The organism is Muricoccus roseus (genome assembly GCF_900141905.1).
Taxonomy (GTDB): domain Bacteria; phylum Pseudomonadota; class Alphaproteobacteria; order Acetobacterales; family Acetobacteraceae; genus Roseomonas; species Roseomonas rosea.
Map to the genome: position 1 here is coordinate 376,024 of NZ_FQZF01000002.1, position 107,067 is coordinate 483,090.

The 107,067-nt window shown below is 70.3% G+C and carries 119 protein-coding genes, 5 tRNA genes and 2 pseudogenes (1 of these 126 only partly in view); 80 read left to right on the top strand and 46 right to left on the bottom strand.

What is annotated here, in order from left to right:
* The 3 genes from BUB97_RS01830 to BUB97_RS01840 all read right to left on the bottom strand — a co-directional run.
* Window positions 1-2,854, bottom strand: partial view of a glycosyltransferase gene (locus tag BUB97_RS01830; protein ID WP_073130786.1) — the 5' portion only. It extends 572 nt beyond the left edge of the window; the window shows 2,854 of its 3,426 coding nt (coding positions 1-2,854); the start codon lies at window positions 2,852-2,854; its stop codon lies beyond the left edge, outside the window.
* Between the two features lie 43 nt (window positions 2,855-2,897).
* On the bottom strand, window positions 2,898-7,496 hold the full coding sequence (locus BUB97_RS01835) for a glycosyltransferase (RefSeq protein WP_073130788.1): 4,599 nt from the start codon (window positions 7,494-7,496) through the stop codon (window positions 2,898-2,900).
* Between the two features lie 247 nt (window positions 7,497-7,743).
* A tRNA-Arg gene (locus BUB97_RS01840) sits at window positions 7,744-7,820 on the bottom strand.
* 85 nt (window positions 7,821-7,905) lie between these two features.
* On the opposite strand from BUB97_RS01840, the gene BUB97_RS01845 reads away from it, so the two are divergent.
* Window positions 7,906-8,856, top strand: coding sequence for an alpha/beta hydrolase (locus BUB97_RS01845; RefSeq protein WP_073130790.1), 951 nt, complete (start codon window positions 7,906-7,908; stop codon window positions 8,854-8,856).
* On the opposite strand, the gene pip is transcribed toward BUB97_RS01845, so the two are convergent.
* Entirely contained in the window at window positions 8,853-9,818 is a 966-nt protein-coding gene (pip, locus tag BUB97_RS01850; RefSeq protein ID WP_073130792.1) for a prolyl aminopeptidase, read from the bottom strand. The genes BUB97_RS01845 and pip overlap by 4 nt on opposite strands.
* Window positions 9,819-9,937: 119 nt before the next feature.
* On the opposite strand from pip, the gene BUB97_RS01855 reads away from it, so the two are divergent.
* From BUB97_RS01855 to BUB97_RS01880, 6 genes are all read left to right on the top strand, one after another.
* Window positions 9,938-10,726, top strand: coding sequence for a hypothetical protein (locus BUB97_RS01855; RefSeq protein WP_073130794.1), 789 nt, complete (start codon window positions 9,938-9,940; stop codon window positions 10,724-10,726).
* An 83-nt stretch (window positions 10,727-10,809) separates the two neighbouring features.
* Window positions 10,810-11,775, top strand: coding sequence for a metal ABC transporter solute-binding protein, Zn/Mn family (locus tag BUB97_RS01860; RefSeq protein ID WP_073130796.1), 966 nt, complete (start codon window positions 10,810-10,812; stop codon window positions 11,773-11,775).
* Window positions 11,775-12,974 carry a hypothetical protein gene (locus BUB97_RS01865; protein ID WP_073130798.1) on the top strand — a complete coding sequence of 400 codons (1,200 nt, stop codon included), beginning with the start codon at window positions 11,775-11,777 and terminating at the stop codon, window positions 12,972-12,974. Before BUB97_RS01860 ends, BUB97_RS01865 begins: the two co-directional genes overlap by 1 nt.
* A gap of 97 nt (window positions 12,975-13,071) precedes the next feature.
* The gene (locus BUB97_RS01870) at window positions 13,072-13,302 is read left to right on the top strand and encodes a DUF2171 domain-containing protein (RefSeq protein ID WP_073130800.1); all 231 of its coding nucleotides are present in this window, start codon (window positions 13,072-13,074) and stop codon (window positions 13,300-13,302) included.
* Between the two features lie 66 nt (window positions 13,303-13,368).
* Window positions 13,369-13,734: a DUF423 domain-containing protein gene (locus tag BUB97_RS01875; RefSeq protein ID WP_073130802.1), complete on the top strand. Its 366-nt coding sequence runs from the start codon at window positions 13,369-13,371 to the stop codon at window positions 13,732-13,734.
* Window positions 13,731-14,645: an SAM-dependent methyltransferase gene (locus BUB97_RS01880; RefSeq protein WP_073130804.1), complete on the top strand. Its 915-nt coding sequence runs from the start codon at window positions 13,731-13,733 to the stop codon at window positions 14,643-14,645. Before BUB97_RS01875 ends, BUB97_RS01880 begins: the two co-directional genes overlap by 4 nt.
* On the opposite strand, the gene BUB97_RS01885 is transcribed toward BUB97_RS01880, so the two are convergent.
* Window positions 14,642-15,550 (bottom strand): LysR family transcriptional regulator, encoded by a 909-nt coding sequence (locus tag BUB97_RS01885; RefSeq protein WP_073130806.1) that lies wholly within the window; start codon window positions 15,548-15,550, stop codon window positions 14,642-14,644. The two genes, BUB97_RS01880 and BUB97_RS01885, sit on opposite strands and share 4 nt — an antisense overlap.
* A 92-nt stretch (window positions 15,551-15,642) precedes the next feature.
* Between BUB97_RS01885 and BUB97_RS01890 the strand changes: the two genes are divergently transcribed.
* Window positions 15,643-16,197: an NAD(P)H-dependent oxidoreductase gene (locus BUB97_RS01890; protein ID WP_073130809.1), complete on the top strand. Its 555-nt coding sequence runs from the start codon at window positions 15,643-15,645 to the stop codon at window positions 16,195-16,197.
* Window positions 16,198-16,215: 18 nt separating this feature from the next.
* On the opposite strand, the gene BUB97_RS01895 is transcribed toward BUB97_RS01890, so the two are convergent.
* Window positions 16,216-17,106 carry a YihY/virulence factor BrkB family protein gene (locus BUB97_RS01895; RefSeq protein WP_073130811.1) on the bottom strand — a complete coding sequence of 297 codons (891 nt, stop codon included), beginning with the start codon at window positions 17,104-17,106 and terminating at the stop codon, window positions 16,216-16,218.
* Window positions 17,107-17,166: 60 nt separating this feature from the next.
* The gene (locus BUB97_RS01900) at window positions 17,167-18,333 is read right to left on the bottom strand and encodes an acyl-CoA dehydrogenase family protein (RefSeq protein WP_073130813.1); all 1,167 of its coding nucleotides are present in this window, start codon (window positions 18,331-18,333) and stop codon (window positions 17,167-17,169) included.
* Window positions 18,334-18,462: 129 nt separating this feature from the next.
* On the opposite strand from BUB97_RS01900, the gene BUB97_RS01905 reads away from it, so the two are divergent.
* A complete protein-coding gene (locus tag BUB97_RS01905) occupies window positions 18,463-19,443 on the top strand; it encodes a Bug family tripartite tricarboxylate transporter substrate binding protein (RefSeq protein WP_073130814.1) in 981 nt (326 codons plus the stop codon).
* A 43-nt stretch (window positions 19,444-19,486) separates the two neighbouring features.
* On the opposite strand, the gene uvrB is transcribed toward BUB97_RS01905, so the two are convergent.
* The gene (uvrB, locus tag BUB97_RS01910; RefSeq protein ID WP_073130816.1) at window positions 19,487-21,685 is read right to left on the bottom strand and encodes an excinuclease ABC subunit UvrB; all 2,199 of its coding nucleotides are present in this window, start codon (window positions 21,683-21,685) and stop codon (window positions 19,487-19,489) included.
* Between the two features lie 44 nt (window positions 21,686-21,729).
* The gene (locus BUB97_RS01915) at window positions 21,730-22,290 is read right to left on the bottom strand and encodes a hypothetical protein (RefSeq protein WP_073130819.1); all 561 of its coding nucleotides are present in this window, start codon (window positions 22,288-22,290) and stop codon (window positions 21,730-21,732) included.
* 241 nt (window positions 22,291-22,531) lie between these two features.
* Here BUB97_RS01915 and BUB97_RS01920 point away from each other — a divergent pair.
* From BUB97_RS01920 to BUB97_RS01925, 3 genes are all read left to right on the top strand, one after another.
* Window positions 22,532-22,606: transfer RNA gene (locus BUB97_RS01920), tRNA-Thr, on the top strand.
* A gap of 214 nt (window positions 22,607-22,820) precedes the next feature.
* Complete coding sequence (locus BUB97_RS26695) at window positions 22,821-23,852, top strand: cache domain-containing protein (protein WP_245818137.1); 1,032 nt, start codon at window positions 22,821-22,823, stop codon at window positions 23,850-23,852.
* A gap of 8 nt (window positions 23,853-23,860) precedes the next feature.
* On the top strand, window positions 23,861-24,358 hold the full coding sequence (locus tag BUB97_RS01925; protein ID WP_245818157.1) for a GGDEF domain-containing protein: 498 nt from the start codon (window positions 23,861-23,863) through the stop codon (window positions 24,356-24,358).
* 310 nt (window positions 24,359-24,668) lie between these two features.
* Here the strand turns inward: BUB97_RS01925 and BUB97_RS01930 are convergent, their stop codons facing one another.
* From BUB97_RS01930 to BUB97_RS01940, 3 genes are all read right to left on the bottom strand, one after another.
* The gene (locus tag BUB97_RS01930; RefSeq protein ID WP_073130822.1) at window positions 24,669-24,932 is read right to left on the bottom strand and encodes a hypothetical protein; all 264 of its coding nucleotides are present in this window, start codon (window positions 24,930-24,932) and stop codon (window positions 24,669-24,671) included.
* A gap of 124 nt (window positions 24,933-25,056) precedes the next feature.
* The gene (locus tag BUB97_RS01935; protein ID WP_073130823.1) at window positions 25,057-25,821 is read right to left on the bottom strand and encodes a 2-keto-4-pentenoate hydratase; all 765 of its coding nucleotides are present in this window, start codon (window positions 25,819-25,821) and stop codon (window positions 25,057-25,059) included.
* Window positions 25,821-26,645, bottom strand: coding sequence for a TrmH family RNA methyltransferase (locus BUB97_RS01940; protein WP_073131094.1), 825 nt, complete (start codon window positions 26,643-26,645; stop codon window positions 25,821-25,823). The genes BUB97_RS01935 and BUB97_RS01940 overlap by 1 nt, the downstream gene beginning before the upstream one ends.
* Window positions 26,646-27,025: 380 nt before the next feature.
* On the opposite strand from BUB97_RS01940, the gene BUB97_RS01945 reads away from it, so the two are divergent.
* The 32 genes from BUB97_RS01945 (at window position 27,026) to BUB97_RS02100 (ending at window position 43,636) form a co-directional block, all read left to right on the top strand.
* Window positions 27,026-27,108 (top strand) — tRNA-Tyr (locus BUB97_RS01945).
* An 82-nt stretch (window positions 27,109-27,190) separates the two neighbouring features.
* A tRNA-Gly gene (locus BUB97_RS01950) sits at window positions 27,191-27,264 on the top strand.
* A 121-nt stretch (window positions 27,265-27,385) separates the two neighbouring features.
* Complete coding sequence (gene tuf, locus BUB97_RS01955) at window positions 27,386-28,573, top strand: elongation factor Tu (protein ID WP_073130825.1); 1,188 nt, start codon at window positions 27,386-27,388, stop codon at window positions 28,571-28,573.
* 1 nt (window position 28,574) lies between these two features.
* Complete coding sequence (rpsJ, locus tag BUB97_RS01960) at window positions 28,575-28,889, top strand: 30S ribosomal protein S10 (RefSeq protein ID WP_043835383.1); 315 nt, start codon at window positions 28,575-28,577, stop codon at window positions 28,887-28,889.
* 20 nt (window positions 28,890-28,909) lie between these two features.
* Window positions 28,910-29,596: a 50S ribosomal protein L3 gene (gene rplC, locus BUB97_RS01965; RefSeq protein WP_073130828.1), complete on the top strand. Its 687-nt coding sequence runs from the start codon at window positions 28,910-28,912 to the stop codon at window positions 29,594-29,596.
* 10 nt (window positions 29,597-29,606) lie between these two features.
* Window positions 29,607-30,227 (top strand): 50S ribosomal protein L4, encoded by a 621-nt coding sequence (rplD, locus tag BUB97_RS01970; RefSeq protein ID WP_073130829.1) that lies wholly within the window; start codon window positions 29,607-29,609, stop codon window positions 30,225-30,227.
* Window positions 30,228-30,253: 26 nt separating this feature from the next.
* Window positions 30,254-30,550, top strand: a complete 297-nt coding sequence (locus tag BUB97_RS01975; protein WP_456306318.1) for a 50S ribosomal protein L23 — start codon at window positions 30,254-30,256, stop codon at window positions 30,548-30,550.
* A 3-nt stretch (window positions 30,551-30,553) separates the two neighbouring features.
* Window positions 30,554-31,390, top strand: a complete 837-nt coding sequence (gene rplB / locus BUB97_RS01980; RefSeq protein ID WP_073130832.1) for a 50S ribosomal protein L2 — start codon at window positions 30,554-30,556, stop codon at window positions 31,388-31,390.
* 5 nt (window positions 31,391-31,395) lie between these two features.
* Complete coding sequence (rpsS, locus tag BUB97_RS01985) at window positions 31,396-31,674, top strand: 30S ribosomal protein S19 (RefSeq protein ID WP_073130835.1); 279 nt, start codon at window positions 31,396-31,398, stop codon at window positions 31,672-31,674.
* 4 nt (window positions 31,675-31,678) lie between these two features.
* Complete coding sequence (gene rplV / locus BUB97_RS01990; RefSeq protein WP_073130838.1) at window positions 31,679-32,077, top strand: 50S ribosomal protein L22; 399 nt, start codon at window positions 31,679-31,681, stop codon at window positions 32,075-32,077.
* A 1-nt stretch (window position 32,078) separates the two neighbouring features.
* Window positions 32,079-32,759, top strand: a complete 681-nt coding sequence (rpsC, locus tag BUB97_RS01995; RefSeq protein ID WP_073130840.1) for a 30S ribosomal protein S3 — start codon at window positions 32,079-32,081, stop codon at window positions 32,757-32,759.
* Window positions 32,760-32,783: 24 nt separating this feature from the next.
* Window positions 32,784-33,206, top strand: coding sequence for a 50S ribosomal protein L16 (gene rplP, locus BUB97_RS02000; protein WP_073130842.1), 423 nt, complete (start codon window positions 32,784-32,786; stop codon window positions 33,204-33,206).
* Window positions 33,207-33,211: 5 nt separating this feature from the next.
* Window positions 33,212-33,418 carry a 50S ribosomal protein L29 gene (rpmC, locus tag BUB97_RS02005; RefSeq protein WP_073130843.1) on the top strand — a complete coding sequence of 69 codons (207 nt, stop codon included), beginning with the start codon at window positions 33,212-33,214 and terminating at the stop codon, window positions 33,416-33,418.
* Window positions 33,419-33,434: 16 nt separating this feature from the next.
* Entirely contained in the window at window positions 33,435-33,740 is a 306-nt protein-coding gene (rpsQ, locus tag BUB97_RS02010) for a 30S ribosomal protein S17 (RefSeq protein ID WP_073130845.1), read from the top strand.
* On the top strand, window positions 33,737-34,105 hold the full coding sequence (gene rplN, locus BUB97_RS02015; protein WP_073130847.1) for a 50S ribosomal protein L14: 369 nt from the start codon (window positions 33,737-33,739) through the stop codon (window positions 34,103-34,105). The genes rpsQ and rplN overlap by 4 nt, the downstream gene beginning before the upstream one ends.
* The gene (gene rplX, locus BUB97_RS02020) at window positions 34,105-34,419 is read left to right on the top strand and encodes a 50S ribosomal protein L24 (RefSeq protein WP_073130849.1); all 315 of its coding nucleotides are present in this window, start codon (window positions 34,105-34,107) and stop codon (window positions 34,417-34,419) included. The genes rplN and rplX overlap by 1 nt, the downstream gene beginning before the upstream one ends.
* Window positions 34,416-34,979, top strand: coding sequence for a 50S ribosomal protein L5 (gene rplE, locus BUB97_RS02025; protein ID WP_073130851.1), 564 nt, complete (start codon window positions 34,416-34,418; stop codon window positions 34,977-34,979). The genes rplX and rplE overlap by 4 nt, the downstream gene beginning before the upstream one ends.
* Before the next feature lie 51 nt (window positions 34,980-35,030).
* Complete coding sequence (rpsN, locus tag BUB97_RS02030; RefSeq protein ID WP_073130852.1) at window positions 35,031-35,336, top strand: 30S ribosomal protein S14; 306 nt, start codon at window positions 35,031-35,033, stop codon at window positions 35,334-35,336.
* An 11-nt stretch (window positions 35,337-35,347) separates the two neighbouring features.
* Window positions 35,348-35,746 (top strand): 30S ribosomal protein S8, encoded by a 399-nt coding sequence (gene rpsH / locus BUB97_RS02035; protein WP_073130854.1) that lies wholly within the window; start codon window positions 35,348-35,350, stop codon window positions 35,744-35,746.
* Between the two features lie 14 nt (window positions 35,747-35,760).
* Window positions 35,761-36,294 (top strand): 50S ribosomal protein L6, encoded by a 534-nt coding sequence (gene rplF, locus BUB97_RS02040; protein WP_073130856.1) that lies wholly within the window; start codon window positions 35,761-35,763, stop codon window positions 36,292-36,294.
* Window positions 36,294-36,656 (top strand): 50S ribosomal protein L18, encoded by a 363-nt coding sequence (gene rplR, locus BUB97_RS02045; protein ID WP_073130859.1) that lies wholly within the window; start codon window positions 36,294-36,296, stop codon window positions 36,654-36,656. The genes rplF and rplR overlap by 1 nt, the downstream gene beginning before the upstream one ends.
* A gap of 12 nt (window positions 36,657-36,668) precedes the next feature.
* Window positions 36,669-37,316, top strand: a complete 648-nt coding sequence (rpsE, locus tag BUB97_RS02050; RefSeq protein WP_073130861.1) for a 30S ribosomal protein S5 — start codon at window positions 36,669-36,671, stop codon at window positions 37,314-37,316.
* Window positions 37,309-37,497 carry a 50S ribosomal protein L30 gene (gene rpmD, locus BUB97_RS02055; RefSeq protein WP_175562532.1) on the top strand — a complete coding sequence of 63 codons (189 nt, stop codon included), beginning with the start codon at window positions 37,309-37,311 and terminating at the stop codon, window positions 37,495-37,497. Before rpsE ends, rpmD begins: the two co-directional genes overlap by 8 nt.
* Window positions 37,498-37,500: 3 nt before the next feature.
* Window positions 37,501-37,989, top strand: coding sequence for a 50S ribosomal protein L15 (gene rplO / locus BUB97_RS02060; protein ID WP_073130865.1), 489 nt, complete (start codon window positions 37,501-37,503; stop codon window positions 37,987-37,989).
* A gap of 96 nt (window positions 37,990-38,085) precedes the next feature.
* Window positions 38,086-39,474, top strand: a complete 1,389-nt coding sequence (gene secY, locus BUB97_RS02065) for a preprotein translocase subunit SecY (protein WP_073130866.1) — start codon at window positions 38,086-38,088, stop codon at window positions 39,472-39,474.
* On the top strand, window positions 39,471-40,121 hold the full coding sequence (locus BUB97_RS02070) for an adenylate kinase (RefSeq protein ID WP_073130868.1): 651 nt from the start codon (window positions 39,471-39,473) through the stop codon (window positions 40,119-40,121). The genes secY and BUB97_RS02070 overlap by 4 nt, the downstream gene beginning before the upstream one ends.
* 189 nt (window positions 40,122-40,310) lie before the next feature.
* Window positions 40,311-40,688 (top strand): 30S ribosomal protein S13, encoded by a 378-nt coding sequence (rpsM, locus tag BUB97_RS02075; RefSeq protein WP_073130870.1) that lies wholly within the window; start codon window positions 40,311-40,313, stop codon window positions 40,686-40,688.
* Between the two features lies 1 nt (window position 40,689).
* Entirely contained in the window at window positions 40,690-41,088 is a 399-nt protein-coding gene (gene rpsK, locus BUB97_RS02080; protein WP_043835425.1) for a 30S ribosomal protein S11, read from the top strand.
* 25 nt (window positions 41,089-41,113) lie between these two features.
* A complete protein-coding gene (locus tag BUB97_RS02085) occupies window positions 41,114-42,127 on the top strand; it encodes a DNA-directed RNA polymerase subunit alpha (RefSeq protein WP_073130872.1) in 1,014 nt (337 codons plus the stop codon).
* A gap of 26 nt (window positions 42,128-42,153) precedes the next feature.
* A complete protein-coding gene (rplQ, locus tag BUB97_RS02090; protein WP_073130875.1) occupies window positions 42,154-42,579 on the top strand; it encodes a 50S ribosomal protein L17 in 426 nt (141 codons plus the stop codon).
* A gap of 116 nt (window positions 42,580-42,695) precedes the next feature.
* The gene (locus BUB97_RS02095) at window positions 42,696-43,058 is read left to right on the top strand and encodes a hypothetical protein (protein ID WP_073130877.1); all 363 of its coding nucleotides are present in this window, start codon (window positions 42,696-42,698) and stop codon (window positions 43,056-43,058) included.
* A 389-nt stretch (window positions 43,059-43,447) separates the two neighbouring features.
* A complete protein-coding gene (locus BUB97_RS02100; protein ID WP_073130878.1) occupies window positions 43,448-43,636 on the top strand; it encodes a hypothetical protein in 189 nt (62 codons plus the stop codon).
* Here BUB97_RS02100 and BUB97_RS02105 read toward each other — a convergent pair whose 3' ends face one another.
* On the bottom strand, window positions 43,637-44,605 hold the full coding sequence (locus tag BUB97_RS02105) for a Bug family tripartite tricarboxylate transporter substrate binding protein (protein WP_073130879.1): 969 nt from the start codon (window positions 44,603-44,605) through the stop codon (window positions 43,637-43,639).
* Window positions 44,606-44,748: 143 nt separating this feature from the next.
* Here BUB97_RS02105 and BUB97_RS02110 point away from each other — a divergent pair, with 143 nt between their 5' ends.
* Together BUB97_RS02110 and BUB97_RS02115 are read left to right on the top strand one after the other, a co-directional pair.
* On the top strand, window positions 44,749-45,582 hold the full coding sequence (locus tag BUB97_RS02110) for a carbon-nitrogen hydrolase family protein (protein WP_073130882.1): 834 nt from the start codon (window positions 44,749-44,751) through the stop codon (window positions 45,580-45,582).
* Window positions 45,579-46,406, top strand: a complete 828-nt coding sequence (locus tag BUB97_RS02115; protein ID WP_086061799.1) for an NAD kinase — start codon at window positions 45,579-45,581, stop codon at window positions 46,404-46,406. Before BUB97_RS02110 ends, BUB97_RS02115 begins: the two co-directional genes overlap by 4 nt.
* On the opposite strand, the gene BUB97_RS02120 is transcribed toward BUB97_RS02115, so the two are convergent.
* Window positions 46,396-47,280 carry an alpha/beta fold hydrolase gene (locus BUB97_RS02120; protein ID WP_073130884.1) on the bottom strand — a complete coding sequence of 295 codons (885 nt, stop codon included), beginning with the start codon at window positions 47,278-47,280 and terminating at the stop codon, window positions 46,396-46,398. The genes BUB97_RS02115 and BUB97_RS02120 overlap by 11 nt on opposite strands.
* Before the next feature lie 194 nt (window positions 47,281-47,474).
* Here BUB97_RS02120 and BUB97_RS02125 point away from each other — a divergent pair, with 194 nt between their 5' ends.
* Entirely contained in the window at window positions 47,475-48,452 is a 978-nt protein-coding gene (locus BUB97_RS02125) for a Bug family tripartite tricarboxylate transporter substrate binding protein (RefSeq protein ID WP_073130886.1), read from the top strand.
* A gap of 25 nt (window positions 48,453-48,477) precedes the next feature.
* Window positions 48,478-49,392, top strand: a complete 915-nt coding sequence (locus tag BUB97_RS02130; protein WP_073130888.1) for an NAD-dependent epimerase/dehydratase family protein — start codon at window positions 48,478-48,480, stop codon at window positions 49,390-49,392.
* 85 nt (window positions 49,393-49,477) lie between these two features.
* Here BUB97_RS02130 and BUB97_RS02135 read toward each other — a convergent pair whose 3' ends face one another.
* The 3 genes from BUB97_RS02135 to trxB form a co-directional block, all read right to left on the bottom strand.
* Entirely contained in the window at window positions 49,478-49,855 is a 378-nt protein-coding gene (locus BUB97_RS02135; protein WP_073130891.1) for a DUF6481 family protein, read from the bottom strand.
* A gap of 323 nt (window positions 49,856-50,178) precedes the next feature.
* Window positions 50,179-51,069, bottom strand: a complete 891-nt coding sequence (locus tag BUB97_RS02140; RefSeq protein WP_073130893.1) for a LysR family transcriptional regulator — start codon at window positions 51,067-51,069, stop codon at window positions 50,179-50,181.
* Window positions 51,069-52,058, bottom strand: a complete 990-nt coding sequence (gene trxB, locus BUB97_RS02145) for a thioredoxin-disulfide reductase (protein ID WP_245818139.1) — start codon at window positions 52,056-52,058, stop codon at window positions 51,069-51,071. The genes BUB97_RS02140 and trxB overlap by 1 nt, the downstream gene beginning before the upstream one ends.
* 313 nt (window positions 52,059-52,371) lie before the next feature.
* On the opposite strand from trxB, the gene BUB97_RS02150 reads away from it, so the two are divergent.
* The gene (locus BUB97_RS02150; RefSeq protein ID WP_245818141.1) at window positions 52,372-52,863 is read left to right on the top strand and encodes an Lrp/AsnC family transcriptional regulator; all 492 of its coding nucleotides are present in this window, start codon (window positions 52,372-52,374) and stop codon (window positions 52,861-52,863) included.
* Between the two features lie 17 nt (window positions 52,864-52,880).
* Here BUB97_RS02150 and BUB97_RS02155 read toward each other — a convergent pair whose 3' ends face one another.
* From BUB97_RS02155 to carA, 9 genes are all read right to left on the bottom strand, one after another.
* A complete protein-coding gene (locus BUB97_RS02155; RefSeq protein WP_073130897.1) occupies window positions 52,881-55,094 on the bottom strand; it encodes a PBP1A family penicillin-binding protein in 2,214 nt (737 codons plus the stop codon).
* 99 nt (window positions 55,095-55,193) lie between these two features.
* Window positions 55,194-56,462 (bottom strand): threonine ammonia-lyase, encoded by a 1,269-nt coding sequence (locus tag BUB97_RS02160; protein ID WP_073130899.1) that lies wholly within the window; start codon window positions 56,460-56,462, stop codon window positions 55,194-55,196.
* Window positions 56,463-56,464: 2 nt separating this feature from the next.
* On the bottom strand, window positions 56,465-56,938 hold the full coding sequence (gene greA, locus BUB97_RS02165; protein ID WP_073130901.1) for a transcription elongation factor GreA: 474 nt from the start codon (window positions 56,936-56,938) through the stop codon (window positions 56,465-56,467).
* A gap of 185 nt (window positions 56,939-57,123) precedes the next feature.
* A complete protein-coding gene (gene carB, locus BUB97_RS02170) occupies window positions 57,124-60,372 on the bottom strand; it encodes a carbamoyl-phosphate synthase large subunit (protein WP_073130903.1) in 3,249 nt (1,082 codons plus the stop codon).
* Between the two features lie 3 nt (window positions 60,373-60,375).
* Window positions 60,376-60,666, bottom strand: a complete 291-nt coding sequence (locus tag BUB97_RS02175) for a hypothetical protein (protein WP_073130905.1) — start codon at window positions 60,664-60,666, stop codon at window positions 60,376-60,378.
* The gene (locus BUB97_RS02180; protein ID WP_139281280.1) at window positions 60,663-61,046 is read right to left on the bottom strand and encodes a hypothetical protein; all 384 of its coding nucleotides are present in this window, start codon (window positions 61,044-61,046) and stop codon (window positions 60,663-60,665) included. The genes BUB97_RS02175 and BUB97_RS02180 overlap by 4 nt, the downstream gene beginning before the upstream one ends.
* Entirely contained in the window at window positions 61,043-61,291 is a 249-nt protein-coding gene (locus BUB97_RS02185; protein WP_073130909.1) for a hypothetical protein, read from the bottom strand. Before BUB97_RS02185 ends, BUB97_RS02180 begins: the two co-directional genes overlap by 4 nt.
* The gene (locus BUB97_RS02190; protein WP_073130911.1) at window positions 61,288-61,920 is read right to left on the bottom strand and encodes a LysE family translocator; all 633 of its coding nucleotides are present in this window, start codon (window positions 61,918-61,920) and stop codon (window positions 61,288-61,290) included. The genes BUB97_RS02185 and BUB97_RS02190 overlap by 4 nt, the downstream gene beginning before the upstream one ends.
* 1 nt (window position 61,921) lies before the next feature.
* Window positions 61,922-63,325, bottom strand: coding sequence for a glutamine-hydrolyzing carbamoyl-phosphate synthase small subunit (gene carA, locus BUB97_RS02195; RefSeq protein WP_073130913.1), 1,404 nt, complete (start codon window positions 63,323-63,325; stop codon window positions 61,922-61,924).
* A 132-nt stretch (window positions 63,326-63,457) separates the two neighbouring features.
* Here carA and BUB97_RS02200 point away from each other — a divergent pair, with 132 nt between their 5' ends.
* The 4 genes from BUB97_RS02200 to BUB97_RS02215 all read left to right on the top strand — a co-directional run bounded on the left by BUB97_RS02200 (window position 63,458) and on the right by BUB97_RS02215 (window position 68,424).
* Window positions 63,458-63,916 (top strand): GatB/YqeY domain-containing protein, encoded by a 459-nt coding sequence (locus BUB97_RS02200; RefSeq protein ID WP_073130915.1) that lies wholly within the window; start codon window positions 63,458-63,460, stop codon window positions 63,914-63,916.
* A gap of 42 nt (window positions 63,917-63,958) precedes the next feature.
* Window positions 63,959-65,857, top strand: a complete 1,899-nt coding sequence (gene dnaG, locus BUB97_RS02205) for a DNA primase (RefSeq protein WP_073130918.1) — start codon at window positions 63,959-63,961, stop codon at window positions 65,855-65,857.
* Between the two features lie 70 nt (window positions 65,858-65,927).
* Complete coding sequence (gene rpoD, locus BUB97_RS02210; RefSeq protein ID WP_073130920.1) at window positions 65,928-67,862, top strand: RNA polymerase sigma factor RpoD; 1,935 nt, start codon at window positions 65,928-65,930, stop codon at window positions 67,860-67,862.
* A 10-nt stretch (window positions 67,863-67,872) separates the two neighbouring features.
* A complete protein-coding gene (locus tag BUB97_RS02215; protein ID WP_073130922.1) occupies window positions 67,873-68,424 on the top strand; it encodes a GNAT family N-acetyltransferase in 552 nt (183 codons plus the stop codon).
* Here BUB97_RS02215 and BUB97_RS02220 read toward each other — a convergent pair whose 3' ends face one another.
* From BUB97_RS02220 to ppa, 3 genes are all read right to left on the bottom strand, one after another.
* Window positions 68,425-68,679: a hypothetical protein gene (locus tag BUB97_RS02220; protein WP_086061801.1), complete on the bottom strand. Its 255-nt coding sequence runs from the start codon at window positions 68,677-68,679 to the stop codon at window positions 68,425-68,427.
* A 71-nt stretch (window positions 68,680-68,750) separates the two neighbouring features.
* Window positions 68,751-69,080, bottom strand: a complete 330-nt coding sequence (locus tag BUB97_RS25405) for a hypothetical protein (protein ID WP_086061802.1) — start codon at window positions 69,078-69,080, stop codon at window positions 68,751-68,753.
* Window positions 69,081-69,083: 3 nt separating this feature from the next.
* Complete coding sequence (ppa, locus tag BUB97_RS02225) at window positions 69,084-69,611, bottom strand: inorganic diphosphatase (RefSeq protein ID WP_073130924.1); 528 nt, start codon at window positions 69,609-69,611, stop codon at window positions 69,084-69,086.
* A 160-nt stretch (window positions 69,612-69,771) separates the two neighbouring features.
* Between ppa and BUB97_RS02230 the strand changes: the two genes are divergently transcribed.
* Window positions 69,772-71,025: an E22 family MetX-like putative esterase gene (locus tag BUB97_RS02230; protein WP_245818143.1), complete on the top strand. Its 1,254-nt coding sequence runs from the start codon at window positions 69,772-69,774 to the stop codon at window positions 71,023-71,025.
* 26 nt (window positions 71,026-71,051) lie between these two features.
* Window positions 71,052-71,124 (top strand) — tRNA-Ile (locus BUB97_RS02235).
* Window positions 71,125-71,165: 41 nt separating this feature from the next.
* On the opposite strand, the gene BUB97_RS02240 is transcribed toward BUB97_RS02235, so the two are convergent.
* The 3 genes from BUB97_RS02240 to BUB97_RS02250 all read right to left on the bottom strand — a co-directional run bounded on the left by BUB97_RS02240 (window position 71,166) and on the right by BUB97_RS02250 (window position 75,496).
* Window positions 71,166-73,715, bottom strand: a complete 2,550-nt coding sequence (locus BUB97_RS02240) for an AsmA family protein (protein WP_073130926.1) — start codon at window positions 73,713-73,715, stop codon at window positions 71,166-71,168.
* A 19-nt stretch (window positions 73,716-73,734) separates the two neighbouring features.
* Window positions 73,735-74,709 carry an RluA family pseudouridine synthase gene (locus tag BUB97_RS02245; RefSeq protein WP_073130929.1) on the bottom strand — a complete coding sequence of 325 codons (975 nt, stop codon included), beginning with the start codon at window positions 74,707-74,709 and terminating at the stop codon, window positions 73,735-73,737.
* A gap of 112 nt (window positions 74,710-74,821) precedes the next feature.
* Window positions 74,822-75,496 (bottom strand): TIGR02466 family protein, encoded by a 675-nt coding sequence (locus BUB97_RS02250; protein WP_175562534.1) that lies wholly within the window; start codon window positions 75,494-75,496, stop codon window positions 74,822-74,824.
* Window positions 75,497-75,641: 145 nt separating this feature from the next.
* Between BUB97_RS02250 and BUB97_RS02255 the strand changes: the two genes are divergently transcribed.
* Window positions 75,642-76,109 (top strand): YybH family protein, encoded by a 468-nt coding sequence (locus BUB97_RS02255; RefSeq protein WP_073130931.1) that lies wholly within the window; start codon window positions 75,642-75,644, stop codon window positions 76,107-76,109.
* A gap of 41 nt (window positions 76,110-76,150) precedes the next feature.
* Here the strand turns inward: BUB97_RS02255 and BUB97_RS02260 are convergent, their stop codons facing one another.
* Together BUB97_RS02260 and BUB97_RS02265 are read right to left on the bottom strand one after the other, a co-directional pair.
* Window positions 76,151-77,572, bottom strand: coding sequence for a replication-associated recombination protein A (locus BUB97_RS02260; RefSeq protein ID WP_086061804.1), 1,422 nt, complete (start codon window positions 77,570-77,572; stop codon window positions 76,151-76,153).
* 61 nt (window positions 77,573-77,633) lie between these two features.
* On the bottom strand, window positions 77,634-78,812 hold the full coding sequence (locus BUB97_RS02265; RefSeq protein ID WP_073130935.1) for an MFS transporter: 1,179 nt from the start codon (window positions 78,810-78,812) through the stop codon (window positions 77,634-77,636).
* Between the two features lie 101 nt (window positions 78,813-78,913).
* Between BUB97_RS02265 and BUB97_RS02270 the strand changes: the two genes are divergently transcribed.
* Together BUB97_RS02270 and BUB97_RS02275 are read left to right on the top strand one after the other, a co-directional pair.
* Complete coding sequence (locus BUB97_RS02270) at window positions 78,914-80,227, top strand: HdeD family acid-resistance protein (protein ID WP_073130937.1); 1,314 nt, start codon at window positions 78,914-78,916, stop codon at window positions 80,225-80,227.
* Between the two features lie 51 nt (window positions 80,228-80,278).
* Window positions 80,279-81,259, top strand: a complete 981-nt coding sequence (locus BUB97_RS02275) for a Bug family tripartite tricarboxylate transporter substrate binding protein (protein ID WP_073130939.1) — start codon at window positions 80,279-80,281, stop codon at window positions 81,257-81,259.
* Window positions 81,260-81,561: 302 nt separating this feature from the next.
* On the opposite strand, the gene BUB97_RS02280 is transcribed toward BUB97_RS02275, so the two are convergent.
* Window positions 81,562-82,407, bottom strand: a complete 846-nt coding sequence (locus BUB97_RS02280; protein WP_073130941.1) for a LysR family transcriptional regulator — start codon at window positions 82,405-82,407, stop codon at window positions 81,562-81,564.
* Between the two features lie 93 nt (window positions 82,408-82,500).
* Between BUB97_RS02280 and BUB97_RS02285 the strand changes: the two genes are divergently transcribed.
* Complete coding sequence (locus BUB97_RS02285) at window positions 82,501-82,905, top strand: tautomerase family protein (protein ID WP_073130943.1); 405 nt, start codon at window positions 82,501-82,503, stop codon at window positions 82,903-82,905.
* Between the two features lie 4 nt (window positions 82,906-82,909).
* On the opposite strand, the gene BUB97_RS02290 is transcribed toward BUB97_RS02285, so the two are convergent.
* The 4 genes from BUB97_RS02290 to BUB97_RS02305 all read right to left on the bottom strand — a co-directional run bounded on the left by BUB97_RS02290 (window position 82,910) and on the right by BUB97_RS02305 (window position 85,377).
* On the bottom strand, window positions 82,910-83,323 hold the full coding sequence (locus BUB97_RS02290) for a hypothetical protein (RefSeq protein ID WP_073130945.1): 414 nt from the start codon (window positions 83,321-83,323) through the stop codon (window positions 82,910-82,912).
* 23 nt (window positions 83,324-83,346) lie between these two features.
* Complete coding sequence (gene moaA, locus BUB97_RS02295; RefSeq protein ID WP_073130947.1) at window positions 83,347-84,336, bottom strand: GTP 3',8-cyclase MoaA; 990 nt, start codon at window positions 84,334-84,336, stop codon at window positions 83,347-83,349.
* A gap of 106 nt (window positions 84,337-84,442) precedes the next feature.
* Window positions 84,443-85,198, bottom strand: coding sequence for a sulfite exporter TauE/SafE family protein (locus tag BUB97_RS02300; RefSeq protein ID WP_073130949.1), 756 nt, complete (start codon window positions 85,196-85,198; stop codon window positions 84,443-84,445).
* Window positions 85,195-85,377 (bottom strand): DUF3553 domain-containing protein, encoded by a 183-nt coding sequence (locus tag BUB97_RS02305; RefSeq protein ID WP_073131113.1) that lies wholly within the window; start codon window positions 85,375-85,377, stop codon window positions 85,195-85,197. The genes BUB97_RS02300 and BUB97_RS02305 overlap by 4 nt, the downstream gene beginning before the upstream one ends.
* 121 nt (window positions 85,378-85,498) lie before the next feature.
* Here BUB97_RS02305 and BUB97_RS02310 point away from each other — a divergent pair, with 121 nt between their 5' ends.
* The 6 genes from BUB97_RS02310 to BUB97_RS02335 all read left to right on the top strand — a co-directional run bounded on the left by BUB97_RS02310 (window position 85,499) and on the right by BUB97_RS02335 (window position 91,784).
* On the top strand, window positions 85,499-86,107 hold the full coding sequence (locus BUB97_RS02310) for a histidine phosphotransferase family protein (RefSeq protein ID WP_073130952.1): 609 nt from the start codon (window positions 85,499-85,501) through the stop codon (window positions 86,105-86,107).
* 84 nt (window positions 86,108-86,191) lie between these two features.
* Window positions 86,192-88,921: a hybrid sensor histidine kinase/response regulator gene (locus BUB97_RS02315; protein WP_073130955.1), complete on the top strand. Its 2,730-nt coding sequence runs from the start codon at window positions 86,192-86,194 to the stop codon at window positions 88,919-88,921.
* A 12-nt stretch (window positions 88,922-88,933) separates the two neighbouring features.
* Window positions 88,934-89,431 carry a chemotaxis protein CheW gene (locus BUB97_RS02320; RefSeq protein ID WP_073130957.1) on the top strand — a complete coding sequence of 166 codons (498 nt, stop codon included), beginning with the start codon at window positions 88,934-88,936 and terminating at the stop codon, window positions 89,429-89,431.
* A 12-nt stretch (window positions 89,432-89,443) separates the two neighbouring features.
* On the top strand, window positions 89,444-89,824 hold the full coding sequence (locus BUB97_RS02325; protein ID WP_073130959.1) for a response regulator: 381 nt from the start codon (window positions 89,444-89,446) through the stop codon (window positions 89,822-89,824).
* On the top strand, window positions 89,821-90,969 hold the full coding sequence (gene cheB / locus BUB97_RS02330) for a chemotaxis-specific protein-glutamate methyltransferase CheB (RefSeq protein ID WP_456306317.1): 1,149 nt from the start codon (window positions 89,821-89,823) through the stop codon (window positions 90,967-90,969). Before BUB97_RS02325 ends, cheB begins: the two co-directional genes overlap by 4 nt.
* Window positions 90,966-91,784 carry a CheR family methyltransferase gene (locus BUB97_RS02335; RefSeq protein WP_073130961.1) on the top strand — a complete coding sequence of 273 codons (819 nt, stop codon included), beginning with the start codon at window positions 90,966-90,968 and terminating at the stop codon, window positions 91,782-91,784. Before cheB ends, BUB97_RS02335 begins: the two co-directional genes overlap by 4 nt.
* 99 nt (window positions 91,785-91,883) lie before the next feature.
* Here BUB97_RS02335 and ctrA read toward each other — a convergent pair whose 3' ends face one another.
* Entirely contained in the window at window positions 91,884-92,618 is a 735-nt protein-coding gene (gene ctrA / locus BUB97_RS02340) for a response regulator transcription factor CtrA (protein WP_073130964.1), read from the bottom strand.
* Between the two features lie 107 nt (window positions 92,619-92,725).
* On the opposite strand from ctrA, the gene BUB97_RS02345 reads away from it, so the two are divergent.
* Entirely contained in the window at window positions 92,726-94,078 is a 1,353-nt protein-coding gene (locus BUB97_RS02345) for a FliI/YscN family ATPase (RefSeq protein WP_073130966.1), read from the top strand.
* On the top strand, window positions 94,075-94,500 hold the full coding sequence (locus BUB97_RS02350) for a hypothetical protein (RefSeq protein WP_073130968.1): 426 nt from the start codon (window positions 94,075-94,077) through the stop codon (window positions 94,498-94,500). The genes BUB97_RS02345 and BUB97_RS02350 overlap by 4 nt, the downstream gene beginning before the upstream one ends.
* An 89-nt stretch (window positions 94,501-94,589) precedes the next feature.
* Here the strand turns inward: BUB97_RS02350 and phhA are convergent.
* Window positions 94,590-95,363: pseudogene (gene phhA, locus BUB97_RS02355) on the bottom strand (phenylalanine 4-monooxygenase); the annotation flags it as partial.
* A gap of 118 nt (window positions 95,364-95,481) precedes the next feature.
* On the opposite strand from phhA, the gene BUB97_RS02360 reads away from it, so the two are divergent.
* The gene (locus BUB97_RS02360; RefSeq protein ID WP_073130970.1) at window positions 95,482-95,955 is read left to right on the top strand and encodes an Lrp/AsnC family transcriptional regulator; all 474 of its coding nucleotides are present in this window, start codon (window positions 95,482-95,484) and stop codon (window positions 95,953-95,955) included.
* A gap of 14 nt (window positions 95,956-95,969) precedes the next feature.
* Window positions 95,970-97,565: an alkaline phosphatase D family protein gene (locus tag BUB97_RS02365; RefSeq protein WP_073130973.1), complete on the top strand. Its 1,596-nt coding sequence runs from the start codon at window positions 95,970-95,972 to the stop codon at window positions 97,563-97,565.
* 291 nt (window positions 97,566-97,856) lie between these two features.
* Here the strand turns inward: BUB97_RS02365 and BUB97_RS02370 are convergent, their stop codons facing one another.
* Together BUB97_RS02370 and BUB97_RS02375 are read right to left on the bottom strand one after the other, a co-directional pair.
* Window positions 97,857-98,816 carry a tripartite tricarboxylate transporter substrate binding protein gene (locus BUB97_RS02370; protein ID WP_073130975.1) on the bottom strand — a complete coding sequence of 320 codons (960 nt, stop codon included), beginning with the start codon at window positions 98,814-98,816 and terminating at the stop codon, window positions 97,857-97,859.
* A gap of 84 nt (window positions 98,817-98,900) precedes the next feature.
* Window positions 98,901-99,275: a winged helix-turn-helix transcriptional regulator gene (locus tag BUB97_RS02375; protein ID WP_073130977.1), complete on the bottom strand. Its 375-nt coding sequence runs from the start codon at window positions 99,273-99,275 to the stop codon at window positions 98,901-98,903.
* Window positions 99,276-99,392: 117 nt separating this feature from the next.
* Here BUB97_RS02375 and BUB97_RS02380 point away from each other — a divergent pair, with 117 nt between their 5' ends.
* The 11 genes and pseudogenes from BUB97_RS02380 to BUB97_RS02425 all read left to right on the top strand — a co-directional run bounded on the left by BUB97_RS02380 (window position 99,393) and on the right by BUB97_RS02425 (window position 104,695).
* On the top strand, window positions 99,393-100,001 hold the full coding sequence (locus tag BUB97_RS02380) for an NAD(P)-dependent oxidoreductase (RefSeq protein ID WP_073130980.1): 609 nt from the start codon (window positions 99,393-99,395) through the stop codon (window positions 99,999-100,001).
* Window positions 100,002-100,067: 66 nt separating this feature from the next.
* Window positions 100,068-100,952: a 3-hydroxyisobutyrate dehydrogenase gene (mmsB, locus tag BUB97_RS02385; protein ID WP_073131121.1), complete on the top strand. Its 885-nt coding sequence runs from the start codon at window positions 100,068-100,070 to the stop codon at window positions 100,950-100,952.
* A 140-nt stretch (window positions 100,953-101,092) separates the two neighbouring features.
* A complete protein-coding gene (locus tag BUB97_RS02390; protein WP_073131123.1) occupies window positions 101,093-102,355 on the top strand; it encodes a tyrosine-type recombinase/integrase in 1,263 nt (420 codons plus the stop codon).
* Window positions 102,356-102,428: 73 nt separating this feature from the next.
* Window positions 102,429-102,761, top strand: a complete 333-nt coding sequence (locus BUB97_RS02395) for a hypothetical protein (RefSeq protein ID WP_073130982.1) — start codon at window positions 102,429-102,431, stop codon at window positions 102,759-102,761.
* Window positions 102,758-103,078 carry a hypothetical protein gene (locus BUB97_RS02400; protein WP_073130984.1) on the top strand — a complete coding sequence of 107 codons (321 nt, stop codon included), beginning with the start codon at window positions 102,758-102,760 and terminating at the stop codon, window positions 103,076-103,078. Before BUB97_RS02395 ends, BUB97_RS02400 begins: the two co-directional genes overlap by 4 nt.
* An 11-nt stretch (window positions 103,079-103,089) precedes the next feature.
* Window positions 103,090-103,269, top strand: a complete 180-nt coding sequence (locus BUB97_RS02405; protein WP_073130986.1) for a hypothetical protein — start codon at window positions 103,090-103,092, stop codon at window positions 103,267-103,269.
* Complete coding sequence (locus tag BUB97_RS02410) at window positions 103,266-103,562, top strand: hypothetical protein (RefSeq protein WP_073130988.1); 297 nt, start codon at window positions 103,266-103,268, stop codon at window positions 103,560-103,562. Before BUB97_RS02405 ends, BUB97_RS02410 begins: the two co-directional genes overlap by 4 nt.
* The gene (locus BUB97_RS02415; RefSeq protein ID WP_073130990.1) at window positions 103,559-103,816 is read left to right on the top strand and encodes a hypothetical protein; all 258 of its coding nucleotides are present in this window, start codon (window positions 103,559-103,561) and stop codon (window positions 103,814-103,816) included. The genes BUB97_RS02410 and BUB97_RS02415 overlap by 4 nt, the downstream gene beginning before the upstream one ends.
* A 213-nt stretch (window positions 103,817-104,029) precedes the next feature.
* Window positions 104,030-104,263 (top strand): hypothetical protein, encoded by a 234-nt coding sequence (locus BUB97_RS02420; protein ID WP_139281281.1) that lies wholly within the window; start codon window positions 104,030-104,032, stop codon window positions 104,261-104,263.
* Window positions 104,264-104,278: 15 nt separating this feature from the next.
* Window positions 104,279-104,473, top strand: a pseudogene (locus BUB97_RS27425) (tetratricopeptide repeat protein); the annotation flags it as partial.
* Window positions 104,474-104,485: 12 nt separating this feature from the next.
* Window positions 104,486-104,695 (top strand): hypothetical protein, encoded by a 210-nt coding sequence (locus BUB97_RS02425; protein WP_073130994.1) that lies wholly within the window; start codon window positions 104,486-104,488, stop codon window positions 104,693-104,695.
* Window positions 104,696-104,806: 111 nt separating this feature from the next.
* On the opposite strand, the gene BUB97_RS25735 is transcribed toward BUB97_RS02425, so the two are convergent.
* From BUB97_RS25735 to BUB97_RS02435, 3 genes are all read right to left on the bottom strand, one after another.
* Window positions 104,807-105,832 (bottom strand): sialate O-acetylesterase, encoded by a 1,026-nt coding sequence (locus tag BUB97_RS25735; RefSeq protein ID WP_139281282.1) that lies wholly within the window; start codon window positions 105,830-105,832, stop codon window positions 104,807-104,809.
* Window positions 105,833-106,316: 484 nt separating this feature from the next.
* Window positions 106,317-106,577, bottom strand: a complete 261-nt coding sequence (locus tag BUB97_RS02430) for a hypothetical protein (protein ID WP_139281283.1) — start codon at window positions 106,575-106,577, stop codon at window positions 106,317-106,319.
* 277 nt (window positions 106,578-106,854) lie between these two features.
* A partial coding sequence (locus tag BUB97_RS02435; RefSeq protein WP_175562535.1) for an ATP-binding protein occupies window positions 106,855-107,067 on the bottom strand: 213 nt, incomplete at its 5' end.

The window sequence follows — 107,067 nt, forward strand, 5'->3', positions numbered from 1 at the left end:
CCGCATGCATCTCCATGCCATTGGGCACGAGCAGCGGGTCGAAGCCCTCCTCGGCCAGCCAGTCGGCCACGGGCTGGCAGTTGGCGAGGAGCAGGTCGCTGGCGCGGAAGGTGTCGCGGTAATTCGCCTCCAGCTCCGCGCGGAAGCTTGGGCGCATGGGCCATTGCCGCTGGTCGTCGATCACGTCCGAGACGATGAAGGAGAAGCCGAGCCGTGCCTGCACCTGGGGAAACATCGGCACCACGGGGCAGACCCAGGCAAGCAAGTTCCCGGTCATGTCCAACTCCCGCAGCCAGGCCTCGACGCTGTGGGGGAACAGCTCCCGTGGCGGCAGGCTGCGCCCGAGCACGCTGTCCTTGCGCCCGGCATGCAGGTGCACGCGCCGGTGCACCTTGCCTCGGTCCTGGAGGCCGAGGAAGCGCTGCAGCGTCGCGCCCGCGCCGAAGCGGTGCTGGCTGGGCGCCTTGGGGGCCGACATGACCTCCAGCCTGTCCACGGAGATCGGTGCGTCGATGTGCAGGATGCGCCGCACGGAGGGCAGGGCCTCCAGCCGTTGCAGCAGCATGTCCTGCCGGCGGCCATAGAGGCCGGAGTCGTTCTGCTTCCAGAAGAAGGCGATGTTGACGCCGCCGGACAGGTTGGAGAGGCGCCCGACGCGCGGCGAGGCTGGAACGGTCCCGCCCAGGTGCCGCGCCAGGGCCGGATCGATGAGCCCCGGCATTTGCCGGTCGATATGGGTGAGCAGGCGGAGGAAATCGGCCGGGACCTCGCCCGCCGCCGCCCGCGCGCCCTCCAGCGCCTGCCCTGCGCGAGGCGCGTTGGCGGCGTAGGAGAGTTCCTCCAGGAAGAAGGCGCGGGTTCCCGCCGCCCCGGCCCCGCCATCCAGCCGCGCCCGCAGCGCGAGGGTGAGATCCTCGCCCGGCTTGATGGCGTCGGGCAGCAGGTCGTCCAGAGGCGGCGCGGCCCGGGCCAGCACCGGGGTGCCGACCGCTAGCGCATCGGTCAGCTTGGCCGGCGTCTGGCTCTGCGCGATCGGGCTGTCCGGGTCCTGGAGGATGCAGACGAGATCCGCCATCGCGTTCAGCTCCGCCGCGCGGCGGAAGGGTTGGTCGGGATGGAGGGTGACGCGCAGGCCGGGGAAGTCCGTCAGGCGCTGCCGCAGCTCGCGGTCGACGATAGTGCCGACCACGCAGAGCACCAAGCGCGGATCACCGAGCGCCTGCAACGCCTCCGCCACTTCGAGAAGACCCTTGTGCCGGCGCGGCGTGCCGAGGAAGAGCACCACTTTGTCCGTGTCGGCGAAGCCGAACTCGGCGCGCACCGCCTGGCGGTCGATGCGCGCGGGGTCATAGGCGGCCTCGTCCCGCGCATGGCGGATGACGATGCCGCCATGCCGCGCCTGGAGAACCGGGTTGCAGACCGTCAGGCTGTCGGCCCAGCCGATCATGGATTGCGCGAGCTGCGTCCAGCGCATCCCGTAGGGATCAGTCCAGTCCGCCGCCTGGGCGCCGGCGAGGAAGGCGTCCAGGCCCAGAGGCGCATCGGCGCCGACGAAGGCCAACTCGTCGTCATCCAGATCGAGCACCAGCCGCGCGCCGTGGATCAGCCGTTGCAGCAGCCCGATGAAGAGGCTGGGCAGGCGCGCCTTGGAAACCCAGGCGATGTCGCAGGGATGGTCGAGGACCAGCCGGACGGCACCATTCACGAAGGCGGCGAAGGACCCGGCGGCATAGCCGAAGACGGGAATGCCGCGTTCGCTGTCGCGCAGCGGCGGCCAGAGGGATTCGCCGAAGGCGGGAAAGACCGGGCCCAGTATCTCGGTCGGGCCATGCCGGGCGGCGAGTTCCGCCAGCACCCAGGCCCGGCCGAGCGGGTTGTGCGCCAGGTCCCAGGAGATGACGGCGATGCGTGGACCTGCAGGGGAGGGGCGCAGAAGGGTCTCGGGCCATTCACGCATCTCCGGCAGGTCGCGCATGGTCCGGCGCCGCCGCAGCGCGTCGATGCGCCGGCCGAGGGCGTCCTGCGGGTCCAGCTCGAAGGCGCGGGACAGGGCGGCAATGGCGGCCTCGGCCTCGCCCCGGCCCTCATGCAGATCCGCGAAACCGAGATGCGAGCGGGGAGAGGCGGGATCCATCTCCCCTGCCTCGCCGAAGCGCGCGGCGGCCTCCTCGTAGCGGCCGAACTCCAGCGCCGCCTGGCCGAGCTGGCAGAGCAGCTCCACTGAACGGGCGATGCGCCGGGTGCCGATCACATGCTCCGCGCCGCGGTCCCGCACCACGGCCGTGACCTCCACCTCCGCATCGCCATCCAGCGGCAGGGCGGAGAAGGGCAGCTCGAAGCCATGCGAGCCATCGCCGATCCCGGCCCGCTGCAGGTCGCCCCGGCGCCGGTCGGCCAGGGCCGTCGCAGCGGCGCCTCCGGGCAGGCGCAGCTCCACCTGCAGGTGGCGCGCCGGGTTGGCGGGGTCGTAGGCCCAGCCAACGAACATGCCGCGCCGGGGCTCTTCCAGCCGCCCGGTGATGGCCTGCGCCTCCAGCCCCGTGATGGCGCGCTCATCGACGGCGACGGTGCTCTCTCCCAGCCGCGTCCGCAGCAGCACCCGCAGCTCCGCGCGCCGGGTAAGGCTCGACGGGAGGGGCAGCTCGAAGGCATGCGCCCCATCGCCGATGCCGGCACGCTGGAGGTCGCCGCGCATGCGTCCGGCGGGCAGGCTCGCGAGCGGCTCGCCGTCGATCAGGATCTCGGCGGTGAGGGCTGTATCCGGCCGCGACGGATCCCAGAGCCAGCCGCGCAGCAGGCCGGCGCGGATGCCGTCGATGCGGCCCTTCACGCCATGGCCCTCCGTGCCGCTCAAGCGGCGCCCTCCGGCGCGGCGCGCGGATGACGCGGCGTGGCGGTCATGCCTCCTCCATCACGGGGGCGGCAGGCTGCGGCCCCTTGCTGGGCGCCGCATGGTCCAGCAGCGCGGCGATCCGTGCGTCGAGTTCCCGGCCCGGCGGTGCGGCCTGGATGGCGGCTCGGGCTGCGCGCGCGCCCTCCACGGCCATGGCCGTCCTGCGCGGCGCGTCGGCCGTCAGCTCGGCGAGGTCGCGCAGCAGCGCATACCGTGCCAGCTCGGCGGCCTTCGGATCGTCCGACAGGAGGTCGGGCGGGAGGGACAGGACGGGCAGGCCGGTGGCCTGCAGGGCCAGCATCGCCGGGCCGGGCCGGGCCAGCCCGAGTCGGTGGGCCCGCCCGGCGCGCCGCAGGGCCGCCACGGTGTCCCCTTCCACGTCGGCGGGCCGGAACCAGCTCCCGGCGGGCGGTCCGCCGATGACATGCAGCGTCGCCACCCCGAGCGCCGTCAGATCCTCGAAGACCGGGCGCAGCGCGGGCAGCGCCGGATCCTCGGGAGTGGCGAGGTAGAGCACGGGAAAGGGCCCATCCTCCGGGGGCGGCGATGCCGGGGCGCTCGGCTCCGTGGACAACCAGGGCGCCGCTTCCAGCCCGTGCCCCAGATCGAGATCGCCGGCCTCCAGCAGTGGCAACCCCGCCGCCGCGCAACGGCGGCGCAAGGCCGCGAGGTCATCGGGGCCCAGCGCGTCCGGGGCCACCAGCACCGCATCCGCCGGGCCCGCTGGGGCATGGCCTAAGGGGAAGGAGGGCGTGATCCGCCGGAAGATGAAGGGGCGGGAGACCGCGTTGCGCGTGGCGACGGCGAGCGGCGTCGGAAGGGGGCCGGCCGGTGCATCGAGCGTGAGGACCACGCGTGGCGGAGAGGCTGGGGGCTGGAAGGTGCGCCGCCGGTCCAGCACCTCGCGATAGAGCTGGTCGTATTCCACCGCCATGGCGGCGGCATCGCGGTGGCGGCCGGTGGTGGCCTGCCAGTCCATCACCGCGTTCCGCCGCGCGCGCACCTCGCCCGGCTCGCGCCGCAGGCGGCGCAGCAGGGCGAGCATCGCCTCCGGCTCCATCCAGCGGTCCACCAGCCAGCCGCCCGGGGTTTCCGTCAGCCGCTCCGCGAGCGCCCCGAGGGCGGTGGCCATCACGGGCAGCCCCGCCGCCCAGCATTCCGTCAGGGTGTGGCAATAGGTTTCGGGCCAGAGCGACAGCACGGCCCCGAGATGCGGGCGGATGCGCGCCACATGCGACGCGAAATCGGCGCGGTCATAGCGCCCGTGCAGCACGATCCCGGGCGTGGTGGCGAGGCTGCTGTCCACCGCGCCGAGCACGTGGAACTCAACTTCGCGCCCGCGGTCCAGCTCCGCCATGGCCGCGACCAGCCCACCGCCCTTGGAGGCCGAGACATTGCCCGGCACCAGCACGCGCAGCTTCTCGTCCAGCGAGGGCTCGGCGGCCAGCATTTCCATGCGCGCGAAGCTGCGACCATGGGGAATGACGCGGAAGTCGCGCCCGGCCAGGAAGGGGAAATTGGCGAGCAGGGTTTCGCGTGCGCTGGGGGAGGTGGTGATGAAGGCGTCGCAGCCCTCCAGCGCCTCACCCATCATGGCCTGCCAGCGATACACGAAGCGGTGGCGCAGCGGTGGCATGGTCTCGGGCTTCCACAGCTCGGCCGTGCAATCCGCCTCGCCCGCCGTGCAGGGGCCGGCGCAGAAGCGCCCTTCGGCGTCCAGCAGCTTCACCGTCGGGCAGGCAGTGTAGAAGTCGTGGAAGGAGAAGACCACCGGGACGCCGAGGCGCCGGCAGAGCTCGACCAGGCCGAGGCTGTGCCAGAGGATGTGCCGGACATGCACCAGCTCGAAGCCATGGCGCAGGAGCATGTCGCCGACCAGCCGATCGTATTCGCCGGAGCGGTGCGTCGCCGGCTCGATCGGCCGTTCGAGCGCGTGTGTCTCCACCACCTCCGCCCCTGAGGCGCGATGGCGCGAGAGGGTGATGGTGCGGGAGTCGCAGCGCAGCACCCAGGGCTCGTAGCGGTCCGACAGGGCTTCCATCAGGTCGCGGTTGGTCTGGGGCGTGCCGCCGCTCTCGGTGGAGATCACCGTGAGGAGGCGCGGGCGCGGCACCTCGCCCCCGGCCGACGCCCGGTCCAGCGCGCGCCGCACCCGCCAGCGCATGGCCAGCATGGCCGGATCACCTTCGAAGACCCGGATCAGCGCGCGGTATTCCGGGTAGCGCTCGTCCAGCACCGTGCGGGCGGAGGCGATCAGCGCCGCCTTCTCCGCCCCGAAGGAGGCGGAGCGCTGGTGCCAGACGAAGCTGCGGTCATCGACCACATGCTCGAACCCCGCGCGCAGGGCCCGCATGCAGAGATCGTTCTCCTCGCCATAGCCGCGCGGGAAGGCCTCCGCGTCCAGCACGCCCACCGCATCCAGCAGGGCGCGGCGCAGATAGAGGCAGAAGCCATGCCCCGTCGGCACCGCGGGATAGAGGGAGAGGGCGGCGCCGCGCACCAGCCGGGCCATCTCCTCCACGCCGAACCAGGGCGGCATGGGATTGGCCGCGTTGAACTCCGGCACGGAGACGACGCCGGCATTGTTCGAAACCGCCGTCGCGCTGCCCGTGCGCGGGCCGGAATGCGCGGCGGCACGCAGCCCGTCCAGCCAGTCCGGCCCGACCTCGGTATCGGAGTTCAGCAGCACCACGTCGTCGCGCCCGGCGAGGGCGATGCCGCGATTGGCGGTGCGGGTGAAGCCCTGGTTTTCCGCCTGGCGATGGATCTCGACGCCCGGCAGCCCCTCCCAGCGCCGCAGAAGGGCCGCGATCTCCGGCTGCGTGCTGGCATCATCCACCAGGATGAGCCGTGCGGGGCCGGTGGTGTGGCACAGCACGCTCTCCACGCAGCGCTCCAGCTCGGCCGCGGCATTATGGATGGGGATGACAACCGAAACCGGCACGCGCCCATCGGCGGGCAGGCGCCAGGCGACTTCGCCGCGGTCCTTCCGCCAGGGCGGCAGGCCTTCCAGCACTGTCGCGCCCGGGATGGAGTCGGCGCCGTGGCGCGGCACGGCGGCGACGGGCAGGGGGCCGCCCTCGCCGGGATGCAGGCTCGGCAGGGCGATGCGGAAGCCGCCGCCGCGATGGATGATGTTGTGCTTCGCGAGGTCCGGGCGCGGGATGGCCGCTTCCACCGAGGCCCAGCGCGTGCCGTCCAGCAGCAGGTCCACCGCCTGCGCCTGCATCGGGCGCCCGCGCTCGGCAAGCCATCCGCTCGCCTCGCCATTGCCGACGCGCTCCAGCATGCCGATGGCGTCGAGCCGCATGGCGAGGCTGCGCCGCGCCAGCTCGGTGCCGGAGGCCATGAGGACGAGCTCGCGCGGGCGTCCGTCGAACAGCGCCTCCTCCGGCCGGTCCTGGCGAAGCGCGGCGGCCAGGGCCTCCAGTGGGAGATGGAAGCCGAAGGCGGGCTGCTCCGTGCCGTCGTCATAGGGCAGGTCGGGGCGGTGCAGGTTCAGCGGCACCGGAAGGGGCTGGCAGCCCTCCAGCAGAAGGGAGGGCTGGCGGCCCGCAAGATCCACCACCCAGCCGCGCAGGCCCTCGCGATCCGGCTGGTCCATGCCGCCGCGCGGGCGGAAGGGCGCGGGCTCCAGCAGGGCGGGGGTGAGCGGCACGGCCTGCTCCCCGATCAGCAGCGTGGCGGAGGCGGGCGCCTCCGTGGCCGGCGCCTCGGTCAGGAGCTGGAACCCGCGGCCGGCGGGGCGCTCACCCTGGGCCGGCAGGTCCCGCCGTTCGCGCAGGCGGCGCAGGGGCCATTCCCGCCGCTCCTCGCCCCAGGTGAGAACGAGGCGCGGCGGTGCTTCCGCCAGCACCTCCTCCGGCGCGCGGAGCCAGCCGCCGATGTGGAGGAAGCCGCCTTCGCGCGCGAAGACCTCGACATGCCCGCCGAAGCGCGGGTCGGGCCGCACGGGCGGGGCCAGCATCTCCCGCGCCAGCGTCACCGCCCGCCGCGTGATCTCCTGGCCCGAGGCGACGAGCACGAACTCATGCGGCTCACCGTCGAACAGGTCCCGCCCCGGTGCGTCCGCTCGCAGCCGGGCCAGGATGGTCTCCAGCGGCAGTTGGAAGCCAAGGAGCGGCGTCTCGGTGCCGTCGTCGAAGGGCAGGTCCGGCCGAGGAAGGCCGAGGGCGAGCGGAAGCGCGGTGCCATCCACCAGCACCGAGGCCTCGGCGCCCGGCGGCTGGAAGACCCAGCCGCGGATGCCCCGCCCATCCGGCGCATCCATACCGCCGCGCGGCTTGAAGGGGCTTTCCCGCAGTGGGGAGGGGGCGAGGGGGGCGGTCTCGTCCCCCAGGCAGAGGCAGGCGTGCATGGGGGCACCGGCCGGTGGCGCCTCGATCAGCAGCTGGAAGCCGCGTCCGGCGGGCTGGCCGTCCTTGGCAGGGAGGTCACGCCTTTCGCGCAGGCGGCGCAGCGGTGTCTCGCGACGGTCCTCGCCTGAGACGAGGAGGAGGCGCGGCGGGTCCTCCGCCAGGCGTTCCTCCGCCACGCGCAGCCAACCGGCGACATGCAGATGGTCGCCGTGCCGGGCGAAGACCTCGATATGACCCTGGATCATCCACCCCGCCCCGCGCGACATCACCCCGGGCGCGGCCCGCCCGGGCAGGCCGCAACAGGCCTGGACGCCCCGTCCTGCCGCGCATTGTCCGGCCCGCGTGGGGGACAATCAAGCGGCCTTCCGGCGAAGGGCGGCGAAGTTGTTGGTGGGAACGGACCGACCTGGGCAGTGGCCGCAGGAAATTGGACCGGGCGCCAGGAGCGGGGTGCGGAGCGGCTGGGGGGCTGACGCTCGAAATCCGCGAAAGTGGTGTCCCCGGCGGGATTCGAACCCACGGCCCCGGGATTAGGAATCCCGTGCTCTATCCTGCTGAGCTACGGAGACACGCGGCCCCACCCTAGCGCCCCCGCGCGCCACGGCAAAGACCCGGCCCCTTGAGCGGCGGCCGGAACCGGCCTCCACTGGCTGCATGGCCCAAGACCCCCGCCTCGACCCCGAAATGGCCGCCTTCACGGAGATGATGGCAGCCCGCGCCGCCGGCTACCCTCCCCAGCGCCTCGAACGCCCGCTCGATGCCTCCCGCGCCTCGAACGACGCGCTGAACATGACCCTGTTCAGCCCCGAGCCCCGGATGGCCGAGAGCGCGGATCGCTGGGTGCTGGCCCGCGGCCGCCGGGTTCTCTGCCGCCTCCACCGCCCCCGCACCGATGCGCCCCTTCCGGCGCTGATCTACCTCCATGGCGGCGGCTGGGTATGGAACAGCGTCGACACGCATGATCCGCTGATGCGGAGCTATGCCGAGGGGGCGGGCTGCGCCGTGGTCGGGCCGGATTACGCCCTCAGCCCCGAAGCCGCCTTCCCCCAGGCACTGGAGGAGGTGGCGGCCGTCACGCGCTGGATCGCAGCCCATGGCGCCGAATGGGGCCTGGACCCCGGCCGGATCACCCTAGGCGGGGATTCGGCCGGGGCCAACCTGGCGCTCGGCGCCGCGCTGCTGCTGCGGCAGTCGGACCCCGGTCTGCGCCTGCGCGGGCTGCTGCTGAACTACGGCGTCTTCGACGACCGGATGGCCACGCCGAGCTACGCCGAATTCGCCGAGGGCTACGGCCTCACCGCGGAGAAGATGCGCTTCTACTGGGACTGCTACGCGCCGAACCCGGCGGACCGCCTGTCGCCTTTCGCCGCGCCGATCCGCGCGGATCTCCGCGGCCTGCCGCCCTGCCTGGTGCAGATCGCGGAGCTGGACGTGCTGGCAGATGAGAACCGCGACATGGTGCGTGCCCTGCGCGATGCGGGCGTGGCGGTGGAGGAGGAGACCTTCCCCGGCATGGTGCACGGCTTCCTGCGCGCCCGGAACCATGTGGGTGCCGCCCGCCGCGCCGTTTCCGTCGCGGTGGACTGGCTGAAGCGGAACGGCTAGCGCCGGCGGAAGCGCTCCACGGCCGAGACCAGCGCCGTTCGTACCCCGGGCTCCAGCGCCGAATGCCCGGCATCCGGCACCACGGTCAACCGCGCCATGGGCCAGGCTTCCGCCAGCTCGAAGGCGGAGGTTGGCGGGCAGACCATGTCGTAGCGCCCCTGCACGATCTCGGCCGGCACATGGGTCAGCCGGTCCATCCGGGCGAGCAGCCCCTCGGGCGGCAGGAAGAGGTCATGGGCGAAGTAATGCGCCTCGATCCGCGCCAGGCCGAGGGCGGAGCGGTCCTGCGCGAAGGAGGCGACCGTCTCCGGGCTTGGAAGGAGGGTGCTGCACAGCCCCTCATAGTTGCTCCAGGCCCGGGCAGCGGCGAGGTGGATGGTGGGATCGGGATCCGTCAGCCGCTTGAGATAGGCGGAGAGCAGGTCCTTGCGCTCCGCCGGGGGCACATGCTCGGCGAAGGAGGCCCAGGCATCGGGAAACACCCGGCGCAGCCCGTACAGGAACCAGTCCACCTCGTCCGCCCGGCCGAGGAACACCCCGCGCAGCACGCAGCCCGCCACGCGCTCGGGGTAGGATTGGGCATAGGCGAGGGCGAGGGTGGAGCCCCAGGAGCCGCCGAAGAGCAGCCAGCGGTCGATGCCCAGGAAGCGCCGCAGCGTCTCGATGTCCTGCACCAGCAGCGGCGTGGTGTTGTCCCGCAGCTCCCCCAGCGGGCGGGACCGGCCTGCGCCGCGCTGGTCGAAGATCACCACGCGCCAGTGCAGCGGGTCGAAGAAGCGGCGATGCACGGCGCCCGCCCCGGCGCCGGGGCCACCGTGCAGGAACAGCACGGGCTGCCCGCGTGGGTTTCCCACCTGCTCCCAGTACATGACATGGGCGGGTCCGCCGGACCCGGAATGGGAAAGCGGCAGCAGCCCCGTCTCATAGGGGGATATGTCGGGGAAGAGGTCGCCGCGCGGCATGCGCCCTCTTTGGCGCATGCAACGGCCGCGGCGCAACATGGCGCGTTATCCCGCGATTGCGTTTTCCGCGTCATGTCGCCTCTTCGCGCGGGGCTCCGGCGCACCTAACTTGTCAGACGATGTCCCGTCCCACCCCCGGCCCCTTCCATGCCGCCCGGAGCGGCCCCCAGCCGGGGCCTCGCGCTGCGGGTGCGCGCGCGGCCGAGGTGCGATGCGCCGTCTGCGGCACGGAGAGCCGCCAGTCCCGCTTCCGCCCTGTCCCCCCCGAAGGGGCTCCTGATCTCGACCTCCGCCCCGGCGAGCCGCTGCGGAGCACCATGGCGTCCTGGCTGCAGCAATGCCCGCATTGCGGCTATGTCGCGCCCGAGATCGCGCACGCCCATCCGGCGGCGATCGAGGCGGTGGGCACGGCGCCCTTCCGGGCGCTGATCGCCGATGCCAGCCATCCAACGCTCGCCCGCCGTTTCCTCGCCTATGCCTATGTGCTGGAGGAATCGGGAGCGTTGCATGCGGCGGCGGAGGCCACGCTGCAGGCAGCCTGGGCGGCCGACGATGCCCGCAAGCCCGACCTGGCTCGCGCCTGGCGCGGCGAGGCGGTGGCGCTCTGGCGCGCCGGTCCTCCGCTGGATTCCGAGCAGACGGTCCGGGTGGTGGATGCGCTGCGCCGGGCCGAAGCCTTCGAGGATGCGGGAGCGACGGCCGACCAGCTCGCGGCCAGCCATCCGCCGGACGCCGTGGCCGGGGTGATCGAGCTGGAGCAGCGCCTGATCGCGCTGCGGGATGCCGGCCGGCATACGGTGGCAAGCGCCCTTCCGCCGCCGGCGCGCCGGCCGCATGCCACGCAGGCGAGCATCGCCCGGCGGGGCGGCGGCCTGTGGGAGCGGCTCCGAGGCTTCTGGCGCCGCTGAATGGCCGAAGGGCAGGGGCTTGCCCCTTGCCAGCCTTCGTCGCGCTTCGTAGTGTTACGTTATAACGTATTGAGAGACTCCCCATGCAGCGACGCGCCCTTCTCGCCGCCGCCCTGGCCCTGCCTGCCATCCGCCCTGCCGCCGCCCAGAGGGGCACCCCGACCGCGCTTCCCGTGGTCGCCAGCTTCTCGATCCTGGGCGATCTGGCTCGGCAAGTGGCCGGGGACCGGCCGCTGGCCCTTTCCGTCCTCGTCGGTGCCGATGCGGATGCGCATGACTTCCAGCCCCGCCCTTCGGATGCCGAGAAGCTGCGCGGCGCCGCCCTGCTGGTCCGTAACGGCCTCGGCTTCGACGAATGGCTGGGCCGGCTGACGAACGCGGCCGGCTTCCGAGGCACCACCGTCACCGCCAGCGAGGGGGTCGCGTTCCGCGCCGCCACGGGCGGGCATGACCATGCCCATTCCCATGGTGGCGGCGCCGCCCGCCGCCGGACCCATGCGGTGGAACCCAGCCGCACACCGGACCCCCATGCCTGGGGCGACCCGCGCAACGTGCAGCGCTATGTCCGCAACATCGCCGCCGGCCTGTCCGCCGCCGATCCGGGCCAGGCCGCCCTCTTTGCCCGCAACGCGGAGGCCTATGTCGCCCGCCTCGCGGCGCTGGATGCCGAGATCCGCGCGGCGGTCGGCACGGTACCGGAGAACCGCCGCAAGGTCCTGACCAGCCATGACGCCTTCGGCTATTACGGCGCCGCCTATGGAATCACCTTCCTCGCGCCCCAGGGCGTGAGCACGCATTCGGAGCCCTCGGCCGCCGATGTCGCCGGGCTGATCCGGCAGATCCGCGCCGAGGGCATCACCGCGGTATTCGTCGAGAACATGAACGCCACCACCACGCTGGAGCGCCTGGCGCGGGAGACCGGGCTGCGCGTGCGCGGCCGCCTCTATTCCGATGCCCTTTCCCCGCCCGACGGACCCGCCGCGACCTATGAGGCGCTGATCCGGCACAACACCGGCCTTATCGTCCCGGCCATGCGGGGGGAGGGATGATGCGCGCCCTTGCCCTCGGGGTCGCCCTCGCCGCGGCCGCTCTTCCCGCGGTCGCCCAGAACACGGCCGGGGTGAACCTCTATCCGCAGGTCGCGGGGGAGGTGGATCTGCGCCTCTTCTCCCAATCCACCGTCTCGGCCACCGAGCGGCGCCAGCGCGGGACCAACATCTTCGCGCGCGGCGAACTCTCCACTGGGCTGTTCCTCTCGCCCGAATGGTCCGTGCAGAGCACCATCCATTTCGAGCCCGTGGGCGAGGTGGAGCCGAATGGCGGCACGACCGGCTTCCGCTACCAGGCGGCCTATATTGAGCAGCTTCGCCTGGACTGGCGCCCGACCGACCGGCTGACCTTCTACGGCGGCAAGTTCTCCGCCCCTTTCGGCCGCGGCCATCACGACTTTCCCGGCCTGCTGATGGATGTCCGGGCGCATGAGGTCTACCTCATCCGGGAGAGCATCGGCGTCGGCGGCACGGCCACCTACATCTCCGATGCGCGCTTCGGCGAGCATGACGTGTCCCTCGCCGTCTTCGGCTTCGACACGAGCTTCCTCAGCGAGACGGCCATCACCCGCAAGCGCTGCTGCGAGGGGGATTTCGAGCGCTTCTCCCGCAACTCCCGCCGGCAGGGCGGGCCGGGCAATACCGGCCAGATGGACAGCGTGGCCATCGCCTTCGACGGCGACAACATGCCGTTCCTGCCCAACACCTCCTACCATCTCGCCTTCCTGTCCCGCGGGCCGGGGGTGGATGGCACGAAGCGGGAGACGGGCTTCGCCGTGGGGCTGCGCCACGAGATCCGCTGGAGCGAGGAGACGCGCACGCTGCTCTTCGGGGAGTTCGTCCAGTTCCGCGGCGCCGGCGGCAACCCGCGCGAGGAAGGCCCTGAGATCCTGGACGAGTTCGGCATGGGCACGGGCGAGTTCGGCGAGGTGACGGCCAGCGAGCGCCGCCGTTTCACCACCATCGGTGCCCAGACGCGGCATGGGCCCTGGCGCGCCACCATTGGCCTCCAGCGTGACGAGCGGAAGCGGAGCGAGAACCCCGTGCCGCGGACGACCTATGTCGAGGCCTCGGTCGGCCGCGACCTGCCGCTGAACTTCCGGCTGGATGTCGGCTACCAGCGCAGCATTGGCGGCGAAAGCCGGGAGGATAAGGCGGATGCCCTGATCGCCGTGCTCGGCTGGCGCGCCTCGTTCTGAGGCCTGCCACACGGCGCACGATCCATTGATCGGGCCGGGCCGGTCCCCCTGGGCCGGCCCGGCGTTCTGCTCCTGTCAGGACAGGAACAAAGCTCCGATGGTGGATATCAGCCAGATCAAGGAACATGCCGAGGTGATCGGCGCGGACGGCGTGCATGTCGGCACGGTCGATCACGTCCAGAACGGGCGCATCAAGCTGACCAAGAAGGACGCGCCGGACGGGCGCCACCGCTTCATCTCCACGGGCCTCGTCGCCGATATCGAAGGCGGGAAGGTCCGCCTTTCGGCCAATGGCGACGTGGCTGTGACCTTCGAGGAAACGGAGTAGTCCCGCCCCGAGGCGGGGGGCGCCCGAGGCTCCCCCCGCCCCGCCGCTTCTGCTAGTCCTCGGCCCATGTCTCGCATCTGGATCGCGGCCGGCGCCCTGGCCGGCCTGCTGGCCGTCGGCCTCTCGGCCTATGCCGCGCATGGGCTCACCCTTGACCCCGTGCGCATGCGCATGATCGATAATGCACTGACCCAGCAGGGCTGGCACGCCCTGGCCCTGATCGCCGTCGGCATCCTGGCCGATCGCTGGGGGGGATGGGCGCTTCAGGGGGCCGGCGCGGCCTTCCTGGCCGGCATGCTGCTCTTCTGCGGGGCGGTGTGGACCGTGGCCATCACCGGCCGGAGCCTTGGTGGCATCGCACCCACGGGCGGCATGCTGCTGATGCTGGGCTGGCTCCTGCTCGGCATCGCCGCGCTGACCCGCCGCGCATGATCCGCTCCGCCTATCTGGCGGCGGAGGGCTTCGAGCCCGAGCTGACGGAGGATCTGCGCCGCGCCGGGCGCCGCATCGCCTCCTGGCACGGTCCGCTCGCCCTTTCCCCCGATCCCGTGCCCGTGGTGCCCAACGCGACGCCCTGGGCGGTCGATGTCTGGGACGCACCCCGCGAGATCCCCGCTCCCTCGATCAAGGCGGCGTCGGATGCGCTGCGCGCTATCCAGCGCAATTGGGCGCTGCTGGATGTGGCGCATCACCGCCGCGCCGCGCTGATCCGCGATGCGCTGCCGGTGCTGCGCCCCAAGCCGATCGTCTTTCCGCAGCTTCCCCCGGCATCCCATCTCGGCGCCTGGACCCTGCTCTCGCCGGATCGGATGCTGGCCAGCCCGACCAAGAGCAGCCCCTTCGTGAACGGCGCCCCGGTTTTCGTGGAGGACCGGGAGGGGCCACCCAGCCGCGCCTATCTCAAGCTTTGGGAGGCGCTGACCCGCCTGGGCCGATGGCCCGCGGCGGGCGAGACCTGCCTCGATCTCGGCGCCGTGCCGGGGGGGTGGAGCTGGGCGCTGGCGCAGCTGGGCGCTGAGGTAACGGCCGTGGACAAGGCGGAGATGGACCCCGCTGTCGCCGCCCTGCCCAACGTCACCGTGCGTCGGGAAAGCGCCTTCGGACTCGATCCCACGCCCGTCGATTGGCTGTTCAGCGACGTGATCTGCTACCCCGCCCGGCTGCTCGGGCTGGTGCGGCGCTGGATGGAGGCCGGGGCGGCGAAGAACATCTGCGTCACCATCAAGTTCCAGGGCGAGACGGACCACGACACCGCCGCCGCCTTCGCGGCGATCCCGGATGGCGCGGTGTTCCACGGCGCCTACAACAAGCACGAGCTGATGTTCGCCTGGCCTGCCCGCTAAGGGGGCGGACGTTCTTCAGCGAAGAGATCCCGGATCAGCCCGGCCACGTGGCGCAGGCCGGTGTCTCCGTCCCGCCGCCGGTGCCAGGCGAGGTGGAGGGGGAAGCCTTCCACCGTGATCGGTGGCTCTAAGATCGCGAAGCTTTCCGCATCAGAGGGCAGGCACCGCGTCGGCAGCATGGCGATGAGGTCCGAACCCGCGACCGCGGCCGGCGCCATCGTGAAGCTCGGCACTACCAGCCCCACCCTTCGCGTCCGCCCCAGGCGAGCGAGGACCTCATCGAGCGATCCCTGCGTGCCGCCACGGCCGGAGACGAGGAGATGCGGCCAGGCCAGCCATTCCTCCAGGCCGAAATGCGATGCCGCGGGATGGCCGCGGCGCATGAGCACGCGGTACTCCTCCCGGAGCAGCTCCTCCCGCCGGAAGCCGGCATCGACCGTGGGGAAGACGGAGACCGCCAGATCCGCCGCCCCGCGCGCCAGCGCCTCCAGCGCCGCCGCCGCGCCGTGCCAGGGTTGGACGGCCAGGGTGATGCCGGGCGCACTTTTGGCGAGCCGTGCATAGAGCGGGCCGACCACCGTGGATGTCGGAAGGTCGGCCATCACCAGCCGCACCGTCTGCCGCAGCCGGGCCGGGTCGGGCTCGGGGGCGCCGACCAGCGCGCGAAGTTCTTCCAGCACCGCCTTGAGCGGCTCCCGCAGGGCTTCCGCCCGCGGGGTGGGCCGCATGCCGCCCCGGCTGCGTTCGAGCAGCGGATCGCCGAAGAGCTGGCGGCATCGGTCCAGCGCACCGGATGTGGCGGGTTGGGAAAGGCCCAGCCGCTCCGCCGCGCGCGAGACATGCGCCTCGTCGAGCAGCGCGCCGAGGATGACCAGCAGGTTGAGGTCGACCGAGCGTAAATTCATCGGCTCGATATTACGATATATGGATCATCGATTGGAACGATGGCCTAGGGCTCCCGATCCTTCCTCCACCCTTGCCCCGGATGGAGAGCGCCATGTCTCGAACCCTGATCCTCCTCTTTCACCCCGATCCCCCCCATTCCAAGGCGAACGCGGCGCTGGCCGCCGCCGCCCGGACCGTCCCGTCGGTCGAGGTTGTGGACATGCAGGCGCTTTATCCCGGCGGCGCGTTCGAGCTGGACCGGGAGGTGGAGCGGCTGATCTCGGCCGATCGCCTCGTGCTGCAGTTCCCGGTGCTTTGGTACAGCACGCCACCGCTCCTGAAGGCCTGGCAGGACGCGGTGCTGACCCGGATGTACTACATCAGGCCCGATACGGAGGGCCGGCGGCTCGAAGGCACCCCGCTGATGGTGGCCGCGACCGCCGGGAACACGCCACAGGCCTACTCGCCCGAAGGGGTGAACCGCTTCCCGCTGCCGGACCTGCTCTTTCCCTTGCAGGCCATGGCCAGCCGTTGCGGCCTGCCCTGGGCCGACCCGTTCCTCATCTACGGCGCGAACCGGCTGGAGGAGAGTGAGCTCGCGGCGGCCGGGCGCCGCTATGCCGAGCGCCTGCGGGAGTGGATCGACGCGGCCCCCGCCCCGGCCTGATGCCGGGACGCGCCGGGGTCAGGGCGCGTCGGCGCCGATCGGTTCCGCCACACGGCGGGGAATGGCGCCCTTCCAGGACCCCTCCCGCGCCGCCCAGGCCCGGGTGAACTCGGCGCCGAGCAGGAAGACCTGGGCGGAGTAGTAGACCCAGACCAGGACGACGATCAGCGCGCCCGCCGCGCCGTAATCCTCGGCGAGGCCGCTGCCGCCGATGTACCAGCCGATGGCGGTCTTCCCGATGCTGAACAGGAAGGCGGTGATCACCGCTCCCACCGCCACGTCCCGCCAGGCGAGCTGCCGGTCGGGCAGGATCTTGTAGATGGCCGCGAAGAGCAGCGCGACCATGCCCAGGCTGACGACGAAGTTCAGCACCTTCAGCAGGAACTCGACCGCCGGCAGAAAGCCGGTGATCCAGCCGCCGAAGGCCGAGATCGCTGCGCTGACCAGCAGCGAGACGAGCAGGATGAAGCCCGTGGCGGCCACCAGCCCGACGGAGAGCGCCCGCGCCCGGACCAACGCGCCGACCGAGACCGCCTTCGTCTCCGCCGCCCAGATCACGTTCAGCGCGCCCTGGAGCTCGGCGAAGACGCCCGACGCGGTGATGAAGAGGATCCCGAAGCCGATGAGGGCGGCGAAGCCCTTGCCGCTGGTATCGTCGGAGCTGCCCTTCATCACCTCCTCGATCGCCTGGCCGCCCTCCTTGCCGACCAGGCCCGTGAGCTGCGCCGAGACGGCATCGCTCACCATGTCCCGCCCGAAGAAAAAGCCGGCGATGGCGACCGCGACGACGAGCAGTGGTGCGATGGAAAACAGGGTGTAGCAGGCGATGGCCGCGCCACGGGTCATCGCCTCGTGCTCGACGAAGCCCGAGATGGCGTCCTTCACCAGCCTCCAAAGCCGACCGAGCATGCTGTTCCCCGGCGTCCCTTGTTGCCTTGCCGCTACAAGGCGGGGGAGGGCGGGGCGGTTTCAGTAGGACTTGGGCAGGCCGAGAACCTTCTCCGCGATGTGGCAGAGAATCAGCTGCGGGCTGACTGGGGCGATGCGGCAGATCATCACCTCCCGCAGGAAGCGTTCCACATGGTATTCCTTGGCGTAGCCGAAGCCGCCATGGGTCATCACGGCCTGCTGGCAGGCTTTCAGCGCCGCCTCGGCCGCCAGGTACTTCCCCGCATTGGCCTGGGCGCCGCATTCCAGCCCCTGGTCGTAGCGCCAGGCGGCCTGGCGGACCATCAGCCGTGCCGCCTCCAGCTCCATCCAGTTCTCCGCCAGCGGGTGCTGGATGCCCTGGTTCTGCCCGATGGCACGGCCGAAGACGCGGCGCTCCTTCGCATAGGCCGTCGCGCGCCGGAGCGCGGCATGGCCGAGGCCGAGCGCCTCGGAAGCGATCAGGATCCGCTCCGGGTTCAGCCCGTGCAGGATGCAGGCGAAGCCCTGGCCTTCCTCCCCGATCCGGTCCTCCACCGGCACCTCCAGCCCGTCGATGAAGAGCTGGTTCGAGTCCACGGCCTTGCGGCCCATCTTCTCAATCTCGCGCACCTCCACCCGGCTGCGGTCGAGCGTGGTGTAGAAGAGGCTGAGCCCGTCAGTGCGGCGCTTCACCTCCTCCAGCGGCGTGGTACGGGCGAGCAGCAGCACCTTTTCCGCGACCTGCGCGGTGGAGATCCACACCTTCTCCCCATGGACCAGATAGCGGTCGCCCCGCCGCTCGGCCCGCGTGCGGAGCCGCGTCGTGTCCAGCCCCGCATCGGGTTCCGTCACGGCGAAGCAGGCCCGCTCCCGACCTTCCACCAGGGGCGGCAGCATCCGGCGCTTCTGCTCCTCGGTGCCGAAGACGACGACCGGGTTCAGGCCGAAGATGTTCATGTGCACGGCGGAGGCGCCGGACATCCCCGCGCCCGATTCCGAGATGGCCTGCATCATCACCGCCGCCGCGGTGATCCCAAGCCCGGCGCCCCCGTATTCCTCCGGGATGCAGATGCCCAGCCAGCCATCCCGCGCGAGCGCCTGGTGCAGCTCGGCGGGGAAGCCGCCATGCCGGTCCCGCTCCAGCCAGTAATCATCCCCGAAGCCTTGGCAGATGCGGGACACGGCTTCCCGCACGGCTTCCAGTTCCGGCGCCTCGCTGAAGTCCATGGTGTTTCCTTCCCCGGTCCGGTGTGATCCGGCAATATTCTTGTGCAGAACGGCCATGCGCTTGGCATAGCTTGCTCACGCGGGCCGCCACGCCTAATCCCGGCATGAACCAGCCCGGGAGGCAACGCCATGACCATCCGCCCCAGCCGTCGCACTCTGCTCGGCGCCGCCCTGGCGCTTCCCGCGATCCGTGGCGCGGCGGCGCAGGATGCCTGGCCGGCCAAGCCGGTCCGCTTCCTCATCCCCTTCCCCCCGGGGCAGGCGACCGACACGATCGGCCGGGTCCTGGCCGAGGCGCTCTCGGCCAAGTGGCCCCAGCGCATGGTGGTGGAGAACCGCGCCGGCGGCGCGGGGGTGGTGGGGATGGAGGCCGGCGCCCGCGCGGCCCCGGACGGCTACACCATCGTCGCGTCCACCAGCGGCACCAACGGCATCAATCCCAGCGTCATCCGCAACCTGCCCTACGACGCGGAGCGGGACTTCAACTACGTCACGTTGATGTTCACCGTGCCGCTGATGATCGTGGCGCACCCGTCCTTCGCACCCAGCGACGTGCCCGCCCTGATCGCCGCGGCGAAGCGCGAGCCGGGGGCCATCAACTACGGCAGCGGCGGCCCCGGCACCTCCCAGCACATGTCGGCCGAGCTTTTCGCCAGCCAGGCGGGGATCAAGCTGACTCATGTGCCCTATCGCGGCAGCGGCCCGGCCGTCGCGGACCTCATCGCCGGCAACATTCCCATGATGTTTGACAGCGTGGCCAGTGCCCTGCCGCATATCCGCGGCGGCCGGATCAAGGCCCTCGGCGTCACCTCCGCCACCCGCGCCGTGCAGCTGCCGGACGTGCCCACCATCGCCGAGACCCTGCCGGGCTATGAGGCGATCGGCTGGGCCGGGCTGTGTGTGCCCACCGGCACGCCCGATGCGATCGTGAACCGCATCAACGCCGATGCCACGGCGCTGCTCCGGGATCCTACCTTCGCGGCCCGCGTGGTCCAACTCGGCGGCACCCCCGCGCCGCAGACGGTGGCCGAGGCGAATGCCTTTGTCCGCGCGGAAATCGCGAAGTGGCGCGAGGTGGCGAAGAACGCCGACGTCCGGCTGGACGGGTGATCGCGTCCCCGGGTGGAAGCGGGGCTTCCACCCGGGCGCCTTTCTAGCCCGCCTTCTTGCGCCGCGGCGCGCCGCGCGAGGCGGTCCGGGTGGAGCGCTTGTCCGGGTCGTAGCCGCCCCCGCCCGGCCCCAGCGGCTTGGGCTTCCAATCCGCCCTGGCGCGGGCCTCGTGGCCTGAGGGCGGGGGCGCGTCCAGGCCCAGCTCCAGGTTCTCCAGCCGCTTGATCTCGTCGCGCAGCCGCGCGGCGGTCTCGAACTCCAGGTCGGCGGCGGCGGCGCGCATGCGGCGCTCCAGCTCGGCGATGGAAGCGCGCAGGTCCTTGCCCACGAACTCCGCGGTGGCGTCGCCCTCCACGGCCTCCACCGTGACGTAGTCCTGCTCGTAGACGGATTGCAGCACATCCGCGATGTCGCGCCGGATGGTCTGGGGCGTGATGCCATGCGCCTCGTTCCAGGCGATCTGCTTGTTGCGGCGGCGCTCCGTTTCCTCCAGCGCGCGGCGCAGGCTGTCCGTCATCTTGTCGGCATAGAGCACGACGCGTCCCTCGGCGTTGCGCGCGGCGCGGCCGATGGTCTGGATGAGGGAGGTGGTGGAGCGGAGGAAGCCCTCCTTGTCGGCATCCAGGATGGCGACGAGGCGGCATTCCGGGATGTCCAGCCCCTCGCGCAGCAGGTTGATGCCCACCAGCACGTCGAAGACGCCGCGGCGCAGGTCGCGGATGATCTCGATGCGCTCCAGCGTGTCCACGTCGGAGTGGAGATAGCGGACCTTGATGCCCGTCTCCGTCATGTACTCCGTCAGGTCCTCTGCCATGCGCTTGGTCAGCGTGGTGACGAGGATGCGGCCGCCCTGGCCGATGACCTCGCGGCATTCGGCCAGCAGGTCGTCCACCTGGCCCTCCACGGGGCGGATCTCGGTGGTGGGGTCCACCAGGCCGGTCGGGCGGATGACCTGCTCGGCGAAGGTGCCGCCGGTGCGTTCCATCTCCCAGGGGCCGGGGGTGGCGGAAACGAAGACGGTCTCCGGACGGAACTGCTCCCACTCCTCGAATTTGAGGGGCCGGTTGTCCATGCAGGAGGGCAGGCGGAAGCCGAAATCGGCCAGCACGGACTTCCGCGCGAAGTCGCCGCGCGCCATGCCGCCGATCTGCCCGATGGTGACGTGGCTTTCGTCCACGACGAGCAGCGAGCCTTCGGGCAGGTATTCGAACAGGGTCGGCGGCGGCTGGCCGGGGCCACGCCCGGAGAGATAGCGGGAGTAGTTCTCGATGCCTTTGCAGGCGCCGGTCGTCTCCATCATCTCGATATCGAAGGTGGTGCGCTGCTCCAGCCGCTGGGCCTCCAGCAGCTTGCCCTCGGATTGCAGCCGCGCGAGCGTCTCGCGCAGTTCCACCTTGATGTCGCGGATGGCCTGGATCAGCGTCGGGCGTGGCGTGACGTAGTGGCTGTTCGCGTAGATGGCCACGCGCTCCATCTCGCCCGCCACCTCGCCCGTCAGCGGGTCGAACTCGCGCAGCCCGTCCACCTCGTCTCCGAACAGGCTGATGCGCCATGCCCGGTCCTCTAGGTGGCTGGGCCACACATCCACCGTCTCGCCCCGCACGCGGAAGGTGCCGCGCTGGAAGGCGGTGTCGTTGCGGCGGTATTGCAGCTCCACCAGCGCCTTGAGCAGCACGTCACGGTCGATCTTGCCGCCGATCTCGAGCTTCACGGTCATGTTGCCGTAGGTCTCGACCGAGCCGATGCCGTAGATGCAGGAGACCGAGGCGACGATCACCACGTCGCGCCGCTCCAGCAGCGCCTGGGTGGCCGAGTGGCGCATCCGGTCGATCTGCTCGTTAATCTGGGCGTCTTTTTCGATGTAGGTGTCCGTCCGCGGCACATAGGCCTCGGGCTGGTAGTAGTCGTAGTAGGAGACGAAGTACTCCACCGCGTTGTCGGGGAAGAAGGACTTCATCTCGCCATAGAGCTGGGCCGCGAGCGTCTTGTTCGGCGCCAGGATGAGGGTCGGGCGCTGCACCGCCTCGATGACCTTCGCCATGGTGAAGGTCTTGCCGGAGCCGGTGACGCCGAGCAGCACCTGGTCGCGCTCGCCGCGCTCCTTCAGCCCCTCGACAAGCTCCGCGATCGCCCGGGGCTGGTCGCCCGCGGGCTCATAGGGCGAGACGACCTTGAGGGGTTTCCCCCCCGCCGGAACGGGCCGGCGGATCGGCTGGAAGAGAACGGGCGGCAGGGTGTCCATGGCCCGGAGAACATAGGGTGGACGGGCCGGCTTTTCAGCCTCTTTCAGCCGGGGTCGTAGGCATGGTGGACGAGAAGGGCACGGGCCTTCTCCAGGTTGAAATCCGGGCGGCGCTGGAATACCGAGAGATCCTCCGCGATCGCGATCTCCCGCGCCACGTGGCGGACGGGGTGGTAGCCCTTGCGCGAGCTGAAATCATGCATGACCAGCAGCGCGTCCCAGCGACAGCGCAGCAGCACCTGCATGGCGCAGGCCACCCGAAAGCGCCCGTCCACCATGTAGAGATCCGCCGATTCGGTGCCGGGGATGGACCAGGGCGCCTCGTGATAGCGCGGCCAGCGCTCCTCGGTGCTCGGGTCGGTCGGCCGGCCCCATTCGCCCACCGGGCCGATATCCGCATGGATCAGCCGGGGCTGCGTCCATCCCGGACGCGTCGCGCAGGCCTGGGCGACCTGGTCCAGCCATTCCTGCGAGGAATCGACCGAGATGACGGAGCCCTCGACCAGGGAGGCGGCGAGGCATGTGCTGCCCCCGGTGCCGAATTCCACATAGCTCCGCGCGCAGCGCACGACGCTCTCGAACAGCCGGAATTCCGCATCGGACATGCGCGGCTGGGGGATAGAAGTCGGCTCGTCTTCCACAGGGTCATCGCGGCTGTTGCGCCGGGAGGTTAGCTGCGGGGGAGGGGAGGGGCAAACCGAGGCCAACTCCGCCTTCGAGCGCCCTCTGCCTCTGGCCCATGCCGCAGTGCGAGGTTAAATAGTCCCCGGTCACCATGGCGCCGGCCGCTCCGCCTCGCGGTGTGGTTCCAGGCGATAGTGCGACGATGGCGTTCCTTCATCCCGGGCCGGGTTAGCACAGCGGTAGTGCAGCGGTTTTGTAAACCGAAGGTCGGGGGTTCGATCCCCTCACCCGGCACCACATGCGCCAGGCCAGGAGCCCTGTGTGGCCCCGATCACGCCAGGGGGAATCTCCTGCTACGGTGCGAATACGTCGGGTGCTACAACTCTGAACAGAGTATTACTATCTTTCTACAACTATCCGCGAGTCCGCTCGTCCCCGGGGCAGCCCGCGGACCCGCTTGGAGGAGCTGATGCGCAGTGCGGCCCGGCTTGGCCCAGGATGGCGTCACGGATTGGCTGTTGCAGCCATCTGTGCCCTGGTCGGCATGGCGGGCTCGGCGCTCCTTCTCAGCGCCGAACGGCAGCGCCTGGTCAGCGAGGCGGGGGAGCAGCTGGCGGGCTATGCGCAGGTCATGGCGCAGCGCCTCGAATCCGGGCTGAGCAGCTGGGCCCATGATGTCGGGCTTCTGGCCCGGTTCGAGGCCTTCGAGCGTGAACCCCCGGACCCGCGCCTCGCTCGGCGGTTGCTGGAGGATCTCCGTCTCCGCTCGCCGACCTTCTCCTGGATCGGCTTCACCGGGGCCGATGGCCGTGTGATCGCCGCCACCGGCGGGCTGCTGGAAGGGGTAGACGTGTCCGCCCGGCCCTGGTTCCGGCCGGGGCTGGCCGGCCTTTTCCTGGGCGATGTCCATCCCGCGGTTCTTCTCGCGAAGCTCCTGCCGCCTGAGCAGGGCGGAGGTGAGGGCGCGTATTTCGTGGATGCCGCGGCGCCCGTGCGGTCGCCTGACGGGCGCGTGCTCGGCGTGATCGCCGGGCACATGAGCTGGCGCTGGGCGGAGGATGTGCGACGCGAGGTGACCGGGGTGGCGCCGCGCCAGCCCGCGCCGGAGCTGCGCGTGCTGGCCGCCGATGGCACCGTCCTGCTTGGGCCGGAGGGAGAGCAGGGGCGTCCGCTGCAGCCGGAGCCGCCGCGCAATGGCGCGCGCTGGCGTGAGGCCAGCCTGCCGGCGCAGCCCCCCTCCATCCTGGCCTATGTCAGCGCGACCGAGACGCCGGGCCGCCCAAGCCTGGGATGGGTGGCGGTCGCGCAGGCCCACCGGGCGACGGTGCTCGCGCCGTTGCGGCCCCTCGCGCTCTGGCTCGGCATCGGAACGCTCGCCCTCTCCGCCCTAGGCGGGTTGCTGGCGGGCTGGAAGGCGGGGCGGGTCGGCTCGGCGCTCCGGCGTGTGCTGGGGAGCGACGGTGGCGGCGATGTGGTGGTGCGGCTGGAGCAGCTGCGGGACCAGGCCTGGCGGGATCCGCTGACGGGGCTGCTGAACCGCTGACGGGGCTGCTGAACCGCGCGGGTTTCGAGGCCTGGCGCGCGGCGCAGCCGAATCTGGCCCGGGGCTGCGCCGTGGTGGCGCTGGACCTCGACGGGTTCAAGCCGATCAACGACACCCACGGGCATGCGGCGGGCGATGCCGTGCTGCGCGGCATCGGAAGCTGGCTGCAAACCCATCTTCGCGCGCAGGACGCCGCGGTGCGCCTCGGGGGGGATGAGTTCCTGCTCTGCCTGCCCGGCGAGGCGAGCCGGGGCAGGGCCGCCGCCCTTGAGGTCGGGGCGCGGCTGAAGGCTATGCTTCAGGAGGGGGTGCCCACTTCGGAAGGGCGCCTGCGCCTCGGCTGCAGCATGGGGGTCGCTGTGATGGCCGAGCAGGCCGATACCATGGAAGCGGCCATCGAGCGGGCGGATATCGCACTCTACGACGCCAAGCGAAACAAGGCGCCCGTGCCGGCGAGGGACGCCGGCGACGGACCTCAGAAACCCGCCACGCTTCTCACGCTGTAGAAAGGGCCGCCTCTCCCCCGGGCAACGGCCCCGGGGCGGGGGGGGGATCAGCCCTCCTGCGGCAGGCGCGGGAGGCCTTGGAGCGTCATGAAACGATCCTGGGCGAAGCGGGTGGCGATCTGGGCGGCGATGAGGCCGCCGAGGATCATGGCAGAGACGACGAGCATGGGATGGAACCTCTTTGTTTTCTTCCTCCCTATCCCTGCGCTCAAAGTGGATGCTGCAATGCAGCATGTCGAGGGCTTCACCCCGGCAAGGATGAAGGGGCATGCATGCGGCAGACGCGCAACGCCCCTTCATCCCCGGTTCATCAGGCTGTTCCGACGGTCGCGAAGCCATCCCGATTCGTGGCGCGGACGACGGCTGCGAAAAGGCGGAGCGCATCCGGCCCGCCCTGGTCGAGCAGGGTGCCGGCCTCCATCTCGCTCGCCAGCAGCTCGGCATGGTCGGCGAGGGTCTCCGCCGCGCGACGAAGTGCCTCGCGCGACAAGGTGAGCTGAACCTCGTCCGGCAAGGCGTGCCACGCGCTCGGCACCGCCGGAAATTCTCCCGAAAGTTGCGGGACGGACTGCATGAAGGATTTCCTTCTCCCGGCAGCCCTTCTGGCACGGTGTGGCCCCTCTCGGGTGCGGAACCACCATGGCTCCGGGAGGGTTAACCGCCGGTAACCGGAGCCCCTTCGGCCGGCCCCGGCCGCCTCACTCGAAGCGCGCCTCCACCTCGCCCAGCAGGTCGAACCGAACCGTGACGGAGCAGGGGCCTTCGAGCCAGAGGGGCGGGGTGACGGAGCCGAGGAACACCACCTGGCCGGCCCGCAGCCCGCCGAACAGCTCCGCCGCCGGCGAACCCGCGAGCCAGGCCAGGGCATCCAGCGGGTGGCCGAGCAATTCGGCGCCCGTGCCCGCCGCCCGCTCCACGCCATCGACGAGCAACTGCCCGCGCGCCGCGGGGAGGTCCAGCCCCGGCCAGCCGGAGGCGGGCGCACCGAGCACGCCGCCCGCATGGAACATCTGGTCCGCGATCAGCCCCGGCGCGCCGAGGGCGATGAAGTCGCCGTAGCGCTGATCCACCACCTCGATTGCCGCGAAGACGTGCTCGACGGCTTCGGCGACGGATTCGCGGCTATGGGCGCCATGGGCGAGGTCCCGGCCCAGCCGCAGGCCGATCTCGCATTCCACCCCGGGCTGGTGGAAATCCGCGAGGCGGAAGCGGCCCGGCCCCTGCTGGATTCCCTGGGCGGGGCAGAAGCCGGCGCAGGGATGCGTCAGGCCGAGATAGGCCTGCATGCCCTTGGCGGTGGCCCCGATCTTGAAGCCCGCCGGCGGCACCGCCCCCAGGGCCTGTGCCAGCCGCAGCTGCAGGGCATAGCCCGCGGCCTCATCCGCCGGTGCCTCGGCGCCGAGATCGGGGTAGCCCCTGCGCGCCCGCCGCTCGGCCAGGATCCGCTCGGCCAGCCCGTCCATCACGCCCGCCCCAGCTCGTAGAGCGCGACCGCGGCGGCGGCGGCGACGTTGAGGCTTTCCATAGCGTCGCCAATGGGCAGGCGGACCAGCTCGTCGCAGGTCTCCCGCTGCAGGCGGCGCAGGCCGCCGCCCTCGGCGCCCAGCACCAGCCCCACGCGCCGGTCGGAGGGCTTCGCCTCGGCCAGGGTGCGCTTCGCGTCGCCCGTCAGCCCCATGACCCAGGCCCCGCCGTCCTGCAGGTGGCGGATGGCGCGGGCGAGGTTCACCTCCCGCACCATGGGAACGATCTCCAGCGCGCCGGAGGCGGCGCGGGCCAGGGCCCCGGTCTCGGGCGGGGCATGGCGGTCCTGCACCACGACGGCCGCGGCGCCGAAGGCAGCGGCCGAGCGGAGAATCGCGCCGACATTGCGCGGGTCGGTCACCTGGTCGAGCAGCAGCACCGGGCCGTTCGAGTTCTTGAGCACGTCGTCCAGCGCCAGCTGGGGCAGGGGCTCGGCCAGCAGGGCGGCGCCCTGATGCACCGAGTCCTCGGGCAGGAAGGTGTGGAACCGGGCGCGATCCTCCACCCGCTCGGGCTGCAGCTTGCGGGCGGCGAAGGTGCCCTCCGGCAGGCGCTCCTTCAGCGCCGTCTCGGCATCGGCCGTCAGCAGCAGCCGGCGCAGTCGGCGTCGCGGGTTGAGCAGGGCGGCGGCCACCGCATGCAGGCCGTGCAGCCAGATCGTGTTGGCCGGCGCGCGATCCTCCTCCCGGCGCGAGGGCTCGGGGCGGCCGCGCGGCGCGGCCGGAGCGGGTTCAGGGCGGCGCGGCCCCCGTTCGGCGCCCAGCTCCGGCTTCGCGGTGAAGCGGGGGGAGGTTCCGGGCTTGCCGCTGGCCTTGAAGCCCGTGGCCTTGAATCCGGGCCGGCGTGGCGCGTCGGTGGCCGATGCCTCGCCGCCCTTCCAGCCGCGTTTGCCGTCGAAGGCGCGGGGGCGGGAGGGCTGGCCGCTGCCGCGGCCATCATGCGATGCGCCGGGGGCGGAGGGGGGACGAGGGCCTTGAGGCCTGCGGGGCGGTGACATGGCGGCATCCTGCAAATCGCGGCCGAAGCCGCAAGGCGCGCTGCGATGCCCCTTTCATCGCGCGGGCCCTTTCCCTCACGTTGACAGCACCACCGCTTCTCGGATAGTCCGCCGGCTCCCGCCCGTCAGGGTTGGGGACACCCTGTGGAGGGGTGCCCGAGTGGCTAAAGGGGACGGACTGTAAATCCGTTGGCTCGCGCCTACGTTGGTTCGAATCCAACCCCCTCCATGTGTCCCATTCCCCCGGCAGGCGCGGTGCGCGCGGCGGCGGTCCATTCCGGCCCGCCTGTTCAAACGGGCGGTTCCAGTGGGCGGGTGTAGCTCAATGGTAGAGTTCCAGCCTTCCAAGCTGGCTGTGCGGGTTCGATTCCCGTCACCCGCTCCAGACGCGCCCTTCGGTTTCGGATACTGAAACCGGTCTTACCGAACACCATATGGCGATCAACAAGGCCTGCACGGGCGGGCAGGGGGCTCACGGCCCCCGGATGGGATAGGACTGGACGCGAATGGCGAAGGCGAAGTTCGAGCGGAACAAGCCGCACTGCAACATCGGCACGATCGGCCATGTGGACCATGGCAAGACGTCGCTGACGGCTGCGATCACGAAGGTTCTGGCGAAGTCGGGTGGCGCGTCTTTCACGGCGTATGACCAGATCGACAAGGCTCCGGAGGAGCGGGCTCGCGGCATCACGATCTCGACGGCGCATGTCGAGTACGAGACGGCGAACCGGCACTACGCCCACGTCGACTGCCCGGGCCACGCCGACTACGTGAAGAACATGATCACGGGCGCGGCGCAGATGGACGGCGCGATCCTGGTGGTGTCGGCGGCTGACGGCCCGATGCCGCAGACGCGCGAGCATATCCTGCTGGCGCGCCAGGTCGGCGTGCCGGCGCTGGTGGTCTTCCTGAACAAGGTCGACATGGCGGATCCGGACCTGCTGGAGCTGGTCGAGATGGAGGTGCGCGAGCTCCTCTCCTCCTACCAGTTCCCGGGCGACGACATCCCCATCATCCACGGCTCGGCGCTGATGGCGCTGGAGGACAAGCGCCCCGAGATCGGCGAGCAGGCCATCCTGAAGCTGATGGAGGCGGTGGACAGCTACATCCCGCAGCCGGAGCGCCCGAAGGACCTGCCGTTCCTGATGCCGATCGAGGACGTGTTCTCGATCTCGGGCCGCGGCACGGTGGTGACGGGCCGCGTCGAGCGCGGCATCGTCAAGGTGGGCGAGGAAGTCGAGATTATCGGCCTGAAGGACACCGTGAAGACGACGGTGACGGGCGTCGAGATGTTCCGCAAGCTGCTGGACAGCGGCGAGGCGGGCGACAACATCGGCGCGCTGCTGCGTGGCACGAAGCGTGAGGACGTGGAGCGCGGCCAGGTTCTGGCCAAGCCCGGCTCGATCACGCCGCACACGAAGTTCAAGGCCGAGGCCTACATCCTGACGAAGGAAGAGGGCGGCCGCCACACGCCGTTCTTCACCAACTACCGTCCGCAGTTCTACTTCCGCACGACCGACGTGACGGGCGTGGTGCAGCTGCCGGAAGGCGTCGAGATGGTGATGCCGGGCGACAACGTGGCGATGAGCGTCGAGCTGATCGCGCCGATCGCCATGGACCAGGGCCTGCGCTTCGCCATCCGCGAGGGCGGCCGTACCGTCGGCGCCGGCGTCGTCGCGAGCATCGAGAAGTAAGATGGCCGCCGACGCCCAGAATATCCGGATCCGCCTCAAGGCGTTCGATCACCGCGTGCTGGATGGCAGCACGCGGGAGATCGTGAACACCGCGAAGCGGACCGGCGCTCGGGTGCGGGGGCCTATCCCGCTCCCGACCCATATCGAGCGGTTCACCGTGAACCGTTCTCCGCACGTCGATAAGAAGTCGCGCGAGCAGTTCGAGATCCGGACCCATCGCCGTCTTCTGGACATCGTCGACCCCACCCCGCAGACCGTGGACGCGCTGATGAAGCTCGACCTCGCCTCGGGCGTGGACGTCGAGATCAAGATCTGAGTCTGAGGGGCGCATACACCATGGCCGCGAAAGATGGCCGTACCGGCCTGATCGCCCGCAAGCTGGGCATGTCCCGGCTGTTCAACGAGGACGGCTCCACCGTGCCGGTGACGCTGCTGCACGTGGATGATGTTCGCGTCGTGGCGGTGCGCTCCGCCGACAAGGACGGCTACACGGCCGTGCAGCTCGGCATCGGGCACGCGAAGGCGAAAAACGTCTCCAAGCCGAACCGTGCGCACTTCGCCAAGGCTGGCGTCGAGGCGCCGGCCAAGGTCATCGAGTTCCGCACGGCTGGCGATGCGGTGCTGGAGGCGGGCGCCAAGCTCTCCCCGGCCCACTTCGTGAAGGGCCAGAAGATCGACGTGACGGGCATCACGAAGGGCAAGGGCTTCGCCGGCGCGATGAAGCGCTGGAACTTCGCCGGCCTCGAGGCGTCGCACGGCGTGTCGATCAGCCACCGTTCGCATGGCTCGACCGGTAACCGTCAGGATCCGGGAAAGACCTTCAAGAACAAGAAGATGGCTGGTCACCTCGGCGTCGAGCGCATCACCACCCAGAACCTGGAAGTGGCGGGCGTGGACGTGGAGAAGGGTCTGCTCTTCGTGAAGGGTGCCGTTCCCGGCGCCGCGAACAGCTACGTGATGGTGCGCGACGCTGTGAAGCGGAAGCGCCATGCCGACGCGCCGTATCCGGCGGCGACGGCCTGAGGATCGGGTGATGCAGGTGAAGGTCATCACGCTCGACAACGCCGAGGCCGGCGAGATCGAGCTCCCCTCCGAGGTGTTCGGCGCCGAGCCGCGCGCCGACATCATGGCGCGGGTCGTGCACTGGCAGCTGGCGAAGCGCCGTGCCGGAACGCACAAGGTGAAGGGCATGGGCGAGGTCTCCGGGACCACCAAGAAGCCCTACCGCCAGAAGGGCACGGGCAATGCTCGTCAGGGTTCGCTTCGCGCGCCGCAGTTCCGCACCGGTGGTGTGGTTCACGGCCCGGTGGTGCGCAGCCATGAATACAGCCTGCCGAAGAAGGTCCGCCGCCTGGGCCTGATCAGCGCGCTGAGCGAGAAGGCCGCTAGCGGCAAGCTCGTTGTGCTCGACGCTGCCGCCCCGGGCGACAGCGCCAAGACGAAGACCCTCGCCGCGCAGGTGAAGGCATTCGGCTGGACCAGCGCTCTCCTGTTCGATGCCGCTCCGGATGCGGGCCTGGTTCGCGCCGCGCGCAACCTGCCGCGGGTCCAGGTGCTGCCGACGGTCGGCGCCAATGTGTACGACATCGTCCGCCACGACGTCCTGGTCGTGACCCGGGCGGGCGTCGAGGCCCTGAAGGAGCGTCTGTCGTGAGCGAGACGCAGACCAAGAAGCCGGTCATCTCGCAGGAGCGGATGTACCAGCTGATCGTTGCCCCGGTGATCACCGAGAAGGCGACGATTCTGAACGAGGTGGGCCAGGTGACCTTCAAGGTGACCTCGGATGCCACGAAGCCCGAGATCAAGGCGGCCGTCGAGGGTCTCTTCGGCGTGAACGTCACCGCGGTGAACACCGTGGTGGTCAAGGGCAAGTCCAAGCGGTTCCGCGGCCGTCCCGGCCAGCGCTCCGACTGGAAGAAGGCGATCGTGACGCTGGCCGAGGGCCAGAGCATCGATCTCACGACGGGGCTCGCGTAAGCCATGGCGCTGAAGCAATTTAATCCGGTCACCCCGAGCCTTCGCGGCACGGTGCTGGTGGACCGCTCGGAGCTGTGGAAGGGCAAGCCCGTCAAGCAGCTGACCGAGGGCAAGAGCCACTCGGGCGGCCGCAACAATCACGGCCGCACCACGGTTCGGTTCCGGGGCGGCGGACACAAGCAGTCCTACCGCTATGTCGACTTCAAGCGCCGCACGAAGTTCAACGTGCCCGCTACGGTCGAGCGCCTGGAGTATGACCCGAACCGCACGGCCTGGATCGCCCTGATCAAGTATCAGGACGGCGAGCTGTCCTACATCATCGCGCCGCAGCGCCTGAAGGCGGGCGATACGGTGATCGCGGGTGACCGCGTGGACATCAAGCCCGGCAACGCCATGCCGCTGGCCTCCATCCCCGTGGGCACGATCGTGCATGCGCTGGAGATGAAGCCGGGCGCCGGCGCCAAGATTGCCCGCTCGGCCGGCACCTACTGCCAGCTGGTCGGCAAGGATGCCGGCTATGCGCAGGTGAAGCTGATGTCGGGCGAGGTGCGGCTCCTCCGCGCCGAATGCCTGGCCTCGATCGGCGCCGTGTCGAACCCGGACAACTCCAACCAGCAGCTCGGCAAGGCCGGGCGTCGTCGCTGGATGGGCTTCCGTCCGCATAACCGCGGTGTCGTCATGAACCCGGTCGATCACCCGCATGGCGGTGGTGAGGGCCGGACCTCGGGCGGCCGTCACCCGGTCACGCCCTGGGGCAAGCCGACCAAGGGTTACAAGACCCGCACCAACAAGCGCACGGACCGTCTCATCGTCCGTCGCCGCACCGCGAAGAAGGGCTGATCGCCATGTCGCGCAGCGTATGGAAGGGGCCGTTCGTCGACGGCTACCTGCTCAACAAGGCGGAGGCGGCTCGCAGCTCCACGCGCAACGAGATCATCAAGATCTGGTCGCGCCGCAGCACGATCCTCCCGCAGTTCGTGGGCCTGACCTTCGGCGTTTACAACGGCAAGAAGTTCATCCCCGTCCAGGTGTCCGAGAACATGGTGGGCCACAAGTTCGGCGAGTTCTCGCCGACGCGTACCTTCACCGGGCACTCCTCGGACAAGAAGGCCAAGCGGGGCTGATCCGATGAGCAAGCCGAAGCACGAGCGCAGCCTCGCCGAGACCGAGGCCCAGGCCGTCACCCGGAACATCCGGGTGTCGCCGCGCAAGCTGAACCTGGCCGCCGGCCTGATCCGCGGGCGCGCTGCGTCCGATGCGGTCGCCGTGCTGACTTTCAGCAAGCGCCGTATTTCCGACACGGTGAAGAAGACGCTCGAGAGCGCCATCGCGAACGCCGAGAACAACCACAGCCTGGACGTGGACAAGCTGGTGGTGGCTCGGGTCGAGGTGGGTCGTTCGATCGTCATGAAGCGCTTCCAGGCGCGCGGCCGCGGCAAGGCCGCCCGCGTGGAGAAGTGGTTCAGCCACCTGAAGATCGTCGTCGCCGAGCAGCAGCCGGCGCCGGTGGCCGAGGAGGCCGCGTAAGATGGGTCACAAAGTCAATCCGATCGGGCTCCGGCTCGGCATCAACCGCACCTGGGACAGCCGCTGGTACGCCGGCGACGCCGACTATGCCGGCCTGCTCCACGACGACCTGAAGCTTCGCAACAAGCTACGTGAGCGCCTGAAGGGCGCCGGCGTGGCCAAGGTGGTGATCGAGCGCCCGGCCAAGAAGCCGCGTGTGACCATCCACGCCGCCCGCCCCGGGGTTGTGATCGGCAAGAAGGGCGCCGATATCGAGGTGCTGCGCAAGGACCTGGCCAAGATGGCCGGGGCCGAGGTGGCGCTGAACATCGTCGAGATCCGCAAGCCGGAGCTGGACGCCACCCTGGTGGCCGAGAGCATCGCGCAGCAGCTCGAGCGTCGCGTGGCCTTCCGCCGTGCGATGAAGCGCGCCGTGCAGTCCGCCATGCGCCTCGGCGCGGGCGGGATCCGCATCAACTGCTCCGGCCGTCTCGGCGGGGCCGAGATCGCGCGCATGGAGTGGTATCGCGAGGGCCGTGTTCCCCTGCACACCCTCCGCGCCGATATCGACTTCGGCGTGGCGACCGCGAAGACCACCTATGGCACCTGCGGTGTGAAGGTGTGGATCTTCAAGGGCGAAGTCATGGCGCACGACCCGATGGCGCAGGACAAGCGCGCCGCCGAGCAGGCGCCGCAGCGCTGAGCGACGGGCTGAGGAACACGTATCATGTTGTCGCCGAAGCGCACGACGTATCGTAAGGCCCATAAGGGCCGCATCAAGGGCGTGGCCAAGGGCGGGTTTACCCTGTCCTTCGGCGGCTACGGCCTGAAGGCGCTGGAGCCGGAGCGGGTGACCGCCCGGCAGATCGAGGCGGCTCGCCGCGCGATCACCCGCGCCATGAAGCGCCAGGGGCGCGTGTGGATCCGGATCTTCCCGGACCTGCCCGTCTCCACCAAGCCCGCCGAGGTCCGCATGGGCTCCGGTAAGGGTGCCCCCGAGTACTGGGTGGCCCGCATCAAGCCGGGTCGCATCATGTTCGAGATCGACGGCGTGAGCCAGGAGACGGCGCGTGAAGCGCTGGCCCTCGGTGCCGCCAAGCTGCCGATCAAGACGAAGGTCGTGGCCCGCCTGGGCGCGGCGGAGGCCTGAAGGCAATGACGAAGATCGCGGATGTCCGCGGCAAGACCGCGGACGAGCTGAAGACCATGCTGCTCGACCTGCGGAAGGAGCAGTTCAATCTGCGCTTCCAGCGGGCGACCGGGCAGTTGGAGGCCGTCGGGCGAATTCGTGCTGTTCGGCGCGACATCGCTCGTGTAAAGACCGTCCTGGGCCAGCAGGCCCGTCAATCCCAGAAGTCCTGAGAGGAGACCGCGGCATATGCCGAAGCGCGTCCTCACGGGGCGGGTGACCAGCGACAAGCAGGACAAGACCGTAACGGTCTTGGTCGAGCGTCGCGTGATGCATCCGCTCTATAAGAAGTTCATCCGGCGCTCGAAGAAGTACGCCGCGCACGACGAGACGAACCTGTGCCGCGAGGGTGACATGGTGTCGATCGAGGAGTGCCGGCCGATCTCCAAGCGCAAGTCTTGGCTGGTCGTCCAGCGCAACGGCGAGACCGTCGCGCGTCCCGCCGCCTATGAGCTGCTCGAGAACATCGAGCTCGGCGACGAGGTGTCGGCGTGATCCAGGTTGAGTCCAATCTCGACGTCGCCGACAACTCCGGCGCCCGTCGTGTCCAGTGCATCAAGGTGCTGGGCGGCTCCAAGCGCAAGACGGCCTCCGTGGGCGACATCATCGTGGTGTCGGTCAAGGACGCCATCCCCCGCGCCAAGGTAAAGAAGGGCGAGGTGCATCGCGCCGTGATCGTGCGCACGGCCTATGCCGTGCGCCGTCAGGACGGCACCGCGATCCGCTTCGACAACAACGCGGCCGTGCTGATCAACAAGCAGAACGAGCCGATCGGGACCCGCATCTTCGGGCCGGTGGTGCGCGAGCTTCGCGCCCGCAAGTACATGAAGATCATCTCCCTGGCTCCGGAGGTGCTGTGATGGCTGCGAAGATCAAGAAGGGCGATCGCGTCCAGGTCCTCGCCGGCAAGGATAAGGGCAAGCGCGGCGAGGTTCTCTCGGTCTCCCCGACCGAGAACCGCGCCGTGGTGCAGGGCGTGAACATCGTCAAGCGCCATGCCAAGCCGCAGGGCATGAACCAGCCCGGTGGCATCCAGGAGAAGGAGGCTGCGATCCACCTCTCCAACCTGGCGCTGATCGACCCGAAGAGCGACAAGCCGACCCGCGTCGGCTTCCGCATCGATGGCGACAAGAAGGTCCGGGTGGCGAAGGCCTCCGGCGAGGTGATCGCATGAGCGACGCGACCACGAAGGAACTGCCGCGCCTGCAGCAGCAGTATCTCGAGCAGATCCGCAAGGCTCTGTCCGAGGAATTCGGCTACAAGAACCCGATGGAGGTTCCGAAGCTGGAGAAGATCGTCATCAACATGGGCGTTGGTGAGGCCGCGGGCGACCAGAAGAAGCTGGATGCCGCCGTTGCCGAGCTGACGGTCATCGCCGGTCAGAAGCCGGTGAAGACTAAGGCCAAGAAGGCGATCGCCGGCTTCAAGATCCGCGAGGGTCAGGCCATCGGCACGAAGGTGACGCTGCGGCGCGCCCGGATGTACGAGTTCCTGGACCGTCTGGTGACGATCGCGCTGCCGCGTGTCCGCGACTTCCGCGGTGTTTCGGGCAAGGGCTTTGACGGCCGTGGCAACTATGCCATGGGCCTGAAGGAGCAGATCATCTTCCCCGAGATCGCCTACGACAAGGTGGATGCGATCCGCGGCATGGACATCGTTTTCGTCACCACGGCGAAGACGGACAAGGAAGCGAAGGCCCTGCTGAAGGGCTTCCAGCTTCCCTTCATCAATTGATCTTGGAAAACCGCCCGGCAGCCCGGGCAGGTTCCGGAGGACACTGATCGAATGGCCAAGACTTCGTCAGTCGAGAAGAATAAGCACCGCATGCACCTGGCCAAGGCGCATGCCGCGAAGCGCGCCGCCCTGAAGAAGACGGTGATGGATCGCGAGCTGCCGGTCGAGGACCGCTTCGAAGCGACGATCAAGCTGGCGCAGCTGCCGCGCAACGGTGCGAAGAACCGCATTCGTCTGCGCTGCGAGCTGACCGGTCGTCCGCGCGGCAATTACCGCAAGTTCAAGCTGAGCCGGAACATGCTCCGGGAGCTGGCCTCGAACGGTCAGATTCCGGGTCTCGTCAAGGCCTCCTGGTAAGGTAAGGGGCCATGCAGCTCTCCGATCCACTGGGTGACATGCTCACCCGCATCCGCAACGGCCAGCGTGCTCGTCAGGCGCGCGTCGTTTCCCCGGCTTCTCGCCTTCGCTCCGACGTCTTGGACGTTCTGAAGCGCGAGGGCTATATCCGCGCCTGGCGCGCGGAGGAGCTTCGCCCCGGCATCAAGGTGCTCGACATCGAGCTCAAGTATTCCGAGGGCGAGCCGGCGATCAAGGAGATCACCCGCGTGTCCAAGCCGGGCCGCCGGGTGTACTCCAAGATCAAGGAACTGCCGAAGTTCTATAATGGGCTCGGCATCTCCATCCTCTCCACGCCGCGTGGCGTGATGAGCGACCTCGAGGCCCGCGCTGCCAATGTTGGCGGCGAGGTTCTCTGCCGCGTGTTCTGACGGAGGGCAGGGATATGTCTCGCGTTGGCAAGTATCCGGTGAAGGTGCCGTCCGGCGTCACCGTCACCATTCAGGACAACGCCGTGGTGGCGAAGGGCAAGCTCGGCGAGCTGCGCCTGCCGCTCACGGACAAGGTTGATGTCACCGTCGGTGACGGCGAGGTCGCCGTGGCTCCGCGCGGTGAGGATCGCGCGGCCCGCACGATGTGGGGGACCACCCGGTCCCTGATCAACGGGATGGTCACGGGCGTGTCCACGGGCTTCTCCAAGTCCATGGAGATCACCGGCACGGGTTATCGTGCGGCGGTGCAGGGGAAGGAGCTGGTGCTCAATCTCGGCTACAGCCACGAGATCCGCTACCCGATCCCCGAGGGCATCAAGATCACGACCGAGCGGCCCACGGCCATCAAGGTCGAGGGCGCGGACAAGCAGCGCGTTGGTCAGGTTGCGGCGGAGATCCGGGCGTACCGCGGTCCCGAGCCCTACAAGGGCAAGGGCATCAAGTACGACAACGAGACGATCCTCCGGAAGGAGGGTAAGAAGAAGTAATGGCGAACAAGCTCGCACTGCAGCAGCGCCGGCGTTCGCGCACGCGCTACCAGATCAAGCTGAAGGGTGGGGGGCGCGTGCGCCTCTCGGTTCATCGTTCGGGCCGGCACATCTACGCCCAGGTCATCGACGACACGGCGGGCCGCACCCTTGCCGCTGCTTCGACCCTGGAGAAGACCGTGCGCGAGGCCGGCAAGACCGGCGCGGACACCGACGCGGCGGCCGCCATCGGCAAGCTGGTGGCCGAGCGTGCGCTCGCGGCCGGCGTGACCGAGGTGGTCTTCGACCGCGGTCCCTATCTCTACCATGGCCGGGTGAAGGCCCTGGCGGACGGCGCCCGCGAGGGCGGGCTGTCGTTCTGAGGAGCCGATAGAATGGCATACGCACCGCGTTCCAACGCGCCGCGTCCAGGTGGCGAGGGCGCCGGCGACGGCGACCGCCGCCGCGGCCGCGGCCGTCGTGACGACAACCGCGATTCCCGCCAGGATCGCGAGCAGGACGAGTTCAAGGACAAGCTCGTCACCATCAACCGCGTCGCCAAGGTCGTGAAGGGCGGCCGGCGCTTCTCCTTCGCGGCCCTCGTGGTCGTGGGCGATGAGAAGGGCCGGGTCGGCTGGGGCGCCGGCAAGGCGCGCGAGGTGCCGGAGGCGATCCGCAAGGCAACGGAGCGGGCCAAGCGCGGCCTGATCCGCGTGCCGATGCGCGAGGGCCGTACCCTGCATCACGACGTCATCGGCGAGTTCGGCGCTGGCCGCGTGATCCTCCGTGCGGCTCCGGCCGGTACGGGTATCATCGCGGGTGGCCCGATGCGCGCCGTGTTCGAGGTCCTGGGCATGGGCGACGTCGTCGCCAAGTGCACGGGCACCACGAACCCGCACAACATGGTCAAGGCGACCTTCGCCGGCTTGGCTCGCTGCACCTCCCCCCGGGCGGTCGCGGCGCGTCGCGGCAAGAAGGTGGCCGACCTCCTCCCCAATCCGCGCGCTGGCGAGGCGCCCGCCACGGAGGCCGCCGGTGTCTGACGTGACGAAGAAGACGGTGAAGGTGACCCAGATCGGGTCGCCCATCGGCCGCAAGCCTGGTCAGCGCGAGACGCTGATCGGTCTCGGCCTCAACAAGCTGCACCGGTCCCGCGAGCTTGAGGACACCCCCGCCGTGCAGGGGATGATCCGCAAGGTCGCGCACCTGGTGAAGGTGGGCTGAACCATGAAGCTCAATGAGCTGCGCGACAACGAGGGTGCCCGCCCGAAGTTCAAGCGCATCGGCCGGGGCATCGGCTCCGGCAAGGGCAAGACCGGTGGTCGCGGCGTCAAGGGCCAGAAGGCCCGTACCGGCGTGTCGCTGAACGGCTTCGAGGGTGGTCAGCTTCCGCTGTATCGCCGTCTGCCGAAGCGCGGCTTCCACAACCTGTTCCGCAAGGAGTACGCCGTCATCAACCTCGGCTCGCTGGACAAGGCGATCGAGTCCGGCGTGCTCCCCGCGGGCGAGACGGTGGACGAGGCTGCCCTGGTGAAGGCCGGGCTGGTCCGCATCGGCAAGAAGGCGGGCGTCCGCCTGCTGGCCAAGGGCGAGATCAAGCGGGCCGTGACCATCTCGGTGGCCCGGGCCTCGGCCGCGGCGATCGCGGCGGTGCAGGCGGCCGGCGGCAGCGTCACCCTGCGTGAGCCTGCGGCCGAGGAAGCTCCGGCGGCTTGATCGCCGTTGCTGCGACCTCTACCTGACCTGATGTAGTGTTCTGCGGCGCCGCGGGCTCTCCCCCGGCGCCGCAGTCGTGAGAAGAGGGTTCCCCCCATGGCGTCCGCCGCCGAGCAGCTCGCGGCCAATCTCAACCTCGGCGTGCTGTCCCGCGCGACCGAGCTGAAGAAGCGGCTCTGGTTCACCCTCGGTGCGCTGATCGTGTACCGCCTGGGCACCTATATTCCCGTGCCTGGCGTGGATGCGGCGGTGATGGCCGAGATCCTGTCGCAGCATGGCGGCGGCATCCTCGGCATGTTCGACATGTTCACGGGCGGTGCGCTGGGGCGCATGACCGTCTTCGCCCTGAACATCATGCCTTACATCTCGGCCTCGATCATCGTGCAGCTGATGTCGGCCGCCATTCCGGCCTGGGAGGCCCTCAAGAAGGAGGGTGAGTCCGGGAGGAAGAAGCTTAATCAGTACACGCGCTACCTCACGGTCCTGATCGCCTTCTTCCAGGCCTACGGCATCGCGGTCGGGCTCGAGGGCATGCGGGGAAATTTCGGGGCGGCAGTGCTCGATCCGGGCCTGTTCTTCCGCGTCTCCTGCGTGACCACCCTGGTCGGCGGGACGATGTTCCTGATGTGGCTCGGCGAACAGATCACGGCCCGAGGCGTCGGAAACGGCATTTCCCTGATCATCTTCGCCGGGATCGTCGCGAACCTCCCCCACGCCCTGATCTCCACGCTTGAGCTGGGCCGGACGGGCGCCCTGTCCGCCTTCTTCATCATCTTCTTCCTGCTGATGGCACTGGCGGTGATCGCCTTCGTGGTCTTCATTGAGCGGGCTCAGCGGAAGATCCCTGTCCAGTATCCTAAGCGCCAGGTGGGGAACCGCATGTTCGGCGGCGACTCGACCCATCTGCCGCTGAAACTGAACACGGCCGGCGTCATCCCGCCGATCTTTGCCTCTTCGCTCCTGCTACTGCCGGCGACCTTCTCGGGCTTCGCCGCCACGCAGGGGCAGGACAACTGGCTGACCCGCGCCGCGGCGATGCTGGCCCACGGCCAGCCGCTGTACATGGGCCTATATGTGGCGCTGATTATCTTCTTCGCCTTCTTCTACACGGCCGTGGTGTTCAACCCGACCGAGACGGCGGACAACCTCAAGAAGTATGGCGGCTTCGTGCCCGGCATCCGCCCGGGCGCGGCGACGGCCGAGTATTTCGACCGGGTGCTGACGCGGCTGACCCTAGTCGGCGCCGTGTATCTCTGCATCGTCTGCCTGATCCCCGAGTTCCTGATCAGCCAGTATGGCGTCCCCTTTTATTTCGGCGGCACGAGCCTCCTGATCATCGTCTCCGTGACCATGGACACGGTGGCCCAGGTGCAGTCCCATCTCTTCGCGCACCAGTATGAGGGCCTGATTCGGAAGGCCCGCGTGGGCGGCCGGGGCCCCGGCCCCGCGCCTGTGACCCCGCGCGGAGGGAGCCCCCGTCGATGAACCTGATCCTTCTGGGCCCGCCGGGGGCGGGGAAGGGGACCCAGGCGAAGCTGCTGCAGGACCGGCACGGGATCGCCCAGATCTCGACCGGGGACATGCTGCGGGCCGAGGTGAAGTCGGGCTCCGACATCGGGAACGAGGCCAAGGCGATCATGGAGCGGGGCGACCTGGTCCCGGACGCCATCATCACCGCCATGCTGGCCATCCGCGTCCAGAAGCCGGACTGCGCCCGTGGCTTCATCCTGGACGGCTTCCCCCGGACCGTGCCCCAGGCCGAGGCCCTGGACGTGATGCTGGACGAGATGGGACTCGCCCTGAACCACGTCATCGAGCTGAAGGTGGACGACGCCGCGCTGGTCGAGCGCATTGCCGGTCGCTTCACCTGTTCCTCCTGCGGAACCGGCTATCACGACCGTTTTAAGCCGACCCAGGTGGCCGGGATCTGCGATGTCTGTGGCAGCCACGACTTCACCCGTCGGGCTGACGACAAGGCCGAGACGGTCGCCGCGCGCCTGGATGCGTATCACCGGCAGACGGCCCCGCTGCTGCCCTATTACGCGGCCCAGGGAAAGCTGAAGCATGTGGACGGGATGGCCGACATGGCCACCGTCTCCACCCAGATCGAGGCCATCCTCGATGGGGCTTGACTCTCACCGGTCAGACCCGTAAATCGCCCACCTTCGCGGCAGGGCCTCACCCGGCCGCAATTCCGCTTGCACTGACGTATCAACGTCAGGAGTCGCATTGGCTCCGCCCTCGCGGGCAGGGCCAGGATCACCTCGCCGGACGGCTCCACCGACCGGCCCGAACGGAGCTTAGGGCTCCAGGAGAGCAACGTGGCGCGCATCGCCGGCGTGAACATCCCCGACAACAAGCGCGTGCACATTTCGCTGCGCTACATCTATGGCATCGGCCCGAAGAACGCGGCCGACATCTGCGCCAGGCTCGGCATCCCCGAGGAGCGCCGGGTGAACCAGCTCTCCGAGGACGAGCTGCTTCGTCTGCGCGAGACGATGGACCGTGACTACCGCGTCGAGGGTGACCTCCGCCGCGAAGTGGCGATGAACATCAAGCGGCTGATGGACATGGCCTGCTACCGCGGCCTCCGTCACCGTCGCGGCCTGCCGGTGCGTGGCCAGCGCACGCACACGAACGCCCGTACCCGCAAGGGCAAGGCCGTGGCGATCGCCGGCAAGAAGAAGGTTACCAAGTAAGATGGCGCGTCAGCCGAACGCGGGCTCTCGCCCCCGCAAGAAGGAACGGAAGAACATCTCTTCCGGCGTGGCCCACGTGCTCGCCTCCTTCAACAACACGATCGTCACGATCACGGACAGCCAGGGCAACGCGATCGCCTGGTCGTCCTCCGGCTCGCAGGGCTTCAAGGGCAGCCGCAAGTCCACCCCCTATGCCGCGCAGGTCGCGGCTGAGGATGCGGGCAAGAAGGCGCGCGAGCACGGCATGGAGACGCTGGAGATCATGGTCTCCGGCCCCGGTTCGGGCCGTGAGAGCGCGCTTCGCGCCCTGCAGGCTGTCGGCTTCTACGTCACCGCGATCAAGGACGTGACGCCGATCCCGCATAATGGCTGCCGCCCTCGCAAGCGGCGCCGCGTCTGAGGGGTACCCCACCATGAGTGGCGCGATGGATCGCAACTGGCGTTCCCTCATCAAGCCCGAGCGTCTGGATGTGGAGGGGGGCAACGACCCCTCCCGCACCGCGACGATCATTGCGGAGCCGCTCGAGCGCGGCTTCGGCATGACGCTCGGCAACGCCCTGCGCCGGATCCTGCTGTCCTCCCTCCAGGGGGCGGCGGTGACCGCGGTGCAGATTGACGGCGCGCTGCATGAATTCAGCAGCCTGCCCGGCGTGCGCGAGGACGTGACGGACATCGTCCTGAACATCAAGCGCCTGGCCATCCGCATGCAGGGCGAGGGCTCCAAGCGCCTCTCCCTGACCGCGACTGGCCCGGGCGAGGTGACGGCCGGCCAGATCCAGGTCACGGGCGATATCGAGATCGCGAATCCTGACCTGGTCATCTGCACCCTGGACGACGGCGCGCGGCTGAATGCCGAGCTGACCGTGGCCACGGGCAAGGGCTATGTCCCGGCTTCCGAGAACCGCCCCGAGGACGCGCCGATCGGCCTGATCCCCGTGGACGCCATCTACTCCCCGGTGCGCCGTGTCGCCTATCGCGTGGAGCCGACCCGCGTCGGCCAGCGCACGGACTACGACAAGCTGGTGCTCACGGTGGAGACGGACGGCACGGTTTCGCCGGATGACGCCGTGGCGCTCGCCGCCCGCATCCTGCAGGACCAGCTGCAGCTCTTCATCAACTTCGACGAGCCGCGCGAGGCGCGGGCCGCCGAGGTCGAGGACGACCTGCCGTTCAACCGCAACCTGCTCCGCAAGGTGGACGAGCTCGAGCTCTCCGTCCGTTCTGCGAACTGCCTGAAGAACGACAACATCGTCTATATCGGCGATCTCGTTCAGAAGTCCGAGCAGGAGATGCTCCGCACGCCGAACTTCGGCCGCAAGTCTCTCAACGAGATCAAGGAGGTTCTTACCTCCATGGGCCTGCAGCTCGGCATGAACGTCCCCGGCTGGCCGCCGGAGAACATCGAGGACCTGGCCCGCAAGGTCGACGAGCCCTTCTAAGCGGCCCGTAACAGAGGACTAGAACAATGCGTCACGGGGTTTCGGGCCGGAAGCTCGGCGTCACCTCCGCCCATCGGCTCTCCATGTTCCGCAACATGGCGACCAGCCTGCTCAAGCACGAGCAGATCACCACCACGCTGCCCAAGGCGAAGGAGCTGCGCCCGTATGTCGAGCGCATCATCACGCTCGGCAAGCGCGGCGACCTGCATGCCCGCCGCCAGGCGGCTGCGCAGATCCGCGACGCGGCGGTGGTCCGCAAGCTGTTCGACACGCTCGCGCCGCGCTACTCGGCCCGCAACGGCGGCTATACCCGCGTGCTGCGCGCCGGCATCCGCTACGGCGACGCCGCCCAGATGGCGGTGATCGAGCTGGTCGAGCGCGACGTGGCCGCCAAGGGCCTGGACAGCGGTCCGAAGCCCGAGGTGGTGGAGGCCGAGACGGCCGAGGCGTGATCACGCCTCTTCGGAAGCTCTCGCGAAGGGCGGGTGGGAAACCACTCGCCCTTCTGCTTTTGGCCGGGCTCGTCACACCTCGGGCCTACGCGCAGCCCGCGCCGGAGCCGCCGCCGATGGCCCTGGCGGGTCAGCCGGTCGCGGCGCTCGCGGCCCATCCCGACATCTCCATCGGCTTCCGCTCCGTCACGCGCGGGCGGCAGACCTACATCCTCCGGCATTTGCGCGCGGAAGAGCCCGGGACCCTTCGGACCGCGGAGGACCGCTATGTCTTCGGCTGGACCTGCGATGGCGGGGATTGCGCCGAAGCGGGCCTGTTCCTCGGCTACGACAGCGAGACCGAGCGCTTCTACCTGCTGCTGCTGGATGAGGGCGTCGCGAGCCTCACCGTGCCGACGCGCGGCGCGCCCTGGCCGGCGCCGCTGGCCCAGGCAGTGCTCGCAGTGAAGCCGGATCTGCGCCGCTTTCGCTCTGAGTAGGGCGGCGGTTTCTGTTCTCGTATGTTGCTCCGTCCCCGGGGAGAGGATGAAGGAACTCTTCCTCTTCCCGGACCGGTCGAAGGCAGCGCCTTCGACCCATCTTCTTCTTCTAGAAGTTTGGAATCACTGGGCGGACGGTGCGCCTCGGGTCACCGACCCGAGGCGACTGCAAGTGCAGGAAGAAGCACCCTCAACCGCGGACCCCTTCGATCAGGGTATCCACGGCAGTCCGATGGGGTTCCAAGGGCCTCAGGCCCTTGGCGGGTGAGGGCGGAGCCCTTTCTGCAAACACCGGACAGCTCAGAACCGCCACAGGACGGTGCGAAGAACCAGCGCAACGCGGTGTCGCCTCGGCCGTTCAGCGGACGGATCGGGAAGGAGCCACCTCCATGATGCGTTGGGCGCTTGGCCTCGCCATTCTCTTCGCGCTGCTCGCCCTGCTGGCGCGCATCCTGCAGTTCGGCTTTTCCGTGGCTCTGCTGGTCGTGGCGGGTGTCGCCCTGCTGGCCGCCATCGGAACGGCGGTCGCCGGGCGCACGACGGCCCGCTCGGGGCCGCCGGACACCACGCCGCGATAGCTATTCCAGGCTGATCCGCGCCTCCCGTACCAGCGTGGCCATGCTGGTGCGCCCCTCGCGCACGAAGCGCGCGAATTCGGCGGGCGAGGAGCCGACGGGCACCGCGACGAGCTGTTCGAGCCGGGCCTTCACCTCCGGGTCTGCCAGTGCGGCCGTCACGGCGCCATGCAGCCGTTCCGCGACGCCGGTCGGCGTGCCGGCCGGGGCGAAAAGCGCGCACCATTCGGCGATCGTGAGGCCGGGCACCCCGGCCTCAGCGAAGGTGGGAACATCCGGCCGCGAGGCCAGGCGTGCCTCCGTGGCGACGGCAAGAAGCCGGGCTCGGCCGGAATCCGCAATTGGGCCGGCGGAAAGCGCCGTGATGAAGGCGCCGTCGAGCACTCCTGCCGCCAGGTCCCGTGCCGCGTCGGCCCCGCCGCGATAGGGCGCGTGCGTCACCTCGATCCCGGCGAGGCGCTGGAACTGCGCCAATGCCAGGTGGCCCGCCGTGGCGTTGCCCTGCGTCCCGATGTTCAGCGCCCCTGGCCGCGCTTTCGCCTGGGCGATGAAGTCAGCCACGTTGTGCGCCGGGTTCTCCGCCTTGACGGCCAGCACCTGGGGGAAGGTCGTGGCCAGGGTGATGGGCAGGAAGGCGGTCGTGTAGTCGAAGGACAGGCCTCGGAGCAGGCTGGGGTTCACGACATGCGAGGAGGCGTCCCAGAGCAGCGTGTGCCCGTCCGGCGCGGCCTGCGCCACCACGGCTCCGCCGTTCGAGCCGCTGCCCCCGGTCCGGTTCTCCACCACCACGCTCTGTCCCAGCCGGTCGCCGAGCCTCGGGGCCAGCACGCGCGCCACGCTGTCCGCCGCGCCGCCCGCGGCGAAGGCGACGATCAGGCGGATCGGGCGCTGGGGCCAGGCCGGCTGGGCCTTGGCCAGGCCGGGCAGGGCCAGCGCCCCTGCACCGTACAGCCACGCGCGACGATGGATCATGCGACGGTTCCCTCTGCCCTTCGTTGCGCGGATGGAGGCGCCGGGGCCGGCCGGCGTCAAGCCCCGGGCCTCCCATCGGCGCTCTTGCGGTGCGTAACCCAGGCGCGCTTGATGCGTCCCCCTGTCCCCCCGGAGGCTCCTGCATGCGCGTCACGGTCGTCCAGATGAATCCCGGCGCCGACAAGGCCGCCAACATCGCCCAGGCCAGCCGCCTGGCGGAGGGGGCCATCGCCGCGGACCGGCCCGACGTCATCGCCTTTCCCGAGATCTGGACCTGCCTGGGCGGGGACCGCGCCACGAAGCTGGCGGCCGCGGAGATGCTGCCCGAACCCGGTTCGAACGCGCGGGGTGGGGAGGCCTATGAGGCCCTGCGCGCCATGGCCGTCGCCAACCGCATCCATGTCCATGGCGGCAGCATCGGGGAGCGGGTGGGGGACCGCCTGCGCAACACCAGCCTTCTCTTCGGGCCCGATGGGAAGGAGATCGCGCGCTACAGCAAGATCCACCTCTTCGACATCACCGCGCCGGATGGGACAGGCTATCGCGAGAGCGCCACCTATGACGGCGGCAGCGCGGTCGTGACGGCTCCGGTCGGCGGCATCAGCTGTGGCCTGGCTATTTGCTACGACGTGCGCTTCCCCGAACTCTTCCTCTCCCTGCGCAAGGCCGGCGCGGAGCTGATCTTCCTGCCCGCCGCCTTCACCCTGCAGACGGGGAAGGATCATTGGGAGGTTCTGATCCGCGCCCGCGCGATCGAGACCCAGTGCTGGTTCGCGGCCCCCGCCTGCTGGGGCCAGCACATGGAGCCCAAGGGGCCGCGCCACACCTATGGGCATTCCCTTATCTGCGACCCCTGGGGCCATGTCGTCGCCAAATGCTCGGACGGCACCGGCTGGGCCAGCGCGCGCGTCGATGCGGGGCTCACCGAGCGTGTCCGGCGCGACATGCCGGTGCTGGAGCACAGGCGGCTCGCATGACCGCCGCCCTGCTGGGCGGCGCGCCCGACCCCGATGCGGTGCGGGAGCTGCCGGACGACCTGACCGGCCGGATCGCCTTCGTCGCCGCCGCCACGGAGGAAGCCGCCGCCGCCCGCAACCAGCTCGTCGCGCTGTATGGCGACGCGCCGGTGGATGACGCGGTGGTGGTGGTGGCCTTGGGCGGGGACGGCGCGATGCTCGAGACACAGCACCGCCTCCTCGGCAAGAACCTGCCGGTCTACGGCATGAACCGCGGCAGCGTCGGCTTCCTGATGAACGCCTACCGGGTGGAAGGCCTGTGGGACCGCCTCAAATCGGCGCAGGCCGCCTCTCTCCAGCCGCTGCGGATGCGGGCCACCGACGCGGCAGGGCAGGTGCATGAGGCGCTGGCGATCAACGAGGTCTCCCTCCTGCGGGAAACGCGTCAGGCCGCGAAGATCCGCATCCTGGTCGATGGCAAGGAGCGCATGGCGGAGCTGATCTGCGACGGCATCCTCGTGGCCACCCCGGCCGGCAGCACGGCCTACAACCTCTCCGCCCATGGGCCGATCATCCCGCTGGGCACCAACCTCCTGGCCATGACTCCCATTTCCGCCTTCCGCCCGCGCCGGTGGCGGGGGGCGCTGCTGCCCGGCCATGCCGCCGTGGCCTTCGACATCCTGGAGGCCGAGAAGCGCCCCGTCGCCGCCGTAGCGGACTACACCGAGGTACGCGACGTCCGCCGCGTGGAGATCTGCGAGGACCTGGGCGTGCGCCTGACGATGCTCTTCGACCCCGACCACGGCCTGCCCGAGCGCATCCTGGCCGAGCAGTTCACGGTGTGAGGAAGGGCTCCAGCGCCGCCAGCACCCCCTCCGGCGCCTCCTCGGCCAGGTAGTGCCCGCTCGTCACCGGCCTGCCGGTGATCGGCCCGTCGGCATAGTCCCGCCAGAGCTGCAAGGGCTGGTACCACTGCCCGATCTTTCCCTTGGAGCCCCAGAGCACGAGCATGGGGCAGCGCACCCGCACGCCGTCGCGGCGCGAGGCCCGGTCATGCTCCAGGTCGATCCCGGTGGCGGCGCGGTAATCCTCACAGATCGATTCGACCGTGCCCTCCAGATGCAGCGCCGCGAGGTAGTCGGCCCGCGCCTCCGGATGGAAGAAGCCATCGTCCTTCGGCTCGCGCGAGGTGTGCAGGCGGAACCAGTCCTCCACGTCGCGGCGGATCATGCGCTCGGGCAGGGGATGCGGCTGGGCCAGGAAGAACCAGTGATAATAGCCCATGGCGAAGGCCATGTCGGTCCGCTCGAAATGCGCGAGGGTCGGGACGATATCCATCGTGCAGAGCCGTTCCACCCGCTCCGCATGGTCCAGCGCCAGCCGGTGCGCCACGCGCGCCCCGCGGTCATGGCTCACCACGCCGAAGCGCTCGAAGCCGAGCGCAGTCATCAGCGCGGCCATGTCCGCCGCCATCTCGCGCTTGGCGAAGGCCAGCGCCCCGTCGGAGACGGGCGGCTTGGTGCTGAAGCCGTAGCCTCGCAGGTCCGGGCAGATCACGGTGAAGCGCCGTGCCAGCACGGGCGCCACCTTGTGCCACATGCAATGCGTCTGCGGGTTGCCGTGCAGCAGGAGGAGCGGCGGTCCGCTGCCGCCGCGCCGGAAGCGCAGCGTGACGCCGTTCACCGCGCGGGTTTCGAGCGTGAAGCCCTCGAAGAACATGCTGCCTCCCCGGAATCCTCCGGCGCATCCTGCGCCCGGATGCAGGCCACGTCAGCCTGCTACCGGCCATCCATGCCGGCGCCGCAGGGCGGAAGCCGCATGCGTACCGTTTCCCTGCCGCGCGATCCGTGTCATCGGTCGGGCAATCCCCCGCGCCCGGCGCGGCCATCACGAAAGGGAAGGGAGGTCCCCGCATGATCACGCGACGCCAAGCGCTCGCCCTGTCCACCACGCTCGTCGCGCCGGCCGCCGCGCGCGCCCAGGCCGCCTGGTCGCCAGCCCGGCCTGTCGTGCTGGTCGTGCCCTATCCCGCGGGCGGCCCCACCGACGTGCTTGCCCGCCTGGTCGCGGGAGAGATGGCGAAGGACCTCGGCTCGCCCGTGGTGGTGGAGAATGTCGCGGGCGGCGGCGGCTCCATCGGGGCGCGCCGCGTCGCGACGGGGCCGGCGGACGGCACCTCCATCATGCTGGCCTCCAACCAGACCCACGCCACCAACATCTCGCTGCTGCCCGACGGCGGCGGCTACGACCCGGTGCGCGACTTCACCCCGGTCGCCGGGCTGGCCGACCTCCAGCACATCCTCGTCCTGCGCCCGGACGTGCCGGCGAACAGCGTGGCGGAGCTGCTGGCGCTCGCCCGTGCCCAGCCGGGCAAGATCACCTGCGCCTCCACCGGCCAGGGCTCCGCCTCGCACCTGACCCTGGAGCTGTTCCGGGCAAAGACCGGGGTGGACATGGTGCATGTCCCGTATCGCGGCTCCTCGCCCATGCTGAACGACCTGCTGGGCGGGCATGTGCAGGTGAGCTTCGCCACCACCCCGACGGTGCTGGCCCAGGTGCAGAGCGGCAAGCTGCGGGCCCTGGCGGTCGCCTCGCCCCACCGCTCCCCGCATTTGCCGGAATTGCCGACCCTGGCCGAGGCCGGGGTATCGGGCGTCGAGGCGGATGCCTGGTTCGGCCTCTTCGCCCCCGCCGCCGTGCCCGCGCCCGCCCTGGCGCGGCTGCGGGAGCTGGCCCTGGCCGCCATCGCGCGGGAACCCGTGCGGGCGCGCACCACGGAGGTGGGCATGACCGTGAACGTGCGGAACGCCGAGGCGATGGGTGCCTTCCTGAAGGAGGACATCGCGCGCTGGGCGGAGGTGATCCGCGTGGCGAATGTGAAGCCGGAATAGGCTCGGAACAGGCCCGGAATCGGCAGTGCGCGTTATCGTCACCGGGGCCGCTGGCTTTCTCGGCGGTGCGCTGGCGGCGATGCTCGCGGCCGATCCGCGCGTCACGGCGCTGACCGGGCTGGACCGCGCGATGCCGCCGCCCGGCACGTCGTTCCGGCCCATCCAGGGCGACATCGCCCGCTTCCCGGAGCTGGCGCCCGCCGCCGATGTTGTGGTCCACGCCGCCGCCATCACGAGCCAGGCGAGCGAAGCCGATCCCGAGGCCGCCTTCGCGATCAATGTGGAGGGCCTGCGCGCGGTGCTTCGCTGGGCCCGCGCGCAGCCGGCTCCGCCCCGCATCCTGCTGCTCTCCAGCATCGCCGTCTTCGGCCGCGGCGACCCGGTGGCGACCGAGGAGACGCCCCCGGAACCCCGCTCCACCTATGGCACCACCAAGGTGATCGCCGAGCGGCTGTTGCTGGACGCCGCCCGGCGGGGCGAGACGGACGGCGTCGTCCTGCGCCTGCCCGTCACCATCATCCGCACGGCCCCGCGCACCGCACCCCCGGGTGCGGGATTCGTCTCCGACCTGATCGATTCGGCCCTGCGCGGCCGCGCCTTTACCGCTCCCCTGGCGCCCGGGCATGCCGTGCCCGTGGCATCGCTGGGCGCCTCGCTGGGCCTGGCGATTCGCGCCGCGCTGGGGCCCGTGCCAGCGCGGCTGCTCCACGTGCCCTCCCTGGCGGGCTCGGCGCAGGCTGCCCGCGACGCGCTGGAGCGCTGCGGCATCACGCCCCGCATCGCCTGCGTGCTCGATCCGGCCGTGGAGCGGCTCGTGGCCGGCTGGCCCGCCCGGCTCGGCACGCTGCATCCCGCCTTCTCGGAAGGGCTGGCCGATCCGGGGCTGGAGCCCATCATCCGCGCCCATGCGCGGCTCATCGGCGTGGCCCTGGCCGCCTAGGGCCGCCCGGCAGCCGCCCCGGAACGAAAAGGGCCGCCGCCCCCAGGGGGAGCGGCGGCCCGAATCGGGTCGGCGATGAAGTCGCTTACTTCTTGCCCTTCGCCCGTGCCTTGCGGGCCGCATAGCGGCGGTCGCGCTCGAGCTTCGCCTCGATCAGCGCCTGCTTCGCGGCCTCAGCCGCCTCGGCGGCCTCGCGGGCGAGCTCGGCCTGGCGGGCCTCCTCCTCGGCGATCAGCCGGAGGCGCTCGGCCTCCTGGCGGGCCTTCTCCTCCTCCTTCTGGCGGCGGCGCTCGGCTTCACGGGCCTCGCGGGCCTCGATGATCCGCCGGCGCTCCTCCTGCCGGGCCTGCACCGTCGGGTCATCCGCGGGCGGGCGCGACTTGAAGCGCTCGAGAAGGGCCTTCTTGGCCTCGAGAGAATTCTTGCTGCGGTCGTTGAAGTCAGTGCCCTTGAGGGTTCGCATCGTTGCTCTCTGCTGGGGTCCGGTGCCGGTCCTGTTCCGATGACTGGGAATCCGGTGGTGGGCCACGTCACGCGATAGGCGTCAGGTGGCACCGCGCACGCGAAAAAGAAAGCCCGGAAAGCCACGGCCTGAGCCAGGGGCCTTCCGGGCAAGTGCATACAGGGAGGCTTCACGTCTGGGAGACGCGGGGGTCCGGAGACCCCGGTCCGGATCAATCACCGAACGGGAGCGAGGTTATTCCCCGTTTTCCCATGCGCGGCGTGCCAAGATCGTCCATCCGCTATGCGGGAGCCGCATGACGCAGCGCAGCACGGAACGGATGGTCACCCGACCGAGGCCAACTCCGCCACGAGGAAGTCGCGGAACACGGCCACTCGCTTCGAGTTCCGCATCTCCTCCGGATAGACGAAATAGGCCTCGATCTTGGGCGTCTTCAACTCGGGCAGCACCTGCACCAGCTCCGCCAGGTCCTCGCCCATGTAGTCGGGCAGGGCGGCTAGGCCGAGGCCCGAGCGCACGGCCCGCAGCATGGCCGGAAGCGAGTTAACCTCCACCGCAGCCCGGCGCGGAGAGCCAGGGCGGCGTCCGGCCTCGGCCAGCCAGTTAATGTCGTCCACTGGCGGGTGGTAGTCGCCATAGATGATCAGCCGGTGGGCATCGAGGTCCTCCGCCCGCTGGGGGATGCCAGCCGTGCGCAGGTAGTCGGCCGACCCCACCACCTTCCAGCCGAAGGTGGCGATATGCCGCTGGATCAGATCCGGCTGGCGGGGCGGGTGCATGCGGATCGCCAGATCCGCCTCGCGCATCGCGAGGTCCAGCTCCGTGTCGTCCAGCAGCAGCGTCACCGTGACCTCGGGGTGGAGCGTCAGGAACTTCTCCAGCCGGGGGGCGAGCCAGGTGGAGCCAAAGCCCGTGGTGGTGGTCACCTTCAGCCGCCCGGCCGCGCGCTCCCGACTCTCGGTCAGCAGTGCCTCGGTCATGGCCAGCTTGGCGAAGACCTCCCGCACCGTCTTGTTCAGCGTCTCGCCCTGCTCGGTCAGGATCAGGCCGCGGGCGTGCCGGTGGAAGAGCGGCACGGCCAGGCTCTCCTCCAGCGCCTGGATCTGGCGGGAGACGGCGGATTGGCTGAGGTTCAGCGTGTCCCCGGCATGGGTGAAGGATCCGGCCTCGGCCACCGCGTGGAAGACGCGCAGCTTATCCCAGTCGAGTGGCATCAGACGCTCACCGAATCATAGGCAGCGGGGGAGGGGGCATCATCCGGGATATGGGCGAGCCATTTCTCGGCATCGAGCGCCGCCATGCAGCCGCTGCCGGCTGCCGTCACGGCCTGACGATAGATGCGGTCCTGCACGTCGCCCGCGGCGAAGACGCCGGGGATGCTGGTCCGGGCCGAACCCGGCTCGGTCACGATGTAGCCGTCCTCGTCGGTCTTGAGCTGGCCGCGGAACAGGCCCGTCGCGGGGTCGTGGCCGATGGCCACGAACATGCCGTGCACCGGCAGCTCGTAATGGCCGCCGCCCAGCAGGTCCCGCAGCTTCAGCGCCCGCAGGGCGCGGAATTGCCCCTCGGTGGCCAGCGCCTCCTCCACCACCGTGTTCCAGATGATCGAGATCTTCGGGTGCTTGAACAGCCGCTCCTGCATGATCCGCTCAGCCCGCAGGCTGTCGCGCCGGTGGATCAGCGTGACCTTGGAGGCCAGCCCGGCGAGGTAGAGGGCTTCCTCCACCGCCGAATTGCCGCCGCCGATCACCGCCACTTCCTTTCCCCGGAAGAAGAAGCCGTCGCAGGTGGCGCAGGCGGAAACGCCGAAGCCCGAGAGTTCCTTCTCCCCGGGAATGCCGAGCCAGCGCGCCTGGGCGCCGGTGGCGATCACCATCGCGGAGCACTCATAGGCATCGCCGGAATCGCCCAGGGCGCGGAAGGGTCGGGCGGCCAGCTCCACGCTGGTCACCACGTCCTGGATGATGCGCGTGCCGACATGCTCGGCCTGGGCGCGCATCTGGTCCATCAGCCAGGGGCCCTGGACGGCGGTGGCGAAGCCGGGAAAATTCTCGACATCGGTCGTGATGGTCAGCTGACCGCCGGGCTGCAGCCCCGCGACGAGAATCGGCTCCAGACCGGCACGCGCCGCGTAAATCGCGGCGGTGTAGCCGGCCGGCCCGGCCCCGAGGATCAGCAGTCGCGTACGGTGGGTCTCGGCCACGTCCATGTTCCAAGTGCAGTGCAGAGTCGTCACCGCACCATATCGGGCGGCGCGCCGCGATGCACCACCCCACCCTTGAAGCCGCACCCCGGTCCGGAGGATAGTCCGCCAGCCCCGGGCTTTCTCTTCGGTACACCGGGCAGGCCGGTCGCATGGGTTTTCTTGCGCCGGACGGCTCCGCGGCTTGCCCGATCCCTCCTAAAGGGGCGGGCAGTGCGTGATCGTCCGTGTGCGAGGGCCCTGTCCGGTCTCCTCGTGCCGAGAGCCAGCCCCTGTGCGCCCAGACCCGAACGGCCCGAGAGAAGACCCACCCTTGAAAGAACTCGGCAAAGAATTCGGCCCTGGCGCCCTGGACGCGACCGACCGCGATATCCTGCGCGAGCTGCAGGCGGATGGCCGGATGACCAACGTGGCCCTGGCCGCGAAGGTGGGCCTCTCCGCACCGCCCTGCCTGCGCCGGGTGCGGCGGCTGGAGGAGACAGGCGTGATCCGCGGCTACCATGCCGATGTGGAGCCCTCCGCCCTGGGCTGGGAGATCACCTTCTTCGCCGTGGTCGGGCTGGAGAGCCAAAAGCTGCCCGTGCTCGAAGCCTTCGAGGCGATGGTGCGCGACTGGCCGGAGGTGCGGGAGTGCCACATGATCCGCGGCGGCGGGGACTTCCTGCTGCGCCTGGTGGCGCGCAACGCGGCCCATGAGAACGAGCTGACGAACCGCCTGACCGGGGCGGCGACCGTCATGCATGTCCGCACCCTCCAGACCATCCGCACCTCCAAGGATGAGGCCGGGGTGCCGGTCGAGGGCTGAGGCGCCTCAGGCCCCTCTCAGCGCCGCCAGATCCCCAGCCGCTCCCGGCGCGCCGCCGCCTCGTTGGCGCGCAGCGCCGGGGAGGCATCCGCCGCCGCCCGGCCGCCGCCATTGGAGAGCACAACCTCGGACAGGTCCCGCCCGCCCACGGCGCAGCGATGCGCGCCGTCCCCCAGGGGCTCGCAGGTCACGTCCCGCCCGGCGATGAAGGACTCCATGCTCTCGGCATATTCACCGCGCATGCCGACCACGCCGGTGAGCTGCACCGCGCGGTCGCCGATGCGCAGCGTGGCCGTGTCGATCACCCGGGCCGGGCCACGCAGCGGCGCCACCTGGCGGGGCGTCTCGGCCGTGGTGGCCGGGGCCTGCGTCGGCAGCGGGGCCTCGGCCGTCTTCGCCCGGTCCGCCTCGTCTACGAAATCATGCCAGATCCGTGCGGGCAGGCTCCCGCCGGTCACGCCTTGCATGGGCGAGTTGTCGTCATTCCCGACCCAGACGCCGACGATCACATCGGCGGTCATGCCGATGAACCAGGCGTCGCGGTTGTCCTGGCTGGTGCCGGTCTTCCCGGCCACGGGCCGGTCCAGCCGTGCCGCGCGGCCCGTACCGTCGCGCACCACCGAGAGCAGAAGGTCCAGCATGCCCTGCTGCGCGGTGGGGGAGAGGACCTGGGGCCCGGCCTGCGGCCCCTCCGGCCGGGCATAGAGGGTACGGTCCCGCGCCCGCACGCCGCGCACCACATAGGGCTCCACCGCACGGTTCCCGGGGATGGAGGCGAAGGCCGCCACCATCTCCAGCAAGGTCGCCTCACCGCTGCCGAGGGCGACGCTGGGCACCTCCGGCATGGTGGAGCGCAGCCCCATCCGCCGCGCCACATCCAGCACCCGCTCTCGCCCGAGCGACTGGAAGAGCTGCACCGCCACGGTGTTGACCGAGCCGGCGAAGGCCTGGCGCAGCGTCATGGCGCCGCGATAGCCGCCCGAGGCATTGCCGGGTGACCAGTCGCCGATCTGAACCGGCCGGTCCACCACCGTGCTGTCGGGTCGCGCCCCGTTCTCCAGGGCGGCCGCATAGGTGAAGAGCTTGAACAGCGACCCCGGCTGGCGCCGCGCCTGGGTGACGCGGTTGAACTGGCTGGCGGCATAGTCGCGCCCGCCCACCGCCGCCAGCACGGCGCCGTCATGGGTGATGGCCATTAGGGCCGCCTGGCCCACCTTCTGCCTCGCACCCTCCCGCTCCAGCCAGCGCGCGACCACGCGCTCCGCCAGGTCCTGCAGGGCGGGGTCGAGCGTGCTGCGGACCGCGAGGTCGATGGGAATGGGGCCGACCAGCCGCCGGGCTTCGGCCTCCACCCAGTCGGCGATATAGCCGCGGCCAGGCTGCATCTCGGGCGGGGTACGCAGGGCGGGCGGGGCGGCGCGGGCCGCGGCCAGCTGCGTCGTGTCGGCCCGTCCCGTTTCCTCCAGCACGGAGAGCACCACCTCGGCCCGGCGCCACGCGCCTTCGGGGTTGCGGGTGGGGGCCAGGGCGGAGGGGGCCCGCACTAGCCCCGCCAGCATGGCCGCCTCGCCCAGGGTCAGCTCCCCCGCCGGCTTGCCGAAATACCGTCGCGCCGCCGCATCCGCCCCCGTGGCGCCCGCGCCGAAATAGGCGGCGTTCAGGTAGCGGGCGAGGATCTCCTCCTTCGAGAGCCGCGTCTCCAGCCACAGGGCGAGCATCGCCTCCTGCGTCTTGCGAACGAGGCTCCGCTCCTGGGAGAGGTAGAGCAGCCGCGCGAGCTGCTGCGTGATGGTGCTCGCCCCCTCCGTGCGGCTGGTGAACACGTTGCGAAACATCGCCCGGGCGAGGCCGCGCAGGTCGATGCCCTTATGGTCGAAGAAGCGCCGGTCCTCGATCGCCACCACCGCGTCCATCAGCGGCTTGGGGATGGCCTCTGGCTGGATGGGGTCGCCATGCAGGCTGCCGCGCGCCGCAAAGGCCGCGCCGTCCCGTGCCTCCAGGATGAGGGAGGCAGGGGAAGCCTCGGGGGCCATGCCGCCGCCCACGGGGATGCGGATGAGGCACCAGCCGAGGAAGCCCAGCACGACTACGGCAAGGACGGAAAGGCCCAGCAGCAGCCGCATGGGGCGGAACAGGGAACGGAGGATGCCGGTCGCGCCACGCAGCACCCGGCGGGGCCGGGAGGAGGCGCCGCCTGGTGCGGACGCGGGTGTGGCGCTGGAGCCCGACATCAGGGCCCAACCATGCGGTTCATGATACGCGCCACGCTGGCCCCCATCCAAGTTGCAGGGGGCCAACGCCGCTCACCCAGCACGGTTCCCGGCCGCGGCTCAGCCCCGGCGGACGACGTAATCCCCGGCTTCGAGCGCGGCAACGATGGCCGCCCCCTGGGCCGCGTCGCGCACTTCCACCATCAATTCCAGCTCGGCCGTCTGAACCGAGGGCGCGGCGAAGAGGCGCTGATGGCTCACCTCGATCACATTGCCGCCGGCCGCGGCCACGCGGGTGGAGATGTCGGCCAGCACGCCGGGACGGTCCGGAATATCCAGGTGGAGCCGCAGGATGCGGCCGTCCCGCAGGAGGTTCCGAAGCAGCACATTCGCCAGGATGCGCGGGTCGATATTGCCGCCGCAGACCGCCGTCGCCACGCGCTTGCCGGCGAAGAGGTCCGGCCGGGCGAGAACGGCGGCCAGCCCGGCCGCGCCGGCGCCCTCGGAGGTGACCTTGGCGTTCTCGGCCAGCACGGCGATGCCCTGCTCCACCGCTGCCTCGGGCACCACCAGCACCTCGATGCCCATCTCCCGCAGCAGGGCGAAGGGCAGTTCCCCGACATCACGCACCGCGATGCCCTCCGCCACGGTCGGCCCGCCCACAAGCACAGGCTTGCCCGCCAGGCGCTGCGCCATGGCGGGATAGCCCTCGACCTCCACGCCATAGACCTTCAGCCCCGGCCGGGCCTCGGCAAGGGCGGCGGCGCAGCCGGCCAGCAGGCCGCCCCCGCCCACGGGCAGGATCACGGCATCCAGCGGCCTTTGCCCCTGGCCCTCGGCATCCTCCAGGATTTCGAGCGCCATGGTGCCCTGACCGGCGATCACGGCGGGGTCGTCATAGGGATGGATGAAGACCAGCCCGTCCCGCAGCGCCAGCTCATGCGCATGGGCGGCGGCCTCGGCCAGCGTTTCGCCATGCAGCACCACCTTGGCGCCCCAGCCCTCGGTCCGCACCACCTTGGTGGCCGGGGTGAAGCGCGGCATGACGATGGTGGCGGCGACGCCCCGCAGGGCGGCATGGCGCGCCACGGCCTGGGCATGGTTGCCCGCGGACATGGCGATCACCCCCGCCTCCCGCTCCCGCGCCGTGAGGAGGGCGAGGCGATTGGCCGCGCCGCGCTCCTTGAAGGCGCCGGTGGCCTGGAGGCTGTCGAGCTTCAGCAGCACCTGGGCGCCCGCGATGCGCGCGACCGCCTGGGGTTCCACCAGCGGGGTGCGGAGAACCGCCCCCCGGATCCGCTCCGCCGCCGCCCGCACATCGGCGAGGGTGACGGCGGGCGTGGCGGGCAGGGGCGGCACCGCCGCAGCCCGGGCGAGGGTGGCCGTCATGGTCAGTTGTAGGTGACGGCGGTGATCTCGACCGAGCGCGCTCCGCCGGGGGCGGGCACCTCGACGCTGTCGCCCACCTTGCGGCCGATCAGGGCCTTGGCGAGCGGGGAGGAGATGGAGATCGACCCGTTCTTCATATCGGCCTCATAGGCGCCGATGATGCGGTAGGTCTTCTCGTCCTCGGTTTCCTCGTCGACGATCGTGACCTTGGCCCCGAAGCGCACCTGGTCGCCCCAGAGCTTGGAGGTGTCGATCACCTCGACGGAGGGAATGACGGATTCCAGGTCGGCGATGCGCCCTTCGATGAAGGACTGCTTCTCGCGCGCGGCGTGATACTCGGCATTCTCCGAGAGGTCGCCATGGGCGCGCGCCTCCGCGATGGCGCGAATCACGGCCGGCCGTTCTTCGGCTCGCAGGACACGCAACTCTTCCTCGAGGCGCGCGAGCCCCTCGGCGGTCATCGGGAACTTCTGCACGGGCGGTGATCCCCCCACTTGCGACACAGGACGACCCGCCCGCGCACCCCGCCATGGAGTGCTACGGGCGGCTCAGATACAGCCGCCGCGCCCCCTGCGAGGAGGGCGCGGCGGGTTGAAACGCTTGGGGCGGGCGCTGGCTGAGCCAGTCCCGCCCCAATCCAGTAAGGGTCCCTCAGGACCCGCTACGAGAACGAAGGCTGAAAATACGCCTGGAGCGGCGCCACATCAAGGGTTCCCGCCCGGAGCGCCGCAATCGCATGCACCGCGGCGCGCGCCCCGGCGATGGTGGTGTAGTGCGGAACGCCCTGGGTGAGGGCGCTGCGGCGGATGTCGAAGCTGTCGGAAACGGACCGCCCACTACCGGTGGTGTTGATCACCAGCTGGATCTCGCCGGACTTGATGGCGTCCACGCAATGCGGCCGCCCCTCCAGCACCTTGTTCACCACCCGCACGGCCAGCCCCGCCTCACGCAGCCGAACCGCGGTGCCTTGCGTGGCCAGGATGTCGAAGCCCATCTCCGAAAGACGCCGGGCGAGCGAAACGGCGGCCGCCTTGTCGGAATCCTTGACCGAGATGAAGGCGGTGCCGCTCTCCGGCAGCTTCACCCCGGCCCCCATTTGAGCCTTGAGGAAGGCCCGCTCGAAGGAAAGATCCAGCCCCATCACCTCGCCGGTGGACTTCATCTCCGGCCCGAGCAGCACGTCCACCCCGGGGAAGCGGTTGAAGGGGAAGACCGCCTCCTTCACCGCGACATGTCGGTTGATGAGGCTGTCGTCGAGGTGGAACTCGGCCAGCTTCGCCCCCGCCATCACCCGGGCACCGATCTTGGCCACCGGCACGCCGGTCGCCTTCGCCACGAAGGGCACGGTGCGGGAGGCGCGGGGATTCACCTCGAGCACGAAGATCTCCCCGTCCTTGACGGCGTACTGCACGTTCATCAGCCCGCGCACCTTCAGCGCCCGTGCCATGGCCTCCGTCTCGGCCTTCAGCTCGGTGATGATGGCGGGCGGCAGGGAGTAGGGCGGCAGGGAGCAGGCGGAGTCGCCGGAATGGATGCCGGCCTCCTCGATATGCTCCATCACCCCGGCCACATAGACCTCGCCCGCGCTGTCGGCGATGCAGTCCACATCCACCTCGATCGCGTCCTGCAGGTACTGGTCGATCAGGATCGGGTTCTCGCCCGAAACCTTCACGGCCTCCTTGCCGAAGCGCAGCAGCTGCTCGTGGTTGTAGGCGATCTCCATCGCCCGGCCGCCGAGCACGTAGGAGGGGCGCACCACCACGGGGTAGCCGATCCGCTCCGCCTCCAGCACCGCCTCGTCCAGGTTGCGCGCGATGCCGTTCTGCGGCTGCTTCAGGCCGAGGCCCTTCAGCAGCTGCTGGAAGCGCTCGCGGTCCTCGGCGATGTCGATCGCCTCCGCCGAGGTGCCGAGGATGGGGATGCCCGCCTTGTCCAGCGCCTGGGAGAGCTTGAGCGGCGTCTGCCCGCCATACTGCACGATGCAGCCGAGCAGCGTGCCCTTTTCCTGCTCCTTGCGGATGAGGGCGATCACGTCCTCTCCCGTCAGCGGCTCGAAATACAGGCGGTCCGAGGTGTCGTAGTCGGTGGAGACCGTCTCAGGGTTGCAGTTGACCATGATGGTCTCGAACCCGGCCTCGCGCAGCGCATAGGCCGCGTGGACGCAGCAATAGTCGAACTCGATGCCCTGGCCGATGCGGTTCGGCCCGCCACCGAGGATCACCACCTTCTTCCGGTCGGTCGGGTTGCTCTCGCAGACGGGGGTGCCGAACCCACCCTCATAGGTGGAGTACATATAAGGCGTGCCCGAGACGAACTCCGCCGCGCAGGTGTCGATGCGCTTGTAGACCGGCGTGACGCCGAGCCGCTGGCGGCGCGTCTCCACCTCCGCCTCATGCAGGCCCGCCAGCTTGGCCAGGCGCTTGTCGGAGAAGCCCATCGCCTTCAGCCGGCGCATGGCGGTGGCGTCGGTCGGCAAGCCGTTCTGGATCACCGCGGCCTCCGCCTTCACGATCTTCTCGATCTCGCGCAGGAACCAGGGGTCGAACTTGCAGGCGGCATGGATGGCATCGACATCCAGCCCGGCGCGGAAGGCCTGCGCGGCCATCAGCAGCCGGTCGGGCGTCGGCGTCGCCAGGGCCGCGAAATAGGCCTCCGGCGAGCCGTCGCCCGGCACCGCCATGTCATCCAGGCCCGACAGCCCCGTCTCCAGCCCGCGCAGGCCCTTCTGCAGCGCCTCGCCGAAGGAGCGGCCGATCGCCATGGTCTCGCCGACCGACTTCATCGCGGTGGTCAGCGTGTTCGGCGTGCCCGGGAACTTCTCGAAGGTGAAGCGCGGGATCTTCACGACCACGTAGTCGATCGTCGGCTCGAAGGCGGCCGGCGTGGTCTTGGTGATGTCGTTCGCCAGCTCGTCCAGCGTGTAGCCCACCGCCAGCTTCGCCGCGATCTTAGCGATGGGGAAGCCGGTGGCCTTGGAGGCGAGCGCGGAGGAGCGCGACACGCGCGGGTTCATCTCGATGACGACCATGCGGCCATCCACCGGGTTGATGCCGAACTGCACGTTGGAGCCGCCGGTATCCACGCCGATCTCGCGCAGGCAGGCGATGCTCGCATCGCGCATGCGCTGGTATTCCTTGTCGGTCAGCGTCAGCGCGGGGGCGATGGTGAGGCTGTCACCGGTGTGCACGCCCATCGGGTCCAGGTTCTCGATGGAGCAGACGATGATGCAGTTGTCCGCGCTGTCGCGGACCACCTCCATCTCGAACTCCTTCCAGCCGAGCACGCTCTCCTCGATCAGCACCTCGGTCGTCATGGAGGCGTCGAGGCCGGAGGCGACGATCTGCTCGAACTCCTCCTTGTTGTAGGCGATGCCGCCGCCCGTGCCGCCGAGCGTGAAGGAGGGACGGATGACGCAGGGCAGCTTCACCAGCTCCAGCCCGGCACGCGCCTCCTCCATCGTATGGGCGATGTGGCTGCGCGGGCTCTCGATGCCGATCTTGGTCATGGCATCGCGGAACTTCAGCCGGTCCTCGGCCTTGTCGATCACTTCGGCCTTGGCGCCGATCAGCTCGCAGCCATACTTCGCCAGCGCGCCGGAGGCGTCGAGCTTCAGCGCCGTGTTCAGCGCGGTCTGCCCGCCCATGGTCGGCAGGATCGCGTCCGGCCGCTCCTTGGCGATGATCTTCTCCACCACCTCGGGCGTGATCGGCTCGATATAGGTCGCGTCCGCCAGCTCGGGGTCGGTCATGATCGTGGCGGGGTTGGAGTTCACCAGGATCACGCGGTAGCCCTCGGCGCGCAGCGCCTTGCAGGCCTGGGCGCCGGAATAGTCGAATTCGCAGGCCTGGCCGATGATGATCGGGCCTGCGCCAATGATCATGATGGACTTGATGTCGGTGCGCTTCGGCATGGCTCAGGCCCTCCGGGGCAGCAGGAAGAGGATGATGGCGGCCGCGCCTTGGAGCACGGCGGAGAAGACGAGGGTCGCCAGCGCCGTGCCTTCGAGGCGCGGCGCCAGGGAGGAGACGGGCAGGGCGATCAGCCCGGCGGCACCGAGGCAGGCGAGGCTGCTCATCGCGGCACGGACGGGATGCGCCGTGCCCCGCAGCGCCCGCCAGGCGAGCGGCGTGGCCACCACCAGCACGAGCAAGGCGATGCCGGCCCCGTAGAGAAGCGGATCGAGGTTCAGGGCGTGGCCGCTCATGGCGCGCCGGTCCTGCCCGCAGGGCGTGCCCCGAGGTCCCGCAGCAGCAGGATCGCCGGTGGCACATGGGCGAAGAGGAGGAAGACGAGGGCGTTGAAGGCCGAGGCCTCCGTCAGCTGGCTGCCGAAGGGATGCCACCCGTCCCACCAGGCGAAGGCGTGCAGGAGGAAGGAACCGCCGATCGCGACGATGACCCGCGGCACCGGCTCCAGCAGCAGCTTCACCGCCCAGCGGATCACCAGCGTGGTCGCCGTGCAGACCGCGCTGCCCGCCACATAGCCGGCCAGCGCCATCACTGCCGGCAGCACGAAGGGGATGTCGAAGATCAGCGCGAGCACGAAGAGCATCGCGACGACGCCGGCGACAAGCTGCCCGCTCATCGGGCACGACCCAGGAAGGGGCGGCCGATGAGGAAGAGCACCACATGAATGCCCGCCCAGAGCGCCGCCGCCAGCACGCGCCCGCCCTCACGCCCGTCCTCGGCGAAGAAGACGATACCGCCCAGCGCCACGAAGGAGATGGCGACGCCGCGCAGCCACGCCTTGTCCCGTGGCTGACCCACGCGGGTCAGCGCCCACCAGGCGAGAAGGGAGAGGGGAAGGGCGAGGAGGAGGAGGCGGATCACGCGCGCGATTCCGTCGCCAGCTTCGCCGCCAGCAGGGCCAGCGCCCCGCCCAGCACCCAGCGCTGCACGGCCAGCCAGGCCGGGCGGGTGGAGAGGAAGCGCGCCACGCCGCCGGCGCCCGCCACCAGCAGGGCATCGAACAGGGTGCAGATGCCGATCTGGACCGCGCCCAGCACCAGCCCCTGGGTGAAGAGGCTGCCCAGCGCGGGGTCCATGAAGGCCGGCAGCACGGCGACATAGAACAGCGCCACCTTCGGGTTCAGCGCCGCCGTGGCGAAGCCGAGGGTGAAGAGACGCAGCCCGCCCTCCGGCGGAATGGGGCGCGGGGAGAACAGCGCCGCCCCGCCCGGCCGCACGCTCTGCCAGGCTAGCCAGGCGAGATAGCCGGCCCCGCCCAGCCGCATGGCGTCATAGGCATAGGGCACCGCCAGCAGCGCCGCCGTCACCCCCGCCGCCGCGCCGAGCATGATCACCAGGCTTCCGGCCTGGCAGCCGATCAGCGACAGCATCCCCGCCCGCGTCCCCTGCGTCAGCGTGCGGGAGACGAGGTAGAACAGGTTCGGCCCGGGCGTCAGCGCAAGCCCGACCGACAGCGCCGCGAAGGCGAGGAGGGAGGCGAGGGACGGCAAGTTACCCCGCCTTCGCCATCATGTCGGTGAAGCGGTGGAACAGGTGGTGGCTGTCGCTCGGCCCCGGCGAGGCCTCGGGGTGGTACTGCACGGAGAAGGCGTTCTTCGCCGGGCAGGCGATGCCCTCGTTGGAGCCGTCGAAGAGGCTCACATGGGTGACGGACACACCCTCGGGGAGCGACTTGTCGTCCACCGCGAAGCCGTGGTTCTGCGAGGTGATCTCCACCCGCCCGGTGGCCAGGTCCTTCACCGGCTGGTTCGCGCCACGATGCCCGCGGTCGAGCTTGTAGGTCTTCGCCCCGAGCGCGAGGGCCAGGAGCTGGTGGCCGAGGCAGATGCCGAAGACCGGCTTGCCCGCCTCCAGCACGCCTCGGATGGCAGGCACCGCGTATTCACCCGTCGCCGCCGGGTCGCCCGGGCCGTTGGAGAGGAAGACGCCGTCCGGCCCGTGGCGCAGGATTTCCTCGGCCGTGGCGGTGGCGGGCACGACCGTCACCTCGCAGCCGGCATCGGCCAGGCAGCGCAGGATGTTCCGCTTGGCGCCATAGTCGATCGCGACGACCTTGTGCTTCGGCGCCGTCTGCCGGGAATAGCCCTGGCCCCAGGACCAGAGCGCCTCGTCCCACTTGTAGGACTGGCGGCAGGAGACATCCTTGGCGAGGTCCATGCCCTCCAGCCCCGGCCAGCCCGCCGCCTCGGCGCGAAGCGCGGCGAGGTCGAACTGGCCGTCCGGCGCGTGGCAGATCACCCCGTTCGGGGCGCCGGCATCGCGGATCAGGACGGTGAGCGCGCGGGTGTCCACGCCGGAGATGCCGGGGATTCCGTGGCTCTTCAGCCAGTCATCGAGGTCCCGCGTCGCGCGGTAGTTGGACGGCTCGGTGATGTCGGCCTTCACCACCAGGCCGCGGGCGGCCGCGGTGGTCGCCTCCACATCCTCGGCATTCGCGCCCACATTGCCGATATGCGGGAAGGTGAAGGTGATGATCTGCCCGGCATAGGAGGGGTCGGTCAGCGTCTCCTGGTAGCCGGTCATGCCCGTGTTGAAGCAGACCTCGCCGACCTTCTTCCCGGCGGCGCCGAAGCCGCGGCCCCAGATCACCCGCCCGTTGCCGAGCACGAGGCAGGCGGTCGCGCCCTCGGGAACGGTGTCCTCGGCGGTGGTCGGGGCTGGGGTCATCGAGGGCTCCGGGCTGGAAGGGGGCAGCGGGTCGGCGTCATGGGGCAGGGAGCTGCGGGGCAGGTCCTCAAGGGTGAGGCCGGTGGCGGCCAGCACCGCCGGCCAGTGCCGGGGCGGGATGGCGCGGGCCTGGCGCCACTTGCGAATGGCCTCCGTGCCCACGCCGCAATGCGCCGCAGCCGCGCTGGCGCCACCCATCAGGGTCAGAATCTGCTCGACCGTTCGCATGCCGGCTATATGTGGGAAATAAGTTCCCAATGGAAGTGGGAACTGCGGCGTGCCTATGGGAAAGCACTTCCCACCTTCCGCAGGGCCCCCGATCCGATCTAGACCCCCAGCCCGACCCGAGGAGACCCCGTCATGAGCCTGCGCGCCCGCTTCACCGAGGAGCTCAAGGCATCCATGCGCGCCGGCGACACGGCCCGCACCTCCACCATCCGCATGATCACGGCCAAGCTGAAGGACGCGGATATCGCGTCCCGCCCCTCCGGCGTGGAGCAGATCCCGGAGGAGGCCATCACCTCCCTCCTGCGCGGCATGGTGAAGAGCCGGCGCGAGAGCGTGGAGATGTACCGCCAGGGCAAGCGCGAGGAGCTGGCGGCGAAGGAGGAGGCCGAGATCGCGGTCATCGAATCCTTCCTGCCGCAGCAGATGGACGACGCCGCCATGGAGGCCGCCGTGCGCGAGGCGGTGGCCGAGACCGGCGCCACATCGGTCAAGGAGATGGGCAAGGTGATGGCCGTGCTTAAGGCGAAGCATGCCGCGGTGCTGGACATGGCCAAGGCCGGGCCGATGGTGAAGGCCGCCCTCGGCGGTTGATGCTGGGAGGATGTAGCCGGGGGGGCTACATAGGAGGGGCTGATGCCCCTCCCTCCCAATTTCCTCGACGAGCTGCGCGCCCGCACGCCCCTGCCGCCGCTGATCGGCCGCAAGGTCAAGCTCACCCGCAACGGGCGCCAGTGGAAGGGCTGCTGCCCCTTCCACAACGAGAAGACCCCCTCCTTCTACGTCTATGACGACCACTACCACTGCTTCGGCTGCGGCCAGCACGGGGATGCCATCGGCTTCACCATGCAGACCGAGGGCCTGCCCTTCCGGGAAGCGGTGGAGCGCCTGGCCCATGAGGCCGGGCTGGAGGTTCCGAAGGAATCCCCCCGCCAGGCGGCGCGGGAGGCCCGGGCGCGGGACCTGCATGATGTGCTGGCCGCCGCCGCCGAGGCGATGCAGCGCTGGCTCCGCGCGCCGGAGGGGCGGCAGGGGCTGGAATACCTGCAACGGCGCGGGCTGACCGCGGAGACCATCGACCGCTTCGGCCTCGGCTGGTCCGGCTCGGGCCGGGGGGCGCTGGCCGAGGCGCTGAAGCCGCTGGGCATCGAGCCCCGGCAACTGGCCGAGGCAGGCCTGTCCAAGCCCGTCGAGGGGCGGGAAGGGGCCTTCAACGACTTCTTCTACAACCGCGTCATCTTCCCCATCCGGGACAAGCGCGGCCGCATCGTCTCCTTCGGCGGCCGCATCCTGGGCGACGGCCAGCCGAAATACCTGAACGGGCCGGAGACCGACGTCTTCTCCAAGCGCCGCACCCTTTACGGCCTCGACATGGCGCGGGAGGCCGTGTTCCGGGGCAAGGCACGGCTCATCGTGGCCGAGGGCTACATGGACGTCATCGCCCTGCACCAGGCCGGCTTCGAGGGCGCCGTCGCGCCACTCGGCACGGCCCTGACGCCGGAGCAGATGGAGGAGATCTGGCGGGTCACGCCCGAACCCGTCCTCTGCCTCGATGGCGATGCGGCGGGGCTGCGTGCGGCCGCGCGATCGGCCGAGATGGTGCTTCCCCTGCTCGGGACCGAGCGCACCCTGCACTTTGCCACCCTGCCCACTGGCCAGGACCCGGACGACCTGATCGGCCAGAAGGGCCCGGGCGCGTTCCAGGCGGTGCTGGACGCGGCAAGGCCCCTCTCCGTCGCCCTCTACGACCTCATGGCCGATGGCCGCCCCCTCGGCACCCCCGAGGGGCGGGCCGCCTTCCGCAACGACCTGGCCGCCGCCGCGGGCCGCATCCCCGACAAGGCCCTGGCCGCCGAATACCGCCGCGCCCTGCTGGACCGCTTCTTCGAGAGTGCCCGGCCGCAGCGGCCCCAGCGGGCTCCGGGCGGAGGGGGAGGCTTCGCCCCGCGCGGGGGTGGCGGTCGCCCTGGCTTCCGCCCGCCCCCCCGCCTGCCGCCCCGGGTGGTGCCCGAGGCGGGGAACACCCGGCTGGAACAGGCGCGGTGCCTTCTCGCCATCATCCTGGCCCATCCCTGGCTGCTGAACGAGGTGGAGGAGGCCTTCGCCCTGCTGGAGCTGCCGCACGGCCATCCATCCGCCCTCCAGGCCGCACTTCTGGCGTGGCACGCTGGTCTCGTCCTCACGGAAGCGTCAAACGAGAGCACGAGCTCGCTTGACTCGGCCGATCTGGTTGCCCACTTGGACGCGACCGGCCTGGACGAGGCCCGGGCCTGGGTCATGCGCGCGACCGGTCTCCCGAGGGAGGCGAGTCCCGATGCCCAACCGGGAGAGACCCTGGACGGCTGGTGGCATTTCTTCGGCTTCCTGCGGGGCGAGGGCGCGCTGGTCGAGGACTTGGTGGAAGCGAGACGCGAGTTGGAGACGACCAATGAGGTCGCCGCCCAGGCCCGCGTCATCCGGCTGAGCCAGGCCCTTTCCGCGCTGCGCCGTGGCGAGACGGGGCTGGAGGAGGGCGCCACAAGCGCCACTCCATAGGTAGAGACAGATTTCGATCCCCGGCGGGCTCCGGCGCCCCCGGCGGGTCTTTCCGTGGCGGGAGACAGGCATGGCGACGAAGGTGGCGAACGGCACGGAAACGGCGGAGCACCGCGACGAGGCGGTGGAGGGCGCGTTGCTCGACAGCCTGCTGGCTTCCGTCAAGAAGCTCCTCGCGAAGGGCAAAGAGCGCGGCTACATCACCTACGACGAATTCAACGCCGCCCTGCCGCAGGGCCAGGTTTCCTCGGAGCAGATCGAGGACACCATGGCCCTCTTCTCCGAGATGGGCATCAACCTCGTCGAGGCCGAGGAAAGCGCCGACGACGACACGGAGAAGAAGGCCCCGGCCAAGGCCGAGGGCGAGGAAGGCGAGGAGAAGGCCGAGGGCGAGGACGAGGAGTCCGGCGGCAACGTGGACGAGGAATCCCTCGGCCGCACCGACGACCCCGTCCGCATGTATCTCCGCGAGATGGGCAGCGTGGAGCTGCTCTCGCGCGAGGGCGAGATCGCCATCGCCAAGCGGATCGAGGCCGGCCGCGACATGATGATCGGCGGCCTCTGCGAGAGCCCGCTGACCTTCCGCGCCATCGTCGGCTGGCATGAGTCTGTGGTGAGCGGCAAGCTGCTGCTGCGCGACGTCATCGACCTCGAAGCCACGAACAACGCCGACATGCCGGACGGCCCGCCGCCCGAGGCCGAGGAGTTCGAGGAAGGCGAGGAGGGCGAGGGCGTCGGCCTGTCCCTCTCCGCGCTGGAGGAGAAGCTGAAGCCGGAGGCGCTGGCCGCCTTCGAGGCGATCGAGGCCGCCTACGCCAAGCTCGAGAAGATGTCCTCCAAGCGCATGGAGGCCTACACGACCGGCGGCGAGCTCGCCGCCAAGTCCGAGAAGTCCTACGAGAAGCAGCGCCAGGAGCTGGTTGCGCTGGTGCAGAAGGTGCACCTGCACAACAACCGGATCGAGGAGCTGGTCGACCAGATCAAGGGCCTCTACCGCCGCCTGGTGGGGCTCGAGGGCCAGGTGCTGCGCCTGGCCGAGGGCCACAAGGTCAAGCGCGCGGAGTTCCTGGAGCAGTGGCAGGGCTCCGAGATGGACCCGGCCTGGTTCGACCGCATCGGCAAGCTGAAGGGCAAGGCCTGGCAGGCCTTCGTGGCGAACAGCCGCGACGACGCCGAGGCCATCCGCGCCGAGATCGGCAAGGTGGCCGCCCTGACCGGCCTGCCCGTGGGCGAATACAAGCGCGTCTACGCGACCGTCTCCCGTGGCGAGCGCGACATGACGCAGGCGAAGAAGGAGATGATCGAGGCCAACCTGCGCCTCGTGATCTCCATCGCCAAGAAGTACACGAATCGCGGCCTCCAGTTCCTGGACCTGATCCAGGAGGGCAATATCGGCCTGATGAAGGCGGTGGATAAGTTCGAGTACCGCCGCGGCTACAAGTTCAGCACCTATGCCACCTGGTGGATCCGCCAGGCCATCACGCGCAGCATCGCCGACCAGGCGCGGACCATCCGTATCCCGGTCCATATGATCGAGACGATCAACAAGCTGGTCCGCACCAGCCGGCAGATGCTGCACGAGATCGGGCGCGAGCCGCAGCCGGAGGAACTGGCCGAGAAGCTCGGCATGCCGCTGGAGAAGGTCCGCAAGGTCCTCAAGATCGCCAAGGAGCCGATCTCCCTCGAGACGCCGATCGGCGACGAGGAGGACAGCCATCTCGGCGACTTCATCGAGGACAAGGCGGCCATCATCCCGCTCGATGCCGCGATCCAGTCCAACCTGCGCGAGGCGACGACGCGCGTGCTCTCCTCTCTCACCCCGCGTGAGGAACGCGTTCTCCGCATGCGCTTCGGCATCGGCATGAACACGGACCACACGCTGGAAGAGGTCGGGCAGCAGTTCAACGTGACGCGCGAGCGTATCCGCCAAATCGAGGCGAAGGCGCTCCGCAAGCTGAAGCACCCGACGCGGAGCCGGAAGCTGCGCTCCTTCCTCGACAACTAGGCTGTCGAGGATGCCCACGACCCCGGTCCAGGTCGAGGTGACCTTCCTCCGCATGGAGCGCCCGCCGGCGGACCCGCCGGCGGCGCTGCCGCCCGAGACCGGCGTGGTGCCCGTGCCGGGCTGCACGGTGGGCTTCTACCGCTACCTCTACGACACGGTGGGCCGCGATTACTGCTGGTGGCTCCGCCGCACGCTCCCCGATGCCAAGATCGAGGCCATCCTCCGGGATCCCTCGGTCTCCATCCACGCCCTCTACCGCGCCGGGGAACCGGCCGGCTTCTATGAGCTGGAGCGCCGCTGGGACGGCACCACCAACCTCTCCTATTTCGGGCTGATGCCGCATGCGGTGGGGCAGGGGATGGGCCGCGCCTTCCTGCGGCATGCCATCGACGCGGCCTGGGCAGGCCCCTGTTCCGTGCTGACGGTGAACACCTGCACGGCCGACCACCCGCGCGCCCTGCCGAACTACCTGGCCGCCGACTTCAGGGTCGTGCGGCGCGTGCGGGAGGAATGGCCCGTTCCGACCGATATCGGCCTGCGCCTGCCGCAGCGCGCCTGGTAGCTACCTCGCGCGCCGGACGGCCCAGAGCAAGAGGATCACGACCCAGGCCAGGGCCGTAAGCAGCATGACGGGGGCGGTGGCCAGCATCAGCCAGCCCATCATGCCGGTGGCGTAGAGCAATTCGCCGAGATCAAGGCCGAAGGGGCCGGGGCAGGGATGGCTGCCGGCCTCGTCCACCCGGCAACCCATGGCCGATGCCACGGCCGAGGTGAACAGCACCGAGAGGAAGGGCGCCCAGGCCAGCAGGGTGAGCAAGCCGAGGCCGGCCAGCAGCCCCCGCTTATTGATCGGGCGACCCGGCCCGATCCCCGGGGGCAGGGGCGGGGTCAGCCGCCGGTCCGCCCGCGTGACCGCCGGAACACCCAGCGGAAGAAGATGACCGCCCAGGCGAGGCCCGTCGGCAGCGCGATGAGGGCGGCCGGGATCATCAGCCAGCCGCCCGCCATGGTCATGCCGTAGAGGCTGGTCCCGATGTCGCCGAACGGCGTCTGGCAGGGCGCGGCCGAGCCACCGATCCGGCAGCCATAGTGGTCGGCCAGGATCAGCCCGGCGGCCCAGAAGGCCGTGGGCGCCCAGCCGACCAGGGTGAGGGCGAGGAGGAGCCATCGCCCCCAGCCCCAGCGGCGCCGGCCGGGGATCTCGGCCGACGCAGCCATGGGTTACTTCTTCGTCGCGGCCGCGATGCCCTGGGTGATCAGCTCCGCCGCCTGCTCGGCGGTGCCCCAGCCCGTCACCTTCACCCACTTGCCCGGCTCCAGGTCCTTGTAGCGGGAGAAGAAGTGCTCGATCGCCTGCTTGGTGATCTTCGGCAGGTCGTCGCAGGTCTTCACATCGGTGAAGAGGGGATGGACCTTGTCATGCGGCACGCAGACGAGCTTCTCGTCCTGGCCCGCCTCGTCCTCCATCAGCAGCACGCCGATCGGGCGGCAGCGGATGACGCAGCCGGGCACCACCGGCGCGGGGGTGAGCACCAGCGCGTCCGTCGGGTCGCCATCATCGGCGATGGTGCCGGGGATGAAGCCATAGGCCGCCGGATAGGCCATGGGGGTGAAGAGGAAGCGGTCCACCATGACCGCGCCGCTCTCCTTGTCCAGCTCGTACTTCACCTGGGACCCCTGGGGGATCTCGACCACCACGTTGATGTCGTGGGGCGGGGCCTTGCCGGTCGGGATCAGGCTCGGATTCATGCGGCGTCGGTCCTGGTTCTGGCGGGGCGCATCGGCGCGAATGGCGACAAAATGTCGCAGCGCCTCTAGCAGCGCCCGGTTCCCGTCGCAAATCGGCCGCTTGCGGCACGCCGCCCCGGCCCGCAGCATGGGCCATGGAACCCAGGGAGGAGAGTGAAGAGTGCCCGTGACCCGTCCCGTGCCCCGCCGCGCCCTGCTGGCGGCGCCTCTTCTCGCGGCGCCTCTGCTGGCGCGCCCCGCCCTGGCCCAGGGCTCGGCATCCGCCCCTGCACCGCCCTCCGCCACTCCGCCTTCCGCGGCGCCCGAGCCCCTGATCGTCCGCAAGCAGGTCTTCGAGGCCGGTGAATACCGCACGCGTGGCGGCGGCACCGTGCCCAATGCGCGGATCGGCTACCAGACCGCCGGCACGCTGAACGCCGCGGGCGACAATGCCGTGCTCATCACCCATTTCTTCTCGGCCAACAGCCATGCCTTCGGCCGCTTCGCCGCCAACGGGCCGCCGGGCTACTGGGACAACATCGTCGGCCCGGGCAAGGCGATCGACACCAACCGGTTCTTCGTCGTGTCCTCGGACACGCTGGTCAACCTGAACCTCAACGACGCCACCACCACCAGCACCGGCCCGTCGAGCCTCGACCCCTCCACCGGCCGGCCCTTCGGGATGAACTACCCCGTCGTGTCGATGCGTGACTTCATCGAGGTGCAGAAGCGCCTGCTCGACAGTCTGGGCGTGAAGCGCCTGGCCCTCGTGGCCGGCCCCTCCATGGGCGCGCTGCAGGCCATCGAATGGGCCTGCGCCTATCCCGAGATGGTGGAGCGCGTGATGCCCGCCGTGGGCACCGGCGAGTTCGACGCCTTCCTCCTGGGCTGGATGGAGATCTGGGAGGTTCCGATCCGCATGGATCCAAACTGGCGGAACGGCGACTATTACGGCCAGGGGCGGGAACCGCCGCACCGCGGCCTGGCCGAAGCGCTGAAGATCGTCACCCTCCAGGCACGGGACCGCGGCTCCCTCGCCCAGTTCGGCCGCCGCCCGATCGACGGCCAGGACCCCGCCCGCAAGATCACGGACGGCTTCGCGGTGGAGCGATTCCTCGATGAGGCCGCCGCGGCCCGTGCCAAGACCGCGGACGCCAACGCCTTCCTCTATCTCACCCGTGCAAACCAGCTCTTCCTGAACGAGTATCCGGACAGTGCCGCGGCGCTGGCGCGGAGCCAGGCGCGCTGGCTGGTGGTGCCGGCGCCGGGGGACCGGATCTTCCCGATCTCCTACAACCGGGACATGGTCGAGATGCTGCGCAAGGCCGGCCGCCCGGTGGAGATGGTGGAGCTGGAGGGGGGCCTTGGCCATCTGGAAGGGGTCGCCAGCATGAACAAGGCCGAGCCGGCGATCCGCCGCTTCCTCGGAACCTGACCCTGTTCTAGAGAAACGCCCGGGATGGGCCGGTAGCTCAACGGTTAGAGCTGGCCGCTCATAACGGCTTGGTTGCGGGTTCGATTCCTGCCCGGCCCATCCCGCGCCTCAACGCTTCGGCGCGTCAGGGCCTCGGCGCGTCAGCGCCCCAGCAGCCCGCGCAGCAGGTCCCCCACTGCGGGCCGGCGCTCGCGCTGCGGCTCGGCCGGGGCGGCGGGCGGCGCGCCCACGGCCGGCGCCTCGCCACGCGCCAGGGCGAGCTGGCCCGCGCAGTCCGGTGCCGGTGCCGCGCCGTTGCGGCCGCCCAGCAGCCCCTCCACCAGCGCCCCGACCGCCGCCGTGTCCTGGTCGTCGGACCGGCGGGCGAGACCACCCAGCACACCGGCCGCGGCCGCCGCGGCCGCGTTCGGATCCACCGAGAAGCGCGGAGTCCCGAATCGCCCGGTGATGCCGAGCGGCGTGGTGAGGGAGACATCCCCCACGCGGATGACGGGGCGCAGGCGGAAGGCCAGGGTCTCGTCCCCCAGATTGGCTGCGCCCGCGCCCGTGGTGCTCGCCACGCCCGTCTGCACCAGCAGCGCACGGGACTGGGCGACGCCGCCGCGCAGATCGAAGCGCAGGGCGAGGCAACGGATCTCGGCGGCGCTGCCCGCCGTGTTCTCCGGCACTACGCCGCGCAGCGCCTGGGTGGCGCCGGCGAGCAGGCGCGGGTCGATCTGTCCGCCCGTCATCGCCAGGCCGAGATGCCCCCCCAGGCTTCCGGCCAGGGCGCGCAGGCCTGCCCCTTCCCCCGTGAGAGACAGGTCCAGCGCCGCACGGCCCGAGACCGGGGAGCGGCTGCCGAAGGCGGCGAGAAGCGCCGCGGGATCGACGCCGCCCTCACCGCTGCGCAGGCTCAAGGCCAGCCGGGGCGCCGCGCCGCCCGCCTCGGCGGAAAGGCTGCCCTGCACGGGCCCGCCCGGCGTGGCCGCCGCGAAGCGCTCGAGCCGCAGGGCCTGGCCCTCCATTACCGCGCGCAGGGAGACATCCCGCCAGTCCGCGCCGCGAAGGCGCAGCATGGCGATGCTTCCCTCCGCATCCAGGGCGAGCTTCGCATCCCGGATGGCGGAGAGGTCGATCGGCGTGTCGGGGATGACGCGGCCATCGGGGCGTGCCGGCGGGGCCTCGGCCGCGAGCGCCGGAGTGGCAGCGGGCGCCGGCGCTGGGGCGGGTGCCGGCGCGGGAGCCGGGGCGGGGGGCCGCGCCGACAGGGCATCCGCATCCAGCCGGTCGAGGCTGGCGCGCAGGGTGACGCGGGGCAGGGGCTCCGCCCGGCGCCAGGCCAGGCTTCCGCGCCCCGCCGCCTCGCGCGCCGCCAGGGTCAAGGCCGGCGCCTCCAGCCCCTCCGGCAGAAGGCGCAGCCGCCCGTCGAGGGCGGCGTCATGCAGGGCGGGGAGCCCGGGCGTGCCCGCGCGGATGCCCAGGGCCTGCAGATCCGCGGCGCGGAGCGAAACCTGCCACTCCGTTCCCTCGATCCGCCAGCCGGGAGCGAGGGCGCCCTCCGCCGTCACGGCCAGCCCCTCCCCCTCCAGCCGCAGACTCAGGGGAAGCGCTCCACTCCCCCGCACGGCGGTGAGGCTCGGCCCCTGGGCCGTGAGGTTGAGGGGAAGCTCCGCGAGGCGAAGCGTGCCGGTCAGCTCCACCGGGGCGTCGGCGGCGGCGGCGGTGAGCTGGGCGGGGCCGATGGCCAGCGCCCGCCCGCCCAGTGGCAAGGTGGCCTCCGCCACGGAGGCGTGCAGGTTGGAAAGCCCGGCACCCCCTGTCTCGGCCACCAGCGAGAGGTTGCGGGCCTCCGGCAGCGTGGTGCCGGGCAGCAGGGGGGCGAGGCGCGCGGCCGTGTCCGCCGTCGCGGCGAGCCGGGCGCGCCAACCATTGGGACGGAAGGGCAGGGCGAGGCTGCCGCTCGCCTCCGCATTCAGCCCGGGCGCGGAAAGCCCGAGGCGGAAGGGCCAGTCCCCCGGCACGTCCTCCAGCAGGGCGGCGAGCGACCCGGTTCCGCCATTTACCGTGGCGGTCACGCCCCGCGCGCTCACCTGGCCCTCGGCCAGGATGGCCTGGTCGGTCCCCCGGAGAGTGAGGCGGGAGAGCTCGACCACCTCCTCCTGCCCCGGCGCCCGCCAGGTCAGGCGGCCACGCTCGATGGTGATGGAATCGACCTCGAAGCCGAAGGGGCGGGAGGGGTTGGCGGGGGCGGGCGCGGTCTGCGGCGCCGCGCCCTCGGGGCGGGCGCGGGCAAACTGCCAGTTGCCCCGGCCCTCGGGCCCGATCTCGAGCAGCAGATCCGGCTCGACCAGCGCCAGCCGGCGGATCTCCACCTGGCGAGAGAGGAGGGGGAGGAGGGCCAGCTCCGCCTCGATCCGGCGGGCGCGCAGCATCTCGGGCCGGGAGAAGCCGGGCGGGTTGGCCAGCACCGGATCCTCGATTCCGATGGTGGGAATCAGGGCAGGGCGGATGGTGAGGGCACCCAGGGTGAGGCGCCGCCCCGTCGCGGCCTCCACGGCCGCCTCCACGCGGGGCCGGATGGCATCGGAGCGGAGCGCCGCCCAGAGCACGCCATAGGCGGCCAGGGGCAGGCCGACCACGAGGAGCCCCAGGGCGATGAGCCAGGGGCGCAGCCGGCGGAGGCGCCCGGGGCGCGCGGGCTGGGTCATGGTCGGGCTCCCTGGAAGGTCAGCGCGTGCGCTTGGCGGGCGGCGTGCGCGGTCGGTCGAAGCCGAGGAAGGCGAAGCTCTCGTTCATATGGGGCGGCAGGGGCGCCGAGACGGAGAGGGTGCCGCCCTCGGGATGCGGCAGCTCGATCGAGCGGGCATGGAGGTGGAGAAGGTTCGACATCCCCTCCAGATGCGCCGCCGCCCCGCCATACTTGCCATCCCCCAGGATGGGGCATTTCAGCGCCGCGGCGGCATGGACGCGGAGCTGGTGGGTGCGGCCGGTGAGCGGGTGCATCTCCAGCCAGGAGACGTGCTTGCGGGCATTGTCCACCACGCGGAAGTCCGTGATGGCATGGGCACCCTCCTCGCCCTCCTCGGCCGGGGCGGTCCGTTCCCCCCTGGGCCCGCCCTGCTTCGCGAGCGGCATGTTGATCCGGCCGGCCAGGGGATGCGGGCGGCCGACGACCAGGGCCCAATAGGTCTTCTCCGCGTCGCGGCTGCGGAAGGCGGAGGCGAGTTTCGAGGCCGCCGCGGCGCTGCGGGCCAGGAGAAGGACGCCGGAGGTGTCGCGGTCCAGCCGGTGCACCAGACGCGGCCGCTCCTCATGGCCGAAGCGCAGGGCGTCGAGCATGCCATCGAGGTGGCGGGCGATGTTGGGGCCGCCCTGCACGGGCAGGCCATGCGGCTTGTTCAGCGCGATCACCGAGTCGTCCCGATAGATCACCATCCGCTCCAGCTCCGCCGCGTCGCGCTCGGAGACGGCGGGGCGTTCGGGCCCGGGCGGCGGCGCCTCGGGCATGGGCGGGACGCGGACCTGCTGCCCCGGGGTCAGGCGCGTGCCGGTCTCCGCCCGCTTGCCGTCCACGCGGACCTGGCCGGTGCGCAGCATCTTCTGCAGCGCACCCTGGGTGAGGTGGGGGTGATGGCGGCGGAACCAGCGGTCGAGGCGGAGATCGGCCTCATCCTCGGCGACGGTGATCAGGGCGGCGGGCATGAGGGCGGAGGTAGCGATGCCGGGCCCTCGCGTCGAGTTCCGCCTGGGGCCAGGAACGCCATTCCGGGCCGCTGGGGCGGGATTCGCCCGCCGGAGGCGGGCAAAAGGCCACTCAGACCGAGAAGTTGAACCCCACCGAGATACGTGGCCGCGTGCCGTGGTAGCGGCGCACGGCATGGACCAGCCAGGCCGGGAAGATCAGCATCGTGCCCGTTTCGGGGGTCACATAATCGGTCAGCCCGGCGCTGAGACAGCCAGGAATGGCCATGCGGATCTGCGGGGCGAAGAAGCTGGGCAGGATGCCGCGGGGGTCGTGGATCTCGAACTCCCCGCCCGGCCCGTCCCCGGCATCCACCCAATACACACCGGACCAGAAGGCGCCGGGGTGGTGGTGGGGGTGGTTGGCATGGCCTTCCGCATTCACATTGGCCCAGGCGTTGCTGCGCCATTCCGGCTTGCCCCCGCGGGAATCGCCCTCGGCGGTCTTCAGGCCGGTGAAGCCGTTGATCAGGCCGGTCGCCGCTTCCAGCAGGGCATCGCCCGCGGGACCGCACCAGGACCAGAAATCGTCCTCGGACTGCCAGCCGCCATCATTGTTGCGCTGCACGCCCGGCGCCCCCGCCGCGCGTTCCAGGATGGTGCGGCGGAGATGCTCGTTCAGCTGGGCCGCCTCGTTCACCGGGGCGATCAGGAGCGGGGTGGGGAAGATGTGGCGCAGGCGGAACGCCTGGGCGCTGAAGGAGAGCGGCTCGACCGGAAAGAGGTCGGGCGTGGGTCCTAGGTCCATGGCAGCATCCTGCGGCTCGTCGCCGCAAGATGGGGCGGGGAGAGCTATCGGAAGGTTAACGGGCGGTGCCCGGCATACGCGGCGGGGCTTTGCACGCGGTCCGCCCGCGCGTCTGATGCGGCCGAAGTCGGGAAGAGGATTCCGCATGTCCGTGAAGGCCGCAGCCGCCGTCGATCCGCAGGACCTCGCCCTGGTGCGCGACTGGTTCCGCCAACTCTCCGAGCATGTCCGCGTGGTCGATTTCGCGCCCGCCCGCGCGCTCTTCGCCGAGGATGCCATCGCCTTCGGCACCTATAGCGACTTCCTCCATGGCCGAGACCGGATCGAGCAGGAGCAGTGGCGCAAGGTGTGGCCGACCATCGACGGCTTCACCTGGCGGCTGGAGGGGGTGCAGGCGGTGGTCTCGCCCGACCGGCTGCACGCTACCGGGATGGCGGTCTGGGACTCGACGGGCTACCGGCTGGACGGCTCCCCCTTCGACCGGCGCGGGCGGGCGACCGTCGCCCTGGCGCGGGAGCGGGTGGGCGATCCCTGGGTCGCGACGCACACGCATATGTCGCTCTTCCGCGGCACGCCGGACGTGTCGCATGGGGCCAAGCCGTCCAGGAGCTGAGAGGAGGCGCGGGGCCTCTGCGGCAGGCCGGGCGGCCCGGCTCAGCGGTGCCCGCGCCGGCGTGCCCAGAACTCCAGGCGCTTGCCGATGTCCCGCTCGAAGCCGCGCGGGGTCGGCTGGTAGAATTCCGGCCGGTTCTGCCCCGCCAGCGGCTCGGGGAAGAATTCCTGGCCGGCGAAGGCATCGGGCTCGTCATGGTCGTAGCGATAACCGGCACCATGGCCGAGCTCCGCGAGCAGCTTCGTATGCGCATTCAGGATGTGAAGCGGCGGCTGTAGGCGCGCCGTGCGCTCCGCCACGCGGAGGGCCTCGCTGAAGGCCAGGTGGGTGGCGTTGGATTTGGGGGCGGTCGCCACATAGACGATCGCCTGCCCCATGAAGAGATGCGCCTCGGGCCAGCCGATCCGGCGGAAGGCGTCCCAGGCGGCCAGCACCTGAGGCAGGGCCTGCGGGTCCGCCATGCCCACATCCTCCGAGGCGGCGCAGGCCAGGCGGCGGAAGATGGTGGGCGCCGTCTCCTCGCCCATCACCATCATACGGGCGGCGTAGTAGAGCGCGGCCTGCACATCCGAGCCGCGCAGCGACTTATGGAAGGCGGAGAGCAGCCCGTTCAGCTCGCTGCCCCGGTCGCCGGTGATGGTGGGGGAGATCTGGCTGTCATGCTCGGCGCGCTCCGCCTCGAAGCGGGCGGGGCGGCGGGAGAGGAGGGCGGGCAGGTCCTGCGGCGCGAGGGGGGCCGTGCCCTCCGGTAGGGCGAGGAGCTGCTCGGCCATGTTCAGGAGGTTGCGGCCATCGCCATCGGCCAGGCCGCGTAGGGCGGTGCGCGCCTCGGGCCGCAGCGGCAGGGCATGGCCCGTCTCCGCCTCGGAGCGGGCCAGCAGCAGCTCCAGCGCGGTGTCATCCAGGCGCCGGAGCGTGAGGACGCGGCAGCGCGAGAGCAGGGCGTTGTTCAGGGCGAAGTTCGGGTTCTCGGTCGTCGCGCCGACTAGGACGATTGTGCCGTCCTCCACCACCGGCAGGAAGCCGTCCTGCTGCGCGCGGTTGAAACGGTGAATCTCGTCCACGAACAGCAGCGTGGCCTGGCCGTTGCTGCGGCGCGCGCGGGCCTCGTCGAAGGCGCGCTTGAGGTCGGCCACGCCGCTGAAGACGGCGGAAAGGGCGGCGAAGCGCAGCCCGGCCGCCTCGGCCAGCAGGCGGGCGATGGTCGTCTTGCCCACCCCGGGAGGCCCCCAGAGGATGAGGGAGGCCAGCGCCCCCCGGTCGAGCATGCGGCGGAGCGCGCCCTCGGGGCCGAGGAGATGCTCCTGGCCGACCACCTCCTCCAGGTTGCGCGGGCGAAGCCGGTCGGCCAGCGGGCGCAGGGCGCCGCCCGGCGGGGCCTCGGCCGGTGTACCGGCCGGTGTATCGGTGGCGGGGTCCGCCCCGAAAAGGTCCTGGGCGGTATCGGTGCGGCGGGGCGGCATGGGGCGGAGAATAGGCCAGGACGCGCCCGGCTTCAGCCCCGCCAGCTCAGCCTCTCCGGCTTCACCCCCGCTCGGGCGCCCCGCGGCGCTCCCGGCGCGAGGCGGCCAGCGCCACCGCCATGAAGGCGGCGCAGGCCAGGGCGACGAAGATGGGCAGGCCATGGCGCGTGGCCTGCATCGCGGCGCCGGCGAGCACCGGGCCCGCGAGCGCGCCCGCGCCCCACATCAGCCCCATGGCGGCATAGATGCCGACCAGCTCCCCACCGCTGAAGCGGCTGCCGATGATGGTGAGCATCATCGTGTAGATGCCGACGAAGGCACCGCCCCAGACGAAGAGGAGGGCGTAGATGGCCCAGGGGTTCTGCAGCGCCCAGGGCCAGACGAGGGCGCCCAGGGCCGCGAAGCCGGCCAGCGCCACGATCAGCGCCTCACGGTTCACCTTGTCGCCGATCCAGCCGATCGGAAGCTGCAGCACGATGGCGCCGAACATCATGCAGGACATGAGCTGCGTCGCCTCTGCCTCCGCCCAGCCCAGGCCGACGGCATAGATGGCGAGGAAGGACAGGCCCGCCGTCTCCACCGCGGCGTTCAGCGTGGTGGCGGCGATGGCGACGGGGGCGAGGGCGAGGAAGCGCAGCGGGTTGGAATGGGCGGCATGGTCCACCCCGGGCTCCTGGACACGGGGAGAAGCGACGAGCAGTGCGGCCGCGGCCGTGAGGATTGCGCCGATGATGTAGGGCAGGGCGCCACCCGTGCCGACGAGCGACAGGATCAGCGGACCAAGGGCGAAGCCGACGGACAGGGCCGCGGTGTAGGCACCCATGGCGCGGCCGCGCGTGTTCTCGGTGCTGAGGCTGTTCAGCCAGGTCTCGGACAGCACGAACAAGGTTTCGGAGGCAGCGCCCAGCAGCAGCCGCAGGGGAAACCAGAGCCACACCAGCGGCGCGGCTGGGAACAGGACGAGGATGAGGGCGGCGAGCACCAGGGATCCGACCACGAGGCGGCGCATTCCGGTCCGTGGCACGATCCGCGGCAGCAGGAATGCCATGACGAGCACGCCGATGGCGTGCATGGCCGCATTCGCCCCGATCATCCCTTCCCCGAAGCCGAGCTCCGCCAGGTCGAGCGCGATAAGCGCCGCGCTGAGGCTGTAGGTGAGGCCGAAAATCATGGCCGTCACGATCACCGCGCCCTGCGAAAGAAGGTCGGGCGCCCGCGGCTCGGGACTGGAAGGGTGCAAGGGCGGAATCCTCGTCGGGCTCGTTGCAGGGTTGCATGTGATGGTCGAATGTTCCAGGCGGTGGTCCCCCGCCGCGCATGGAGGGATGACGAGGCGAGACGATGATCCGGCTTCTGCTGCTTCTCCTGGGCTCCGAACTGATCCAGCGGCGATGGCGCGCCCTCGCCACGTTGGGCCTTCTCTGGGCGGCGATCGGACTGGCCATCCTCATCGACGCGCTGGACGGCGACACGGTCATCCAGCCGCATTATTTCGGCTACCTGCTGCTGCTGGAGGGCGTGGTCGCGCTCGGCGCGGCCATGGCGGCGGTCTCGCGACGGGGATACCGCTTCGCCCGCGCGGCGGTGCTGGTCATCCCTTCCGTCGCCATCATCCTGCAGCCCACCCATGGCAACCTGATCATCGCGATCCTGCTCGGGATCGTCCTGCTGGTGGATGGCGGGTTCCGGATCGCCAGCGCGCATGTCGTGCGCTTCCGCGGCTGGAAATGGTCGCTTGGCGCGGGTGTCGTGGAGGTGCTCTTCGCCATCGGCACGCTGCAGCCCTGGCCGACGGGCTATGAGGGGACGATCGGCGTCAATGTGGGCGCGCTGCTGATCGTGGGCGGGCTGGCGACGCTGCGGATCTCGCTACGCCTGCGGCGAATGCCGCCGGGCGCGCCGATCTCCGTTCTGCTCGGCGCAGCCATGCCGGCGGCGGCCTGGGCGCGGCAGGCCGCGGATGCGGATGAGTCCCGCGGCGATCTGATCGTGCATGTCTGGACCCCCGCGGGCTCCGCCGGGACGGTCGCGTGGCGGCCGATCGTGGACCGCTACGTGGCAGCCGTGGATCCGAACGGCGTCATCTCCACCGGCCATGCCGCGCTGGAGCTGAAGCCCGATCTCTATATCAGCCACTACCCCGCCCAGGAAATCGACCGCTCGCCGGACGACTTCGCCCGCGTGCTGCGCGCAGGGCGCGAAAACGACGTGCCCGGGCGCTTCCAGCCGAGCTATGCGCAGGAGGCGGCCGGATGGTGCGAGGCGACGGAACATGTGCGCTTCAGCCGCTTCGACCCCGAGCGGCTGCGCGCCTTCTGGCGCGAATACGGCGCGGACAACACCTACAATCTCACCAACCGGAACTGCTCGAGCGTGGTGGCGCAGGCACTGGACGCCGCGCTGGAGGGCGCGCTGGGCCGCGACGGCCGCCCCTGGCGGGCCGGGTTGCAGGCCATGCTAAGCCCGGATCTCTGGGCGGCCGGCGTGTTGCGGCGACGGGCGGAATCCATGGCCTGGACGCCCGGCCTGGTGCTCGACTACGCGCGGCTCCTCCAGATCGTGGTGGAACCCGAGCCGGAGATCTCCGTGCCGGCCTGGCTGCGCTGGATGCGCAGGTCCGCCCCGGCGGATGGATTGCGTGCAGGGGAGCATTAACCGGCAGCGCCGATCCTGCCGCCGCGCTAGAAGCCCCGCAGGAGGACTGCCATGACCAACACCACCCGCCGGGCCCTGGGCGCCGGCCTGCTCGCCCTGCCCGCGCTGCGCATACGCCCGGCGTCTGCCCAGGGCGGATATCCCAACCGGCCGATCCGCTTCCTCGCCCCCTACACACCGGGCGGCGGGGTGGACACGACGGCGCGACTCCTTGCGGGGCCAATGGGCGCGGCGCTCGGCCAGCCCGTGGTGGTGGAGAACCGGCCTGGCGCCGGCGGCAGCCTCGGGGCGGGCGAGCTCGCCCGTTCGGCGCCCGATGGGCACACCATCATGGTCGATGCTCTGGCGCATGTGGTGAACCCCTTCGTGCTGAAGGGGCTGCCTTTCGATTACGCCCGCGCCTTCGCCTATATCAGTCAGGTGGTCGTGCTGCCGCAGATGCTGGTCGTGGATCCGGCCAAGGTTCCGGCAAGGACGCTGCCCGAGTTCATCGCCTGGGCGAAGGGCAAGCCCGATCTGTCCTACGGATCCTCCGGCAACGCCACGGCCGCGCATCTCGCGGCCGCGCTGCTGCTGCAGCGGGCAGGGCTGGACATTCAGCACGTTCCCTATCGCGGCGGCACCGCGGCGCTGCAGGACCTGATGAGCGGCAGCACCGTTTTCGTCTTCGGCACCGTGTCCTCCTCCCTCCAGCTCGTCCGGGACGGAAAGCTGCGCGCGCTGGGCGTGACCACCGCGCAGCGCATCGCGCCGTTGCCGGACCTGCCCACCATCGCGGAGCAGGGCTTCCCCGGCTACGAACTGAACGAGTGGAACGGCCTCTATGCCCCGGCCGGAACGCCCGGGCCGGTGGTGGCCAAGCTCTACGAGGCCGCCAAGGCAGCGCTGGCGGATGCGGCGGTCAAGCAGCGGCTGGACGCCCTCGGGGCCATCCCGGTCGGCACCGATCCTGCCACCTTCGCGGCCTATGTGGCGGACCAGCGCCGCATCATGGCCGAGATCGTGCAGAGCGCGAAAATCGAGATCGGCTGACGGATGGGCTTGCCCTTGATCCGGGCCAGCTTGCTTTCGGTCTGAGCTGACGGTCTGTCCCGGGGAGAGGAAGAAGGAATTCTTCCTCTCCCCGGACTCCTCACCATCATCTTCTCTTGGAAGTTTGGAATCACTCGGCTGACGGTGCGCCTGAGGTCATCGACCTCAGGCGACTGCAAACGCAGGAAGGGCACCCTCAACAGGAGACCCCTTCGATCCGGGGTATCCACGGCAGTCAGACGGGGTTCCAAGGGCCTCAGGCCCTTGGCGGGTGAGGGCGGAGCCCTCGACAGGAAGCCAAATCAAGACCCGAGCGCGGAGCGGATCCCGGCCGCCAGGGCTCGCAGCACGGCGCTCGCCTCCTGTGTTCCGGCGCGGCCAAGCAGGACGATCTCGGAGGCCGGGAGGCGCGGCAGGCCGAGGGACGGGCCCAGATCCGGCGCGCCGCCAGCGCTGATCCGTCCCATGGGCGCGAGGCCCAGCCCTGCTTGTGCCCCTGCCAGGAGCATGGCGCAGCTGCCTCCGCGATAGGCTTCGCGCCAGTGGCGGCCTGCCGCCTCCAGCACCCGTTCGGCCGCGGCGCGCACCCCGCAGGGCGGGGCCAGCAGCGCGAGGGGCACGGGAGCGCCATCCGGCAAGGTGAAATCCGGGGCTCCGCGCCAGCCCAGCGGATCCTGCCCGAGAACCTCGCCCTCCGAGCCGCCAGCCTCGCGGCGCAGGATGACCGCGTCCAGCTCTCCTTCCTCGAACGCCTCCCGGAGGGGGATGGAGGCGCCGCTCCGCAGCTCGAGCACCGCCCCGGACGGAAGGGCGGCGCGCAGGCGGGCCAGCATGGCGGGAAGGCCGAGCCCGACGGCGTGGTCGCTCAGCCCGACCGAGACACGGGCGGCGGGGCGGTCGGCCGGGTACAGGGCGGCGTCATGGGCGGCGAGCAGCGCCCGGGCGCGCGGAAGAAAGGCGGCTCCTTCGGCCGTGGGGCGGACGAAGCGGGGCGAGCGGTCGAGCAGGCGGCGGCCGAGGCGGGATTCCAGCGCCTTCAGCCGCGTGCTGACGGCGGGCTGCACCGTGCCCGCCGCTTCGGCGGCACGGGTGAGGTTCCCGAACTCGACGGCGAGGATGAAGAGGCGGACGGATTCCAGGTCGAGCATGATTTCGGAAGGCTATGATGAAACCAGTCGATCATAGAATTCCAAGATTGTGAGGGCTGGGTGAAACAGGGGCCGTTCTCGGAGGAACTGGCCATGCCCATGATCGTGATCCGTTACGCCACCCCGCAGGAGAAGTCGGGAACCCGGCCCGCCCTGGCCGCTCTCGCCTCGATGCTGGCCGCGCGGGAACTGGGCAAGGACCCCGCCGTGACGGCCGTGTTGGTGGAGCGCGCGGACCCGGCGGACTGGTTTGTGGCGGGGCGCAGTCTGGCGGAGCAGGGGCTCGCGGCCTTCTGGCTGGACATCAAGATCACCGCCGGCACCAACACCAAGGGCGAGACCACGGGCTTCGTCCGGGCGGTGTTCCCGGAGATAGAGGCGCTGCTCGGGCCGCTGCACGAGGAAAGCTATGTGCTGGTGCATGCGGCGGATGGCCATGCCTATGGCTATGGCGGGAGAACCCAGGAGGGACGCTGGGCCGCAGCGAAGCCCGGCTAGAAGGTCAACGGCGCGGGCCGCCCAGCCTGGGCTCCATGCGGCGGCCCCCGTCGCGCCCGGCTTCGGGATAGGCCGGGGGCGGGGGGATGGGGGGAGTCATCCGTGGCGCCCGTTCCTCACGGAAGGCGGGCTCATGGCGGGCCAGCACCGGGGGGTCGTCATAGGTTTCCTCGGCGGGGCTGGTGCGGCGCCGCAGCGCGGCGGGCTCCGGGAGGCGCAGGGCGAGGCTGCGGATTTCCTGCTGCACATCGTCGAGCTGGGCCTCGATCGCGTCCAGCCGCGACTTCAGGCCGAAGACGCTGAAGGGCATCATCAGGAAGGCGGCGAGGAAAAGCAGGCCGAGGAGCAGGACGACGAGGCCGCTCCATTCCGGCAGGCCCGGAATGGCGAGCCTGGTGACGAATTCCGAATCCAGCACGCCGTGCCGTTCCCTTGCCTGGGTTACCCGCCGGTCACGCTCATATGGCGGCCGACCGAGGGACGCTGCTCCCGCCCGATGACGAAGTCATGCCCCTTCGGCTTGCGGGCAATGGCGGAGAGGATGACTTCCCGCAAGCCCGCATCATCGACCGAGGGGTCGCGGAGCGGGGCGCGCAGGTCCGCCGCATCCTCCTGGCCCAGGCACATGTACAGGGTGCCGGTGCAGGTCAGCCGCACGCGGTTGCACGATTCGCAGAAGTTGTGGCTCATCGGCGTGATGAAGCCGATCCGCCGGCCGGTCTCCTGCACCGTCTCGTAACGGGCGGGCCCGCCTGTCTGGTGGGTGCTGGGCAGCAGGGTCCAGTTCTGCGCGATGCGGCGGCGGACGGTGGAGAGGGGCAGGTACTGGTCCGTCCGGTCGCCCGAGATGTCGCCCATCGGCATCGTCTCGATCAGCGTCAGGTCGAAGCCATGCTCGCCGCACCAGGCGATCATGCGGTCGTATTCGTGCTCGTTCACGCCCTTCAGCGCCACGGCATTGATCTTCACCCCCAGCCCGGCGGCTTTAGCGGCGAAGATCCCGTCCAGCGTCTGCTCCAGCTTTCCCCAGCGCGTGACCGCGGCGAAGGTGTCCGGGTCCAGCGTGTCCATGGAGACGTTGATGCGGCGGACGCCGGCCTTGAACAGGTCCTCGGCCATCTTCGTCAGCTGGGTGCCGTTGGTGGTCACGGTGAGCTCGCGCAGGCCCCCATCGCCAATCCGGCGGCCGAGGCCCTGAAAGAGCTGCATCACGCCACGCCGGACCAGGGGCTCGCCGCCCGTGAGGCGAATCCGGTCCACGCCCAGGTCGATGAAGGCGCCGCAGAGCCTTTCCAGCTCCTCCAGGGTGAGGAGGTCCTTCTTCGGCAGGAAGGTCATGTCCTCCGCCATGCAGTACACGCAGCGGAGGTCGCACCGATCCGTCACCGAGACGCGGAGGTAGGAGATCCGTCGGCCGAACGGATCGAGCATGGCTGGGGGCGCTCCTGGAACAGAGGAGAGATTTGGGCCTCCGACCCCTGTTTGCGCAAGAGCCGGCGGGAACGCCCGGCCCCAACAGCCCCTATCCGAACAGCCTTTACCCGAAGAGGGCGATGCCGCCGGCCGCGATGAGCGCCCCGAAGGCGAAGCGGCGGTACCAGGCCACCGGGATCACATGGAAAAGCCGGGCGCCGAAGCGGACGCAGACGAGGAGCACTGGCAGCAGGGCGGCCGAGCGGAGCAGGGCAGGGGCATCGACCAAGCCGGCGAGGAGGGGCGGGATGATCGAGGCGATGCCGATCACCCCGAAGAAGAGGATGAAGTTGGCCCGGTGCCGCCGGGCCTCCTCCGGCCCCGAGAGGAAGTAGAGGATGACGGGCGGGCCGGACATGCCGGTGGAGCCCTTAAGCAGCCCGCTGATCGCACCGACGACGAGGTTGAGGCTCAATGGCCTGGCCCCGTGATAGCGCCAGGGGGAGAGCAGGATGAAGCCGAAGACGAGCACGAGTGCCCCGATCGCGCGGCGGAGGCTGACCCCGTCGGCCGCGAGCAGGACGAGCGAGCCCAGCGGCATGGCGATGATAGCCGCGAGGCCGATCGGCACGACCATGCGCCGGTCCGCCTCCCCGATCGCGCGCGGGAGGAGCTGGGCGGAGACCACCAGTTCCACCAGCAGCACGATGGGCACCCCGGCCCGCGGGCCCCAGAGGGTGGAGAAGACGGGCGCGAGGAGGATGGCGGTCCCGAAACCGGAATAGCCGCGCATGAGCCCCGCGACGGCGGTTGCCAGGGCGGCGAGGAGGAAAGCCGGGTTCAGGACCGACTCGGCCGCCACGGTGAGGAGTTCGCTCAAGCCCCCGGCCCGTCCACGATATCCAGGGTTGTGTTGGCCGTGTTGATCAGCAACTTTCCCGCGTGCTCGAAATTCACGGTCACGCGATCGCCCACCACGGATTGGACCTGGCCGATGCCCCAGTCAGGACGTGCGGGGTGCTGCACCGTCTGCCCTGGCTCGAAGATGCTGTCCGGCATGGCTTGGTTCGCCCCCTGTCGCATCGGCCGGGCACCAGGGCTGCTTTCCCTCGCCTCGAGGCTTTACTAGCCATCAAGCAGGGCGGGCGCACAAGCGGCATGCCCCTTCAGGAGCGCCCTTATGGATGTGGTTACCCTGGCGCAGGACATGTGCGCGCGGATCTGTCACGACCTGGGCGGTCCGCTCGGGGTGTTGTCGGGCGCGCTCGACCTGGCCGAGGTGGCGCCGGACGAGGCGCTCTCCGTGGCGCGTGAGGGGGCGGAGGCCATGCGGCGCCGCCTGCGGCTATGGCGCGCGGCGGCGGGGGCCGGTACCGGCCCCCTCGGCCGGGAGGGAATGGCGGAGCTGCTCGACGGCGCGCTGGCAAACGGGCGCGTGACCGTGGATCTCTCAGGTCTGCCGGACGAACCCCTGCCGGCCCCCCTTGCCCAAGCCGCGCTGGTCGCCGCCATGATGGGCGGGGAGGCTCTGCCGCGTGGCGGGGTGGTGCATCTGGCCGGGGGGGAGTCGGGACTGGCCGTCTGGCCGGAGGGCCGCGGCGCCGCCTGGCCGACCGCCCTGACGGCGGTGTTGGCGGGGCAGGCCGTGGCCGGCCCGCGGGACGTGCTGGCGCCGCTGCTGGCGCAGGTCGCCCAGGCTGCCGGAATGCACATGACCCTCGCCCTCGGCGGCAACGAGGCGATCGCGCCGCTCACGCTGCTGCCCGCGGGGGCATCGGACAAGGCCTGACGCGCCGCGCCCGGAGGGGGCGGCTTTACGGAATCTTCGTGTCCAGCGGCGATCCTGACGGAACAGACCGATCGCGGGGTTCCGATGGACGACTTGATCGCCGACTTCCTGACCGAGACGGGCGAGGGGCTGGCCGGGCTGGATGCCGCCCTGCTCCGCCTGGAGAAGCACCCGGACGATCCGCAGACGATCGGCGAGATCTTCCGGCTGATCCACACGATCAAGGGCACCTGCGGCTTCCTCGGTCTCTCCCGCCTGGAGAAGGTGGCCCATGCCGGGGAGAACGTGCTCGGCCGCTATCGCGACGGCTCGCTGCCCGTCACCTCCGAGGGCGTCTCGCTGATCCTGCGCGTCGTGGACCGGGTGCGGGAGATCATGGGCGGGCTGGAGGCCACCGGGGCCGAGCCGGCCGGCGATGACTCCGCCATTATCGCGGAGCTGGATGCGGTGTTCGCGGGCAAGGCGCTGGCTGCGGAAGCCGCGCCGGAACCGGCCGCGCCCGTGGCGGCCGAAGGGGGCAAGGCACGACGGAGCCGGGCCAAGCCCGCGGCGGCCAAGCTGCCCGAGACCATGGCGGAGCCACTCGCCCAGGCGCAGCCCGTGACGAAGGCGACGAAGACGACGGCGGCGAAGGCCAGCCCCGCGCGGCCGCGGCGCAACGCCGCGCCGAAGGTGGTGGAGGCCCCGCCCGCCGAGGCGGTCGCGCGGCCCGAGCCCACTCCGGCCCCCGCCGCCGTGGCCACGGCCGCCGCGCCGGATGCCGCTGCGGCCCCGGCGGGCGAGGCCGTGGCGGTCGCCCAGACGCTCCGCGTGAACGTGGATGTGCTGGAAAGCCTGATGACGCTCGTCAGCGAGCTGGTGCTCACGCGCAACCAGCTCCTGCAGCTTTCCCGTGCACGGGAGGACAGCGCGCTGACCGGGCCGCTGCAACGGCTGTCGCACATCACCTCCGAATTGCAGGAGGGCGTGATGAAGACGCGCATGCAGCCGATCGGCAATGCGTGGAAGGGCCTTCCGCGGCTGGTACGCGATCTCGCGCGCGAGCTGGGCAAGAAGATCGAGCTGGACATGCGCGGCGCAGAGACGGAGCTGGACCGTCAGGTGTTGGAGATGATCCGCGACCCGCTGACCCATATGGTCCGCAACTCCGGCGACCATGGGCTGGAAGGCCCGGCCGAGCGGCGCGAGGCCGGAAAGCCGGAAGCGGGCCGCATCACCCTCGATGCCTATCACGAGGGTGGCCACATCATCATCGAGGTGGGCGATGACGGGCGCGGCCTGCCCGTGGAGAAGATCCGCGCCAAGGCGCTCGCCCAGGGCCTGGCGACGGAGCAGGAGCTGGCGGGAATGGGGGAGCGCGACATTCAGCGCTTCATCTTCCGCGCCGGCTTCTCGACGGCGGCCGCCGTGACCTCGGTCTCCGGCCGGGGCGTCGGCATGGACGTGGTGCGCACGAATGTCGAGAAGATCGGCGGCACCATCGACCTGCGCTCGCGCGAGGGGAAGGGCACGACCTTCCTCATCAAGATCCCGCTCACCCTCGCCATCGTCTCCGCCCTGATCGTCGAGGCCGGGGGCGAGCGCTTCGCCATTCCGCAGATCGGCGTGGTGGAGCTGGTGCGCGCGGGCGACGGCGTGACCCACATCAAGGACGCGCCGGTGCTCCGGCTGCGCGACCGCCTCTTGCCGCTGGTCTCGCTCTCCCGCCTGTTGCGGCTGGAGGACAAGCCGGATGCGGAGCATGGCGGCTTCGTGGTGGTCACGCAGGTCGGCCAGAACCTGTTCGGCATCATCGTGGACCGCGTCTTCGACACGGAGGAGATCGTGGTGAAGCCGGTGGCGCCCATCCTGCGCCATGTGACGATGTTCAGCGGCAACACCATCCTCGGCGACGGCAGCGTCATCATGATCCTCGACCCCAACGGGATCGCGCGGGCGACCGGCGTGGGCGCCGAGGGCGTGCAGGAGGACCGGCGCGGCGCGGCGGTCACGAGCACCTCCTCCACCGAGAAGATGTCCCTGCTCCTCTTCCGCGCGGGCAGCGGCGGGCCGCGTGCGGTGCCGCTGGGCCTGGTCGCGCGGCTGGAGGACCTGCCGGCCGAGCGCATCGAGATGTCGCATGGCCAGCCCGTGGTGCAGTACCGCGGCGCGCTGATGCCGCTGGTGCCGATCAGCGATGGCTGGGTGCCGCCGGAGCCGGGTGGCCGCCAGGCCGTGCTCGTCTTCAACGATGGCGGGCGGGCCATGGGGCTGGCGGTCGATGAAATCCTCGACGTCGTCGAGGAAACGCTGAAGATCGAGAGCGGGCAGGAGCGGTCGGGCTATCTCGGCACGGCCGTGATCGCGGGCCGCGCGACCGAGGTGATCGACTGCGCCTGGTGGCTGCGTCAGGCCGGGGAGGACTGGTTCGGCCCGCAGCGCCCGGCGGATGCGCGCCGCACCCGGCTCCTGGTCGTGGAGGACAGCGCCTTCTTCCGCAACATGCTCGTCCCCGCCCTCGGTGCCGCCGGCTTCGAAGTGGTGGCGGCTGCCAGCGGCACACAGGCGCTGAAGCTGCGAGAGGCGGGCGAGTGCTTCGATGCCATCGTCTCGGATATCGAGATGCCGGAGCTGGACGGGCTCGGGCTCGCGCGGGCCGCGCGGGATGGCGGACCCTGGCACGACACCCCGCTGATCGCCCTGACCTCGCACACCGACGACGCGGCCGTGCGGCGGAGCCGCGATGCGGGCTTCGACCGCCATGTGCCGAAGTTCGACCGCGACGCGCTGCTCGACGTGCTGCGCGGCTGCCTTACCCCCAATGCGCTGCACTGAGTGGAGCCCGCCATGGAAGCCGCCCTTGCCTCTCGTCGCCCCGCCGCTGTGCCGGCCTCGAGCGAGACCGCCATCCTGACCCTGACCGTCGCCGGGCAGCTCTGCGGCGTGCCGGTTCTGGGGGTGCGCGACATCCTCGGCTCGCAGGCGATCACGCCTATCCCCCTGGCTCCGCCTGAAGTGGCGGGCGGGTTGAACCTGCGCGGCCGGATCGTCACGGCCGTGGATCTGCGCCGCCGCCTCGGCCTGCCACCGAGGGAGCCCGGCGCGGGCGCGCCGATGAGCGTGGTGGTGGAGGGTGGCGGCGAACTCTACGCCCTGCTGGCCGATTCCGTGGGCGATGTCCTCGCCCTGCCGGAATCCAGCCTGGCGCCGAATCCGCCGACGCTGGACCCGCTGTGGCGCGACGTCTGCGCCGGCGTGCACCAGGACCTGCCCGGCGGCAGCGGGGAGGGGTCGCCCAGCCTTCTCATCATGCTCGACGTCGAGCGCATTCTGGACATCGGATGAGGGGGGCAGGGGATGCTCGACTGTTTGGTGGTGGACGACAGCCGCACGGTGCGGCGCGCCGCGCGGCGGATGCTGGAGGCGCGCGGCTTCGCCGTGCGCGAGGCGGAAGACGGACAGCAGGCGCTGGATGCCTGCCGCGCCGCACTGCCGAAGCTGGTGCTGCTGGACTGGAACATGCCGGTCATGGACGGGATCACCTTCCTGCGCCATGCGCGGAAGGAGTTCGGGCCGGATGAGCCGCAGATCATGCTGTGCACGACCGAGAGCGACTTCTCCCGGATCGTGACGGCGCTGGAGAGCGGCGCGCAGGAGTACATCATGAAGCCGTTCGACGACGAGATCCTCGCCGGCAAGCTCGAAGTGCTGGGGCTGCTGCCCGACGAGGCCGCGTGAGCCCCGCGCATTCGGGCGCGCCGCCCCCGGCCACGGCGGGCGATCGTCGTGTGCGGGTGATGCTGTGCGATGACAGCGCAACCGTAAGGGGCATCCTCGCCCGGCTCCTGGGCGCGGATCCCGCGATCGAGGTCGTGTCGCGAGTGGGCGACGGACGCCAGGCGCTGGATGCGCTGCCGACCGCAAGGCCCGATGTGGTTTTGCTCGACCTCGAGATGCCGGTCATGGATGGCATGACGGCGCTGCCGCTGCTGTTGCGCGCCGAGCCGAGGCCGGTGGTGATCGTCGCGAGTGCGCTGACGCAGCGCGGTGCCGCTGCCGCGATGGCGGCCTTGCGGGCCGGGGCATCGGACTACATCCCCAAGCCCGGCGCCGCCGGCGGGGGAGCACTCGATCCGGTCTTCCGCGCCGAACTGCTGGAGAAGGTGAAGGGCTGGGCGCGCATGCGGCGCAAGCCCGCCGTCAGTGCCGCTGCCCCGACCGCCCCGGCCACACGGGCGGCTCCCCCCGTCACTGCCCCGGGTGCACGACCCGGAGCGCCTCCGGTGCTGATCGCGGTGGGGTCCTCCACCGGCGGACCCCAGGCCCTGGCTAGTTTCCTGCGCGCGCTGGTTCCGCTACCGCCGATGCCGGTCGTGATCGTCCAGCACATGCCGGCCGGCTTCACCACGATGCTGGCCGACCATCTGGACCGGGTGGGAGCCTTGCGGGTGGCCGAAGCGAAGGATGGGGAGGCGCTTCTGGCGGGCCGGGCCTATCTGGCGCCCGGTGACCGGCACCTTCTGGTGGAGCGGAGCCAGGCTGGCCTGGTGGCGCGGCTGCGCGACGATCCGCCGGAGCATTTCTGCCGTCCGGCGGTGGACCCGATGCTGCGCAGCGCCCAGCGCGCCTGCGAGGGGCGGGTGCTGGCCGTGATTCTGACCGGGATGGGGCAGGACGGGCTCGCGGGCTGCCGGTCGCTGGCTGCGGCCGGGGCCATGGTGCTGGCCCAGGACGAAGCGTCGTCGGTGGTCTGGGGCATGCCGGGGGCCGTGGCGCGGGCCGGGATCGCGCGCGAGTTGCTGCCGCCGGACCGGCTGGCTGCGCGGGTTGCGGCGATCGCCGCTGAGGCAGGCATGGGCGAATCGAAGAGGATGGCATCGTGAGCGGAGCGGCTTTCGAGACGATCGCGTCGCTGGTCCGGACGCGGGCCGGAATCGTGCTGGGGGCCGACAAGGCCTATATGCTGGACACGCGGCTGGGCGGCCTGATGCGGGAGCTGAGCCTCGCAAGCCTCGACGCCTTGGCCGCGAAGCTGCGCGCGCCGGGATCGGAGCGCCTGGCCGCCGCCGTGACGGAGGCGCTGACGACGAACGAGTCGTTCTTCTTCCGGGACGGGAAGCCGTTCGAGCATCTGAAGCGCGTGCTGCCGCGGATCGCGGCGGCGCGTGGCCCGGCCCAGAAGCTGCGCATCTTCTCCGCGGCCTGCTCCACGGGGCAGGAAGCCTATTCCATCGCCATGGTGGCGGAGCAGCTCGGGCTGCTGCCGAGGCTGGAGGTGCTGGGCACGGATCTCAGCCAGGAGGTGGTGCGGCGCGCGCGGGAAGGGGTCTATTCCCAGTTCGAAGTGCAGCGCGGGCTGCCGGTGCAGATGCTGGTGAAGCACTTCAAGCAGGAGGCGGGGCAGTGGCGTGTCTCGCCGGCTCTCCGCGCCGGGGTGCGCTTCGAGACGGGGAACCTGCTGGCCGACCTGCGGCATCTCGGCAATTTCGACGTGATCTTCTGCCGCAACGTGCTGATCTACTTCGACGCGCCCACCAAGTCGCGCGTGCTTTCCGCCCTTGCCGACCGGCTCGCGCCGGACGGGGTCCTCTATCTCGGCGGGGCCGAGACGGTGTTGGGGCTGACGGAGCGCTTCACGATTATCGAGGGCGAGCGCGGCGTCTACGCGCCGGTCGTGCGGATGGCTGCCGCCGGTTGAAGCAGGTATTGGGCGAGCCGGGCAGGGAGGCGCGTGGTTCGCACGCCCTGTTCCCTGCCCGGCTCTGCCGCTGAATGGGGTCCGGGCATGCGCCGCGGCTCAGGCCGCGGCGTTGGCCGGAACCGGCGCGGGGAGGATCCCGCCCGTGCGGAACGGCGAGGCCGAGGGGTCGCGCAGCACGTAGCCCCGGCCCCAGACTGTGCCGATCAGCTCGTCGCAGCCGGCCTGAGCGAGCTTCTTGCGGAGCTTGCAGATGAAGACGTCGATGATCTTCACCTCAGGCTCGTCCATCCCGCCATAGAGATGGTTCAGGAAGGCCTCCTTCGTCATCACCATGCCCTTGCGCAGGGTGAGGAGTTCCAGGATCGCGTATTCCTTGCCGGTGAGGTGGACCGGGCGGCCGGCCACGCTCGCCTCGCGGGCGCCGAGGTCGAGGGTGAGGTTGCCGACCGAGACGGTGGGCTGGGCGAAGCCCTTCGCGCGGCGGACGATGGCCTGGATGCGTGCGATCAGCTCCTGGCTGTCGAAGGGCTTCACGATGAAGTCGTCGGCGCCGAGGCCGAAGCCCTTCACCTTCGCGCCCGGGCGGGAGAGGCCCGAGAGGATGAGCACCGGGGTCGCCTGCCGGGCGGCGCGAAGGCGGCGGACCACCTCGTAGCCCTCCATGTCCGGCAACATCAGGTCGAGAATGACGATGTCATAGTCGTAGAGGCGGGCGAGCTCGAGCGCCTCCTCTCCGGTGTCGGCCGCGTCGACGATCATGCCCTGGGTCTTGAGGGTCAGGGTGATGCCCCGGGCGGTGGTCAGGTCGTCTTCGACAAGTAGGACGCGCATCTGTGTTCTCCACTCGTTCCGTAAGCATTAGGACAACTTTTGCGCGAGCCGTGAAGGGGTATTTTCACTCTTTGGACGTATAAAGACATGAGATTGTGGATCAAAAAATGATACACCCTCTTCCGTCCTTCAGGCATCGGACCGCGCAGGTTCGGCATAATATGGCTGTTATCAGCCATCTAGCTCGGTATGGCAGGGTCGGGGCAGCCCAGGGGCTCTCGCTGGAGGTGGTGGGGCTGCACCCGCTTCCACCCATCGGAGGTTGTATCGAGATCATCGAGTCGTCTCGCAAAATGGTACACGCGGAGGTTGTGGCTCTGCGGGAAGGGGCAGCCATGGCCGTGGGGCGTCAGGGGCTGGAAGGGCTGTCGGTCGGTGCGCGTGTGGAGGATGCCGGACCGGTCACGTTGCGTCCCTGCGCGGGCTGGCTGGGGCGCGTGGTGGACCCGATGGGGCGGCCCATCGATGGCGGCGGGCCGCTGCCGCGCGGTGCGGCGGCGCGGCCCTTGCGCGCCTCTCCGCCTGCCGCGGGCACGCGCGCGCGGCTCGGCCCGCGAATCGACCTGGGCGTCCGCGCGATGGATGCGTTCGCCACCTGCCGGCGCGGGCAGCGACTCGGCCCTTTCGCCGCGTCCGGTGTCGGCAAGTCGAGCCTGATGTCCATGCTGGCGCGCCATGCGGATTGCGATGTCGCGGTGATCGGACTGGTCGGCGAGCGCGGGCGGGAGTTGCGCGAGTTCATCGAGGACGACCTGGGGCCGCAGGGGCTGGCGCGGAGCGTGGTGGTCTGCGCCACCTCCGATTCGGCGCCGCTGATGCGGCGGGACGCGGCGCTGGCGGCCATGGCGGTGGCCGAGCATTTCCGCGACGCCGGCAAACGCGTGCTGCTGATGATGGACAGCGTTACGCGCTTCGCCATGGCGCTGCGCGAGATTGGGCTCTCCGCCGGCGAGCCGCCCGCGACCCGGGGCTTTCCGCCCAGCGTCTTCGCCGAACTGCCCCGGCTGCTGGAAAGGGCCGGGCCGGGGCCGGAGGGTTGCGTGGGATCGATCACCGGCCTCTTCACCGTGCTGGTGGAGGGGGATGACCATGACGAGCCGGTCGCGGATGCCGTGCGTGGCATCCTGGACGGCCATGTCGTGCTGGACCGCCGGATCGGCGAAGGGGGACGCTATCCGGCCGTGGATGTGCTGCGCAGCCTCTCCCGCACCGTGCCGGGCTGCCTGGAGCCACCGGAGCGGGCGATCCTGGCCCGGGCGCGGCGGATCCTCTCCTTGCACCAGGACATGGCGGACATGGTGCGGCTGGGCGCCTATCGCGCCGGAAGCGACCCTGCGGTGGATGAGGCCGTCCGGCTGGCCCCGCTGATCGAGGATGTGCTGCGCCAGGGCAAGGAGGAGGGCGGGACCGTGGCGGGCGCCTTCGCGGCGCTGGCGGCGGCGATGGCGGGCCCGGCATGAGGCGCGACCCGCTGACCGTGCTGGCGCGCCTGCGCGAGGTGGAGGTGATGCAGGCGCGGCGGGCGCTAGCCGGGGAGGCGGCGGCGCGCGACGCGGCCATCACGCGGGAAGCCGAGGCCATGCAGGCGCTGCGGGACGAGGCGGGCCAGGACGGCCAGGCCTATGCGGCCTGGCTCCCGCGTGGCCTCGCCCTGAGGGACGCGGCGGCGGATGCCGCGGAGCAGGCGGAGCAGCGGGCGCGGGCCGCCGCGGCCGCGCTCGGCGAGGCGCGCGCGGCCGAGCGCACCGTGGAGAGGCTTGCGGCCTTGCGGGCCAGCGAAGCGCGCCGCGCGGCGCGGCGCGCCGAGCAGCGCGTGCTGGACGAGGCGGGCGCGCGCCGTGCGGCCTCTCCCGCAGCCTTCGGGGGCGGGGGCCAGGGTTAGCCCGGCCAGTCCTCATCCCCCGGTGCGCCGCGGCCAGGCGCGATCGGCTCCGCCATGACCGCAGCCTCGAGCAGCCCCGGCGCGGTCTCGATGGCGGCGAAGAGTTCTGCATAGTCGCGAATGACGAAGTAGACGGGCTGCACGTCGTCGATCCGGTAGGTGCTGCGCAGCACCCGCGCCATGTCGAAGCGGAGGCGACGCGGCGCGTCGGAGAGGGCGTGCAGCGTCTCCGTGCGGGAGGAGAGGATGCCGGCACCATAGGCGCGGAGCCCGTCGCGCTCGGCGATCAGGCCGAACTCCACCATGAACCAGTAGAACCGCGCGAGCGGGGCGAGCTGGCCGCGCTTCTCCGCATGCAGGCCGAGGCGTCCGTAGGCTTCCAGGAAGTCCGCGTAATCCGGCTGGGTGAGCAGCGGCACATGGCCGAGGAAGTCGTGGAAGATGTCCGGCTCCACGATGTAGTCCAGCTCTTCCGGCTTGCGGATCCAGTGGGTCACGGGGAAGCGTCGGCTGGCCAGCAGGCCGAAGAACTGCGCATCCGGCAGCAGGCCGGGGCAGGGGACGAGGCTCCAGCCCGTGGCGGCGCGGAGGATGGCCGAGGCATCCTCCAGCCGCGGGACGGCGCCTTCGCAGCGAAGCTGGTCCAGCCCATCGAGCCAGGCGGAGGCGGCGCGGCCGGGATAGATGGCGCGCTGGCGCGAGACGAGGGTGCGCCAGGTCGCGTGGTCGGCTTCGGTCCTGGGCGCAAGGGCGGCTTCGGGCAGCGTGCCATCCGCCTGGGCGCGGTCGTAGTCGCCCCGAAGGCCGCTGGGCAGGGTGGCAGTGCCGATGATGCCGGCGGCCGGCTGCATGGTGCCTTCCATGGTGTCGTCTCCCGTTCTTCGTTGCTTCGAGCCTAGCGCCGGCGCGAGGGAGAGAATCGGCGAAATCTGCCGGCCGGTCGGCAAAGATGGGTGAAAATCGCTCACGGAAGAGGAAAGAATGGTGAAAGATGCTCCGGCGCTGGATTCCACGGACCGGCGTATCCTGCGCGCCCTGCAGCGGGACGGGCGTCTTTCGGTCGTCGCCCTGGCCGAGCAGGTCGGGCTTTCCCCCACCCCCTGCCAACGCCGGCTGCGGCGGCTGGAGGAAACGGGCGTGGTGGCCCGCTATGCCGCCGTGCTCGATCCCGCACGGGTGGGGCTGCCCCTTCAGGCCTTCGTCATGGTCGCCCTGTCGAGCCATGCCGAGGAGGTGGTGGAGGCCTTCCAGAAAGCACTCTCTGCGCGGCCGGAGGTGCTGGCCGCCTATGCCATGAGCGGCGAGATGGACTACCTGCTGCATGTGCTGGCGGCGGATTTCGAGGCCTATGCCGAATTCTCCATGAAGGCGCTTCTGCGCATGCCCGGGGTGAAGGAAACGAAATCCTCCTTCGTCTTGACCGCCCTCAAGCCGCCGGGAGAGGTTCCCGTCTGAACGGGGAACGTCGGATGGACAGCGTCACGCGGCACATTTTCGACCTGTCGCGGCGCGGCCTGCTGCGTGGCGCGACGGCAATGGCGGCCCTGGCCGCCACGCGGCCCGCCTTTGCCCAGGCCGTGGCACCGATGCCGGTGTTCCGGACCGATCCCTTTCCGCTCGGCGTGGCCTCCGGCGATCCCTGGCCGCAGGGTGTGGTGATCTGGACGCGCCTTTCGCAAGACCCGCTCGGCGATGGCGGGATGCCGCCTGCACCGCTCGAACTGGGCTGGGAGGTGGCGGAGGATGAGGGCTTCGCGCGCATCGTGGCGCGCGGCACCGTCCTCGCGCGGCCGGAGCTGAACCATTCGGTGCGCGTGGAGGTGACGGGGCTGCGGCCCTCGGCGCGCTATCACTACCGGTTCCATGCCGGCGGCGTGGCCAGCCCGGTGGGGCGCACCCGCACGGCGCCCGCGGCGGATTCCCGCCCGGCGCGGATGCGCTTCGTCTCCGCTGGATGCCAGCACTACGAGCAGGGGCTGTTCACCGCCTGGCGCCATGTGGCGTCAGAACAGGATCTCGACTTCGTCTTCCACTATGGCGACTACATCTACGAGGGGCGTGCGAACACGGAGCGAAGCGGCGCCTTCCCCGCGATCCGCAGCCACAACTCGCCCGCGGTGGAGACGCTGGACGCCTATCGGCGGCGCTACGCCCTGTACCAGCTCGACCCCGACCTGCGCGCCGCGCATCACGCGCATCCCTTCATCACGAGCTTCGACGACCACGAGGTGGAGAACAACTGGGCAGGCGGGGTCAGCGCGCGGCCATCGGTCACGCCGGAGGCCTTCGCGCTCCGCAAGGCCGCCGCCTTCCAGGCCTGGTACGAGTCCATGCCGTTGCGCCGCGGGCAAGTCCCGCGCGGGCCCGACATCACTGCCTGGCGCGGCATCGGCTGGGGAACCCTCGCCTCCATCTCCGTGCTGGACACGCGCAGCTATCGCGACGACCAGCCCTGCGGCGATCTCGTGAAGCCGGTCTGCGAGGCGGTGCTGAACCCCACCGCCCAGGTCCTCGGCCCCGCACAGGAGCGGTGGCTGTTCCAGCGCCTGTCCGGGGCGGAGGCGGTGTGGAGCATCCTGGCGCAGCAGGTGCCGATGATGCGGCGCGACGTGGGCGGGCTGAACGGGGACGACACGCCCCGTTACGACATGGACAAGTGGGATGCCTACCCCGCCGCGCGCGCTCGGCTGCTCAACCACGTGCGGGACGCGCGCGTGTCCAACCTCGTCGTGCTGACGGGCGACGTGCACACCGCCTGGGCCGGCGTGCTCCGCCCCGACTACGACCGGGAGGGACCACCGGTCGGCGTGGAATTCATCGCCTCCTCCATGTCCTCCGTCGGCGACGGGGCCGAGATGACGGCGACCGGGCATCGTGCGCTGGAACGCAACCCACATATCGCCTTCTTCAATGCGCGCCGCGGCTACACGCTGCACGAGGCGGATGCGCGCCAGATGCAAACCTGGTTCCGCGCCGTCCCCTATGTCTCCCGGCCCGGAGCGCCGATCGAGAACCGGGCGCATTTCGTGGTGGAGGCGGAGCGGGCGGCGCTGATCCGGGCCTGAGGTTTGGTGGGCTCTCGTTCTTGACTGTCGGTCTGTCCCGGGGAGAGGAAGAAGGAATTCTTCCTCTCCCCAGACCCCTCACCATCATCTTTTTCTGGAAGTTGGAATCAGTCGCCTGACGGTGCGCCTGAGGTCATCGACCTCAGGCGACTGCAAAGGCAGGAAAGCCACCCTTCAACCAGAGACCCCACTGATCCGGGGTATCCACGGCAGTCCGATGGGGTTCCAAGGGCCTCAGGCCCTTGGCGGGTGAGGGCGGAGCCCTCAACGAAGGGCTATCTCAGGACAAGATCACATCCGCAGCCCCATGCGCCGGATCATGGCGGATTCCACCTCCACGCTCCGGCGGACGAAGGCGGTGTAGGCTTCAGGCCCCATGGGCATCGCGGGCATGTCGAACTTATCCAGCACGGCCGCGTGGACGGGATCGGCCACGGCGTCCCGGAAGGCGTTGTCCAGCACCCGCACCACGGCAGGGTCCATGCCCTTGGGGCCGGCGACGCCGTAGGGCGAGGTGGAGACGATATCGATCCCCAGTTCCTTCAGCGTGGGCACCTGCGGGAAGCGCTTGGCACGTTCCGGCCCCCAGGTGACGAGGAGGCGGAGGCGTCCCTCCTCGACGAGCGGGCCCCAGCCGGAGCTGTCGGCGGTGGCGTGGATCTGCCCGCCCAGGAGCGCCTGCATGTTCTCCGCCACGCCGCGGAAGGGCACGTGCACCCAGTTGATGTCCCGGCCGGTCGCGATCTGTTCCATGGTGATGTGCAGGGAGGTGCCGACGCCCGGCGTGCCGTAGTTGAACTTGCCCGGACTGGCCTTGGCATCCGCCAGGAAGGCCCGGAAGTCGGGCCAGGGCGCATCGGCCTTCACCACCACGCCGAAGAGATAGCCGGTGAGGTGGGAGACATAGGTGAAGTCGGCCAGCGGATCGAAGGGTGGGCGCTGGCTCATGAAGGGAACGCGGAAGACGCTGATGGGCATCTGCGCGAGCGTGTAGCCGTCTGGCCGTTCGTTCAGCAGCGCCTGCGCGCCGAGGATGCCGCCCGCGCCCGGCTTGTTGTCGACCACGACCGCCTGGCCGAGCCGCTTGCCCGCCTGTTCGCAAAGGGCGCGCATCTGCACATCGGTGGTGCCTCCGGGGGCCCAGGGCACGAGCATGCGAATGGGCTTGTCGGGGAAGCTGCGCTGGGCGAGGGCGGGCGAGGCGAGCGCGGCGGCGCCCAGCCCGAGCGCGTGGCGGCGGGTGACTGGCATGGGGTGTTTCCCGGACGGTTTCCTCGCCCGCAGTATTGAGGAAGCGCCGTGCCGGAAGGAAGAAAAAGTGAGACGGGGGATCGGCTAAGCATCGGGCATGACGAGCCCGCGCCCGTCATAGGCGCGTTGGGCCGCCTGGACCTCCGTGATATGCGCCTCGGCCCAAAGGCGCAGGGCGTCGACTGTCTCGGCCAGGGTGCGGCCGAGGGGCGTCAGCGCATATTCGACGGTGACGGGCACCGTGGGAAAGGCCGTGCGCGTGAGCAGCCCGTCGCGTTCCAGCCGCCGCAGCGTCTGCGCCAGGACCTTCTGCGAAAGCCGCTCGATGCTGCGCCGAAGGCTGTTGAACCGCATCGGCCCCTCGGCCAGTAGGCCGAGGATCAGCACGGCCCACTTGTCGGCGATGCGGTCCAGCACGACGCGGGTCGGGCAGGCGCCGGTATAGGCGTTGGGCTGCATGGGGCGCTCCGCATTGGTTTCCCTGAGGTGACCAGATCACCGGATGGTGCCTTCTTAACACGAGGGGGCAAGACGGATAGCTGGTTCCCATCGGAAACCAATCACCGGAGAATCCCCATGAAGGTTGCCCTGATCGGCGCCACTGGAAATGCCGGCTCGCGCATCCTCGCGGAGCTGGCGGCGCGCGGCCACGAGGTCACCGCCATTTCCCGCAATCCCGCCGCGAACCTGCCCGCCGGCGCGAAGCCGGTGGCCGGGGATGCGCAGCATCCGGCCGCGCTGGCGCCGCTGCTGGCCGGGCATGATGCCGTTGTCAGCAGCGTCCATTTCACCGCCAGTGACCCGGAGAAGCTGATCGAGGCCGTGAAGCGGGCCGGGGTGAGGCGCTACCTCGTCGTCGGCGGTGCGGGCAGCCTGGAGGCGGCGCCGGGGCTGCGCGTGGTGGACACGCCGGACTTCCCCTCCGCCTACAAGGCCGAGGCGCTGGCCGGCGCCGCCTTCCTGGACCGGCTGAGGCGCGAGACAGAGCTGGACTGGACCTTCCTGTCCCCCTCCGCCTTCTTCGTCCCGGGCGAGCGCACGGGCCGCTTCCGGATCGGCAAGGATCAGCTGCTGGTGGATGCGAAGGGGGACAGCCGCATCTCCTTCGAGGACTACGCCATCGCCCTGGCCGTTGAGCTGGAGAACCCCCGCCACCTCCGGCAGCGCTTCACCGTGGGCTACTGACCCTCGCCCGGTGGACCCGGTCCGGGCCCCGCTCTAGCCTTCCCGCAACAGGGGATGGAGGAAGCGGTGGCCCGGATCGGCTTCGTGGGACTCGGCAACATGGGCGCGCCGATGGCGCGCAACCTGGTCAAGGCAGGGCATGAGGTCGCGGTCTTCGACCTCTCCGCCGAGGCGATGGCGCGGGTGGATGGCGCGAGCGCCGCGGCATCGGCGGCCGAGGCGGCCACGGGGGCGGAGTTCGTCATCACCATGCTCCCGGCCGGCAAGCATGTGCGCGAGGCCTGGCTGGGCGCGGGCGGCATGGCCGCGGCCGCCGCGCCGGATGCCGTTCTGCTCGACTGCTCCACCATCGACGTGGCGGCGGCACGGGAGGTCGCTTCGGCCGCCGGGCGCCTCTTCCTCGATGCGCCCGTCTCCGGCGGCGTGATGGGGGCCGAGGCCGGGACGCTGACCTTCATGGTGGGCGGCCAGGCCGAGGGGTTCGCCCGGGCCGAGCCGGTCCTGCGCGCCATGGGGCGCACGGTGGTGCATTGCGGCGATGCGGGTGCGGGGCAGGCGGCCAAGGCCTGCAACAACATGCTTCTCGCGATCAGCATGATCGGCACCTGCGAGGCCTTCGTCCTGGCCGAGAGGCTCGGGCTTTCGCATGAGGCGCTGTTCGAGGTGGCGTCGAAATCCTCGGGCCAGTGCTGGTCCCTCACCACCTATTGCCCGGTGCCGGGGCCGGTGCCGGGCAGCCCGGCCAACCGGGACTACCGCCCGGGCTTCGCCGCCGCGCTGATGGTCAAGGATCTCGGCCTGGCGCAGCAGGCAGCGGGCGATACCGGCGCGGCCACCCCCATGGGCGCGCGGGCGCTGGAGCTTTACCGGCGCTTCGTGGAGGCCGGCGGCGGGGAGACGGATTTCTCCGGCATCATCCGCATGATTAGAGACCTACAACCGCCGCAATAGGCCGTATCGCCCTGATCCGCTTGGCTCTATCCTGGGTGTGCGGTCCTATGATCGCCGCTTGCCGCTCCATGATGCCCGGCTTTGACCGGGTACGATCCGGGTAGCGGGCGAGGGAAAACCGGGTATGAGGGGTGGATGGTGTGAAGCTCACCGACACGGCCGTGCGCAAGGCTCAGAAGGCGGAGCGCCCCTATAAGCTGGCGGACGGCGGCGGCTTGCACCTGCTGGTGACGCCGGCGGGCGGGAAGCTCTGGCGGTATCGCTACGAGGTGAAGGGGGCGGAGAAGACCCTGGCGATCGGGGCCTATCCGGCAGTCTCCCTGGCGGACGCGAGGAAGGCCCGCGACGCCGCGCGGGAAGGGGTGGCGGCCGGCCTGGACCCGAATGTGGCGAAGCGGGTGCGGCGCGCCGATGCCGTTGCCGAGGCGAGCGCCACCTTCGCGGTGGTGGCCGAGCGCTGGTACGCCGCCAAGAGCCCTCTCTGGTCGGCCAGCCATGCCCGGGATGTCCGGCGCAACCTGGATGGCGACGTGATCCCGGCCTTCGGGAAGGTCCCGGTGAAGGCGATCACGGCTCGGATGGTCTTGGCCCTCCTGCGGGAGGTCGAGGACCGGTCGCGACATCAGGCCCGGAAGATGCGGCAGCAGATCAGCGGGGTCTTCGTGCATGCCATCGCCGAGGACCTGGCCGAGACGGACCCTGCTGCCATCATCGCCCCGGCTCTGATGCCCTTGGGTGAGGAGCGGCACCATCCCGCCCTCACCAGCCTGGGGGAGTTCCGGGCCATGCTGCAGAAGGTGGACTCCATACCGGCCTTCCCGCTGACCCGCCTTGCGCTCCGGCTCCTGGCGCTCACGGCGGTTCGCACGGCGGAGCTGCGCCTGGCGCGGCCCGAGGAGTTCGTGGATCTCGATGGCCCGGAGCCGCGGTGGATCATCCCGAAGGAGCGCATGAAGGGGAGGGTGGGGAAGCGCCGCTCCCACGAGGTGCCGCTCGCTCCGCAGGCCGTGGAGCTCGTGAAGGTGGTCCTGGCCTTCACCAGGGGATGCCCTTGGCTCTTTCCGGGGGCAAAGCAGGCCAGCGCGTCGCTTTCCCCTACCGCCATGAATGCCATGCTGATCCGCGCCGGATACGAGGGGAGGCAGACCCCCCACGGCATGCGCAGCAGCTTCAGCACGATCATGAACGAGCGCCATGCCGGCAATGAGCAGGACCGCGCCATCATCGACCTGATGCTGGCGCATAAGCCGAAGACCGGCGTGGAGGCGGTCTACAACCGGGCCTCATACAAGGCGCGGCGCCGGGAACTGGCTTGCGAGTGGGCCGACCTGATCAGCGAGGGACTGATGCCTGTGGCCGACGTTCTCCGCCTGCCGCGCTCCAGGGTGGCGACGGAAAAGTAGAACATAGGAAGAACACGGACTATATAGGAGGACGCCCGGCATCCCGCGCCGGACCCTGACCAAGGACGAGACCATGGCCCAGAAGCGCCCTCCGTCGCCCCAGCGGGCGGCCATGCAGCGCATTGTCGAGATCCTGGCGCGCGGCGCCGGGCCCGAACGGATGGATCGAGAGGTGGACGCGATCGTCGCCCGGCTCCGCGAATCGGGCGATGCGGAGGAGGTGCAGGCCTGGCTCGAGGAGCTGCGTGACGGCTTCGCCGAGAATGCCGAATCGGCCGCCGAGGCGGTGGACGAGATCGAGAGCACCGAGAAGGCCGCGCAACGCAATGCCGAGCGTGCCGCCGCGGCCATGGGCGCGTGCCGCGATGCCTTTGCCCGCCACCTCCGCGCGCCGGTGGCGGCATGACCCTCCCCATCAGCCTGACGAGGCGGATCGCAGACCTCGAAGCCGAGGCGGCGCGCCTCGCGGACCAGCCCGCCGGTTCGACGGTGCAGATGATGATGGCGACGGGCGGCCTGCTGATGGAGATCCCGGCCTCCATCGCGGCCGAGGCCATGCGCAACGCCCTCTCCGGCGTCGCGGAGCTGCCGTCCGAGGCGCTGATGCTGCGGCTCGGCGTGGTGCCCGTCTTCAACATGGTGCCGATACCCGGCGATGACCTGGGCGCCTGTACGCTCGAGTTGGACGAGAACGAGCTGGCTCCTCTGCGGCCAATGCTCTGAGCGGGGCCGAGATGACCCTGAACCTTCTTCCTCCCCCCGCCCAGCCCGTCACCCGAGAGGCGGGCCGAGCAGAGCTGGTCTCAATCTGGGACGGCCTCGATGCGGACGGGCGGCGCATGCTGATGGCCCAGGCGCGCGCGGTGGCCGAAGTGACGGGGCGCGTGCGGGACACGCCGGAGCCGCGGGCGTGACCGGCGCGGCCGATTCGCGCGTCGAGCAGCTGCGCGCCGTGGGCCGCGCCTACCGCGCCGCCGGCGGCCGCGGGCTGGACCGGCTCCGGTGCATCGAGGAGGCCGAGGCGGCCTTCCTCGCGGCAGGCGGCCCACCGGCCGGGGCCCGCGAGGCCGTGCTCGGCATGGTGGCGCAGCTGGCGCGGGAACATGGGGACTGGCTCTTCGGGCCGGCGCAGGAATGGGTGGATCGGCACGGCTCGCAGGAGCCCGTGCACGGCGCTCTGTTCGAGCCTCCGGAGAGTGTCGCTTGAGCAAGGAGAAGCCCCTCACCCCGGCCGACCCCGCCGACCTGGAAGAGGCCGTCTTCTACGCCCTGCGCTTCTCGCTGACCGGCAAGCCGCACGGGAAGAAGATCCGCGAGGAGCCACGATGGATGGCGCGGCACATTGTCGAGCACCTGGCGCGCGCGAACTATCGCATCATGAAGGGGCCGCCGCTGCCGAACCACAGCACCAGCGACTTCAGCCCCAATCCGGGCGGCATGCCTGAGGGGTGGCGCGAGTAGGTGACGAACCCCCGCCCGCAGAGGACGGGCGGGGTACTCGGATCGGAAGTCAGCGCAAGCCGGCGCTGGGTTAGTCTAGAGTCGTTTCGCTGCAAGGTTGCAGTGACAAAACGGTGTCCGGATATCCTGGGCATAACGGGAGCGGATTGTTCCGGGATGAAACCCGTCGCCGTCGCCTTGAACCGAATTACGGCGGATGCTCATCTCTCCGGCATGCTGACCCAGACCCCGAATGACGCCTTCGCCCCCAAGGGCCACGATCTCGGCACCCTCTCAGCCCGGGTGGACGTGCTGACCGAGGTGGTGAGCGCGCTGGCCAGCCTGCCTGGCGCACAAGAGGTCATTCACGCTGCCGCCCAGCGCGTGCTGGAGGCCGTGCCGCAGGACACGGGCGAATTCTACGACATGGAAGCGCGGCGGTTTGCGGAGAGCGTAACTCGCCGCTGAAACGCTGGAACTAGCGTGTGGGGTGACGCACGCTTTGCCGGAAGATTGACACAAGCACGCCCTCTGGCGAACGTAGCCGCGGAAGATTGGGAGCGTGCGCTTGAGCTCGCGCCCGACGCGATGAGCAGAGCACCCGGCAACTCCAGACTGTATGCGGCCTACGCCACCGCGCTAGCTAAGTGCGGGCGGCCGAACGACGCTCTAAACGCGATTGGTGAGGCGGTGACGCGCTTCCCCACGATGTTTCATCTGGACCTCACCAAGGCGGAAATCCTGCGCTCGGTCGGCGATTTGGAGGGCGCTTGCGCCGCGGTTGACGCTGCGGCCGGAAAGGGGGCGCACCAAAAGACTGTTGCGCTCGCCCGCCGCCGCATCGTCCAAGCCGGCTATAGCCTCATGCCGGCAGCCGCGGGCAGCGGCAATCGCGTTTAGCGAGGTGCTGCTCAAGGCAGCCGGGGCCGGTCTGATCGTCGCCATTGCGGTGCGCGAGGAAGAGCTCCCGGTCAGGTCGTGCGCGTGGAGGTCGAACGGGAGTAGCGCCCGTCAGCCAAGCACGGACTTGCTCGGCTCCTCGATAGGGATTTCGTAAGCGATAGACCAATTCCAGAGCGGGAATGGCTTACCTTCCAGGCTGGAGGCAAACTCGTCTTCTTCTGTTACTGCTGGATCCTGACGGAAGTTGGCTGTGGCGAGCGTCGCATCGCTGTCCGTCAGATTTCCATGGCCGTTATAATTTCGGCGGCCAGCATACCGAAGACGAGGACGCGCCTCGGCGGATGTCTCGCGGCCTAGTTCTACACGCACGACTCTTGGAGCGACGATTTCCGCAAACCTTAAAGGCACTTCACCAGCGTCATCGATAAGCGCGAAGCCCTTGAGCGGGAACATCACCGACCTTCGCCCGAGAAACGTCGGCCGGAAAGCAAGAGGGGCAACGGGAACGTCGTACGGTACAAAGACGTCTCGGCCATGCCTGACAGCCATGAGTGGGGCGAGTGGGCGCCATCTCACCCCGTCTAAGAGGACACGTGCCATGACCTTGCCGAAGATCTGTCCGAGCCATGCAGTGCCAAGGGCCGATAGATGCCCGCCGATGTCAGGCACCGGGTAGGCCGGGGAAGCAAGGTACCAGTGCGGCTCCTCTTCACTTAACTCCCACTGCGCCATTCCCACCGACAGATTGGTCCCATCTCGCGTGAACTGGCAGCCTGCCTGATACGAGAAAACGGCAAAAGGCTCGGCCTGCTGTGCAATCCCGCACTGACAGTCCGAGCGGAGGTCTGCCACTAGCCGCCGAAGCCCAGCCTTGTACTGCGCCTTATCTGATGACCCGCCGTTTTCATCCAAGTAGTTGTGCTCTCCGCCCAACCACAGGGTAGCGAGATAGCGATAAGGTTCGCCGATCCGCTCAGCCTCTCGCTTGACTGCTTCGCAGGCGGTAGGCATGCGGCCGTATTCGTTAGGCGTTGCCCCCTTCGATAGCATCTCAAGCGTTCGCCCGCCGAATGCACCATTGGTCGCAACCAGCTTTGTCGCGGCTTCCTCCGGCACTCCTGCCCGGATGCTCATGACGTGCTTTAAATACGCAAGAGCCTGCTCCTGGACCGTCTCCCCGCCTCGACCGACAATCACTCCTCGAAGCGGCTCAAAAGTCTTAGATCGGTACGGCGCCCAGATTTCTCCTGCACCTCGGCCGCCGTGCACCGACTGCCCAAGAGAGAGGTTCGAGGTGAACGGGGGGTCTGGAGTAAACGGCGGATTGGCGCCCCATCCTGCGCCGAGGCTCTGCCCAGTGAGCCCAATGTGGTTGATCCCGCGAATAGGGCGAGCCGACCCAGGATCGACTTCGCGGCGCCGACGATTGCTCGTGTCCTCCGCGAAGCTATTGAGTTCATCGACCACACTCTGACGAACCTGGGTCACAATGGAACGCCCTTCGGGAGGCAGAACTGCGGCGCATGGCGCGGCAGGTCGGTCTTGATTAGCGAGGATAATCCCGCGTCGCTCGGGACGCAAAAAAGCCGCCCCGGGGATCCCACCCAGGCGGATCCTCTCACTCCGGCACCCGATATCCCTGCGGCAGCCTGCGATGGTCCAGCCAAGCGTCCACTACCCGAACCAGCAGCTCCTTCGTCCCCACCCCGAGCCAGCTGCCGGGAAGATCCGCCGGGCCGCCGTCAAGGGCGAACAGCGTCCCCTTCTGGTTCGAGTGGATGGTGGCGCCGCGATAGGTCCAGCTCGGGCCGTCGTGCGCACCGGCCGTGGCTGTCTGGCGGAGTTCGTGCCGCACAGGCTCAAGGATCGGGTCGGGCATCGACTGCCGCATAGCAGGCCCTGAGGGCGCAGTCAGCGCCACCCTCGGCGAACCCGACTGACGCGGCGCCGAGTATAAAATACACACTCTCCCCTTGCGCTTTTCGGCAAGTGTAAGTATAAAGTGCGCATGAAGACACGCGACGTGATCCGAGCGATCGAGGCGGATGGGTGGGTCTGGTTTGCGTATTCCAGTGATCGTGGGCAGCAGTTCCAGGCGATCGTGGGCACGAATTCCACGGCATCGTGGGCAGGCTTCATGCCGATTGGCTAATCGTTCAGGAAGGCTCTCTGGCGTCAAGCGTTTCGGTGGTCGTGGCGCGTCTGGCGGTGATGCGTCGCATGCTTTCGCCGCTGAGTTCGATGCGGTGGGCGTTGTGGACGAGGCGGTCCAGGATGGCGTCGGCCAGGGTTGGGCTGCCGATCACTGCGTGCCACTCCTCGACCGGCACCTGACTGGTGACGATGGTGGAGCTGCGCCCGTGGCGGTC

Coding starts and splice junctions, on each gene's coding strand:
- rplE (WP_073130851.1), top strand. CDS start 34,416: ATGAGCGACGCGACCACGAAGGAACTGCCGCGCCTGCAGCAGCAGTAT.
- BUB97_RS02325 (WP_073130959.1), top strand. CDS start 89,444: ATGCTCGACTGTTTGGTGGTGGACGACAGCCGCACGGTGCGGCGCGCC.
- rpsQ (WP_073130845.1), top strand. CDS start 33,435: ATGCCGAAGCGCGTCCTCACGGGGCGGGTGACCAGCGACAAGCAGGAC.
- BUB97_RS02380 (WP_073130980.1), top strand. CDS start 99,393: ATGAAGGTTGCCCTGATCGGCGCCACTGGAAATGCCGGCTCGCGCATC.
- BUB97_RS02270 (WP_073130937.1), top strand. CDS start 78,914: ATGATCCGGCTTCTGCTGCTTCTCCTGGGCTCCGAACTGATCCAGCGG.
- BUB97_RS02405 (WP_073130986.1), top strand. CDS start 103,090: ATGACCCTGAACCTTCTTCCTCCCCCCGCCCAGCCCGTCACCCGAGAG.
- BUB97_RS25405 (WP_086061802.1), bottom strand. CDS start 69,080: ATGGCTGCGTCGGCCGAGATCCCCGGCCGGCGCCGCTGGGGCTGGGGG.
- BUB97_RS01890 (WP_073130809.1), top strand. CDS start 15,643: ATGTCTCGAACCCTGATCCTCCTCTTTCACCCCGATCCCCCCCATTCC.
- BUB97_RS02400 (WP_073130984.1), top strand. CDS start 102,758: ATGACCCTCCCCATCAGCCTGACGAGGCGGATCGCAGACCTCGAAGCC.
- BUB97_RS02395 (WP_073130982.1), top strand. CDS start 102,429: ATGGCCCAGAAGCGCCCTCCGTCGCCCCAGCGGGCGGCCATGCAGCGC.
- rplO (WP_073130865.1), top strand. CDS start 37,501: ATGAAGCTCAATGAGCTGCGCGACAACGAGGGTGCCCGCCCGAAGTTC.
- BUB97_RS02430 (WP_139281283.1), bottom strand. CDS start 106,577: ATGCCCGACCCGATCCTTGAGCCTGTGCGGCACGAACTCCGCCAGACA.
- BUB97_RS01905 (WP_073130814.1), top strand. CDS start 18,463: ATGACCATCCGCCCCAGCCGTCGCACTCTGCTCGGCGCCGCCCTGGCG.
- BUB97_RS01845 (WP_073130790.1), top strand. CDS start 7,906: ATGGCCCAAGACCCCCGCCTCGACCCCGAAATGGCCGCCTTCACGGAG.
- BUB97_RS02280 (WP_073130941.1), bottom strand. CDS start 82,407: ATGCTCGACCTGGAATCCGTCCGCCTCTTCATCCTCGCCGTCGAGTTC.
- rpsK (WP_043835425.1), top strand. CDS start 40,690: ATGGCGCGTCAGCCGAACGCGGGCTCTCGCCCCCGCAAGAAGGAACGG.
- BUB97_RS02375 (WP_073130977.1), bottom strand. CDS start 99,275: ATGCAGCCCAACGCCTATACCGGCGCCTGCCCGACCCGCGTCGTGCTG.
- BUB97_RS01855 (WP_073130794.1), top strand. CDS start 9,938: ATGTCCCGTCCCACCCCCGGCCCCTTCCATGCCGCCCGGAGCGGCCCC.
- carA (WP_073130913.1), bottom strand. CDS start 63,325: ATGCGAACGGTCGAGCAGATTCTGACCCTGATGGGTGGCGCCAGCGCG.
- rplD (WP_073130829.1), top strand. CDS start 29,607: ATGCAGGTGAAGGTCATCACGCTCGACAACGCCGAGGCCGGCGAGATC.
- BUB97_RS02305 (WP_073131113.1), bottom strand. CDS start 85,377: ATGCCGGACAGCATCTTCGAGCCAGGGCAGACGGTGCAGCACCCCGCA.
- BUB97_RS02070 (WP_073130868.1), top strand. CDS start 39,471: ATGAACCTGATCCTTCTGGGCCCGCCGGGGGCGGGGAAGGGGACCCAG.
- rplV (WP_073130838.1), top strand. CDS start 31,679: ATGAGCAAGCCGAAGCACGAGCGCAGCCTCGCCGAGACCGAGGCCCAG.
- tuf (WP_073130825.1), top strand. CDS start 27,386: ATGGCGAAGGCGAAGTTCGAGCGGAACAAGCCGCACTGCAACATCGGC.
- rpsC (WP_073130840.1), top strand. CDS start 32,079: ATGGGTCACAAAGTCAATCCGATCGGGCTCCGGCTCGGCATCAACCGC.
- rplR (WP_073130859.1), top strand. CDS start 36,294: ATGGCGAACAAGCTCGCACTGCAGCAGCGCCGGCGTTCGCGCACGCGC.
- BUB97_RS02370 (WP_073130975.1), bottom strand. CDS start 98,816: ATGCCAGTCACCCGCCGCCACGCGCTCGGGCTGGGCGCCGCCGCGCTC.
- BUB97_RS01875 (WP_073130802.1), top strand. CDS start 13,369: ATGTCTCGCATCTGGATCGCGGCCGGCGCCCTGGCCGGCCTGCTGGCC.
- BUB97_RS01930 (WP_073130822.1), bottom strand. CDS start 24,932: ATGCAGTCCGTCCCGCAACTTTCGGGAGAATTTCCGGCGGTGCCGAGC.
- rpsS (WP_073130835.1), top strand. CDS start 31,396: ATGTCGCGCAGCGTATGGAAGGGGCCGTTCGTCGACGGCTACCTGCTC.
- rplQ (WP_073130875.1), top strand. CDS start 42,154: ATGCGTCACGGGGTTTCGGGCCGGAAGCTCGGCGTCACCTCCGCCCAT.
- BUB97_RS01860 (WP_073130796.1), top strand. CDS start 10,810: ATGCAGCGACGCGCCCTTCTCGCCGCCGCCCTGGCCCTGCCTGCCATC.
- rplX (WP_073130849.1), top strand. CDS start 34,105: ATGGCTGCGAAGATCAAGAAGGGCGATCGCGTCCAGGTCCTCGCCGGC.
- BUB97_RS02285 (WP_073130943.1), top strand. CDS start 82,501: ATGCCCATGATCGTGATCCGTTACGCCACCCCGCAGGAGAAGTCGGGA.
- BUB97_RS02360 (WP_073130970.1), top strand. CDS start 95,482: ATGGTGAAAGATGCTCCGGCGCTGGATTCCACGGACCGGCGTATCCTG.
- ppa (WP_073130924.1), bottom strand. CDS start 69,611: ATGAATCCGAGCCTGATCCCGACCGGCAAGGCCCCGCCCCACGACATC.
- BUB97_RS02100 (WP_073130878.1), top strand. CDS start 43,448: ATGATGCGTTGGGCGCTTGGCCTCGCCATTCTCTTCGCGCTGCTCGCC.
- rplF (WP_073130856.1), top strand. CDS start 35,761: ATGTCTCGCGTTGGCAAGTATCCGGTGAAGGTGCCGTCCGGCGTCACC.
- BUB97_RS02110 (WP_073130882.1), top strand. CDS start 44,749: ATGCGCGTCACGGTCGTCCAGATGAATCCCGGCGCCGACAAGGCCGCC.
- BUB97_RS01900 (WP_073130813.1), bottom strand. CDS start 18,333: ATGGACTTCAGCGAGGCGCCGGAACTGGAAGCCGTGCGGGAAGCCGTG.
- BUB97_RS02275 (WP_073130939.1), top strand. CDS start 80,279: ATGACCAACACCACCCGCCGGGCCCTGGGCGCCGGCCTGCTCGCCCTG.
- secY (WP_073130866.1), top strand. CDS start 38,086: ATGGCGTCCGCCGCCGAGCAGCTCGCGGCCAATCTCAACCTCGGCGTG.
- BUB97_RS02240 (WP_073130926.1), bottom strand. CDS start 73,715: ATGACCCAGCCCGCGCGCCCCGGGCGCCTCCGCCGGCTGCGCCCCTGG.
- rpoD (WP_073130920.1), top strand. CDS start 65,928: ATGGCGACGAAGGTGGCGAACGGCACGGAAACGGCGGAGCACCGCGAC.
- BUB97_RS01880 (WP_073130804.1), top strand. CDS start 13,731: ATGATCCGCTCCGCCTATCTGGCGGCGGAGGGCTTCGAGCCCGAGCTG.
- BUB97_RS02310 (WP_073130952.1), top strand. CDS start 85,499: ATGGATGTGGTTACCCTGGCGCAGGACATGTGCGCGCGGATCTGTCAC.
- rpsH (WP_073130854.1), top strand. CDS start 35,348: ATGCAGCTCTCCGATCCACTGGGTGACATGCTCACCCGCATCCGCAAC.
- rpsE (WP_073130861.1), top strand. CDS start 36,669: ATGGCATACGCACCGCGTTCCAACGCGCCGCGTCCAGGTGGCGAGGGC.
- BUB97_RS02350 (WP_073130968.1), top strand. CDS start 94,075: ATGAGGCGCGACCCGCTGACCGTGCTGGCGCGCCTGCGCGAGGTGGAG.
- BUB97_RS01865 (WP_073130798.1), top strand. CDS start 11,775: ATGCGCGCCCTTGCCCTCGGGGTCGCCCTCGCCGCGGCCGCTCTTCCC.
- BUB97_RS02120 (WP_073130884.1), bottom strand. CDS start 47,280: ATGTTCTTCGAGGGCTTCACGCTCGAAACCCGCGCGGTGAACGGCGTC.
- BUB97_RS02155 (WP_073130897.1), bottom strand. CDS start 55,094: ATGTCGGGCTCCAGCGCCACACCCGCGTCCGCACCAGGCGGCGCCTCC.
- rplC (WP_073130828.1), top strand. CDS start 28,910: ATGGCCGCGAAAGATGGCCGTACCGGCCTGATCGCCCGCAAGCTGGGC.
- BUB97_RS02115 (WP_086061799.1), top strand. CDS start 45,579: ATGACCGCCGCCCTGCTGGGCGGCGCGCCCGACCCCGATGCGGTGCGG.
- BUB97_RS02140 (WP_073130893.1), bottom strand. CDS start 51,069: ATGCCACTCGACTGGGATAAGCTGCGCGTCTTCCACGCGGTGGCCGAG.
- BUB97_RS02125 (WP_073130886.1), top strand. CDS start 47,475: ATGATCACGCGACGCCAAGCGCTCGCCCTGTCCACCACGCTCGTCGCG.
- BUB97_RS02345 (WP_073130966.1), top strand. CDS start 92,726: ATGATACACCCTCTTCCGTCCTTCAGGCATCGGACCGCGCAGGTTCGG.
- BUB97_RS02095 (WP_073130877.1), top strand. CDS start 42,696: ATGGCCCTGGCGGGTCAGCCGGTCGCGGCGCTCGCGGCCCATCCCGAC.
- BUB97_RS01915 (WP_073130819.1), bottom strand. CDS start 22,290: ATGTCCGATGCGGAATTCCGGCTGTTCGAGAGCGTCGTGCGCTGCGCG.
- BUB97_RS02315 (WP_073130955.1), top strand. CDS start 86,192: ATGGACGACTTGATCGCCGACTTCCTGACCGAGACGGGCGAGGGGCTG.
- BUB97_RS02365 (WP_073130973.1), top strand. CDS start 95,970: ATGGACAGCGTCACGCGGCACATTTTCGACCTGTCGCGGCGCGGCCTG.
- BUB97_RS02320 (WP_073130957.1), top strand. CDS start 88,934: ATGGAAGCCGCCCTTGCCTCTCGTCGCCCCGCCGCTGTGCCGGCCTCG.
- rplP (WP_073130842.1), top strand. CDS start 32,784: ATGTTGTCGCCGAAGCGCACGACGTATCGTAAGGCCCATAAGGGCCGC.
- BUB97_RS02180 (WP_139281280.1), bottom strand. CDS start 61,046: ATGAGCGGGCAGCTTGTCGCCGGCGTCGTCGCGATGCTCTTCGTGCTC.
- BUB97_RS02135 (WP_073130891.1), bottom strand. CDS start 49,855: ATGCGAACCCTCAAGGGCACTGACTTCAACGACCGCAGCAAGAATTCT.
- rpmC (WP_073130843.1), top strand. CDS start 33,212: ATGACGAAGATCGCGGATGTCCGCGGCAAGACCGCGGACGAGCTGAAG.
- BUB97_RS01935 (WP_073130823.1), bottom strand. CDS start 25,821: ATGGACGGGCTGGCCGAGCGGATCCTGGCCGAGCGGCGGGCGCGCAGG.
- BUB97_RS02105 (WP_073130879.1), bottom strand. CDS start 44,605: ATGATCCATCGTCGCGCGTGGCTGTACGGTGCAGGGGCGCTGGCCCTG.
- BUB97_RS02200 (WP_073130915.1), top strand. CDS start 63,458: ATGAGCCTGCGCGCCCGCTTCACCGAGGAGCTCAAGGCATCCATGCGC.
- BUB97_RS02215 (WP_073130922.1), top strand. CDS start 67,873: ATGCCCACGACCCCGGTCCAGGTCGAGGTGACCTTCCTCCGCATGGAG.
- rpsN (WP_073130852.1), top strand. CDS start 35,031: ATGGCCAAGACTTCGTCAGTCGAGAAGAATAAGCACCGCATGCACCTG.
- rplB (WP_073130832.1), top strand. CDS start 30,554: ATGGCGCTGAAGCAATTTAATCCGGTCACCCCGAGCCTTCGCGGCACG.
- rpsJ (WP_043835383.1), top strand. CDS start 28,575: ATGGCCGCCGACGCCCAGAATATCCGGATCCGCCTCAAGGCGTTCGAT.
- BUB97_RS01835 (WP_073130788.1), bottom strand. CDS start 7,496: ATGATCCAGGGTCATATCGAGGTCTTCGCCCGGCACGGCGACCATCTG.
- BUB97_RS02085 (WP_073130872.1), top strand. CDS start 41,114: ATGGATCGCAACTGGCGTTCCCTCATCAAGCCCGAGCGTCTGGATGTG.
- BUB97_RS02420 (WP_139281281.1), top strand. CDS start 104,030: ATGCTGACCCAGACCCCGAATGACGCCTTCGCCCCCAAGGGCCACGAT.
- BUB97_RS02160 (WP_073130899.1), bottom strand. CDS start 56,462: ATGACGGCCACCCTCGCCCGGGCTGCGGCGGTGCCGCCCCTGCCCGCC.
- pip (WP_073130792.1), bottom strand. CDS start 9,818: ATGCCGCGCGGCGACCTCTTCCCCGACATATCCCCCTATGAGACGGGG.
- BUB97_RS01870 (WP_073130800.1), top strand. CDS start 13,072: ATGGTGGATATCAGCCAGATCAAGGAACATGCCGAGGTGATCGGCGCG.
- BUB97_RS02250 (WP_175562534.1), bottom strand. CDS start 75,496: ATGGACCTAGGACCCACGCCCGACCTCTTTCCGGTCGAGCCGCTCTCC.
- moaA (WP_073130947.1), bottom strand. CDS start 84,336: ATGCTCGATCCGTTCGGCCGACGGATCTCCTACCTCCGCGTCTCGGTG.
- BUB97_RS02245 (WP_073130929.1), bottom strand. CDS start 74,709: ATGCCCGCCGCCCTGATCACCGTCGCCGAGGATGAGGCCGATCTCCGC.
- BUB97_RS25735 (WP_139281282.1), bottom strand. CDS start 105,832: ATGAGCATCCGGGCAGGAGTGCCGGAGGAAGCCGCGACAAAGCTGGTT.
- BUB97_RS02175 (WP_073130905.1), bottom strand. CDS start 60,666: ATGAGCGGCCACGCCCTGAACCTCGATCCGCTTCTCTACGGGGCCGGC.
- ctrA (WP_073130964.1), bottom strand. CDS start 92,618: ATGCGCGTCCTACTTGTCGAAGACGACCTGACCACCGCCCGGGGCATC.
- carB (WP_073130903.1), bottom strand. CDS start 60,372: ATGCCGAAGCGCACCGACATCAAGTCCATCATGATCATTGGCGCAGGC.
- BUB97_RS02260 (WP_086061804.1), bottom strand. CDS start 77,572: ATGCCGCCCCGCCGCACCGATACCGCCCAGGACCTTTTCGGGGCGGAC.
- BUB97_RS01895 (WP_073130811.1), bottom strand. CDS start 17,106: ATGCTCGGTCGGCTTTGGAGGCTGGTGAAGGACGCCATCTCGGGCTTC.
- BUB97_RS01885 (WP_073130806.1), bottom strand. CDS start 15,550: ATGAATTTACGCTCGGTCGACCTCAACCTGCTGGTCATCCTCGGCGCG.
- dnaG (WP_073130918.1), top strand. CDS start 63,959: ATGCCCCTCCCTCCCAATTTCCTCGACGAGCTGCGCGCCCGCACGCCC.
- uvrB (WP_073130816.1), bottom strand. CDS start 21,685: ATGGACACCCTGCCGCCCGTTCTCTTCCAGCCGATCCGCCGGCCCGTT.
- BUB97_RS02255 (WP_073130931.1), top strand. CDS start 75,642: ATGTCCGTGAAGGCCGCAGCCGCCGTCGATCCGCAGGACCTCGCCCTG.